Origin of the sequence: Streptomyces sp. SYP-A7185 (assembly GCF_046103685.1) — a bacterium.
Lineage (GTDB): Bacteria > Actinomycetota > Actinomycetes > Streptomycetales > Streptomycetaceae > Streptomyces.
In genome coordinates this window covers 8,663,645-8,775,753 of the sequence record NZ_CP122310.1, presented here as the reverse complement: position 1 = coordinate 8,775,753, position 112,109 = coordinate 8,663,645, and the positions used below count along the sequence as shown (strand labels likewise).

The window sequence follows — 112,109 nt, the reverse complement described above, 5'->3', positions numbered from 1 at the left end:
TGACGACCGGGACCCTGCCCGACCTGGCACGGCTCAGCGGCGACCAGCTTCGCGGCTGGGCCTGTGCCCTGTGCGGGACGCGGCTGTACGCCGACCGCCTCCTCGGCACCGTCGCGCAGGGGCAGGGTGAGCACACGGAGTTCATCGACCTGTGGGCCTGTGCGCCGAGCTGCCCGTGCCGCCCGTGCGGCCCCGGAGAGCGGGCCCGCTACTGAGACCGGGCGCGGCGGGTCGAACCCATGCCCCCGCCGCCGCCCGGAAAGACACCCCCGCTCTACTGTCACAGGACGGGAGCGTCTGAGGTGTCCGACGCCGTCAAGGTCCTTGAGAACACGGCCCATTGGGCCGCCCGGTTGTCGGGTGACCAGCGCGGCGAGCTGCGCGCGCCCTCGGTGATCAGCCCGGCTCCTCAGCGAGACCGAAGCCCTCGGCTGCGTCTGCCGGGGGTTCTACCTGGAGGTGCCGGCTGCGTCTGCCGCGGGTGCTTCGGGCCGCCCGGCGGTCATCCCCGCCACGTACGCGTCGACCATCGCGATCTGCCGCTCCGCGGGGAACTCCTGAGGCGCGAAGAGCGCCTGGACGACCAGGCCGAGGACGAAGCTCTGGGCCGCGGCGGCGGTGTCCTCGGTCCCCGCTTCCGGCGGCAACTCGCCCAGCTGCTTCGCGCGCGCGATGTGCCCGGCCATCCGCTCGCGCGCCCGGCGGTAGCGCTCGGCGTGCTCGCGGGCCAGCTCCGGATCGGCGAGCGCCACGTCCCAGGAGGCGACCCAGATGCGGTTGCTCGCGGCGCTCTCGGCGTCCAGCGGCAGGATGTCGAGCAGCGTCGCCCGCAGCATCACCAGGCCGGACGCCTCCCCGGCCCGCTCCGCCGCCGGGCGCGGGCGGTCGGCCGAGCGCCGGTCGAGCACCTCCAGGGCGTGTTTGAGGAGCGCCCGCTTGCTGGGGAAGTAGTGCGTGAGCAGCCCGGTGGTGGCCCCCATCTCCGCGGCGACCGCACGCAGGGTGAGCCCGCCGAAGCCGTGGGCCGCCAGCACCCGCCAGACCGCTTGGGAGACCTCGGTCCTGCGGGCGTCATGATCGGTACGGGCGGGCGGCGTCATACCGGCTAGAGTACATACCCAACGTTCGTTACGTACCTGGTGCGCGCCGCCCCGGCACCCGCCCGCGCCCAGCCGGACACCCGCATAGGACCAGCCATGTACGCCATACAGCTGACCGAGAACGCCGAGCTCCGCACCCTGGAGCCCTGGCAGGACGCCGAGTTCCTGGCCCACATCGACCGGGCCCGCGGCAACACCGATCCGTGGATCCCCTGGGCCTCGCGCTCCACCGACCTGGAGTCGGCCCGCGCCACCTTGCAGAGCTACGCGGACAAGCAGGCCGCCGACGCCGGACGGATCTACGGGATCTGGCGGGACGGCGTCCTGATCGGCGGCGTGATGTTCGTGCAGTTCGACGCCAAGACCGGCAACTGCGAGATCGGCGTGTGGGCCGAGCCGGCGGGAGAGGGGCACGGCCTGATCAGCGCTTCCGTTCGGCACTTGATCGCGTACGCGTTCGGCGAGCGCGGCATGCACCGCGTGGAGTGGTGGAACAGCGCCGGGAACACCCGCAGCCGCGCCGTGGCCCAGCGCATGGGGATGCACCTGGACGGCACGCTGCGCGAGCAGTCGCTGTACCAGGGCGTCCGCCACGACATGGAGATCTGGTCACTGCTCGCGCACGAGTGGCGGGGCGAACAAGACGCCGCCTGACGGATGGGGCGGCACGCTCGTCATGAAGCCCTTGGTGAACGAGCGCCCTCTGCGTCTGTGCACACCGGCGGTGGCTCCGCCCCGTCACCACTCGGCGAACGAGCCGTCCTCGTGCCGCCACACCGGGTTGTGCCAGTCGGCCTCGCTGTCGTCGGCCGCACGCACCGCGGCCTCGTCGATCTCGATGCCAAGGCCCGGGCCCGCCGGGCGCAGGAAATGCCCCTGGTGGAAGCGGAACACCTCGGTATCGGCGAGGTAGGACAGCACGTCGGCACCGGTGTTGTAGTGGATGCCGATCGACTGTTCCTGGATGAGGAAGTTGGGCACGCTGACGGCGATCTGGAGGCTGGCGGCCAGCGCGACGGGACCCAGCGGGCAGTGCGGGGCGACGAGGGTGTCGAAGGTCTCGGCGAGCGAGGCGATGCGGCGGACCTCGGAGATGCCGCCCGCATGGGACAGGTCGGGCTGCAGGACCGCGACGCCCGCTTGCAGGGCGGGCAGCACGTCCTGGCGCGAGTACAGGCGCTCGCCGGTGGCGATGGGCACGGGTGAGGAGGCGACCAGGGCGGGCAGCAGGTGACCGTACTCCGGCAGGAGCGGTTCCTCGACGAACATGGGCGCGAGCGGGGCCAGGTGGGGCAGCAGCCGGCGGGCGTTCGCGGCGTGGAAGCGGCCGTGGAAGTCGAGCGCGAAGTCCCGTCCGGGGCCCAGGACTTCGCGGGCCGCGGCGGCACGGCTGACGATCTCGTCGATGTCGGCGACGGTGGCCAGCCGGTTCATGCGGCCGCTCGCGTTCATCTTCACCGCGGTGAAGCCCGCCTCGACCTGGGCCGTCACCTGCTCGGTGATGTGAGCGGGGCTGTCGCCGCCCACCCAGCTGTAGGCACGCACCCGCTCGCGGACGGGGCCGCCGAGCAGCACGTGCGCCGGCACGCCGAGCCGCTTGCCCGCGATGTCCCACAGCGCCTGGTCGAGCCCGGCCACCGCGCTGGAGAGGACGGGGCCGCCGCGATAGAACGACCCCTTCGTCATCACCTGCCAGTGGTCCTCGATGCCGAACGGGTCCTTCCCGACGAGCAGTTCGGCCAGCTCGCCCACGGCCGCGCGGACCGTGGCCGCGCGGCCCTCGACCACCGGTTCGCCCCAGCCGACCACTCCCTCGTCGGTCTCCACGCGGCACAGGAGCCAGCGGGGCGGCACGGCGAACGTCTCGATACGGCTGATCTTCATGGGTGAACCTCCTTGAGCGACGGCGCGATGGATGTCCGGAGAATCGAAAGGGCCCCGGAGGGGCGGACTTGGGCTCAGGCGGAGGTCTTGTACACGCTCCAGCCGCCGTCCACCACGAGACTGGCCCCGGTGACGAAGGACGCCTCGTCGCTCAGCAGGAACGCCGCGCTCGCCGCGATCTCGTCCGGGCGGCCCAGCCGTCCCGCGGGGGTCTGCTCGATGGTGCGCTCCCGGTCGTGGGCGCCGATCGTGTCCCAGGCGCGGGTCAGCACGGGCCCCGGCAGCAGGGCGTTGACCCGTACTCCTGGGGCGTACTCCACCGCAAGCTGGCGGGCCAGACCGGTCAGGCCCGCTTTCGCCGCCGCGTAGGCGGGACGTCCGGGCAGCCCCATGACGGCGTGCACGGACGAGACGAACACGACCGCGCCCCGGGTGGCACGCAGATCGTCGAGGCAGGCCCGTACGCCGAGGAACGCGCCGGTCAGCATGACCGCCAACTGCCGGTTCCAGTCCACCGGTTCGATCGCGTCGGCCGCGCCGCCGCGCACGGTGTAGGCGTTGCTGAGCAGACCGGAAACCGGCCCGAAGCGGGCGCGGGCCGCCGCCACCACCCGCGCCCAGGACTCCTCTTCCGAGACATCACACGCCTCGAAGACCGCGCGCCCGCCGTCGTCCCGGATGGAACGCGCGGTGTGCTCGCCGCCCTCGGCGTCCACATCGGCGATCACCACCCCGGCCCCCTCGGCCGCGAGGCGCCGGGCCGTCGCCGCACCGATCCCGTGCGCGCCCCCGCTGACCACCACGCACCGACCGGCGAACCGCCCCGACGACTCGGCATTCACGGCCAACTCCCGCCCTTCGCACCGACGCACATGGCGGCAAACGCCTCACCTGTGCCATTCACTGCCATTAACCACCACCGGACACCCTGCCGCCAACACCCCCTCCGGCCGCGAGGTCGAGCGTGAAGGTCACCCGGTCCAGGCCCGGGCCGTCGTAGTCCGGCTTCACGGTCGACACGCTGAAGCCGAGCCGCGCGTGGAAGGCCTGGGACGCGCTGTTCTGCGGGCTGGTGATGCAGTGCACGTACCGGCGCCCCTGCGCACGGGCGAGAGCGAAGAAGGCCCGGTACAAGGAGCGTCCGATGCCCTGCCCGTGCAGCCGCGGGTCGACGCCGACGAAGTGCACGTACGCGGCGTCGGGTTCGCTCTGCGACAGGAAGCCGACCAGGAAGGCCGCGACCTCGTCAGCTCCTCCCGCGGCGCGTTCGACCACGAAACTGGTGGTGGTGAAGTGCTGGAAGTACAGCCTGGGCAGCAGCAGTGAACGCTCCAACGCCCCGGCCGGGCCCTTCAGCCCGCCCCACCACGCGTCAAGGACCGCCAGTACCTGTGGGTGGTCTTCCTCGACAGGGTGCCGCGCCGTCAGACCATCAGGGAGATCATCGATCATCGGTGCAGTCTTTCACCGGCGTCTCGTGTGTGCGGCAGATCGCGACGAAGCAAGTACCGGACCGCGCGGACCGGCACACTCCACCCGTCAGCGCTCAGGCGCCTACTGGGTGCTCCAGCGGTGCGGATGGCCGGGATCGGCGGGGCACGCGAAGACGTTGGCCTCGCCAGCGCGTCCCACGACGACCTCGGTGGGCGTCGCGAACGGGTGCGGGGCCAGACCGTGCTCCTCCGTCGGCTTCCAGCTTCCGCTGCCGCCGTCCCACTCGGAGCTGTCGATGGTCAGGAGCAGTCGCATGGGGGTGGCGCAGGTGAGGCAGGGCATGGGCGAAGGGTCGGTGGTGTGCCAGGACGCGAAGCCGCCGACGCGCCATCCGGGCGGGATGGACAGGTCGTACTGATAGCGGATCACCTCGTCCTCCTCTTCCTCGCCGCCTTCCTCGATTCCCTCGATTCCCTCACCTCCCTCTTCGGCGTCCTCGTCCTCCTCGTACGCCGCCTCCCAGGCTTCGTCGAGCGCGTCCTCCCGGGCATGGATCCTGTCGCGCAGGTCTTCGGGCAGGAGCCCGGCGAAGGGATAGGTGACCACCTGCTCCGGGTGGAGCACGCACGGCTCGGGCACATAGCCATCGGAGCCGACGACCTCCGGCTGGGGCGGCGCGACGAGGACCTCGCCGACCTCCGCCGAGTTGCGCCAGCGCAGGTGGAGCAGCATGCCGGTGCGGGTCGGGCCATGTGCGTCGAACGGGCAGCAGAACACCTGGAGCAGGTCGCTGCCGTCCGGGCCGGGCGGCAGGTCGGGAATGTCCCGCCGATACAGCTGGGCCAGGGCGATCAGCGGCAGCGGATCCGTGTCCGAGACGCCGGGGAGGCGATGCCTGCGGCCCAGTTCGGTCAGGAGGCGGCGGTCCTCTTCCGTGGGGCCCGAGTACGGCGGGGTGGCCCACGCCCGGTGCAGGATCTCCCGGCTGCGGTGGATGTCCGCGGGGCGCCTGCCGCCCTTGCGCGGGTGGGCCTCGGGGCACACCGGCCATGGCTCGTCCGCCGGCCACAGCATCGGACCGCCCACGGAACTGGCCGTCACATCGGGGCTTCCCGGCCGCGGATGCAGGCGGGTGGTGGTGCCCCGGTAGGCGGCGAGTTCCGGGAAGAGCGTCTCGACGTCCAGCGGCCGCGGCGGTGTGGTCCTCGTCATGGGCCCGACCCTAGATACCCGGCCACCTCACCGGCCCGGCACCCCCGCGCACCGGGCACCCCCGCACGCGGCCGGGTCACCAACTGCCCGCGGCAGGGCGGGCGGACCGCGCGCCCGAGGTGACGCCGTCCAGAACTCCCGCTACTGCTGATGCGCCCGCTCCTGCTCCTAGTCCTGCTCCTGCTCCTGCTCCTGCTCCTGCGGGTGGCTGTCGGCGATCACAGCCGCGGCTTCGGCATACCGCTCCGCGTCCTCCCCGCGCCGGGGCGAGTCCGTGGAGGGCTGCCGCCCTTCCCCCTTCGCCGCACCCTCGCCCCTCTCCCCATCCCCCGTGGCCCCCGTCGCTCCCGGCCGCTGCGCGCGGGGCGAGGACGGCTCGCACGTCGAGTCGGCGCAGGCCCGGCCATCTCGCCGGGCCGCGGCCGTCTCCCCCTTCCGGGACGGGTCACCGGAGGGCTCGGCCTTGCCTTTGATCGACCGGGATTTGGGTTCGGACGTCGAGGCGGGCGGGACCGTGGGAGACGCCGAGCCGTCGAGCGTCCACCGCTGCTCCGCGGACCCGTCGCGGCCCTTGACCACCACGTCCGCCCCCTTGCGCGCGGAGACGGGCGCGACCGCCAGCCGTTCGTGCCAGCGGGGCAGCAACTCCCCCAGTACGGTCAGGTCGTAGCGCACCTCGTCCGCGCGCGGGGCCGAAGGCGGGGCACACGCACCCAGGACGACCACTCCGTCGGCCCGGTGGGAGTCGAGGCAGAGTTCGGGACGAGCCACGTTGCTGAGCAGGCCGTTCTCGTCGTACGACCACTGCTGGCGGACCGCGGCCGAGCATGCGGCCAGTTTCGCCTCGGCACCGGGCTTCGCTTTGCCGCGGACGTCCAGGCACAGGTCCGCCGCCGTGTTGCGGAGTCGGCCCTGGCCGGGCCCGTCGGGGTAGTCGGCGGAGGTGGGAGTGGGGGAGCCGGCGGACGGCTCCCCGGTGCCCGCGGGCGGAGGGGTGTCGTGGCTCCCGGGCATGCCGGTCGTCCCGGGCGGTGGCACCGCCTCGTCGCCGCTGTCGTCGCCCGACGAGAGCGCCATGACGAGCACGGTCGCGAGCAGGGCCGCGGACCCCAGGGCCGCGCCGGTGCGCAGCGCTCGGGAGTTGGTGCGCAGCGCCCTGGAGTGGTTGCGCGCCGCCGCGAGCGGACCGCCCGACTCACGGACGCGTGACGCCGGACGATGGCGTCCGCCGCCGCCCGAGTGCCGGCCGCCGAGCCCGGGGACGCCTGCGCCGCGCCTCGGGGTGCCCGCGCGCCCGGGCCGCGACTCCAGGTAGCGGCGGGCGCCCCAGCCGAGTACGGCTTCGGCGAGAAGGGCCCCCAAGTCGCTCTCGACTCGACCCAGTTGGTCGGTGACGTCACGGCAGTGGCGACACTCCGACAGGTGGTGGCGGACGTCGGGGAGTAAGGCGCCGCCCCGGCGAATGGTGACGTCGAGGATTCGGGTGTAGAGAGGGCATTCCTTGGTCGGTGCGAGTTCCCGGTGTCCGCTGACGATGCCCGCCCGGAATTGTTCACGCGCCTGCTCCAGGGCGCCGGCCGCGACGTCGGTACTCAAGCCCGACAAACCGGCGGGTATGGATATGTGCTCGGCTTCGACCGCGGTGTGCCACAACAGGCACTGGGCTCCTACGGGAAGCGCCCAGAAGGAGCGCGCGGAGAGGCGTCGCTTTTCGGGTGTCATGGAGGTCGCCGCGCGCATGCCGCGCCCACCCGTGGGTTTGCGCAGTTCCGGCATGAGGCCGGATATGCGCTCGTCGACGGTCCACTCCCTGACCTTCTCCCGGACGGTCACCAGGAGATACGGCCGCAGGGCTCCGCCCGGTTCGCCGCCCGCCAGATGCTGGAGCACCTGGTGGAAGGAGGCCGTGGCGACCATCGAGGCCGAACTCGACCGCGCCGCGAGGCAGATGGCCGAGTAGTCGTAGGCCGCCTGCCAGTGCCGCGCGAGCAGGAGCGCGACGGGGCGGTCGGGCTCACCCTCCGTCCGGGCCCTCAGCCGGGCGGCGAGACTCGGGTCGGATTCCTCGGAGTTCACACCGGGTTGAGGAGGGTGGGTCGGGCGTGGGGGGTGCGGGGATTGCACAGATCTTTTTCCTTCCAAGCCGAACGACGGCACATGGAAATCGCGCCCACCGAAATGGGACGCCTGATTGGTGCGTACCTATGGCTCACCGAGTCCGGAAAATGCATCGCCAAAACCGTGGGACCGTCCGGACGGGGCCGACTGACGACCTTTTGGGTCGGCGGCACGAATCCCGATCGAGAAAGGCGATCCTGATCACTGCCTCGGCGCGAGGAAGCTCACCTTGGCACAGCCGACTCGGGGGAAACAAGAAGTTCGAGTGACTTGCATTCGAGACCGGAGAGGGACCCAGGCGTTACCCGCGGTACTCGCACCCGCTTTCGACCTCTACGGCGAATCACCCAGCGGCACGGTCACGGCGAACCCCTCGTCGAGCCGTGCGATCAGGGCGGGGGCGAGGCACGCAAAGCGACAAGAAGCCCACCCTTGAACGGAGTCCAGGAACGCGACGAGATCGTCTTGGACGGAGCCGAGGAGCCTGCGCAACTCCGCGCGCGGGATGTCGACGGGGGTTGCCTCCGGGTGAGCCGCGTCGGGCCACATCCGGATGACCGCCCCCAAGTGCTCGGCGTACGGCTCGGGGTCATGCCCGAACCACGGCTCGCCGCCGTCCAGCAACTCGATCCAGTCCCGCCAGTTCTCCAGCCCGAAGCAGCAACCGGGCAGCACGGTCACCCCGGTTGCGGTGTCCCGCACACGCAACCCGCCGGGCGCGACGACACACTCGGCCGCCACCAGCCGGCGCACCAGCTCCATGCCGTCTCGGGCATCATTCTCGCCGGGCACACGAGGCCCCTTGCCGTATTCGGCCAAGACCGCCATGGCCGTGCCGACCTGACGCTCCGACAGGTCGCCGGACAGGCGTAGGAGGCGCTCTTCGGAGGGCTCGGCGACGCCCCAGAGAACGAAGTCCTCCGCCCCGTGGGTCTCCAGGATCGCATCCATGATCAGCACGCCCTCAGTATCCCGCGCCCACACCCGCGGATCAGGCCAGGGTGACCCGCAGGCCGCCTTTGGCCAGGGTGTCGAGGGCCGTGGTGAACAGGTCACGCGGTCGGCCGTCCGGTGTCAGGAGTCGGGACAGGTGCTCACGCGCGGTCTCCGCGTTCTTCCACAGCAGCACTCCTGGGGCGCTGTAACCAAAGCCGCCGGCCAGGCAGTCGTCGAGGGCGGCCAGGCAGCCCCCGAAGTAGCCGCCCGGTCCGTTCACCGCTTCTCCGAGGGCCAGATAGAGGCCCGCTTCGTCGGTGATGAGCCCGCCGTCCAGCTCGTACGGACGACCGGCAGGTCGGTCGCGGCGGGGGCGCCGGCAACCTCGCTCCCGGACCAGGTCCAACCATGCGCCGCGGCACCGGGTGTCGAGCGCGCCCCATGCGCCCACAGCATCCGGTGGCCCGGTGAACCACCGCTCCCAGAGGGGCCGGGCGTAGTCGGGGACAGGCTCGAAGCCCTCCGCGTCGAGTTCCAGGTCGATCAGGCCCGTCGCCCCCTCGCAGCGGCGACCGCCTTCCTGCCTGTCGGCGGAGGGGCGCCAAGCCCTGACCTCGGTCCACCACAGCCGCCGGCTGAGCAACTCGCCCTGGTCGTCGTGTACTTCCAGGGCGACCTCGGCCAGATCCAGCGCGCGGCGGGTGCCCTTTTCCAACGCGGCCCGCAACTGGTCGCCAGGGGCGAGGCCCCGCAGGACCAGCGGGGGCACCGGCAGTTGGGGCGGCAGGACGCGGGCGAACTCCGTGCAGGAACCCAGCCATCGCGAACCGTCATGCACCCGAACCGGCCCTCGGTACCCCTCTGGTGGACCTTCGCAGTCGTCCACGCCGGTCAGCACGATGCTGTCCGGCCAGCCGGGCCGGACCACGCTCTCCGCGTCCTCCAGCAGCCAGGGATCGCAACCCTGCTCTTCGGGCACCAACCACACACGGCCGCCGACCCGGCCCCACCCCGCGGCACTTTCCGGAGTCCAGCCGAACAGTTCGTACGTCCCGCGTGATGGCATCCCGAAGAGTCCGTCGACTGCGGCACACACGCCCCAGGCCCGGCCGTGTTCCGTGTCCGTCAGCGTGTGGCGCCCGTGCTCGCGGCCAGGCGTGGCACTGCGGGGTCGGCCGTCCTCATGCACGGGGGAATCATGCCCGGCCAGGGCTTTCCCGGCGAAGCCCTTTTCCCGCGGGAGGCCGGGTGCGCCGTCACGAGGCGGCGAGCGCCTCGCGCCAAGTGGGGCTGTCCACGTAGTGGTTGTCGTAGCGGGCCGACGACTCCGCGATCTTCTTCGGGTCGGCTTCGCCGCGCATCACGCTGCCAAGGAGGCGCAGGTAGTCGAAGCGGGCCATGCCAGGAGTGAAGGTGAACAGGACGTCCGCCGTGCAGCCGGGAGCGGCGGCGAAGGCGTGCGGGGTGTGCGGAGGCACCGCGAGGAAGTCACCCGCGTTCAGGACCGTGATCTCCTCGCCCACCAGGACCTGGAGGGAGCCGCTGATCACGAAGAAGAGCTCCGTGGCCTTGGTGTGGAAGTGCGCGGGAGCGCCGACCGCTCCCTCGGTGAACGTGGAGCGGTAGCTGGTGAAGCCGCCGCCCGGTCCGTCCGTGTCGGCCAGCAGGGTCATGACGCTGCTCGGGTCGGCGCTGGTCTCGGCCTCCGACGCGCGGGTGAGGTGGGCGGTGAAGTCGGCGTTCTCGCTGGTCATGGTGGTGTCCCCTCCGGATCCGCGCCCGGCCTGTTCCGGGTCCGCGGCTGGCTCTCGCCTCGTCGTGAACACCACTCTATGAAGCCGAAAGACCCTCCGTAGAGTGCAATTGAGGGGAAGAATCGAGGGTCAATTCAGCTGCCCGGAGGAGCTAGCACCGGCCCTCCAGGTGGTCTCGCTGGATCTCTCGGGCCACGGCCCGGCGCACGGAGGGCGGACCGGCGTCGGCGCCGCTGGCGGCGTCGGCACCGGACCTCGCGGGGACGTCCAGGCTGCGGCTGATCTCGTCGTACGCCTTCCGGCAGCCGCCCGGCAGTTCCGCCTGACGCCGCCTCAGGTCCTCCTCCACAAGGCGCCGCAGTTCGTCGACGCTCTGGGGCGTGAACCGCTTCCTCCCCCGGTCGACCGCCTCCACGTGGCGCGTGCAGCGGGCGTCGCCGTCCAGCGCCTCGGAGACCGCCTCGGCCAGCCCCCACAGGCGCCCTTCGAGCCAGGGCAGGTCGGTCTGGCCGAGGTGGAGCCGCAGGGGCGGCAGCCGGTCGCTCTCCCCCCGGTACTTCGTCACCTGCTTGGACACCGCGGGCTGACTCATGTCGGCGAGCTCGGCGATCCTCTCCTGCGTCCAGCCGAGGCCGACGAGCAGTTTGATCACCTCGGCGCGCAGCTTGCGCGCCTCCTCACCCGCACGGATGACGTCGTTCATGCCGGCGAGCATCCGCTCGGCCTGCCCCTCGGTCAGCGCCCCGGATCCCGCGTGCCTGCCCTCTTCGCCTGCCATGCCTCGGTTATACAGTCCGGCAGCTCGCACGTCATAACCGCGTTGTATCACTGGGTTGTATAACCGGGTTATCGCTGCCAGGATCCCTCCCATGCCCACCTACTCCGCCCCTGACGGCACCCGGCTCGCCTACCACGTCCACGGCGAAGCCCACGAAGACCACGCCCCCCTGATCTGCATCCCCGGCGGCCCCACCGACTCGCGCTACCTCGCCGACCTGGGCGGCCTGTCCGCGCACCGGCAGCTGATCGTCCTGGACACCCGCGGCACCGGCAGGTCCGCCGTCCCCGAGGACCCCTCCTCCTACCGGTGCGACCGTCTCGTCGACGACGTCGAAGCCCTGCGCGAGCACCTCGGACTCCGGCGGCCGGCCCTGCTCGGCCACTCCGGCGGCGCGAACATCGCCGCTCAGTACGCGGCCCGCCATCCCGGGAACCTCGGCAAGCTCGCCCTGATCGGCCCCGGCACCCGAGCCGTCGGGATCCCCGTCCCGGGCGCGATGCGACGCGAGCTCGCGACGGCACGCCGCGACGAGCCGTGGTTCCCCTCCGCGTTCGCCGCCCTGGAGGCGATCACCGAGGGCACCGGCACGGACCGGGAGGCCATCGACCCCTTCTTCTACGGCCGGTGGGACGCCGCCGCGCGGCACCATGCCGCCGCGAGCCGACCGGACAACATGGACGCCGTCACGGGATTCGCGGCGGAGGGCGCCTTCGACGCCGACGCCACGCGTGCGGGACTCGCGCGCTGTGAGGCGCCGGTGCTGCTGCTCACCGGAGAGTTCGACCTGAACAGCCCGCCGCGGGCGGTGGCCGAATACGCGGCGCTGTTCCGCGACGCGTCCTTGGTCGTGCAGCCGGGCGCGGGACACTACCCCTGGCTCGACGACGCCGAGCGGTTCGTGGCGGCCACGGCGGCGTTTCTGGCCTAGCGGCGCGGCGGGGCACGACGGCGTACCGGCCGGCCGCGTCCGGCCAAGCCTTGATCAAGAAAACGTGTGCCCGGCTGAAATCAGGTCACACGGGAGGCATGACGCGTTTCGCAACAGTGGGCCTGCTCATGGCCTGCGCCGCGGGCGGCGTGCTGCTCGCCCTTCTTGCCTCTCCCTGGTGGTGGTTGGCCGCCGCCCCCTTCCTGACCCTGGCCCTGACCGGCGCCCACGACCTGGCGCAGCGCCACCACTCCGTGCTGCGGAACTACCCCGTGCTCGGCCACCTGCGCTTCCTCATGGAGACCCTGCGCCCGGAACTCCAGCAGTACTTCGTGGAGCGCAACTACGACGGCAGGCCCTACGACCGCGACACCCGCAGCATCGTCTACGAGCGGGCCAAGGGAGTCGACGCCGAGGAACCCTTCGGCAGCGAACGCGACATGGACGCGCGCGGTCATGAGTTCCTCGTGCCCTCCATGGCCCCGGTGGCCGTGCCCGCCGATCCGCCCCGCGTCCGGATCGGCGGCCCCGACTGCACCGAGCCCTACGACATGGCGCTCCTCAACGTCTCCGCGATGAGCTTCGGCTCGCTGTCCTCCAACGCCGTCGTGGCGCTGAACACGGGAGCGGCACGCGGCGGGTTCGCGCACGACACCGGCGAGGGCGGTCTGTCCACCCATCACCTGCGGCCCGGCGGCGACCTCGTCTGGGAGATCGGCACCGGCTACTTCGGCTGCCGCACCCGTGACGGGGAGTTCGACGCCAGGCAGTTCGCCGAGAAGGCCGCACACCCCTCCGTACGCTGCGTGTCGCTCAAGCTGTCGCAGGGCGCGAAGCCGGGGATCGGCGGGGTCCTGCCCGGCAGCAAGGTCAACGCCGAGATCGCCTCGGTGCGGGGCGTGCCCGAAGGCGAGACCGTGGTGTCACCGCCGTACCACCGCGTCTTCTCCACCCCGCGCGAACTCGTCACGTTCCTCGCCCGGATGCGGGAGCTGACACAGGGCAAGCCGGTGGGCTTCAAGCTGTGCCCCGGCTCCCGGACCCAGTTCCTCGCCGTGTGCAAGGCCATGGCCGAGGAGGGCATCACCCCCGACTTCATCGTCGTGGACGGCGCGGAGGGCGGCACGGGAGCGGCGCCCCTGGAATTCGCCGACCACCTCGGCATGCCGCTGAGCGAAGGCCTGTTCACCGTGCACAGCGCACTGACCGGCACGGGCCTGCGGGAGCGGATCCGTATCGGCGCGAGCGGCAAGGTGGCGACGGGCAGCGACATCGTCAAGCGCCTCATCCTGGGCGCCGACTACACCAACGCGGCCCGCGCGATGATGTTCGCCGTCGGCTGCATCCAGGCCCAGCGCTGCCACACCAACCGCTGCCCCACCGGCGTCACCACCCAGGACCCGCACCGCGCCCGCGCCCTCGACGTCGCCGACAAGTCCGCCCGCGTCACGCGCTACCAGCAGGCCACCGTCCAGAGCGCCCTGCAGATCATGGCCGCGATGGGTGTCAGCGACACCGCACAGCTGGGCCCGCATCTCCTGCGGCGCCGCGAGGACCACGGCGAGTACCGCTCCTACGCCCAGCTGTACGAGTGGCTGTCGCCCGGCGAGCTGCTCGCCCAGCCGCCCGCGAGCTGGGCCGCCGACTGGCGGGCGGCGGATCCGGACACCTTCGCCGTCTGACGGCCGCCCGCGCCACGACCCCATCCACCTGCCGCCCACCACGGCAGTCGTTTCGAGAGGACCACCTGATGAGCCGCACCGTTGCCCGCGTGACGATCGACGCCCTGGAAGAACTCGGAGTGCGTCATGTCTTCGGCGTGGTGGGGGACGCCCTGAACCCCTTCACCGACGCCATCCGCAACAGCGAGTCCGTCGAGTGGGTGGGCTGCCGCCACGAGGAGGCGGCCGCTTTCGCCGCCGGCGCCCAGTCACAGCTCACCGACACCCTCGGGGTCTGCATGGGCACCGTGGGACCGGGGTCGGTCCACCTGCTCAACGGCCTGTACGACGCAGCCAAGAGCGGCACCCCGGTGCTCGCCATCGCCGGCCAGGTGCCGCTGGCGGAGGTCGGCACCGACTACTTCCAGGAGGTCGACAACGACCTCCTCTTCCGTGACGTCGCCGTCTTCCGCGCCACCGTCACCTCCCCCGAGCAGATGCCGGGCCTCCTGGAGATCGCTGTACGCAACGCGATCGGACGCCGCGGTGTGGCCGTCCTGACGGTCCCCGGCGACGTCGGCGACAAGGAGCTGCCGGAGGACCGGCCCGCCCGGCTGTCCGTGGTGGAGTCCGCCAACCGGCCCGACGACCCGGTCCTCGACGAAGCGGCCGCCACGCTCGCCGGCGGCGGCAAAGTCACCATGCTAGTGGGCCGCGGAGCGCGCGGCGCCCGCGAGGACGTCCTGGCCCTCGCGGAGCGGCTGGCCGCCCCCATGGTCCTCACGCTCAAGGCGAAGGAGGGCTTCGAGGGCGACAACCCCTATCAGGTCGGCCAGACGGGGCTGATCGGCAACCCGGCCGCCGCGCACGCGATGGACCACGCCGACACCCTGCTGCTGCTCGGCACCGACTTCCCCTACCGGGACTGGTATCCGCAGGGCAAGAAGGTCGTCCAGGTCGACCGGGTCGCCGAGCACATCGGCCGACGTGTCCCGGTCGACGTGGCGCTGGCCGCCGACGTCGGCCCCACCGTGCGCGGCCTCCTGGAGCGTCTGGAGCGGCGCGCGGAGCGCGATCACCTGGACGGGGCGCGGGAGAAGTTCGTCAAGTGGCAGGAAGGGCAGCAGCGGCTCGCCGCGCCCGGCCACGACCACGGGCTGATCGGCAAGGTGCGCTCCGCCCTCGACAACCGCGACCATCTCGTCCGTCCCGAAGCCCTGGCCTCGGCGGTGGACGCCCTGGCGGCCGACGACGCCGTGTTCACCTCGGACACCGGCATGGCCACCGTATGGCTCTCGCGCTTCGTCGAGATGCGCGGCAGCCGCCGGCTGCTCGGCTCCTACAACCTCGGCTCGATGGCCAACGCGATGCCGCAGGCGATCGGCGCGCAGCTCCTGGCACCCGACCGGCAGGTCGTCGCCTTCTGCGGCGACGGCGGGCTCGGCATGCTACTCGGCGACCTCATGACCATCCGCAGCCGGCAGCTGCCGGTGAAGCTCGTCGTCTTCGACAACCAGCGGCTCGGGATGGTGAAGCTGGAGCAGGAGCAGGCGGGGCTGCCGGAGTTCGGCACCGATCTCGACAACCCCGACTTCGCCGCGGTCGCCGAGGCCCTCGGCATCACCGGTATCCGGGTGAGCCGTCCCGAGGAGCTCGCCGAGGGCGTCGGCCGGGCCTTCGCCACGCCCGGGCCGGTTCTCCTGGACGTCCTCACCAACCCCGAGGAGATCGCCGTGCCGGGCAAGCCGACCGTCCAGCAGGGCTGGGGCTTCGCCATCGCCAAGATCCGCGAGAACCTCACGAGCCCCGGCGGCCGCTGAGGGCCGGCCGGCCGTGCGCCCGCGTCGGCGTCCCGCCGCGCCCCGGCGGAAAACGGATGCCCTCGCCACGTATCGACGGCGCGAAGCCGGGAACCCGGGCAGCACCCTCCGCTTGCGCCCGGGACTGCGGCGGACACACGGCCGCCGGACGCATGAAAGGTGGACAAATGGCCACAAGAGTAGAAAAGCAGCAAGATGGACTGCATGCCGACGCACCGCCGCACCCCCAGACAGCCCGTCGACTGACAGCCCTCCGCAGCCGCCGGCCACGCCGTCGCGGCGCCGGGCACATCACCACCGAAAGGCACTCGTAAGCCATGAGCGACGTCACAGGTAAGGCGACCACCAACGACGCCGGTGCTCCGGTCGAAAGCGATGAGCACTCGCTCACCGTCGGCGCCGGCGGGCCGATCCTTCTGCAGGACTCCTATCTGATCGAACAGATGGCGCAGTTCAACCGGGAGCGGATCCCCGAGCGGCAGCCGCACGCCAAGGGAAGCGGCGCCTTCGGCCACTTCGAAGTCACCCAGGACGTCAGCGCCTACACCAAGGCCGCCCTCTTCCAGCCGGGCACGCGGACCGACCTGGTGGCCCGGTTCTCCACCGTGGCCGGTGAGCGCGGAAGCCCGGACACCTGGCGCGACCCGCGCGGATTCGCGCTGAAGTTCTACACGTCCGAGGGCAACTACGACATGGTCGGGAACAACACCCCGGTCTTCTTCGTGAAGGACCCGATGAAGTTCCAGCACTTCATCCGGTCGCAGAAACGCAGGGCGGACAACAACCTCCGCGACCACGACATGCAGTGGGACTTCTGGACCCTCTCGCCCGAGTCCGCCCACCAGGTCACCTGGCTGATGGGCGACCGCGGCATCCCGCGCACCTGGCGCCACATGAACGGCTACACCTCGCACACCTACATGTGGATCAACGCGCAGGGCGAGCGGTTCTGGGTGAAGTACCACTTCAAGACCGACCAGGGCATCGAGACCTTCACCCAGCACGAGGCCGACCAGATGGCCGCCGCCGACACGGATTACCACACCCGGGATCTGTTCGAGCACATCCGGGACGGCGAGTACCCGAGCTGGACGCTGTACGTGCAGGTCATGCCGTACGAGGAAGCGGCCTCCTACCGCTTCAACCCGTTCGACCTCACCAAGGTCTGGCCGCACGGCGACTACCCGCTGATCGAGGTCGGCAAGATGACCCTCGACCGCAACCCCACGGACAACCACGCCCAGATCGAGCAGGCCGCCTTCCAGCCCAACAACCTGGTCCCCGGCATCGGCCCCAGCCCCGACCGCATGCTGCTGGCCCGCCTCTTCTCCTACGCCGACTCCCACCGCTACCGCATCGGCGGCAACTACCAGCAGCTGCCGGTCAACGCCCCCGTCGTGCCCGTGCACACGTACTCCAAGGACGGGGCCATGGCCTTCCGTCTGACGGAGGACCCGGTGTACGCGCCGAACTCCAAGGGCGGCCCGGCGGCCGACACGAGCCGCTACGGCACCCCGCCCAGCTGGTACGCGGACGGCGACATCACCCGCGCCGCCTACGTCGACCACGCGGAGGACGACGACTGGGGCCAGGCGGGCACGATGGTGCGCGAGGTCCTCGACGACGCCGCACGCGACCGCCTCGTGGACAACGTCGTGGGCCACCTGCTCAACGGCGTGACCGAGCCCGTGCTCGTAAGGGCCTTCGAGTACTGGTCGAACATCGACAAGTCCATCGGCCAGCGCATCGAGCAGGGCGTGCGCGCCAAGGCCGACGAGAAGGACCCCAAGGCCGCCGAGCAGGCCAACCCGGCCCGGAGCAGCATGCAGCACAAGGCCTGAGACACCGTCTCCGACCGCTCCGTACGCGTCGGCCGCCGCCCGAGGAGGGCGGCGGCCGACGCGTTGGTGCGGGGCCGCATGGGTGCGGGGCCCCTCAGTCCTCCGGCACGGCGAAGTCGCACCAGACGGCCTTGCCCTCGCCCCGCGGCTCGATCCCCCACCGTGAGGCGACCGCCTCCACCAGGAGCAGGCCGCGCCCCGAGGTGGCCGTCTCCACCGGGGACCGCTTGCGGGGACGAGTGCTGGAACGATCCTTCACCCAGAGCCGGACCCGGCGCGGCGGCCCGGTGAGCACCTCAAGGGTGAGGATGGCGCCCCCGTCGGTGTGGATCAGGGCGTTGACCAGGAGCTCGCCCGCGGCCACCTCGACGTCGTCGGCGACCGATCCGAGGCCCCAGGCGGCAAGGTGCTCGCGCAGGGCCGCACGGGCGTCGGCAAGGCCCTCGGGGTCGGCCTGGTGGACGTAGCGGTGGATGCGCGGCTCGTGGAGCGTGCCGGGGTCGGGGAGCCTGCGCAGGACCAGGAGCGCCACGTCGTCGCTGCTGCCCCACCGCTCCCACAGCGCGCGCGAGAGATGGTCCGCCAGGTCCTCGGCACCCTCGGGGCCCGCGGACAGCACCTCGGCGAGATTCTGGATGCCGGTGTCGAGATCGAGCCCGGCGTCCTCCACGAGCCCGTCCGTGCACAGCACCATGGTCTCCCCCGGCACCAGGTCGAGCCGGACCTCGGGATAGTCCTCCATGCCGAACTCGGTGGCCAGCCCCAGCGGCAGCCCGCCGTGCACCCTCGGCACGCCCACGCGGCCGTCCACGTGCCGCACGAGAGGCGGCAGATGCCCGGCCCGTACGGCACGCACGATGCCGGTGGCGGGGTCGAACTGGGCGTAGGTGCAGGTGGCGAACCGCTCGGTGTCCAGCTCGGCCAGGAAGCGCGAGGCGCGCGAGAGCACCGTGGCGGGCGGATGCCCCTCCCCGGCGAAGGCCCGCAGCGCGATGCGCAGCTGCCCCATGATGGCGGCGGCGTGCGTGTCGTGTCCCTGCACGTCCCCCACGACCACGCCGATGCGCCCGCGGGGCAGGGTGATGACGTCGTAGAAGTCGCCGCCCACGTCCCGGCCGCCCCAGGCCGCGTGGTAGCGCACGGCGACCTCGGAGTCGGCGACCTCGGGGACCCCGCGCGGCAGCATCGTGGCCTGGAGGCTCTTGGCCAGGTCCCGTTCCTCGTCGAAGAGCATGGCGCGCTGGAGCGACTGGGCGACGATGCCGGACAGGCCGATGCACAGATTGCGGTCGGCGTCGGTGAAGTCCTTGCGGCCGCGGTAGAAGAGCGCGAGGCCGCCGATGGCGCGGTCCTGCGCGACCAGCGGCAAGAACGCCGCCGAGTCCAGCTCCATGTGCTTGATGTAGGGGCCCAGACGGGTGAAGCGCAGCCCCAGGTCGGGCAGCGAGCTCACGAAGCGGGGCTGGCGGGTCATGACGGCTTCGGCCAGCGGCAGCGCCTCCTCGGCCTTGTGCAGCTTGAGCTCGTCGAGGGCCTGCATCGTCTGGCCCACCAGGGCGATCAGCTTCAGGTTCTCCCCCTCGACCAGGCCGAGGACCAGGCCGTCGGCGGCGAACCGGTCGAGGCCGCTGGCGCCGGACAGGACGGCCACCACGTCGTCGACGGTGACGGCCCGGGAGAGGGCCTGTGTGGTGCCCTGGACCATCAGCGCGACGCCCTGCCTGCGCTCCTCGCGCGGGTCGGTCGCCGCCAGTTCCGAGCCGTCGTCGGTGGCCGTGCGCACGATGCCGACCGCGCGTACGGACCGGCCCGTGTCGTCGCGCAGGATGCGGCCGCGGGCGTGGGCGAGGTGCAGCGAACCGTCGCGGTGGCGGACCCGGAAGTAGACGCCGTAGACGTCGGTGCCGGTGGTGTCCGCCTCCGTGACGGCGAAGCTGATGCGTACGGCCTCCTCGGGAGGCACGCGCCCCTCCAGGGAGGTGACACGGCCGTGGAACTCTTCGGGGCGCAGGTCGAGCACGACCAGGGCGCCGGCGTCGAGACCGAGCTCGCCGCTCTCCAGGTCCCAGTCGAAACTGCCCATGCCGGTCAGGAACAGGCGCTGTTCCAGATCGATGCGTGACTTCTTGGCTGACGTCATGGATGTCTCCGTATGCCGCTCGGTCACCATAAGCGCCACCGGCCCCGCGCGCGCGGCCGTCGCGTCCCGCAGAAAGTGGACATCGACCTTCCGGTGATCTTTCCGAACATGGGGGTATCCGGGTGTTCCGCGGCTCCGAGGGCCGCGGACAACCGAAGGGCGCCGGGGGCGTCCTCAAGGAGGGAGCAGTCGTGGTGAAGGGCAGCAGAACGATGGCGGCCGTGGTGACCGGGGCGGCCTTGGTGGCCCTGTCAGGCTGCGGTGGCGACGACTCGGGAGACGACAAGCCGTTCGCGGGCAAGAGCGCCGACCAGATCGCGGCGGACGCGGTCGAGGCCACACAACAGGCGGACTCGATGCACATGAAGGGCACCGTGCAGCAGTCGGCGGGATCCAAGATGACCGTCGACCTGTCGGTGGACAACAGCAAGAACTGTGACGGCACCATCCGGGCGGACGGCACCTCGGCGGACGTGCGGAACACCAAGGGGACGTTCTACCTGCGGGGCGACGAGAAGTACTGGCAGAACGCCCTCAAGGGGCAGGCCGGCGGCGACAAGATCGTGCCGAAGCTGGCCGACAAGTGGGTGAAGGCACCCGCCGACGACACCACGACGAAGAGCCTGTGCGACAAGAACGCCCTCATGGCGTCCATGGACAAGGACAAGTCCGAACGCAAGGGCATGAAGAAGGGGTCCACGGCGACCGTCGACGGTGCCGAGACGGTCCGGCTGACGAAGAAGACCTCCGGCGGCGAGACCCTCACGCTGTACGTGGCCACCGAGGGCAAGCCGTACATCCTGCGCTCGACGTCCACGGGCGGCAAGGACCCCAACACCGCCACCTTCAGCGACTACGGCAAGTCCGTCAGCCCCGAGGCGCCCGCGCCCGGCGACACCGTCGACCTCAAGAAGCTCGCCGCGTCCGCCCAGAAGGCCTGACGCCCGCGCGGCACGGCGACGTACTCGCATAAGCCGTCCCGCCAGGGGTACCGGGGTGCCATGTCTCACCGGCCCGGAGAACCCGCGGCCACCGTCCCGTCCAGAAAGAGGTCCGTATGTCCGCGTCCCTGCTTGAGGCCGTCGACGTCCAGGCGCCGGTTTCCGTCGTCTGGCAGCTGTGGAGCGACGTGTCGCGCTGGCCCTCGTTCCTCAGCCACGTGCGGCTGGTCGAGCCGATGGACGAGCGACGCTTCGCATGGCAGCTCGAGCTGCCCGGCGCGGAGAAGAACTTCGTCGCCGAGCTCACCGAAGTGGTGCCCGAGGACCGGATCGCCTGGCGCACCGTCGAGGGCGTGGAGCACGCCGGGGTGGTGACCTTTCACCGCCTGAGCGACACGGCGAGCCGGGTGACCCTCCAGATCGAGTACGACCCCAAGGGCTTCATCGAGCACCTCGGGGCTCTCACCAATCTCGATTCCACGCTCGCCAACTACGACCTGGGGGAATTCCAGAAGCTCGCCGAGAAGACGGCGCGCTAGCCCCTTCCCCCGGGGACACCGACAAGAGGGTGCCGGGCCCGCCTCGCGAGAGGCGGGCCCGGCACCCTCTTGTCGTACGTGGGGCCGGCTCAGGCGGCGTCGCTGCGCCGCTCGGCGGCGGGCGCCCGGTGGCGCCCTGTGTGGCCTTGCCCGTGGACAAGGCGGAGGTGGCGTAGGCGCCGATCGGTTCTCGGCGACGTCTCACCGTTCATCCGGTCCTCTATGCGGTCCATGGCAATGATCAGAAGTCCCATGGCCGGCAGGAGCAAAAGAGCGACAACTAGCACGGCAGCGTCCTCCTCGCGGCTTCATCCTTCGCCTGCCCCCGACTGACACGCGCACGGCCTTGAAGGTATGGAGAGCCTGCAACGCTCTCTTCACATCCATTGGGCGCCCCTGGTGCGGACCTGGCGACGCGGAGGCGGCATTCGGGTGATGTTCACCGGCCCGGCTGGCGGCGGCGGGACCTTTGGCCCAGGGTTGATGACCTTGGTCCCGCGTGCGGTGCCCGCGGAGGGCAAGAAGGACCACGCAAGGCACGCACACCAGGAAAGGAACACTCTCGTGGGCATCATCGCCTGGATCCTGATCGGACTCATCGCGGGCGCCATCGCCAAGGCCCTGACCCCCGGCAAGGACCCGGGAGGCTGCCTGGTGACGATGCTCATCGGCATCGTGGGCGGGCTGCTCGGCGGCTGGCTGGGCAAGGTGATCTTCGGCGTGCATTCGATGAACGGGTTCTTCCACCTGTCGACGTGGATCGCCGCCGTCATCGGCTCCGTGCTCGTCCTGGTCGTCTATCGCCTCCTCACGGGAGGGCGCACCCGCTGAGCCGGCCACTGGCCGGACATGAATTAGCTCGTACGTTCGAATCATTCGGTACACTCGCCGTATGGCAACGCACCAGCCGCTTCAGCTCCAGGGATCGCTCTTCGACCAGAGCGAGGACGTGCGCCTGGGCCGTCTGGACGACATCCGCCGGACGGCCCTCGGCGACGGCGCGTGGATCGACCTCCTGCCGGGCTGGCTCAGCGGCGCCGACACCCTGTTCGAACGGCTGGCCACGGACGTCCCGTGGAAGGCCGAACGCCGCCAGATGTACGAACGGGTCGTGGACGTCCCGCGCCTGCTCGCCTTCTACCGCGCCGGTGAACCACTCCCCCACGCCGTGCTCGACGAGGCCCGCCGGGCCCTCTCCGCGCACTACGCGTCCGAGCTCGGCGAGGCCTTCACGACGGCGGGCCTGTGCCACTACCGCGACGGACGCGACAGCGTGGCCTGGCACGGCGACCGCATCGGCCGGGGCGCCCGCGAGGACACGATGGTCGCCATCCTCTCCGTGGGAGCACCCCGCGACCTGCTGCTGCGTCCACGACGCGGCGGCGCGGTCGTCCGGCGCCCGCTCGGGCACGGCGATCTGATCGTGATGGGCGGCTCCTGTCAGCGCACCTGGGAACACGCCATCCCCAAATCGGCCCGGGCCGCCGGCGGACGCATCAGCATCCAGTTCCGGCCGCACGGGGTGCAGTGACCAGACGCCGCGTCACGCGCCGAGGCGCAAGCGGCGATGTGCGTCGGGCCCGCTCCATGCGCTACAGTCGATCATGTGCACGCGGCCAGGAACTCCTGGTAGCGCGCCCGGCGTTGGTCGTCCAAGGAAAGACGCCCCGCTTCCTGCGGGGAAATGCAGGTGCAAGGCCTGCCCAGCGCTCGCGACAAGCCCCGGTCCCTCATGAGGGACCGGGGCTTTTTTCCGCCCTGGGCCACGTGATCGCCGCCGCCAGTACAGTCTCCCGGGCCACACAAGGTCACACACGAGGAGACACACGTGCACCCACTGGCGGTCGAACAGAACTTCCGGGCACGGGCGAGCCGTCTGCAGAGCTGGGGACTCGGGCTCCTGGCCTGCGCCCTGCTGCTCTGGCTCTACGCCGCGTGGCAGGTGTTCGCCTCGTACGACTCGACGTACAACAAGGTCAGTTGCCCCGCACCGGTCAACGCCGACCCCAGGGACCTCTACTACGAGGACTCCGGCGACCGGCACTCCGAAGCACTGCAATGCGCCTCCGACCGGAACTGGCCCGGGCCGCTGGCGGCCTTGGTGGTGTCGGTGCCGCTGAGCGCGACGGGCACCGGGCTGCTCACCGCGGGAGCGGTCAGCATCCGGCTGCGCCACCACCACGACGACATGGAGAAAGCTCAGAACTGAGCCCGCGCTTGGTGCGCCGGGGCCGTCACATCGCCGAGGACCGTGGGGCCGGACCCGCCGGGTGGCGGGTCCGGTTCCTGCGTCGGTGGAGGGGTCAGACGCGGTCGGCGGCGATCAGGACGTACTGGAAGGAGCCGTCGCGGTAGGAGTTGATGAACGCCTCCTCGATTCCGGTGACCAGCGACGACGTGGCCCGCAGCTCCCAGTAGGGCAGGGTGTCGGGCGTCAGGTCGATGACGGCCTGCGGCACGAGCCGGTTGTCGGCCATGGCCCGGAGGTATTCGCGCCGGGAGTGGATGTTGCACTCGAAGTGCGCGTTGATCTGCGAGACCCACTTGGAGGGCTGGCCGTAGCGCGGGTTCCAGCAGCCGGTGATGGTCACGTAGCGGCCGCCGACCTCCAGGATCCGCGCGTGCTCCGCGAAGAGGTCGTGCAGGTCGACGTACATGCTCGACTCGTTGTTCCACGAGCCGGCGGCCTGCCCGGTCTCGAAGGGCATGTCGAGCATGTTGCACACGCGGGCCCGCACGTGGTCCTGCACCCGCAGTTCCTGGGCCCGCTGGTTGGCGAAGTCGGCCTGCTTGGCCGACAGGGTGACGCCCTCGACCGTGCATCCGAAGCGCTGATGGGCCATCACCATCGAACCGCCCCGGCCGCAGCCCGCGTCCACGAGCGTGTCCTCGCGCCCACGCGGTCCGAGGTTGTCCAGGAGCACCTCGGCCTGCGCCGACTCCAGCCGGTGCAGCTCGGTGATCAGCTTCTTCTCGCGCTCGCTGTCGCCCGCGTCCCCCAGGGCCGCGTGGTCGACCTCACCGATGCCGTAGTGGTGGTGGTAGAGCCCGTCGACGTCGCCCAGGCGCAGATTCACGGGCCTGGCCTCGTTGTTCCAGTAGCGCGCGATGTCGCCCTGGTAGGGCGTCGCCGGGGCGGGGACGAACGCGGAGGCACCGCTGACGGTGGTGAATTCAGTGCTGGTCACAGATGATTCCGTCCTTACCAGAAATCGGGCAGGCTGTAGCGGTAGGTGTTGGTCTGGTGCCAGTAGTGGTTGCCGTCGACCCATACGGCCACGCCCCGAAGGAAGCGCAGCACGCTGGGCACGGGGCAGGCCAGGGCCACGGCCGCTGCTTCGGCCTCGAAGTCGCGCATGAGGTCGTTGTGGACCTCGACCGCCTTGAGGTAGCCCTCCCGGTCGGAGAGGTCCTCGCGGTCGGCGAGCACCACGGGCAGGTTCAAGTGCCGCCCGGGGCTGGCGAGTTCCTTGGTGTAGGAGTACAGGTCGTTGACGATGGTGCTGGCGTTCCCGGCCAGCGCCAGGACCCGCTGCACGTCGGGGCGGGCGTGCAGGTCGGCCGGCAGTTCATAGCCGCCGATGGTGTCGGTGATGGCGGGGCACGGGCGGAAGTTGTTGAACTGCCGCATCGCCAGGTACTCCCACACCTCGGGGGTGTGGTCCGTCTGCGCCCAGGCCCCTTCCGCGAGATACCCCAGGTGCAGGCGCGCCATGTCGTGCCGGAAGCGGTCGGCCTGGGAGGGGGTGGCCTGACCGACGAAGTACTCCATGGCGGAGCGGTAGGCGCGCCGCGGGGCGTCCGCGTGGAGCGACCGGGCCCACTGCGGTTGGTACTCCGTCGTGACGTGCAGGGGGTCGAGGGCGGTGTGCGCGAGAAGAAGTCGTCCTCCCAGGCCGATGGGTGAGCCGCCGTGGTCCTCGCAGTAGCAGTCGTCGACCGCGTTCTCGGCGACCATGAGCCGGGTGGCGACCATCAGGTGCTCGATGGTCGGGGCGTCCGGGTGGCAGGCCACCATGTACCGCCCGACGGAGAAGCCGTCGAACTGCCCCTCCCACTCGTCGGGGAACAGCTCGACCTCCTCCACCGCCCAGTCCTTGATCCTGCGGCTGACCTCCGCCACCCGTGCGGCATCGGGCTCGGCCACGGGGTGGTAGTACAGGCCGGGGATGTGCAGGGCCTCCTCCGCCGGTGCATCGGCGGGAGGAGACACCTGCGGCTCCTCGCGGCGGCCCAGGTGCAGGCCCGCCGTGCCCAGACCGCTGGGGCCGCGCAGGATGCGTTCCAGGGCGGGGCTCGCTTGCCTGGGGGCGGTCGGCGCCCCGACGCCCGCCGCGGCGGCGGGCGGGCTCGGCCGGAGAGGGGAAGACCCGGGTTCGGGCATCCGTGGCTCCTTGATGAGAGGGGTGGTCTCCCCCGGATCCGGGCATGGGGGCCCGGCCCGGGGGCGGTCCGGGCTGTCGTGGCCGTACGCCGGATCCTTTAGGCGGGCCTGCGGGCGATCTGCACGTTCTCCAGCACGCCCAGGGCGTTGGGCACCAAGATGGCGGCGGAGTAGTAGGTGCTGACCAGGTACGAGGTGATGGCCTGCTCGCTGATGCCCATGAAGCGCACCGAAAGGCCCGGCTCGTACTCGTCCGGCAGACCGGTCTGATGCAGCCCGATGACGCCTTGGTTGTCCTCGCCGATGCGCATGGCGAGGATCGAGCTGGTCTGTTCCTTGCTGATGGGGATCTTGTTGCAGGGCAGGATCGGCACCCCGCGCCAGGCCGGCGCCTGCTGCCCGCCGAGGTCGACGTGGTCGGGATAGATACCGCGGGCGTTGAACTCGCGCCCGATCGCGGCGATGGTCCTGGGGTGGGCGAGGAAGAGCTTGGTGCCGCGACGGCGGCAGAGCAGCTCGTCGAGGTCGTCCGGGGTCGGCGGGCCCGAGTGCGGCTGGATCCGCTGCTTGAAGTCGGCGTTGTGGAGCAGGCCGAACTCCCGGTTGTTGATCAGCTCGTGCTCCTGACGCTCCCGCAGCGCCTCGATGGTGAGCCTGAGCTGCTCCTCCATCTGGTTCATCGGCCCGTTGTAGAGGTCGGTGACCCGGGTGTGGACCCGCAGAATCGTCTGCGCGGCGGAGAGTTCGTACTCGCGCGGCTTGAGTTCGTAGTCGACGAAGGCGCCGGGCAGCGCCACCTCGCCGGTGTGGCCGGCCGACATGGCGATCTCGGCCTCGCCGTGCTTGTTCTGGCGCTGCCGCGGGAGCCGGGCGAACGCGTCGAGATGGGCCCGGAGGCTCGGCGCCGAGGACAGCACGGCGGAGAAGTCGGCGCGGGAGAGGGTGAGCAGGGTGCCGGCGGTCTCGGCGGTCGCGGTGGAGTCCCAGCTGGCATCGGTGTCCAGCAGGGCGTTCTCCCCGAACCGGTCGCCGTCGGCGAGCACGCCGACGCCGACCTCGTCGCCGTACTTGCCCACGGAGTGCCGGCTGATCCTGCCGTGGGCGATCAGGTGGAGTTCGTCGGCGGGGGCGCCGCGCTCGGCGAGGACCTCACCGGCGCGGAAGTCGCGCTGGACGCACCGGTCGGCGAGCGCGCCCAGCACCTCCACGTCGTCGAAGCCGCGCAGCAGGGCCAGTTCGCCCAGTTCCCGGGGGATCACCCGGACGTCGCCGCCGTCCTGCACGAACTCGATGCGGCCGTCTCCGACGGTGTAGCTCAGACGGCGGTTCACCCGGTAGGCGCCGCCCTTGGTCTCCACCCAGGGCAGCATCTTCAGCAGCCAGCGGGAGGTGATCTCCTGCATCTGCGGGGCGGATTTGGTGGTGTGGGCGAGGTTCCGGGCAGCCGCGGTACTCAGGCTGGACTGCCGCGGCTGCTCCAGCCGTGCTTCCGGGCTGGACTCTACGGTCATCGGGCGAGCTCTCCTTCGCAGAGGTCGTTACCGGCATAGGCGCACCCACCGGAAATAGCGGGACCAGGGGGAGATCACGAGGATTTCGTCCCGATCCATCGACCATTTAACGGCCGCCCGGCCCCGCTCGCCCGATAAGCCCCCCGGCGGCACTCGAAGCGGTGATCTTGTTCGGCGCGGGGTTTATCCGAACAACCCACTGGGTTCTGGCCACCCCTGGCCGAGACAGCGCCGAACGCCCCGCCCGCCCAGGGCCGTCGGCCGTGAGCGGGCGGGGCGCGTACGCGCGCAAGGGAAGCGGGAGGTCAGGACAAGTAGGCCTCCACTTCGCTGAACTGGGCCGCGGGCCAGCCGGTGTTGGCCGTGACGCGCAGCCTCAGGTGGCGGACGCCGGGGGCGGAGGCGGGCAGCGTGATGGTCACCTTGTTGCCGTCGGCCGGGTCGAAGCGGTAGCCCTTGGCGTCGGCCAGCGTGCTGAAGGTGGTGCCGTCGGTGCTTCCCTGGACGGCCAGGGTCTGGGTCCTGGCCTGCCAGGCGGCGGGCGGCGGCAGCTTCAGCACGCTGGCCGACGCACCGGTTCGGCCTTGCCCAGGTCCACGGTGATCGACTGCGGGAAGGCGTTGTTGGTGGACTCCCAGTACGTGGCCGCGTCCCCGTCGACGGCCTTGGCCGGCGTGTAGACGTCGGCGGATCCGGTCGCGGTGGCAGGGCGGCCCTTGGCGAGGTTGCGCCCCGGGTCGGGGTCGGGGTTGCCCGCGCCGGGCTTGGGCCAGGTCGAGCAGTCGCCCCAGGTGCCGGCCCAGCCGGAGTTGCCGCCGCCGTCGGTGAGGGTGAAGGTGCCGGACCCGGCCGGGTAGGGGCAGTTGTAGATGCCGGCCGCGCCCACCCCACTGGCCTTGACGTTCGCCATCCGCACCGCGCCCGGTGTCTCGGCCTGCACGACGACCGTGCCCACCTTGTCGACGGTCGCGCGGTCGACGCTGACGTTCTTCACCGCCTTGCCGGTGCCGCCGCCCGAGACGAACTCGAACGCGCTCCAGGGGCTGTCGGTGAAGGTCGTGTCGGTGATGTTCACCGTGGCCTCGATGGCGCTGTCGTAGGCGTCCACGCGCAGTGCGCCCATCGGGTGCTGCCAGTTGGGGTTCATCGCCCCGGTGCGGACGAGGGTGTTGCCGGAAACGGTGATGGTGCCGGCCAGCGGGTGGAAGGGGTCGAGGAACTTCTGGTTGGAGATGGCGATGCCGCTGCCCAGGGCGTTGGTGTCGAGGATCAGGTTGTCCTTGACGGTGATGTCGCGGCCGCCGTAGATGGCGATGCCGTTGGCGAGGTTGGGCTGCGAGATGGTGTTGCCGGCGAAGGTCGAGTCGCTGTTGGTGGTGTTCAGGGCCCACATCGCCAGGGCGTCGTCACCGGTGTTGCGCAGGAAGTTGTCGCGCACGGTGACGCCCTTGGCCGTGCCGTTGAGGTTGAGGCCGTCGGCGGTCATGTCGAGGATGCGGTTCTTCTCCACGACGAGGTTGTCGTTGTTGCCCGTCAGCCAGAAGCCGACCTTGAGGTGCTGAAGCCACATGCCCGATACGGCGGAGTTCGGGCCCAGTGATCCGTTGACGAAGTTGTCCGGGTTGTTGTCGACGCGCTCGGTGACCTCGCCCAGCACCGCGAAGTCGTGCAGGCCCACCTTGCCGGTGGGTGCGCTGGACTGGTCGATGAAGCGTGAGCTGCGCACGACCGAGTGCCAGTTGCCCGCGCCGCGGATCGTGACGTTGTCGACGTTGTTGAGCGACTGGGTCAGCTTGTACTCGCCCGGCGGTATCCAGACCGTGCCGCCCTTGGCCGCCGCGATGGTCTCGCGGAAGGCCTGGGTGGAGTCTCCCTGGCCGCTGGGGTCGGCGCCCTTGTCGGTGACCGAGAGCGCGCCGGAGGGCTTGGCCGCGGCGGCCGCGACCTGCTCGAAGTCGGCTACGTCAAGGGTGACTTGGGTGGAGGTGGCCTCCAGTTTCACCTTGTCGCCGCTCTGCAGGTTCTGGCCGAGGTGCAGCCGGGCGTTGTCGAAGAGGTGGTGGGTCTTGGAGCCCGCGATCCAGGAGGTGTCGACGTAGCTGTACTTCGACGTGACGGCCAGCGTCTTGGAGATCTTCTGTCCGTTGACGTACACGGCCATGGAGCCCGACTGGCCGTCGGGGACGTTGTAGGCGACGTTGAGGGCGTTCGCCGCCTTGGGCAGCGTGAACTCCACGCTCTGGCCCGCCGCGAGACGTACGGCCTGCCGGCCCGAGGCCTCGGAGGCGACCGTCCCCTGGGTGTGGTCGGGGCCGATCTTGGTGCCGTTCGTGGCCGCGCTCTCCGCCTCCACCGAGGTGAAGGGCAGCGTGGCGCCGGCGGCCGCTTCGGCGGCCTGCGCGCCGGTGGCGGCGAGGCCGGTGACCAGGGTGCCGACGAGGCCCGCGGTGGCCAGGGCGGCGCACCCCTTGCGGATCCTTCTTGTTGTGCTCCTGCCAGGTCTGTTCATGGAGTGGTGCACCTTCCTGGTGAGTGGGGAGGTCAGTGCTCGGTCTTGGGGGGATCGGGTGTGCGTGCGCGTCAGACGCGCAGCCACACCGCCGTGTCCTGGGGCAGGCGACCCGACGCGTCCAGGGGGCCGCTGGCCAGCAGCAGGCGGGTGTGGGCGGGCAGTTCGCAGGGCGTGGGGCCGAGGTTGACGACACAGGCCAGGCCGGGCTCCCGGACGAAGGCCAGTACGCCGTCGGCCGTCGGCAGCCAGGTCAGCGGGCCGTCGCCGAAGCCCGGTTCGAGGCGGCGCAGGCGCAGGGCGGCGCGGTAGAGCACGAGCATGGATCCGGGGTCGGCCGCCTGGAGGTCGGCCGCGTAGGCGGGCCAGCCCTCGGGCTGGGGCAGCCAGGGGCCGGTCATCGACCCGAAGCCCGCGTGCGGTTCCCGGGCCGCCCAGGGCAGGGGCACCCGGCAGCCGTCGCGGCCGGGGTCGGTGCCGCCGGAGCGGAAGTGCATGGGGTCCTGGATGCGGTCCAGGGGGATGTCGGCCTCGGGAAGGCCCAGTTCCTCGCCCTGGTAGATGTAGACCGCGCCGGGGAGCGCGAAGGCGAGGAGGGCGGCGGCGCGGGCGCGGCGGGTGCCGAGCGTCAGGTCGGTGGGGGTGCCGAACACCTTGGTGGCGAAGTCGAAGCCGGTGTCGTCGCGGCCGTAGCGGGTGACCGTGCGGGTCACGTCGTGGTTGCTCAGGACCCAGGTCGCGGGGGCGCCGACCGGGGCGTGCTCGGCGAGCGTGGCCTCGATGGACGCCCGCAGCTTGCCCGGCTCCCAAGGGCAGGACAGGAAGGAGAAGTTGAAGGCGGTGTGCATCTCGTCGGGGCGCAGATAACGCGCGAAGCGCTCGGCGTCGGGGAGCCAGACCTCCCCGACGAAGACGCCCGCGTACTCGTCGGCGACGGCCCGCCAGGAGCGGTAGATGTCGTGCAGCTCGTCGCGGTCGATGAACGGGTGCGGGTCGATCCCCTCGGTGAAGTCGGGCAGCGCCGGGTCCTTGGCGGGCAGGGCGGCGGAGTCGATGCGGACGCCGGCCACTCCCCTCTCGAACCAGAACCGCAGGACGTCCTCGTGCTCCTGGCGGACCGCGGGGTGGGCCCAGTTGAGGTCGGGCTGCTCGGGGGCGAACAGGTGGAGGTACCACTCGCCGTCCTCGACGCGGGTCCAGGTGGATGCCGTCGCGGAGAACTGGGAGGGCCAGTCGTTGGGCGGCAGTTCGCCGTGTTGTCCGCGGCCGGGGCGGAAGTGGAAGAGCTCGCGTTCGGGGGCGCCGGGGCCGGCGGCCAGGGCCGCCTTGAACCAGACGTGCTGGTCGGAGACGTGGTTGGGGACGATGTCGACGATGGTGCGGATGCCGAGCGCGCGGGCCTCGGCGATCAGCTTCTCGGCCTCGGCGACCGTGCCGAAGGCCGGGTCGATGACGCGGTAGTCGGCGACGTCGTAGCCGCCGTCGACCATGGGCGAGAGGTACCAGGGACTGAACCACAGCGCGTCGACGCCGAGTTCGGCCAGGTAGGGCAGCTTGGCCCGGACGCCCGCGAGGTCGCCGGTGCCGTCGCCGTCACCGTCCGCGAAGCTGCGTACGTACACCTGATAGATGGCGGCCGAGCGCCACCAGGAGGCGTCGGTCGGGGAGGTGACTGCCACGTGAGGTTCCTTTCGGGCAGGTGGGACCCCGTCGCCGTGGCGTGGGGCGGAGGCGGGGTGCGTGAGGCGGTGGCGGAATGCGCGAGGTCGGCGCGGGCGTCAGCCCTTGAGGCTGCCGGCGGTCAAGCCGCTCATGATGTTGCGCTGGAAGATCAGGAAGATGATCAGGGTCGGCAGCGAGGCGATGGCGAGGGCGGCCAGGAGCCAGTTCTCGGAGACGCTGGCGGCCAGGGAGTAGATGCCGACGTTGACGGTCTGCTTCTCGGGGTCGGGCAGGGTGAGCATCGGCCAGAGGAAGTCCTTCCAGACGGCGACCACCGCGAAGATCGACACGACGCCGAGGATCGGCCGGGACAGCGGCAGGACCACCGAGCGCAGGGTGCGCAGGGAGGAGGCGCCGTCGATGGCCGCGGCGTCCAGGAGCTCGCGCGGGATGGAGTCGAAGAACCGCTTGAGCAGGAAGATGTTGAACGCGTTGGTGACCGAGGGGAGCCAGATCGCCCACGGCGAGTTGATGAGGTTGCGCTCCACGACCGGCACGTCCAGGACGGTCAGGTACTGCGGCACGACCAGGACGGTGGCCGGGATCATCAGGGTGAGCAGCATCATCCCGAGGATCGCCTTGCCGAACACGGGCCGCAGCTTGGAGAGCGAGTAGGCGGCGGCCACGTCGAAGACGAGCTGGAAGGCCAGCGCGCCGAACGCGTAGTACAGGGTGTTGAACAGGAGCCTGGCCAGGTCCATCACGCCCCAGGCGTCCGCGTAGTTCTGCGGATGCACGGCGTCGGGGACCAGGGTGGGCGGTGTCTGGGCGAATTCCTGCGCAGACTTCAGACCGCTGGTGACCATCCAGTACAGCGGGCCGATGAAGACCAGGGTGAACAGGACCGTCACCACGGTGAACGCGGTCCAGTACAGGACCTTGCCGCGCGGGCGGGCCAGTTGGGCCGGGGAGATCAGGGTGCGTGTGCTCATGTCGGTCGTCTCCCCCGGCTAGTCTTCGCCGCCGGCGCGGCTCAGCCGTGCGTACGCCGCCGAGAACCCGGCGAGCAGTACGAGCAGGACCAGGCCGAGCGCCGCCGCGCTGCCGTAGTTGTTGAAAGTGAACGCGTACTGGTAGATGAGGTGGACGACGGTCAGGGTCGCGCCCTCGGGGCCCGCGCCGCCTGTGAGCAGGAACGGCTCCACGAACACCTGCATGGTGGCGATGATCTGCAGGAGCAGCATGAGCGAGAGGATCAGCCGGGTCTGCGGGATGGTCACGTGCCAGATCCGGCGGAAGACGCCCGCGCCGTCCAGCTCGGCCGCCTCGTACAGCTCGCCCGGGATCGACTGGAGCGCGGCCAGGTAGATCAGGGTCGCGCCACCCATGTTCATCCAGGTGGCGGCGACCACCACGGCGAGCATCGCGGTGTCGGTGTCCTGCAACCAGGCCTGTCCGGGCAGGCCCACGGCTTCCAGGATGCGGTTGAACAGGCCGTACCCGGGGTCGTAGAAGTACTTGAAGAGCAGGACCGAGGCGACCGGCGGCAGCATCACCGGCAGGTAGACCAGCAGCCGCAAGTAGCCGCGGCCGTGCCGGAACTCGTTGAGGATCAGCGCGATGGCGAAGGGCACGGCGAAGCCGAGGAGCAGCGCGAGTCCGGTGAACAGCAGGGTGTTGCGCCACGCCTGCCAGAACGCCGGGTCGTTGAAGATGTACGTGAGGTTGGACCAGCCGGCCCAGACCGTCTCGCCGTTCTCGGTCTTCTGGAAGGCCAGGATGAACTCCCTGACCATCGGATACCAGGAGAAGACCGAGAAGCACAGGAGCGCGCCGATCAGGAAGGCGTGGGCGGTGAGGTTGCGCTTGAACGCCTGCCGGAACGCGCCGCGTTCGGGGCGGGGGGCCCGGCCGTCCGTGGGTCCGGACGGCCGGGCCTTGCTCTCGGAGAGGGTGGGAGCAGACATCACTGGTTGGCCAGTACCTGGTTGACCTGCTGTTCGGCGGTCTTGAGGAGCTTGTCCGCGTCGGCGTCCTTGTTCGTCAGGACGGCCGACATCAGCGTGTCCAGGACCTTGTAGACCTCTTGGGCCTTGGGCGGCTCGGCCTTGCCCGCGACCGGCTTGTCGGTGAACGCCTGGAAGTTCTCGACGGGCATGGTCGAGCTCTTCGCGCGCGCCTTGTCGTCCTTGGCCTTGCTGTCACCGGTCCAGAAGTTCGGCTGCGGCAGACCGACGGGCAGGCCGTCCGCCTTGGTGCGGGCCCAGTCGAACTGGCCCTTGCCGACGGTGAGGAACTTGAAGTTGATCCAGGCGATCGCCGCCTTGATCTGGTCGGGCGAACTGCCCTTCTTGATCATGTAGTCGTTGCCGCCGAAGAGGGTGGCCTTCTGGCCGGGGATCGGCCCCATCCCGAAGTCGTCGTACTTCGCGCCGAGGTTCTGCACCATGTACGTGATGTCGTCCGGCGCCGCCAGGAACATGCCGAGCTTGTCGGAGGCCATCTGCTTCTGGAGGTCGCCCCACTTCAGGAGCTGGGTCTTGCCCATGCTGTCGTCTTCCCAGCGCATGGCCTTGAGGTTGTCGACGATCTGCTTGCCGGTGGCGTCGTTGAAGGCGGCCTTGGTGCCGTCCTCGCTCACGATGTCGCCGCCGAGGCCGTACGTGGTGGCGGTGAAGTGCCAGCCTCCGTTGTTGCCGGCGCTGTACTCGCCGAAGCCCGACACGCCGTCGCCGAGCGCGGCGATCTTCTTGGCGGCCGTGCGGACCTCGGCCCAGGTGGTCGGGGGCGAGTTGGGGTCGAGCCCGGCCTTCTCGAAGAGCTTGCGGTTGATCAGCAGGCCCATCGTGTAGTTGCTGTAGGGCAGGCCGTAGAGCTTGCCGTCCTTCTTCAGGACGTCGAGGACGTTCGGGTCCATGTCCTTGAGGGCCGGTATGGACTTGTCGTTGACGTAGGCGCTGATGTCCTGGGCGCCGTCGTTGTCCAGGACCTGCTGGAGGTCGGTGAAGTAGGTGTAGAAGACGTCCGGCTGGGACTTCGCCTTCAGCATCGCCGTGAAGCGGGGAGGCTCCAGGCAGGGGTCGGTCTGCTTCCCCTTGAGCGTGACGTTCGGGTACTTCTCGTTAAACGCCTTGACGTCTTCCTTCCACTGCTTGAGCTCGGCCTTCTCGGCGGCCGGCGGCATGCAGTCGATGGTGAGCGTGACCTTGGCCTTCGGGTCCAGCGGGGCGGCGGCGTTGGCCGCGTTGGCGCCGTTGTCCCCGTCGGAGCCGTCGTCACCGCTGCTGCTGGTGCCGCAGGCGGCCAGCGCGGTGAGGGCGAGCGCGGAGGCGACGGCGACGGACGCCGTACGGCGGTGGGTTCGGGTCGTGCGGAGGGTGGTGCGGCGGATACGGCGAAGTGGCATCCGGGAGCTGCTCATCGGTGGACCCCTTTGGACAGCGCCGCCTGCCCGTGTGGGCAGGGACGGCATGGCAGGAGCAGGGAAGCCCACAGCTGCGCGGACTGTGTGGCGGCGCTCACTCAAGCACCGTCGACAGATCAACGCAATATCTCGCGCGATGATGGAAAGAAATTGACAGGCGAGACGCACGATCACCCGCCGGTCGATTTGCTCTCTTTTCCCCTCTTCTCCACTTCTCTGCTTCTCCTCTGTCCGCTGCCTGCCGCGAGGCCGCTTCGCGTGCCTCGGTGCTTCTACTGGGGCGGCTGGCCCGTCGAGCCGCGCACCACCAGCTCCGGTTCGAAGAGCAGCTCCTCGGTGGGCACCGCGCTGCCCGCGATCTGGAGCGCGAGCAGCTCGACCGCGGCGCGCCCCATGGCCTCGATCGGCTGACGCACCGTGGTCAGCGGTGGCTCGGTGCAGGTCATGAACGCCGAGTCGTCGTACCCCACCACCGAGATGTCCTGCGGGACGCCGAGGCCCCGGCGGCGCGCGGCACGCACCGCGCCCAGCGCCAGGGGGTCGCTCGCGCAGACGATGCCGGTGACTCCGGCGTCCAGGAGCCGTGCGGCGGCGGCCTGGCCGCCCTCGATCGAGAACATCCCCCGCGCGACGTGCTCGTCGGGCAGCGTGCCGCCGGTCTGCTCGGCGATCACGCGGGCGGCGGCGAGCTTGCGCTGCGAGGGCATGTGGTCGGCCGGCCCGAGCACCAGACCGATGCGGTGGTGGCCCAGCGAGGAGAGATGCCGCCAGGCCTGCTCGACCGCGACCGCGTCGTCGCAGGAGACCGCGGGGAAACCGAGCCGCTCGATCGCCGCGTTGACGAGGACCACCGGGATCTTGCGCGCCGCGAGCCGCTTGTAGTGGTCGTGCGGGGCGTCCGCCTGCGCGTACAGACCGCCGGCGAAGACCACGCCGGACACCTGCTGTTGCAGCAGCAACTCGACGTAGTCCGCCTCGGAGACGCCGCCCTTGGTCTGGGTGCAGAGGACAGGGGTGAGCCCCTGCTGGGCGAGGGCCCCGCCGATCACTTCGGCGAACGCCGGGAAGATGGGGTTCTGGAGCTCGGGCAGCACGAGTCCCACCAGCCGGGCCCGCTCGCCCCGCAGTTGGGTGGGCCGCTCGTACCCCAGGACGTCCAGGGCCGAGAGCACGGACTGCCGGGTGGCGTCCGAGACCCCCGGCTTGTTGTTGAGCACCCGGCTGACCGTGGCCTCGCTGACCCCGACCTTCCGCGCCACCTGAGCAAGTCGTCGCGTCATAGACGCAAGAATAGTGCAATTCTTGCATTGTGTTTGCGTGCTTGCTGAATCCGTTCCGGATGACCGTCGGAAAGCCACGTTCGGTGACGGCCGGGGACGAGCCGGGGTCTAGCCGAAGCCGACCCGGGACCGAACGGGTGAGGGCGGATCGTTTCGGCGACGGGTTCTGGTGCATTCCGGTATCACTGCTGGTCAGGTCGGGAATGCCGGATGCGTTCCCGGACCCGTTGCCGTTCCCAGCAAAGGAAGCGATCCATGCGTCTTCGCCACTCACTGGCCGCCGCGGCCGGTGCCGCCGCGCTGATCCTGACCGTACCCAACTCCGCCTGCGCGGCCGAGGGCGACTTCAGTTACACCTACATCGACAGCACCGGCGAGGAAGAGCAGGCCACCCTGCACGACCCGGCGAGCGGCGAGTGCGTCACGCTCGCCGAGGCGGCCCGGGAGTACGACCAGCCGCCCGCCCACTCCCCCAAGAACCGCACCGGTTCCTTCGCGATCGTCTTCACGAACGCCGACTGCTCCGGAGACGACTTCACGTTGCGCCCCCACACCGGCGGCGCGAGCGAGCGGCTGAAGATGCGATCGGTCTTGTTCTCCTGAGCCGACTTGTTCTCCTGAGCCGTCTCGCTCTCCTGATCCCTCCCATGACCGAGTTGCCCGCCCGGGGCCCTCATGCCCCCGGGCGGGCTTCTCGCGCACTCAGGGGACGCGGGCGACCGCGACGTAGAAGCCGCTCAACTCGGCCTTCGGAGCGGGCGTTTCCTTGTACCAGTGGGTCGCCGTCACCAGGCCCGGCTCGACCAGTTCCAGTCCCTCGAAGAACCGCTCGACCTCCGCGCGGCGCCGCATCCTCAGCGGCACCTGGCCCTTCTTGTACGTGTCGGTGACGGAGTCCGCGAGGCCGGGGTGCTCGTCGGTGGTGCCGTGGGACAGCACCAGGTAGCTGCCGGACGGCAGCGCGTCCACCAGGGTGCGCGTGAGGGCGTACGGATCCTCTTCGTCGGTGATGAAGTGCATCAGGGCGATGAGGGAGAGCGCGATGGGCTGCTCGAAGTCCAGCAGTTCGCGGGCGTGGTCGAGGATCACCTCGGGCTCGCGCACATCCGCCTGGAGGTAGTCCGTGGCGCCTTCCGGGGTGCTGACCAGCAGCGCCTCGGCGTGCCGCAGCACGATGGGGTCGTTGTCGGCGTACACGACCCGGCAGCTGGGTGCGATCTCCTGGACGATCTGGTGGAGGTTCGGCGCGGTGGGGATGCCGGTGCCGATGTCCAGGAACTGCCTGACACCGTTGTCAGCGAGCCAGGCGGCGGCGCGCTGCATGAAGGCCCGGTTCCGTGCCGCGTTCGCGCGTGCCTCGGGCGGCAGCTTCTCGCCCATCTCCTGGTCGACCAGGTAGTTGTCCTTGCCGCCAAGCAGCCAGTCGTAGACGCGCGCCGGATGCGGCTTGCTGGTGTCGATGTGGACGCTGGCGTCGTCTGCAGTCATCGGTGGCTCCACTACGTGTCTGACGGTCTCACTGTGCGGTGGGCGCCGTGCCCCCCGGACCCACTGGCAAGGATCTTCCGAGCCTACAGGTGCTGAGGTCAACTGTTGTGGCTGGTGGAGGAGTTCCTCGCGGCAGCGGGCGGATCGCCCGGACGGCCGCGGTCACAGCTGCCGGAGGTGGTCGCGCAGGCTGCGCGCCACCTGCGCCATGAGGGCGTCGGCGCCGGGCTGGGTACGGGCCGGCACGAGGGACTCGGTCAGGGCGGCGACCGCGAAGGACTGGCCGTCGGCGTGCTCGACGACGCCGATCTCGTGCCGCAGGTTGAGGAGACTGCCGGTCTTGGAGGACCACGTGCTGGCGTCGGAGTGGAAGTCCGGGGTGAGCCGGTGCCGCAGCACGTTGTGGGCCATGAGGTCGCGCAGCCGCCCGGCCACGTCCGGGTGGATCTTCGACGGCGTCCACAGGGCTTGGAGCAGGTCGACGTAGGTACGGGCACTGCCCGTGTTCGCCCGGGTGGTGTCGAGCTGCGGCACCCGGTGGCCGCGGCCGCTGGTGCCCGCGTCGATGGCCAGGGCGTGGGCGAGGTGGACCTGGTCGTCGTCGAAGCGTTCCACGGGGGTGTCGGACAGCTCGCCCACGCTGTGCCGGACGGCGATGCCCCGGATGCCGAACTCGTGCAGGATGCCGGTGACATGGGCGGGCGGGGTGAGCTCGAACAGCGCGTCGGCGGCCATCCCGTCGCTCAGGCAGGTGCTCAGGTACAGCAGGTCGTCGACCGCGATCCGGGCGGGGTGACGGAACCGGCTCAGGCCGGTGGGACCGGGCGTGGTGACCCGCCCCGGCTGCACCTCCAGCATCGTCGCCCCGTCGAGTTCGCCCCGCCGGATCCGCTCCAGCGTCGCGAGCGCGAGCGGGACCTTGACCAGGGAGGCGGACGGCAGAGGGGTGTCCGCCTCGATCCCCAGTTCGTCTCCCGTGTGCAGGTCCCGCACGAGCAGGCAGCCGTGCAGGCCGCCGTCGCGCAGCTGCTCGCGCAGTTCGCGCAGCAGAGCTTCGGTGCGCACACCACCGCGCAGGTGTCCGTTCACGCCGTCCCCCGTGTCGGTCCTCATGCCGTCACCGTGTCGGTCTTCATCCCGCCCCCGTGTCAGTCCTCATGGCGCCCCCCGTGTCGGTCTTCGGTCTTCATGTCGTTCCCGGGGCGCACGTCGTTCCCGTACCAGCTCTCGTCCCCGTGAACGTCTTCGTGCCGCCACCCGTGCCCGAGCGCCTACTCGGGCTCTCCTCCCCGCCGCTCCCCGTCCCGGCCTCCGCGCCCAGACAGCGGGCCATGGCCTCCCCCAGGCGCGCTTCCATGTGCTGGGGGTTCCCGTCCGCCGCGGCCGCCAGGGCGAAGCCGCGGCCGAGCGTGACCTCGCCGATGGGGCGCCAGACCAGGGAGAGTTCCTCGGCTTGCGCGCGGGAGCACAGCAGCAGATCGCCCGAGCAGAGGACCTCGGCCGCGGCACTGGTCAGGTCGGCCGCGGCGACGAGCTGCGCGGGCCGCAGGCCCAGCGCGTCACGCAGCCGCGTCAGGGGATCGCGGATGTGCGGCACGTCGTCCTCCGGCTGGATCCAGACGCGGCGGGCCGGGCCGGGCGAGGCGCGGCCCACTCGCAGCGTCTCCAGGTAGACGCGCCGCACGCCGGGATCCTGGGCACCGGCAACGCCCAGCGGCACGGACCACACCGCCTCGTCCGCGGGCACCGCGAGCAGCGCGGCACGCACTTGCTGGGCGTGCAGGAGTTCCGTGCGCCGGGTCGGGGCCGCCACCCGCAGTTCGAGGGTGACACCGTGGCCGCGCGCCTCGGCCACCAGGCGGGCGAGAGCGACGGTGGAGCAGATGTCGGGCACCGCCAGCCGCCAGGGCTTGCGCTTGACGGCTTCCGCCTCGTCGAGGAGCACGTCCGCCGCCTGGACGAGCTGGCGGGCGGTGGGGAGCATGTCGCGCCCGAAGGGCGTGAGGACGGCTCGGCGTGACGTGCGCTCGAACAACGGCTCGCCGAAGCGTTCTTCCAGCGCGGCGACCCGGCGGCTGGCCACCGACTGGGACATCTGGGCCGCTGCCGCTCCGTCGGTGAAGCTGCCGTACTCGCTGACGCTCACGAAGGCGCGACACGCTCCCACCAGATCCACGCCCCGGATCCTATGCCAGATCAGCATGGAACCGCGCAGGAGCGTATTGGACCGCATACGCGACCCGGGGCGAGGGTGGCACCGGCACTCACGACCACGTACCGGGACGGAGCCGTGCCACCCCGTCCCCCAGGCGCCCTGTGCTCGGGGCGCGCCCGGAGGTTTGGCCCATGAAGCTCACCCGTGCCCGTCTGCGGCGGACCCACGCCCGTCGCACCGCCCTCGGCGCGCTCGCCACCTTCTGCATCGTCCCGCTGGTGGCCTGCGCGGACGGCGGATCCTCGGCGTCGTCGTCCCCGTCCACCGCGACCACGAAGCCCGCGGGAACGACGAAGCCCGCCGGATCCACGCAGCCGTCGAACCGCGCCTTCAAGGCACTTGAGCGCAAGTTCGACGCCCGCCTCGGCGTATACGCCGTCGACACCGGCACCGGACGCGAAGTGGCCCACAACGCCGGTGCGCGCTTCGCCTACAACTCCACGTTCAAGGCGCTGGCCGCCGGAGCCGTGCTGCGCACGTACTCCCTGAGCGGCCTCGACCGGAAGGTCACGTACTCCCGGGACGATCTGGTCGCCAACTCGCCCGTGACCGAGAAGCACGTCGACACCGGGATGACGCTCGGCGAGCTGTGCGACGCCGCCGTCCGCTACAGCGACAACACCGCGGCCAACCTGCTCTTCGACAAGCTCGGCGGGCCCAAGGGCCTGGACGCCTTCCTGGAGAAGATGGGCGACGACGTCACGCGGATGGACCGGATCGAGCCCGACCTGAGCACCTGGGTCCCGGGCGAGAAGCGGGACACCAGCACCCCGCGGGCGCTGGCCGACGACCTGCGCGCGTTCGTCCTCGGGGACGTCCTGCGCAAGGGCGAGCGTGCACAGCTCACCCGGTGGCTGCGGACCAACACCACCGGGGACCACACCATCAGGGCCGGTGTGCCCAAGACGTGGGTGGTGGGCGACAAGACCGGAACGGGCAGCTACTACGGCGCCCGCAACGACATCGCCGTCGTGTGGCCGACCGACGGCGCCCCCATCGTCATGGCGATCTTGTCGAACCGCGGCTCGAAGGACGCCGAGCCCTCCGACAAGCTCATCGCGGAGGCGGCCTCCGTGGCCGTCGACGCGCTGTCGTAACCCCGACCGGCAAGCCCTCGCAAGGAGCCTCGATGACGGACCTCATACCCCTCACCGGCCCCGGCCCCACGCCCACCGGCCCCGGCCCCGGCCGAAGACCCGCCCGAAAGACTCTCCGCGTGGTGGTCGCGGCAGGGCTGGCGCTCGCGCTCGCCGCGGGTGTCGGATACGCCGCGGAGCTTGGCCCCTTCGCCCCGGACGGTCCTCCGAGACCCGACGCGGAGGCGACCAGGCAGGCGCGGGCGTTCCTGACCGCCTGGGAGGCGGGCCGCATGGCGCGGGCGGCGGCGTTGACCTCGCGGCCCGAGCAGGCCGAGCGCGTCCTGAACAGCTTCACCGCCGGCCTCGACATCAGCGGCCAGAAGCTGACTCCCGGCGCGGTGACGGCCGGTGAGGACGGCACCGTGCGCATGGCCTTCACCGCCAAGATGCCCGTGACGGAACTGGGCACCTGGACCTACGCCTCCACCGTGCCCCTGCGCCGGCAGGAGGACGGCGCCTGGAAGGTCGAGTGGGCGCTGTCCCTGGTGCACCCGAAGCTGAGCGGCACGCAGAAGTTCCGCCTGGAGCGGGAGGACGGCGCCGCACCCGAGGTCGACGACCGCGACGGAACCGCCCTGTCGAGCGAGAAGTACCCCTCGCTGGGCCCGCTCCTGCCCCAGATAGCCGGGCGCTCCGGTGCCGGGCCGCGCGGCGCGGTGCGGCTCGTGGACCGGGCCACCGGCGAGGTCAAGGCCACCGAGGCCACCTTCGGCACGAAGTCCGCCCGCCCCGCCGGCCGGCCCGTGGCCACCACCCTCGACGCCACCTGGCAGGCCGCGGCGGAAAAGGCTCTCGTCACCGGCGCCGACGGCAAGGACGCCGCGCTCGTCGCCCTGCGGATCGACGACGGGGAGATCCTGGCGGTGGCCAACTCCCCCGCCGCCGGGTTCAATCGCGCCGTCTCGGGCACCTACGCGCCGGGGTCCACCTGGAAGATCGTCACCACCGGCGCGCTGCTGCTCAAGGACGCGGTCGCGCCCGGCGACGTCGTGGACTGCCCCAAGTACCTCACCGTCGGCAAGCGGTTCCAGAACGTCGAGACCTCCGAACACCGGGGCGCGACCTTCGAGAAGGACTTCACCGCCTCGTGCAACACCGCCTTCATCGGCCTGCGCGACAAGGTCGGCGACGAGGAACTGGGCGAGGTCGCCGGGAAGTACTTCGGGGTCGGGCAGAAGTGGGACGTCGGCATTCCCTCGTACGACGGGTCCGTCCCCGCCCCTCGTGACCAGACCGAGAAGGCCGCATCGATGATCGGGCAGGGCAGGGTGCAGGCCAATCCGCTGATCATGGCCTCCGTCACCGCGACGGCGGTGTCCGGCACCTTCCACCAGCCCACCCTGACCGGCGGCGCCAAGGACACGACCACCACGGTCCCGCTGCCGCGCGATGTCGTCACGCAGCTGCGCACGCTGCTGCGCGCGACGGTCACCGACGGCACGGCCTCGGTCCTGGCCGACCTGCCGGGCGAGGTGGGGGCGAAGACGGGGACGGCCGAGGTCTCCGAGGACACCGCCAACAACGGCTGGTTCGTCGCCCACCGCGGCAACGTCGCGGTGGCCTGCGTGGTCGAGAAGGGCGTCACCGGCGGCGCGTCGGCCGGCCCCGTCGTGCGCGACCTCCTCGGCGCCGTACCCGGCGATCCGTCCTGACGGGCGCCCGGCCCTCGTCGTGCCGGGTTCGCGGGCCTCAGCCCTCCCGGCACTCCACGTGGCCCCAGCCGTGCGGGTTCTTCGCGATCTTCTCGCCCGCCGCGTAGGGCTTCTGGCAGTGGCAGCGGCCGGGGAACTTGGCCTTGATGACCCCGCCCGAGCCGCCCTTGCCCGTCTTGGCCGCGGCGCTGGTGCCCGTCTTGGCCGCGGCGCTCTTGCGCGGCCGGGCGGCGGGCGAGGCCGTCATGCGCTCCGGTCGCGGCTCGGGGATCGTGAGCGCGCCGTGGGCGGTGCCTGCGGGCTGCTGGGTGTTCGCGGCGTCGCTGGCGGCGACGTCGGCGATCGCGTTGAGGTGGTCGCCGTCCACCTGGTGGGCCGCGACGTGCCGGAAGGTCACGGCCCGGCCCTGGAGGAGCGCGTCGATGCGTACGACGAGTTCCTTGTTGGCCACCGGCTTCTTCGCCGCGGTCAGCCAGCCGTTGCGCTTCCAGGACGCGATCCACTTGGTGACCGCGTTCATCGCGTACTGGCTGTCCATGCGGACCTGGAGCGGGACGGCCGGGTCCGTGGATTCGAGCAGCTCGGCCAGCGCGGTCAGTTCGGCCACGTTGTTGGTCGTGTCGCCGAGCGGTCCGGCCTCCCATCGCTGCGGGCGCTCGTCCGCGTCGGCGACCACCCAGGCCCAGGCCGCGGGCCCGGGGTTCTTCTTCGCGGCTCCGTCACAGGCGGCGATGATCAAGTCAGACATCCCTCGATGATGCCAGCCCCCAAGAGGCGGGAGGGCCACCGCCCCTCCGGCACCGGGCCCCTCGGCCCCTAGGACCCGGCGGCGTCCAGCGCCGGGGCGATGACCGCGAAGGCCCGGTCGGTCAGCGCGGCCGGGTCCTCGACGCCGTCGCTGTCGCTCCACCGCTGGAGCACGGCGTCGAAGGCGGACAGCGCCATACCGGCGGCCAGCCGCGGATACAGGTCCACGCCCGCGTCGCGCCCCAGGCGCCGCGCCACCTCCGCCGTCAGGTCGTCGCCCCACTGCGCCTGGTGCTCCAGGAAGCGTGCGCGCAGCGCCGGGGTGCGCAGGATCAACCGCACCACGGGCAGCACCCGCTCCGCGTGGTCGCCGCAGGCGGCGAGAGGCACCCACACCGCGTGCCGCAGCGCCGCGGAGGGCGGCTCGTCGGCGGGGCGGCCCGCCAGCTCCGCGTGGATGCCCACTCCCATGTCGGCCAGGAACTGGACGACCACGTCCTCCTTGGACGCGAAGTACCGGAAGAACGTCCGGCGCGAGACGCCCGCGCTGGTCACGATCTCGTCGATGGTGACCGCGTCGAACCCCTTCCGGGCGAGGAGTTGCAGCGCCGCTTCGGTCAACTCGTGCGCGACGAGCTGCCGTTTGCGCTCGGCCATGGTCACTTCGGGGCGGGAGCTCACCGCACCATCGTACACGCCGAAGGTCACGCCATGCCTTGCATGGCACTCAGGCACCTCTTGACACTGAGTGCCACTGGCGACAACATGTGCCGCATGACGCAGCAACAGCGCTGGACAGCCGACCAGATCCCCGACCAGAGCGACCGGGTGTGCGTCGTCACCGGGGCCAACAGCGGCCTCGGCCTGGCGACCACCCGGGCGCTCGCAGGCAAGGGCGCGCACGTGATCCTCGCCGTGCGCGACGAGGGCAAGGGCCGCCGAGCGGCCGCGGAGATCACCGCCGCGCAGCCGGACGCGCGCCTGGAGGTGCGCCGCCTCGACCTGTCCGACCTCGACTCGGTCCGCGGCTTCGCCGAGCGCCTGCACGCCGAGCGGGCACGCATCGACGTGCTCATCAACAACGCGGGCGTGATGGCGCCGCCCCGCACGCTCAGCAAGCAGGGCCACGAGTTGCAGTTCGCCTGCAACCACCTCGGGCACTTCGCGCTCACCGGGCTCCTGCTCGACCTGCTGGCCGCCGGGGGCGATCCCCGTGTCGTGACGGTCAGTTCGATCAACCACCGGCAGGCGCGCATCCGCTTCGACGACCTGAGCGGCGAGCGCGGGTACAAGCCCATGGGGCACTACAACCAGTCCAAGCTCGCCAACGCCGTCTTCGGCCGGGAACTCCACCGGCGCCTCAGCGAGTCCGGCAGCCCGGTGCGCAGCGTGCTCGCCCACCCCGGCTACACCGCCACCAACCTCCAGATGGGCACACCGACCGGCCTGTGGCGCGTGCTCCTGGGCCGCATCGGCAATCCGCTGTTCGCCCAGCGCCCGGCCGACGGCGCTCTGCCCCAGCTGTACGCGGCCACCGAACCGGCGGTGGAGAGCGGCCAGTTCATCGGCCCGGGCGGCCTGGCCGAACTGCGTGGCGCGCCGGCCCGGGTGGAGCTGGCGCCCGTGGCGGCGGACGCGGAGACCGGGCGGCGCCTGTGGGAGCTGTCGGAGCGGATGACCGGCGTACGGTTCGCGTTCCCGGCCGCGGTCTGAGCCTCGTGGGGGCCGAGGTCAGCGGGCCACCGGCCGGACCAGTTCCCAGGCCTGGAGCGCGAAGTCGAGGGTCATGCCGTGGCGCTCGTACAGGGCGAGCGCGCCCGTGCTGTTGTCGGTGTCCACGCCGAGGCCGATGCGGTCGCGTCCCAGCGCGGCATAGTGGCCGAAGGCGTGCCGCAGGAGGTAGCTGCCCAGGCCGCGCCCGCGTGCTTGGCGCAGCACGCCCAGGTGACCGATCCAGGCCATCGAGATGCGGCCGTCGTGGGTGCGCAGGACCGCCGCGTCGCCCAGGCCGTCGACGTGCGCGATCCACACCAGGGACCAGTCGGCGCTCGCGGCGTCGATGTCGTCCTGCCACTGCTCGTAGGTGCGCGGGTGGAAGTCGTAGTGGTCGGCGAAGCTCTTTTGGAGCAGCGCGTGGGCGCGTCGGCGGTCCGCCTCGGCGAGGCAGGGGCGCAGGGTCACGCCGGGCGGCGGTTCGGGCAGCCGGTCGGCGTCCGGGGACAGCGGGCGGACCATCGAGTGGTAGCGCCGGACCGGTGTCCAGCCCCGCTCCCGCAGCGCGTCGAGGTCCACCGTGGGGTCGGTGTTGAGGTGCAGGTGCACCACCGCCCGGTGCGCGCCGTTGGCGGCGGCGAGCTCGACGGCGCGCGCCTCCATCAGATCGAGCAGGTATTGCGAGGCCTGGGGCCGTCCGGGCAGCGTGAAGTACTCCGCGTCGATCTGTTCGCCGCCGGACTCGTCCCACAGCAGGCCGTACGCGATGAGCCCGCCGCCGTCGGACAGCAGCCAGGAGTCGTGCTCCAGGTCGACCTCCGAGTGCTTGAAGTCGGCGTGCAGCGCGCTGAGTTCGGTGTCGGCGCGGCCGATCTCCAGCAGGTCGATCTCGTTGAGCAGCGCGCAGACCGCCGGTGCGTCGTCGAACGTGGCGGGGCGCACCGCGAGGCCGGACGGCAGCGTGGCGGAAGTCGTCATGACTGCACTCTGCGACGCCGGGCGCGGGGTGCGCAACGGACTTTTCGGGGCCGCGCCGGGGCCGCGAGGGCCCCGGCGCGGCGCGATGCGCGGTGGTGTCCCGGCTAGATGCCGAAGGGCGCGGCGTAACGCACCGTGCCGCCGGGCAGCGGGTGTGCGGCGTCCAGGGCGAGGGCCATCATGGCCTCGTCCGGCACGTCGATGCCGATGCCGATCCCGTACGCCGAGGCACGGCTAAAGCCGAAGCGCGGGTAGTACGCGGGGTGTCCGAGGACGGTGACGAAGCGCTCGCCCCGGTCCTTGGCCGCGGCGAGCGCGGCACGGATCGCCGCCGAACCCGCTCCGGTCTTCTGGTGCTCGGGGAGTACGGCGACGGGGGCCAGGCACAGGGCCGGGGTGTCGCCGATGTGGCAGCGGGTCAGCAGCGCGTGGCCGACGAGCTCGCCGTCCTGGCCGGTGGTGACGACGGACAGGCCGTCGATCCACGCGGGGTCGGAGCGCAGCGCGTCGACGAGGTCGGCCTCCGCCGGGGTGTCGAACGCGGCGACGACGACGGCGCGGACGGCGGGGATGTCAGCGGTGGTCTCGGCGCGCGTGATCCAGGTGTGGCCCGTGCTGGGGCTCGGGGTGTCGCTCATGAGGGAGGAAGATCCGTTCCATGGTGGGTTCGTGTGGGCAGGTGCCTCGGGGGCTCACGCTCCCGGCGAGGACCGGTCCGGCTGGGGTCAGGCCACGGCCCGGGACGTGAGAGCGGTCCGGGCGGCGTGCACGCCGATGGCCTTGAGCGCGGTCATCGGCCCCAACTCCCCTCGCCCTCGCCACGGATCACACGAACGCCGAAGATCCTACCATTCGGCCGGTTTCGGACGCGAGGCGCGCGAGGGCGCGGCCGGCTCGTCCACCGGACCGGCCGGGCGTCCCCACCCCTTGAACGATCCGCACCGCACCCATAAGTTACTGAATAGTAATCCTGCATCCAAGGGAGCGGCCATGCCCACGCTCGACCGTCAGGACGATGTCTTCATCCTCGATCTCGGGGACGGCGAGAACCGCTTCCATCCCGACTGGCTCATCGCCGTCGACGCGGCGGTCGACGAGGTGGAGAAGGCGGAGGGGCCCCGCGCCCTGGTGACCGCCGCGACGGGGAAGTTCTTCTCCAACGGCCTCGACCTGGACTGGCTCTTCGCCCATGCCGACCGGCACCAGGACTACGTCACCAGCGTCCACGGCCTCCTGGCCCGCGTGCTGTCCCTGCCGGTCGTCACCGTGGCCGCGCTCCAGGGGCACACCTTCGCGGCCGGGGCGATGCTCTCCCTGGCCCACGACTTCCGCGTGATGCGCGCCGACCGGGGCTACTGGTGCCTGCCCGAGGCCGACATCAACATCCCCTTCACCCCGGGCATGTCCGCGCTGATCCAGGCCCGCCTGACCCCGCAGAGCGCGCACGAGGCCATGACGACCGCCCGGCGCTACGGCGGCCACGACGCACTGGCGGCCGCCCTGGTCGACCACGCGGTGGACGAACACGCCGTACGCCGAACCGCGGTCGACGTCGCCCGCTCCCAGGTGGGCAAGGCCGGCCCCACCCTGGGCACCATCAAGTCCCGCATGTACGCACCCGCCCTCGCCGCGCTTCGGGACAAGGACACCCCCCTGGGCTGACCCCGGCGGGCCCGCCCACCGGTGGACGCGGTGCGCGGCCGGCGGCGCGAGCAGGTGAGAATCCCCGGATGCACCTGGATCAGTCACTGGTGGGCCACTGGAGCAGTGTCCCGTTCTCCTACGGCGTCATGGAGGCCTCCGAACTGGGCCTGCTCGGCGACGGCCGGGGATGGAGCGCGTGGTTCAACGCCGACGCCCTGTGCGTCACCCGCCTGACCTGGCACTGCCCCGAGCCGGGCGTCGTCGAGCTGCACGCGACGAGGATGGTGGAGGGGACCCTCGCCGACGGCCCCGGCTCCCCCGCGTTCTCACGGGTGGAGTCGGACCAGGCGACCGACGAGGTCACTCGCCACCGTTTCGTCGTCGGACCGGTGGCCCCGGCACCGGGAGCCGCCGCCGTACCGGCCGTCAGTTTCGACGAGCCGGTGGAGTTCTGCCGCCACTACGCCAAGGGAACCACCCGGATCGGACCCGAGGACGACCCTTCTCGTCTCGTGCTGCCCCACCCACCGCGATGAGCGACCGCACCCGCCGCGATGAGCCCCTGCTCGTGGGGCCATGACGGGGCGCGGCGAGCCGAGTGGATACGATCAACGGCCACATCGGACGAGGCCGGGACGAGGAAGCAGCGGTGACGGGGGAAAGTCGGGCGGGGCGGTTCGGCCGCGTACGCGCATACGGTCGCGGGCTGATACGCACGCGGCGCCGGGCCGTGGCGTCCGGCACCGCGGTGGCCGTGCTGGCGGCGGGCCTCGGAACCTGGGCGTTCCAGGGGCCCTTGGCGACCAAGGACCACTACTGCTGGGGCGCGTGGGAGCAGGACAGCGGGCCCGGCATCCTGGGCGACGAGGGGTTCGCGGGCGACGACGCACGCAGCCGTACCGCCAAGGAGACACCGCCGACCTCGCGGAAGCCGACGGGCTCGTGCACCCTGGCCGTGCACTCCGCTCACGTCTACTCCAACGGTGACAAGAGCATCCAGGACACCACCGTCACGGTGACGTACGGCGCGGCGCCCAAGGCCGCGGAGCACCGTCTGACCTGGCTCAACGACTACCTCGGCAACGGTGCGATGCCGCTGCCCGACGGGCTGCCCGGCGCCGTCGACGGCGCGCGCGGCCTGCTGGTGCTGCCCGAGCGGTGCGACACCGGCGACGGGCGCGCCACCGCGGTCACCGTCGACGCGCGGGAGCGGCCCGGGCCCGACGACACCCTCACCCGGGCCCCCGACCTGGGCGGCTCGCGGGTAGTGGCCGAACTCCTCGTCGCCGCCGCCAACACGGGCATGGAGAAAGCGGGTTGCGCCCCGGCCAAGCCCTTGCGCTCCCCCTCGCCCGTCCTCACCCTGCCGGAGAAGAAGGAGACCTTCTACTCCGATCCGGCCTGCCGCATCCAAGGACTCGACCTCGATCTGGGCAAGGAGATGGAGCGGGACGTCAGCTACCAGGTCGGCGCGGTCACCGACGACCTCCAGTCCTGTTCGGTACGGGTGGGCCGCGCGGACGTGGAGTACCTCGACGCCCTGATGGTCGCCCACCCCCGGCTCGACGCGCTGGTCAAGGACCTGCCGGGCGACGAGCCGCCCGCCCGGGGCTGGCGGGGCAGGGGCGTCCTGGAGTCGGACCATCAGCTCGTACGGGCCCAGTGCGCCGGACGTCCCACGACGTTCCTGATGCTGGGCGCGCCGGAGCGCGCGGCCAAGGAGGGCCTGTTCGCGGCCTTCGCCAACGCGGTCTCGCAGCGGCTGGGGTGCGCGGCCGTCGCGCCGGCCGCGTCCAAGAGAAGCGAGGGAGAGCGCCGATGACCGGCACGGACCAGAGGGACGGGACCGGCGAGGCGGGCGCGCCTGACGCCGCTGCGACGGCGTCCGAGCCCGCCCGCCGCTGGTGGCACTGGCGACGGCTGACGCACGGGCGGTTGCGGCCGGCCGTCGGCGCCGCCGTCGTCGGGGCGCTGCTCGGCGGGGCCGGGGTGGCCTGGCAGGCGGAGGCAGGGCCCTTCGCGTCCACGTCGGCGTGCTGGGGCGCGCTGAGCGACGACGACGTGGCGGAACTGTTCGACGGCAAGCGGGACATCGAGACATCGGACGTGCCCGTCACGTCGGACCACATCACCTCCGAAGGCCCTTCCGGCGTCTGCCGCCTGAAGTCACCGCGCGGCATGCGGATCACGGCCCGGGTCCACCAGCTCGACACACGGTTCGGCGGTGCCCGCGACAAGTGGGCCGACGAGTACCTGTCCGCGCGGATGACGCCGCTGGGCGACGGCCTCCTGGGCATGGCGTCGGACACGCGCGCGTGGCTGGCGATCCCCGAGGGCTGCATCGGCCGGGCCCCGGAGGACGAGGGCCCGATGGTGATCGACATGGAGACGGGCTGGACCTCCTACCGCGACGAGGCCGACCCCGGTGAACGCGCCCGCCTCACCGGCGCCCTGATCCGGCTCGTCAACGGCTACCTCGCCGAGCAGGGATGCGAGGGCGAGGTGGCGGACCCCGCGGACCGGCTGCCCGCGCCCGCACGCTTCCGGGACGAGAAGCCCGACGCGATCTGCGGCATCGAGGGGCTGCGCCTGCCGGACGGGCGGGAGATCGACAAATACAACCGGCCGATGGTGACGGCGGGCGAGGGCCCCGTACGCACCTGCGACCGCGACGTGCTGTTCGGCCACCCCCGGCTGCGGCTCCTGACGGTCGAGGATCCCCGCCTGTCCACGCTCTACCGGGGCCTGCGGTACAGCGGCGGCCCCAAGGTCGTGGCCGCGGGCGGGGCCCAGGGGGCGGGCTTCGTGCAGGAGGACGTCGGCTTCTTCCAGGCCGAGTGCCAGACCGGCGACGTCACCTTCCTCATCCGCTCCGAGGGAACGGCACGCGCCGCCGACATCCGCGCGCTCCTGCCCCGCTATGTCACCGCGGAGGCCAAGCGCGTCGGCTGCGGAGACCTCCGGATCAAGCTGCCGGGATGACACCGCCATGGACACCGAAGCCGCCACCGGACTGCTCCACCTGATCGCGGCCGAGCCGACACTGCTCGCGCCCGCGGAGCGGGACGCACAGGGCGACACCCTGCTGTCCCGCGACCGCGGCGAGCGCCACCTCTGCCTGGGCTGCGGGCACCCGGCGAGCTGCGCGGTCATCGTGCACTCCCCCGCCGGGGACCGCTGGCTCGACCTGTGCGCGACCTGCTGGCCCACGATCCGCCGGGCCAACGACGTCGGGTGAGTTCGACGAGGAGAGGACCGCCGCACGGGACGGCAAGGCGTAAGGCGGGCCGAACGGGGGACCCGGAGACAAAGCGGATCGACAGGCACACGGGCTTCCGTTCGACGACTCCAAGGAGGCGCGATGTCGACGCAGACCCATCGCCTCATCATCCACGAGCTCGCGCGGTGCGACGAGTGTGCCGTACTGCGCGTGAGCGGTGAACTCGACCGGAACGGCGAGAACTTCTTCCTGCGCGCTCTGGGCACCTTCGTCATGGCGGGTCACCGGCATCTCGTGCTCGACGTGACGGCGCTGGTGTTCTGCGATTCCCACGGGCTCAACTGCCTGCTCGGCGTGCGGTGGTTGCTGCGGCGCCGCGAGGGCCGCCTGCTGCTCGCGGGAGCCGGGAGGCATCTGGCCGAACTGCTCAAGTTGACCGGCAGCGCGGACTTCTTCCCCAGTTACCTCACTGTGGGCCAGGCCCTTCAGACGCTGCCGCCCGCCCACCGCCCCGTCTGGCCGCCCACGGCAGCGCCCTCACCCCACCCGGACGGCAAGCCGGCCGACGGCCCGCCGCGACCAGGACCGTCCTGATCCCAGCGGCACGACTGGTCTCACTCGGGGCGATCGCCCGGGGGCAATCGCGCGGAGCGGCACGCCACTTGGCGCGCGCCGGAGGTCAGCCGTCGGTCGTTCGCATCCGCCGTGGTCGCGAGGTCAGCCGTCGGTCGTGGTCACCGCGGCGTCCAGAAGGGGGCCGAGTTCCCGGGCCACGGTGGTCAGCGCCCGGACGTCGCGCTCGGCCCGCGCCATCAGGATCGCCCCCTCCAGGGAGCTGATCATGAGCGTGGCGAGCGCTCCCGCCCGCGACTCCGGGACGCCCATGCCCTCCAGGGCCCGGGCCACCGAGCCGCTCCACGTCGCGAAGGCCGCGGACACCGCGTCCCGCGTGGACTCGACGGACTCCGCGCAGTCCACCGTGGCGGCGGCGACGGGGCAGCCGCCCGCGAACCCCGCGCTTCGGTACTCGTCGGTCCACTGGCGCACCATCTCGGCGAAGAGCCCGCCGGGCGTCGGCTCGGGCAGGGCCGCGAGGAACCGGTCGACCCGGCGGCTCGCGTACCGGCCCGCCCAGCCCACCGCCTCGTTGACCAACTCCTCCTTGCCACCGGGGAAGTGATGCTGGATCGAGCCGCGCGGCGCCCGCGCGTGGGCGGCGACCTCACGCATCCCCGTGGCGGCGACCCCGTCGCGCCGGATGAGCTGGGCCCCGCTGAAGACCATCCGCTCGCGAGGCCCTCGCCCTGCCACCGCCATGCCCGACCTCCGTCGTCGCGTCCGGCTCTCCGCCATCGCGTCCGGCTCTCCCCCGACACATCCGCACGGGCGGCTTCCCGGTCCGCGCGGCCTCCACAGGCACTCTATGACCGCCGTCATAGAGCGGGCTACTATGACGACTGTCATAGTCGACGGGGCGCCGCTCCACGCGGGCCGGAATGGGGAGGCGTGCCATGGACGCGGGCTTCGTCGGACTCGGGGTCATGGGGCAGCCGATGGCGCTCCATCTCGCCCGCGCGGGGACACCTCTGGTCGTCTGGAACCGCACCCCGGCCCGCTGCGCACCTCTGCGCGCCGCCGGAGCCCACGTCGCGGCGAGCCCCGCCGAGGTCTTCGACCGGGCCGGCACCGTGTTCCTCATGCTGGCCGACGAGGCAGCCGTCGACGAGGTCCTGGGGCGCGGGACACCGGACTTCGCCGCGCGCGTCGCCGGGCACGTCGTCGTCCCCATGGGCACGACCTCACCGGAGTACTCGGCCGGCCTGCGAGACGACGTCCGGGCGGCGGGCGGACGGTACGTCGAGGCGCCCGTCTCCGGCTCCCGGGTCCCGGCGGAGCAGGGGCAGTTGGTGGCGATGCTGGCAGGGGACGCCGACGCCGTGGAAGACGTGCGCCCCCTGCTCGCCCCCCTGTGCCAGGAGACGTTCGACTGCGGTGACGTGCCGGGCGCCCTGCTGATGAAGCTGTCGGTGAACCTGTTCCTGATCACCCTGGTCACCGGCCTGACCGAGGCCTTCCACTTCGCCGACCGGCACGGGCTCGACCGACGCCGCTTCCTTGACGTCCTGGCGGCGGGCCCGATGGCCAGCCCCGTGTCGCAGGTGAAAGCACCGAAGCTGCTCGCCCGCGACTTCGCCGTCCAGGCGGCGGCCAAGGACGTCCTGAAGAACAACCGGTTGATCGCGCAGGCCGCCCGCAAGGCCGGTCTGGCCTCGCCCCTGCTCGACGTCTGCCACGCCCTGTTCGAGGAGACGGTGACGCAGGGGCACGGCGGCGAGGACATGGTGGCCGTACTGCGCGCGCTGGAGGCCCGGACCGACGGCGCGAGAGCAGCGACCGACACCGACCGCTGACGCCTTTCGCCTGGCCGCTGACGCCTTTCGCCCGACCACTGGCCCCTTGGACCTGGCCGCGGTGCGCCGGCGGCTGCGCGGCTCGCCTCGGCTCAGCGAGCGGATGACGCTCAGACGACGATGACCCGGCGCCCGCGCGCGTGTCCGGCCTGACTGTCGGCGTGCGCCGCCGCGGCCTCGGCGAGCGTGTACGCCTTCTCGACCGGGATGTGGAGCTTTCCCCGGGAGATGAGGTCGACGGCCTCGGCGAGCGCGTCCGGGACGCTGCCGGCCACGCCGGAGAAACGGACACCGGCCTTCGGTGCGTCGAGGTCGGCGATGGAGATCACTTCGCCGGGTCGCCGGTCAGTCCGACGAGGTCGCCGATCACTCCCGAGCCGGCCAGATCGAGCGCCGCGTCGACGGGACCGAGGTGCCGCACGCGCTCGACCCAGCCCTCGCCGTAGGGGGTGGCGACGGCGCCCAGGCCGCGCAGATAGTCCTGGTTGGCGGTCCCGGCCGTGCCGATCACCGCGATGCCGCGGTCGCGCGCGATCTGCAGCACCGCCGAGCCCACTCCCCCGGACGCCCCGCTGACCAGCAAGGTCTGCCCGGGCAGCACACCGACCTCGCGGATGACGCGCAGCGCCGTCTCCACCACGGACGGATACCCGGCCGCCTCTTCGAAGGTCAGCCCCTCGGGCATCCGGGCCCAGGCCGACAGCACGGCGAACTCGGCGTACGTGCTCGCCCCTTCGCCGAACACCTGGTCGCCGACCGCGACCCCGGTGACGCCGCCTCCGACCTCGTCCACCACGCCACTGGCGTCCAGGCCGACCCCGGCGGGCAGTTGGACCGGGTGGGCCCCCAGGACTTGGCCCTCGCGCACCCTCCAGTCGACGGGGTTCACGCCTGCCGCCCGTACGGCGACGCGTATCTGGCCGGGGCCCGCATGGGGCTCCTCGGCGTCGATGAGGTGCAGGACATCGGGGCCGCCGAACTCGGCGAAGCTCACTTTCTTCATGCGGCCGACCGTAACACTAACGGTTAGTGTTTAAGAACGGTTATGAGTTTGTATTTGATAGCGTCAGCGCATGACCGAGCAGCCGGGGCGGCGCGAGCGCAAGAAGGCCGCGACCCGCCAGAAGATCGCCGAAGCCGCCCTGCGGCTCTTTCTGGAGCGCGGGTACGAGGCGGTGGGGATCCGTGACGTTGCGGCCGAGGCCGACGTGGCCGTCACCACGCTCTTCTCCCACTTCGCCGCCAAAGAGGCCCTGGTGTTCGAGCAGGACGCGGACTTCGAGCAGCGCCTCACCCGGGCGGTCACCGACCGGGCGCCGGACGAGCCGCTCATCCCCGCGCTGCACCGCGAGATCCTGGCCCTGGTGCGGCACTGCACGGCGGACGGGGCCGCCCCGATCTGGCGCATGATCGACGCTTCGCCCGCCCTGCGGGAGTACGAGGAGTCGATGAGGCTGCGGCACGCGGAGTCGGTGGCGAGGGCCATCGCCGCGGACGCCGGCCCGGCGCGGACCACCACGGCCTGCCGGGCGATCGCGCGGTTCGCGATCGACGCCTTCTCGCTGGCCCGCGAGGCGGCCGACCCGGAGGCCGCGGTGGACGAGATCTTCCTGATGGTCGAGGCGGCCTGGAAGGTCAGATGACCTTGGGCCGGTAAGGGCTGTGCATGGTCAGGAAGCGGATGTCGAGGTCGGACCGCAGGTAGTCCATCCGCCGTTCCCAGAACGCCCGCATGTGCGGGAGGGCCAGGTGGGCGTCGAGATCGGCCTGGGAGCGCCAGGCCTCGTAGAAGACGAAGACGCCGGGCTCGTCGCGGTCCTCGTGGAAGTGGTACTCCAGGCAGCCCGCCTCCTGCCGCGTCGGCTCGACGAACGAGAGCAGGAGCTCCTTCAGTTCGGCGGCGCGTTCGGGCTTGGGGCGGGCGGTGCCGACGAGCGTGAACGGCGTGTCCGGCTGGTTCATACGTGGTCTCTCCTCGTTGAAGGGGGTCGATGCGCGCGCCGACGGAGGCATCGGTGACCGCATCGACGCACAGGTACGATCGATCTCGTACCTAGGTGCCGGTCGGACGTTAGCGGGCCCCCAGGTACGATGCAAGCCGTACCTGAAGGGAGGCGTCCGGCATGCCCGACGACGAAGGTCACCCGACCGTCGAGGAGATGCGGCTCGGCCCGGTGCTCGCGGCGCTGGCGGACCCGCTGCGCCGCCGCGTGGTGCGCGAGCTGGCCGCCGCGCCCGACGGCACCGCCCGCACGTGCAGCTCCTTCGCCCTGCCGGTCTCCAAGGCGACCGTCACCCACCACTTCCGCGCGCTGCGCGAGGCCGGGCTCATCCAGCAGGTCTCCCGCGGCAACAGCCGGATGGCCACCCTGCGCCGGGCGGACGTGGAGCAGCGCTTCCCCGGGCTCCTCGGGGTCGTGGCGGCCGAGCCGCAGGAGTGAGCCGCGTCCGCCCGGGCATCTCGCGCGCCACCGCCCCGAAGCCCGCACCCGTACCCGCACGGCGGCGACCTGCGGAAATGGAGCGGACGCCCGCAGGGACGGTCACGTAGGGTGCGGCAGCATGAACCAGGTTTCCCGCCATGTCGTCCGTCCCATACGCGCCGAAGAGTGGCCCGAAGTGAAGGAGCTGCGGCTCGCCGCGCTGCAGGACCCGGCGGCTCCGATCGCCTTCCTCGACACGTACGAGGAGGCAGCCGCGAAGCCCGACTCCTTCTGGCAGGAGCGGGCCAAAGGCGCGGCCGACGGGACCCGCGTGCGCCAGTTCGTGGCCGAGGACCAGGACGGCACGTGGGGCGGCACGGTGACCGTGCTCGTCGAGGACCCGGATGACGACGACGTGTTCGGCGGCGCGATCCAGCAGCGTCAGGCGCACCTCGTCGGCGTCTTCGTCCGCCCCGAGCACCGCGGAAGCGGAGTGACCGACGCGCTCTTCGAGGCGGCGATCAACTGGGCCTGGTCGGTACCGGGCGTGGCGCGAGTGCGTCTGTACGTCCATGAGGACAACGCACGCGCCGAGCGCTTCTACCGGCGGTACGGATTCGCGTTCTCGGGGGCGACCGTTTCGATGAAGGGCGATCCCGCCAAGCTGGAGCGCGAGATGATCCTCGCCGAGACCAGGCCCCAGCTCTAGCCCTGGCACTGGCCCCGGCGGCGCTCTCGCGGGCCGTCCGTCAGGTGCGGATGCGCACCCCGTGGCGGGTGCGCATGCGGTGCAGCTCCCACAGGGCCACCAAGGTCACGGACACCGGGCCGCCGAGGACCGCGCACCACTGTGCGGCCGGCGGCCCGTGCGGCAGGCCGCCTTCGAGCGCGAGGCTGGAGAGCATCAGCTCCCAGACGAGTACGACGGTGAGCGCGGCCGGAAGAGCGGCGTGCACGTTCGACGTGTTGAAGGCATAGCGGGCGGCGAACGCGGAGGCGAAGAGCAGGAACGGCAGCAGCCAGACGAGGCCGATGAGCAGCGCGAGCGCGATGAGGCCGTTCACGAGCGTGCCGTGGTTCTGCTTGAGCACCACCGCGCTGCCCGCGAGCACGAGGACGACACCCGCCAGGATGCCGACGTACCAGCCCACGGCCTTGAGCGGCGCACGCAGCCGGGAGCGGAGCACCCGCCGGTGCGAGGCGGGCGCGTAGCGGATGAAGCCGATCACGACGAGCGGCCCGGTGAGGATGAGCAGCAGCGGGGCCAGGATGAGCTTCACGACGCCGTCGTTGGCGACCCCGCTCCAGCCTTCGTCCGCCCCGTAGGTGTAGACGAGCAGGAGGCTCGCGGCCAGACCGGCGATCGCGCGCCCCAGCTGCACCTTGGTCACCAGCGGGTCGTCGATGCGGCCGGCGCCGGGCTGGTTGAAGATCGCTTCGGCGCGGCGGCGGGCGGAGCGGATGAACGGGATGAGCGGCGACACGAAGAACAGCGCGCAACCGGAGCGCCGCCGCCGGACGGGCTGCGGCGGGTGCGGGTAGGGATACGGCTGCGGGGGCACGTACGGGCCCGGCTGACCGGGCTGCCCGGGTGGCGGGCCGTACGGATCCGGGCCACCGCCCGGTGGACCGTAGGGATGCGGCCCACCGCCCTGCGGCCGTCCGTTCCCCGGACCCCAGCCTGGATGTCCCCCGTGTGCCACGGCTCCCCCTTGCCTCCTGCGACGCATCTGAGCGCGCGCAGTTTACTGGCCGCAACCGGAACCCCGTGACCGGGCCGGGGAAACCAGCAGCCGGAAGCCGACCCGTCCGCGTCCGAGGGGGACGGATCGGCTTCCGGCCCGGGTGGGCCCGTCCTTTGAGCTAGGCGACCCGCTGCTCGTATCCCACGAGGCGCACGCAGACGGCGAGCCCCGCGATGGCCTGCTCCAGCTCGGCCAGGCCCGGGTAGCTCGGCGCGATGCGGATGGTGGCGTCGCGCGGGTCGTCGCCGTACGGGTGGGTGGCGCCGGCCGGGGTCAGCACGATGCCCGCTTCGGCGGCGCGGCGCACGACCTCCTTGGCGCAGCCGTCGGGCACTTCGAGGGTGACGAAGTAGCCGCCCTTGGGGTCGGTCCAGGTGGCGAGGCCCGTGCCGCCGAGCTCCGCCTGAAGGATCCGGGCCACCGCCTCGAACTTCGGCTGGAGCAGAGCGCGCTGGCGCTCCATGTGGGCCCGCACGCCCTCGGCGTCCCGCAGGAAGATGACGTGCCGCAGCTGGTTGATCTTGTCCGGGCCGATCGACCGCTTGGCGTTGTTCGCGAGCAGCCACTTCAGGTTCGCGGGCGAGGAACCGAAAAAGGCGACGCCCGCGCCCGCGGCGGTGATCTTCGAGGTGGAGCCGAAGACGAACGCGCGGTCGGCGTTGCCGGCGTCCGCGCAGGCGGTGAGCAGGTCGGCGATCTCGACGGGCTCGTCGGTGAGGTGGTGGGCGGCGTACGCGTTGTCCCAGAAGATCCGGAAATCGGGCGCGGCGGCCTGCATCGTGGCGAGGCGGGCGACGGTCGCGTCGCTGTAGCTGACGCCGTCGGGGTTGCTGTACTTCGGGACGCACCAGATGCCCTTGACCGACGGGTCCTCGGCGACGAGCCGCTCCACGACGTCCATGTCCGGGCCCTCGGCGGTCATCGGCACGGGGATCATGTCGATCCCGAACCGCTCGCAGAGGCCGAAGTGCCGGTCGTAGCCCGGGACCGGGCACAGGAACGCGATCCGCTCCTGGTCCACCCAGCGCGACTCGGCACCCGGGGCCACGCTGAGCAGGGCGTGCACCAGGCAGTCGTGCATCAGCTCAAGGCTGGAGTTGCCGAGCGCGAGCAGCTGCGCGGCGGGCACCTGGAGGACGTCCGCGAAGATCTCCCGGAGCTCCACCAGACCCTGCAGACCGCCGTAATTGCGTACGTCCGTGCCGTCGGCGGAGGTGTGCCGCCCGCCCGGCAGGCTCAGCAGGTCCTCGGAGAGGTCGAGCTGCTCCGGCGCCGGCTTGCCGCGCGTCAGGTCCAGCGAGAGCCCGCGTCCCGCGAGGTCCTGGTAATCCTGGCGGGCCCGCTCAAGGAGCCCGGTCACGGCGTCGGGGCTCAGCTCGGTGGTCATGGTGTGTCCTTACGTTGTCGGCGCTGCCCGGGCCGGTGAGCTGCGCGGGCCTGCGACGGAGGTGTCGGCACTGCCTGCCGAGGATACAAAGCGATGGCCCGCCCATGGCCGGGCAGGTGGCGCGCGTCACCCTCACGGGACCGCGCACGCCCACAGGATCAAGGTCACCGGGACCAGGATCGCCACCGAGCCGAGCGCCACTGCGGCCCACGCCCGACGCCGGACGCCTGCCCCGTCGCCGTACGGATCACTCCCCTCACTTCTGTCACGCACGTCACCCATGACGCACAGATCACGCAGGTCACACTGGTCACGCAGCTCACGCAGGGCGCCCACGCCGGAGACGATCGCGCAGATCCGGTCCGGGGCAACGCGCAGGTGCGGGGGTTAGCCCCCGGAGGTGTCGGCCAGCTGACCTGATGTTCTGTCACCGGCCGTGCTCCTAGCGTCGGTTCCGTCCTTCTCCGTGAACCATCTGCCCCAAGGAGCGCCATGCGCGGCGTCGTTCCCTCACTCGCGGTCGGTCTGAGCCTGGCCGGGTTGCTCGCCGGAGCCATGCCCTCGACGGTGATGCCCTCCCCTGCCGGCCGCCCGGCCCCGGCGTACGGGCAGCAGCGGCTGGACTGGGGGCCGTGCTCGAAGGCGCAGCCGGAGCTGAACGCGGCGGGGGCGCGGTGCACCAAGGTGACCGTTCCCCTCGACTACTCCGCTCCCGGTGGCCGCACGCTCCAGATCGCCGTCTCACGCGTCAAGGCCACGTCCTCCTCACCCCGGCGCGGCATCCTGCTCTCCAATCCGGGCGGCCCCGGCGGCAGCGGTCTTGCCCACACCCTCGCGCTGCGGCCCGCGTTGAAACGGGCGGCGGACGGCTACGACCTCATCGGGTTCGACCCGCGGTTCCTGGGCGAGAGCTCCCCGATCACCTGCGCCCCGGCCACGCCACCGGCCCCGCCCGGACCCTCGACCTCGCCCCGCGCGGACTTCGAGGCGTCGGTGCGCGACGCGCGGGAGACGGCACGGCGCTGCCAGGAGCACGGCGACAACGCGGAGCTGCTGCCGCATGCCTCCTCCCGGAACGTGGCCCGCGACATGGACGTGATCAGATCCGCCCTCGGCGAGCGGAAACTCTCGTACTACGGCATCTCCTACGGCGCCGATCTGGGCGCGGTCTACACCCAGCTGTTCCCCCGCCGCACCGACCGCATGGTCATCGACTCCTCGACGAATCCGGCCTCCACCCAGTACGACCTGTTCCGCAGTTCCGGCGCGCCGGCCGAGGACGGTCTGGACGAATGGGCCGCCTGGACCGCCCGCCACCACGGCACCTACCGGCTGGGGCGCACGGCCTCCCAGGTGCGCGCCCGGGTGGAGCGGCTCCTCGCGCATGCCGAGCGGCGGCCGGTCGCCATCGGCGGACAGCGCCTCGACGCCCCCGTCCTGCGGCTGCTGTTGAAGCAGCCCGTGCAGCACGCGGAGCACGATCCGATGCTGGCCGCGATCGTCCGGGACCTGGTCGACGCCGCGGCGGGCAAGCCGGTCGAGCCGGGGCCCGAACTCGCCGCGATGCTGGAGATGCTCACCTCGCCGGACCTGGCCGAGGGCATGGTGGGCGGAGCGGTCTTCATGTGCGGCGACGGCGGCTGGCCCGCCGGTGGCTGGCCGAAGGACCCCGAGACGTACTGGAAGAACAGCGTGCGCAGCCGCGCCACGCAGCCCGTGTTCGGTCCCTACGTGAACGGCATGATCGCCCCGTGTGCGTTCTGGGCCACCGAGCCCCGTGAACCGGGCACCGCCATCGCCAACGACGTGCCCGTCCTCATGCTCCAGGCCCGCCGCGACAACAACGTCCCCTACGACGGGGCCCTGGCCCTGCACCGCAAGCTGACCGGCTCCCGCCTGATCACCGCCGACATCCGCTCCCACGGCGTCTACGGCCGCGACCTCGAAGGGCTTCGCCCCGTCCCGTGCGCCGACCGCGCGGTCAACGACTATCTGCGCACGGGCACCCTTCCGGCGCACGACAGCACCTGCACCCGTCGGTAGCACCCGTCAGCCGCCCAACCGGAACCGCCGCCTCTGGCCTACCATCAGTCGGACATGGCCACACGGGAGATGCGACTCCAGGGCGGTGCGGTGCGCACGGCCCTGCTTGCCATGGCCTTCCTCTTCCTCGTCCCGTTGCTCGGGATCGACGGCGGTCCCTCCGGCGCTCCGGGAGCCAGGACCACCGAGGAACGCGGCGCGAGCGCAGCCGCCTTCGGCCCGTACGCGGAACGCGCGACCGACGGCCGGGACCGTGCCCGTGACGGCGGCCGAGGCTGCCACGAAGGCGAGAACAGGGCTCCGCGCGGGGCGCTGCCGGCCCCCGAGCGGACCAGTTCGCCCCTCTTCGAGGCGGCGCCCGCGTCGTACGAGCCGCGGGACGACACCCCCGCGCCGCCCGGCGCCTCTCCCCCGGACGCGACGTCCGTGGACCTCTACAGAACCCAGGTCATCAGAACGTAGACGGGATCTCTCCACCCGCACCCCGCCGACCGGACCGGTCGGCATCACCGCGACACCTTCACCGGCCGCCAGGCCACCCGATCAACAGGAGAGATCCGCATGCCCCTTTCCGCTTCCACCCACACCTACAGTGCCGCTCCGGGCGGCCTCAACTCCCGCCTCGCGCCCAGGCACCCCGGCGGCGACATCGGCCTCCTGCTGCTGCGGTGCGCGGTCGGTCTGACCATGGCCGTCCACGGCGGCCAGAAGCTCTTCGGATGGTTCAACGGCGCCGGCCTCGACGGCACCGCGGGGTTCTTCGCGAGCGACGGCTACTCCGCGCCCAAGGCCATGGCCACGATCGCCGGTCTGACCGAGACGCTCTGCGGCCTGGGTCTCGCCATCGGCCTGCTCACTCCGCTCGCCGCGGCGGGCATCGTCGGGATCATGGTCAACGCCATCGCCATGAAGTGGGGCAACGGCTTCTTCAACCCGGCCGGCATCGAGTACGACCTGGTTCTGCTCACGGCCGCCGTGAGTCTGGCCCTCGCCGGGCCCGGCCGGTTCGCCGTGGACCACGTCCTGCCCGTTCCCCGCAGTCACCGGCTCTCCCACGGCATCGGCGCGGTGGTCCTCGGCGTCGTCGCGGCGGCCGTCGTCCTGCTGGCCCTGCACGACTGACCCCGCACGACCGGCCCCGCACCGCGGATCCTGACGGACCCGGCACCACCCCCCTGGGCCGCGACGCGCGCACGGCCAGTAGCGTGCAGCCTGGGCCGGGGTGGTGAGCGGTCCGTTCCGGGAGCGCACAGGGACAGAGGGCGAAAGCAGAGCCGTGGTCGATCAGCAGTCCGTACCCGCCCGAGTCGAGGCCCCTTCGCAGACGCGCAGAGTGATCGCGGCGGTCGTCGACGCGCTCCTCGCCCTGGTGTGCGGCCTCGCGGCCGGTGCCGCGGCCGGGGTGAAGGTCAGCGACGGCGTCGTCGAACTGCGCCCGCAGGCCCCCTCGGTGTGGGGTCTTGCGCTCGGCGTGGCCCTCGGGGTCTCCTTCGTCAACCACGTGCTGCTCACGCAGGCCGCGAGGGCCAGCATCGGCAAACTCCTCACGGGGCTGCGGGTGGTGCGCGCCTCCGACGGCCGACGCGCCGGGCTCGTGCGGCTCGGCGGGCGTTGGCTGTTCGGCTTCTACTGGATGGTCGTGTTCGTCCCCGTCCACCTGGCCACCGACAGCGACGTGGAGCAGCAGGACGCGGTGGGCGTGCGCGTGCTGCGCCGGGGTGCTCCCGCCGCGCCGCGGGTCTAGGCGCGCCATCCCCTCCCGGACCGGCTCACCGGCCCGGCCGCAGCCCGAAGATCACCGCCGGACCTGGATCAGCGCGTGGGTCCCGCTGGTGCGCCACCCCTGGCCGTGTGCGGCGACGAGCGTGGCCTCGGTCCGCTCGTCGAGTCCGACGACCACGTCGGACTTCAGCGTCCGCAGCGCGGCGACCGGACCGGGGAAGTACGCGGTGCGCTCCGCGAACGGCGTGGTCGCGGGCCACAGCCGGTCGCCCACCAGACGCCGGTAGTTCAGATCGCCCTTCATGACGGTCACGTCGGCCTCGGCGAAGTCCCGGCGCAGGTCTTCGGGCATCCGCTCGTACGGCAGCGGGGCGCAGGAGAAGGCGTGGCTGCGGATGGTGAGTCTGCCGGTGCCCATGGCGGACCACAGGCGTCGGCCCACCTCTCCCGCGACGCCCTGAGCGTCGTTCAGGCGGCGCAGGCAGTCGATGACGTCGGCGCTCATGGCGTCCGACACGTAGTACGGGTAGGGCTTGACGTGCAGCACGGCCCGCTCGGCGTGCCGTCGGCGCAGGAGGTGGTCGATGAGGATGAGGTCGGGCAGCAGTTCGCGCCCGGCGTTGTCCGCGACCAGGCACAGCGTGCCCGTGCCGCCCTCGGGCAGCAGGGACCACAGCACGTCGGAGTCGTCGGCGACCAGACGCGAGTCGACGGTTCCGGCTCCGCCACCGCCCACGGCGAAGCCCAGGTCGGCGCGGTTGCCCCACAGCGAGCCCAAGAGCAGCGCCTGCCGCTGCTCCTCGACGGGCCGCGCGGCCAGCGGGTCGAGCGCGGCCAGTTCCTCGTCGGCCTCGCCGGAGTGCAGTTCCGCCTGCTTGAAGGGACGGAACGGATCGATGCCCCGCCAGGGCCCGTCCTCGAAGTACCCGACGGCCGCGAGGAGTCGGCGGTAGAAGTAGCTCTCGGACCACAGGAACGGCACGTCGAACCAGGACAGGCCGACGTACTCGCGCCCCCACTCGTCCCACAGCTGACGGTCGTGCGCCTCGGGCTCCAGCGGTTCGATCACGCCCTGCGTGGCCTGGGCCAGCAGGGCGTCGAGGGCGCGGTGCTGGCGCGGTCCGTAGGGGAAGGCCTCACGCACCTTCTTGATGAGCGCGGGATGCCGCTCGGCGAGCACGCTCCTGGGGAACGAGCCGGGTTCGTTGCTCAGGATGACGGGGGCCTCGGCTGCTTCTGGCATGGCGTGCGGATCCTCCGGTTCGGGTTCGGGTTCGGGTTCGGGTTCGAGGTGGGATTCTGGACCGGGATCGGCTGTCGGCTGTCGATCTCCGGGCTCCGGGCTCCGGGCTCCGGGCTCCGGCTGCGTGAATCTTCCTTTTTCTCCGTCTTTCCCGGGCGCCATTTGACGTCGTGCGGTCGGGCCGGTCTACGGTGACCGGTCCTCTATCCCCCACGTTTTCAGAGGTACAGCTTCATGCCCGCATTCAACCGCCGACGCTTTCTCCAGGCAGCGGGTGGCACCGCCGGCATCGCGGCTCTGTCCGCCAGCATCATGCGCGCCGCCGACATCCCCGCCTCCTCCCGGTCCGGATCGATCGACGACGTCGAGCACATCGTGGTCCTCATGCAGGAGAACCGCTCCTTCGACCACTACTTCGGCACCCTGGGCGGCGTGCGGGGATTCGGCGACCCCCGGCCGCTGATGCTGGAGAGCGGAAAGCCGGTCTGGCACCAGTCAGGGGGCGGCGAGGAAGTCCTGCCCTACCACCCGGACGCCGACGATCTGGGCATGCAGTTCATCGCGGGGCTGAGCCACGACTGGGAGACCGGCCACCAGGCCTGGAACAAGGGCAAGTACGACGACTGGATCGCGGCCAAGACCGCCGGGGCGATGGCCCATCTGACCAGGGACGACATACCGTTCCATTACGCGCTGGCCGACGCCTTCACGGTCTGCGACGCCTATCACTCGTCGTTCATGGGCGCCACCGACCCCAACCGCTATTACCTCTACTCCGGACACGCCGGAAACGACGGCAAGGGCGGCGGACCGGTCCTCGGCAACGAAGAGGCCGGCTACGACTGGACCACCTATCCCGAGCGCCTGGAGAAGGCCGGGGTGTCCTGGAAGATCTACCAGGACATCGGCGACGGACTCACCGAGGAGGGGCAGTGGGGCCTCCTGGAAGACGCCTACCGCGGAAACTACGGCGACAACTCGCTGATGTTCTTCAACGCGTTCCGCGACTCCAAACCCGGTGACCCCCTCTTCGAAAAGGCGCGCACGGGCACGAGCGTCAAGAAGGGCGACGGTCTTCTCGACGACCTCCGGGCCGACGTCAAGGCCGGGAAACTCCCGAAGATATCGTGGATCGCCGCTCCGGAGGCATTCTGCGAGCACCCCAACTGGCCCGCGAATTACGGCGCCTGGTACATATCCGAGGTCCTGGACGCACTGACGTCGGACCCTGAGGTGTGGAGCAAGACGGCCCTGTTCATCACCTACGACGAGAACGACGGCTACTTCGACCACGTGCCGCCGCCCTATCCTCCGGCCGACTCCTCCTGGGGCGCCTCCACCGTCGACACCGAGCTCGACCTCTTCCCCGGCAACGACGACTACAGCGCGGGCCCGTACGGACTCGGCATGCGCGTCCCCACCCTGGTCGTCTCTCCCTGGTCCACCGGCGGTTACGTCTGCTCCGAACTCTTCGACCACACCTCCGTCATCCGGTTCATGGAACGCCGCTTCGGCGTCCACGAGCCGCACATCTCCCCCTGGCGCCGCGCCGTCTGCGGCGACCTCACCTCGGCCTTCGACTTCGGCCGCAAGCACACCCGGCGCGCGGACCTGCCGAGCACCGACGCCTACGAGCCGCCGGACCAGGAGCGCCACGACAGCTACACCCCCTCGCCGCCCGCCTCCCCCGCGCTGCCCCCGCAGGAGAAGGGCGCCCGGCTCACCCGGCCCCTCCCCTACGCGCCGCTGGTCACCGCGGCCGTGTCCCCCTCCCGCGCGGCCATCGGCCTCACCTTCGCACCGGGCGACGAGGCCGGTGCCTGCTTCCTCGTCACCTCGCGCAACCGCGACGACGGGCCGTGGACCTACACCGCCGAGGCGGGCAAGAAGCTCTCCGACACCTGGAGCACCGGCCCATCGGAGGGGACGTACGCGCTGACCGTGCACGGCCCCAACGGCTATCTGCGCACGTACGAGGGCACGGCCGCGACCCCGGGCCCGGAAGTCACCGGCCGCCACGACAAGAGCAGCGGCCGCGTCCGGCTCACCTTCACCAATCCGGCGAGGACCGCCGCCAAACTCACCGTCACCAACGCCTACGGCGACAAGAGCACCGAGGTCACCGTCGCGGCGGGCGGCCGCAAGACCCACTGGGTCGACCTCGGGCACAGCAAGCGCTGGTACGACCTGAGCGTCCGCGCCGACGGCGATGACGCCTACCTGCGCAGGCTCGCCGGACACGTCGAGACGGGCGAGCCCGGCACCAGCGACCCCGCCCTGCGCACCGCCTGACCGCGCCGCCGGACCGCCCGCCTGGCTACGCCGTCAGGCCCTCTCGGCGTCCTCCCCGTCACCCGGCCTGACGCGCAGGTGCATGCGCTCGCCCTGCGCCCCGTACAGGGCGAGGAACTCGACGGGGATGTCACCGGCGTTGGTGAAGCCGTGCGGGGTGCGCGTGTCGAACTCGGCGGCTTCGCCCGCGGTGAGCACCAGGTCGTGGTCGCCCAGGGCGAGCAGCAGGCGGCCGGAGAGGACGTAGAGCCACCCGTAGCCCTCGTGCACGCCCTGCTCGGGGCGCGCGGCGGACCGGGTGCCGTCGGCGGGGACCGGCAGGACGCGCTTGTAGGCGTGCATTCCGCCGAGGTAGCGGGTCAGGGGAACCCAAGTGTTGCCGTGGCGCTGGAAGGGCCGGGGGTGGATGCGCGGGTCGCCCGTCTGGGGCGCGCCGACCAGTTCGTCGAGCGGTACGCCGTACGCCTTGGCCAGCGGCAGCAGGAGCTTCAAGGTGGGCTCCCGTCGGCCGGACTCCAGGCGCGAGAGCGTGCTCAGGGAGATGCCCGTCTCCTCGCTCAGGCGGGCCAGGGTGGCGCCCCGCGCCTTGCGCAGCGCGCGCAGCCGCGGCCCGAGGGCGGTCAGCACGTCCGTGAGTTCGCCGTCGTCGCTCATCGCTCCATTTGCCATGGCAGCAAATATCTTTGTCAAGCCGCCGGGGCCGGGCGCAGGGTGGCCGCAGAGCAGAAGGAGCCCGCATGAGCGACCACACGACCGACCGAGCCGACGACCGTACCGACGGCACCGACAGCACCTCCATGGCGCCCGCCGCCGATTTCTCCGCCGCTGCGGCGGAGGCGTTCTGGGACGAGCGCTACACCCAGAACGGCCGCCTGTGGAGCGGCGAGCCCAATGCGGCACTCGTCCGCGAGACCGAGGGGCTCACTCCGGGCAGCGCGCTCGACCTGGGCTGCGGAGAGGGCGGCGACGCGATCTGGCTCGCGCGCCAGGGCTGGCGCGTCACCGCCACCGACATCTCCCGCGTTGCCCTCGCACGTGCCGCCGAGCACGCGGACCGGGCGCAGGTCACCGACCGCGTCGACTGGCAGCACCACGACCTGGGCGCCACGTTCCCGGAAGGCCGCTACGACCTGGTCTCCGCCCAGTTCCTGCACTCCCTCCACGAGATGCCGCGCGAGCAGATCCTGCGCTCCGCCGCCCAGGCCGTCACGGCGGGCGGCACTCTCCTGATCGTCGGCCACATGGGCTTCCCCGCCTGGGAGAACGACCCCCACCCCGGCCTGGACTTCCCCACCCCCCAGAAGGTCCTGGCCTCACTCGACCTGCCGGCCGAGCAGTGGGAGGTACTCGTCTGCGACACCCACGAGCACGCGCTCACGGGACCCGACGGAGAGCCCTCCACACGCACCAACTACACCGTCAAGGCACGCCGCCACCCCACCGCCCGCTGAGGGAGGCGGGCAGGCGGGGTCAGGGCGTCGTGAGTGCGTGGTTCACGAGTTCTTGGGCGTAGGCGGCGTCCAAGTGGGCGGGGCGGAAGAGGATGCGGTACATGATCGGCGCCACGAGCCGGTCCATGACCTGTTCCGTGCCCGGGACCGCTTCGCCCCGCTCCGCCGCGCGGGTCAGGACGACGTCGACCTGCTCCGCGGCGTAGGCCGAGCACTGACCGGCGTTGCTGCCGTCCGGGTCCCCGAGCAGCGCGTCCCTGATGTAGGCGCGTCCCGACGGGGAAGCCATCTCGTCCAGGAACTGCTCGGCCCACGCCCCGAGGTCCGCCCGCAGGGTGCCGAGGTCGGCCGGCAGCGCCTCGGGGCGCAGGCGCTCGACCGCTACGTCCGACAGGAGCTCTTGCAGGTCTCCCCATCGCCGGTAGACGGTCGACGGGGTCACGCCCGCGCGGGCCGCGACGAGGGGAACGGTCAGCGCCTCGCGCCCCAGCTCGGTCTGCAGTTCACGCACCGCCGCGTGCACCGCCTCCTGGACACGGGCGCTGCGCCCTCCGGGCCGCACCATGGGCTTGGGACTCATGCCTCCACCTTAATCCCTTAACGCAATTTCATTGCTTCAAGGTGGTGGCGCTCGGTGCGGGTGGCGGCCGGGGCCGTGGCCCTCTCGTAGGCGTGCCCGGCCCGCAGCACCGTCGCCTCGCCGAAGGGGCGCCCCATCAGCTGCATGCCGATCGGCAGCCCCGCGCCGTCCCGGCCCACGGGCAGGGTCAGCGCCGGCATCCCCGTGATGTTCGCGGGTGCGGAGAGCCGCACATAGCTCTCGGAGACGGACTCCACCGTGCCGTCCGCCCATTCCACGCTCTCCTGGCCGACCTGGGCCGCGGTGATCGGCACCGTCGGGGCCGCGATCACGTCGACGCCGTCGAACAGGCGGGCCCAGGCATCGCGCATCAGCGTCCTGGCACGCTGGGCCCGCAAGTAGTCGCCGGCCGACACCAGCTCGCCCGCCTCCAGCAGGACCCGGACGTCCGGCGCGTACAGATCGGGCACCGAGCGGAGCGTGCGCTCGTGGTACGAGGATGCCTCGGGGACCATCAGCCCCCAGTGGGTGGCCTGGATGTAGCGCGTCAACGGGATCTCCACGTCGACGAGTTCGGCCCCGAGCTCCCGGAGTTGTTCGATGGCCCGGCGCACATCTTCCTCCACCTCGGGGCTGATGCGCTCGAAGTAGTGGTTGCGCGGCACTCCCACGCGCAGCCCCGCCAGGTCGCCTTCCGGAATCGGCGCGGCGGGGCCGCCCACCAGTGCGGCGAGGACGAGCGAGGCGTCCTGCACCGTGCGGGTCAGAGGACCGACATGGTCCAGGGACCAGGACAGCGAGGTCACTCCCGCGCGGGAGACGAGGTCGTACGTCGGCTTGAGGCCGACCACGCCGTTGAGCGCCGCGGGCACGCGGATCGAACCGCCGGTGTCGGTGCCCAGCGCGAAGGTGGCCTCTTTCGCCGCGACGGCGACGGCCGAGCCTCCGCTCGACCCGCCGGCGACACGCGTGTGGTCCCAGGCGTTGCGTGTCTGCGGGGTGGTCAGGCCGTAGGCGAACTCGTGGGTGTGGGTCTTTCCCACGAGCACCGCACCCGCTTCGGCCAAGCGCGCGGCGACGGCGCTGTCGCGTGCGGCGACGTGGTCCGCCCTGACCCGCGAGCTGGCCGTGGTGGGCACCCCCTCGGCGTCGATCAGGTCCTTCAGGCCCATGGGGATGCCGTGGAGCGGGCCGCGCGACCTCCCCTCGGCCAGCTCGCGCTCGGCCCGGGCCGCGGCACTCCGGGCGGAGTCGGCGGTGACGGTGACGTACGCCTGGAGGCGCGCGTCCATCGCACCGATGCGGTCGAGCACCGAGTCGGTCAGCTCGACCGGCGAGAGTTCTTTCGCGGCCAGGGCGCGCGAGGCCTCGGCGAGGGACAGCTCATACGGCTGCATCGGGACCCTCCTCCCGACCGGGCGTGTACGTGATCGCGGGCCGCGTCTCGCCGAAGTCCAGTTCGCGCAGGGTGGCGACGACGGACTGGATGTACGTGGCGGTCGCCGCCACCACTTCGTGACGGTCGCCGCCCAGTGGCAGCCCCGCACGGAGCGCCCCTCGGGCGGCCTCCTGCGGGGTGATGTCGGAGGTGTTCATGGGGCCTCTCGGTTCGGATGGGTCGGCTCAGCTCGGGGCACGGCGCGGCGCCGCGCCAAACCGGACGGGCGGGCGGTCCTCGCAGCCAACACGTAAAAGCTAACCGTTTGCGTTAGCTAGACCATAGGTTCTACGCTGACTTAATGCAAACGCGTTGCTTTTAGCTCTCGGATGCCCCCCTGCCCACCGACTCACCTGACTCACCTGACTCACACGAAGGAAGGCCGCATGTCCGCGACCCCGCACCACGCCGCACCCCATTCGCCCGGCACCTCAGCGGCCTGGACCGTGGGAGACCTCACCGTCCACCGCGTCGACGAGGTTTCCCTGCCCCCGCAGACGGGCCCTTGGCTACTGCCGGGAGCGACACCGGAGGTGGTCGCCCAAGCCCCCTGGCTGCGGCCCGACTTCGCGGACGAGCGGCACGTCCTGCGGCTGGCGAGCCACAGCTTCGCGGTCGAGGTGAACGGGCTGCGCGTGCTCGTGGACACCGGCATCGGCAACGGCAAACAGCGGGCCAACCCAGCGTGGGACCACCTCGACAGCGACTACCTGACACGGCTCACGGAGGCCGGCTTCGCACCCGAGGCGGTGAACCTCGTCGTCCTGACCCACCTGCACACCGACCACGTCGGCTGGAACACCCGCGCCGACGGCGGCAGTTGGGTGCCCACGTTCCCCAACGCCCGCCATCTCACGGCCCGTGCCGAGTGGGATCACTGGGCGGGTGCCGACATGGACGAGCCCCGGCGCCAGATGTTCCGGGACTCCGTGCACCCCATCAGGGACGCGGGCCTGCTCGACCTCGTCGACGTTCCCGCCGGGGGCGTCGACGTCGCGCCGGGCATCCGCCTGCTGCCCACCCCCGGCCATACGCCGGGCCAGGTGGCGGTGGAACTCAACGGACAGGGCGGAAAGGCGCTCATCACCGGCGACTGCATCCACCACCCCGTCCAGCTGGTCCACCCCGACCTGGGCAGCTGCGTGGACATCGACCCGGCGGCCGCGGCCCGCACCCGCCGCGACCTCCTGAGCTCACTCGCCGGCACCCGGACGCTCCTGCTGGGCACCCACTTCCCGCCCCCGACGGCCGGACACGTCATCGCGGAGGGCGACACCTACCGGCTCACCCCCGCGCCCCCCGCTGCCCCCGTGGCAGGCCCCTGACTCAGCCTCGCTTGAAGACGGCGACACTCCTCGCCGGGACGCTGAACGTGCCCGAACTCCGCTCGTACGACGCGGACTTCACCACCGGGTCGGCGCCCTTCGCCTGCGTGGGGTGCAGCGCGTACGGACGGTTCTTCAGGGCGCCGACGCTCTGCCTCTGCGCCTCGGGGGTCGCGTTGAACACGACCACGAGGTCCCCGAGCTCCATGGTGATGACGCCCGGGGTCTCGGCGCCGGTGCCCGAGAGCGGGAAGGCGAGCCGCGACTGCACCTGACCGGCCGTGGCCAGGGAGAACGCGGGCTCGGTCGCGCGCAGCCTGACCAGGTCCTGGTAGGCGGCCGACGTGCCGTTGATCTCGGCGCAGCCCGGGGTGAGGTTCGGGGAGGCCAGCAGGGGCTTTCCGTAGGCCCACTTGTCCTTGTTGTCGGCGGCCGGGGGCAGGCCGCGCCCGAAGCCGTTGCCGTCGCGGCAGTTCCAGTGCAGGGCGTTGAACCAGTCCCCGCTGTCGTACGAGTTGCGGTCCAGGGACTTCGAGCGCAGCAGGTCGCTGCCCGCCTGGGACAGCGAGGGGCCCTGGGCCAGCGTGGCCGTCGCCATCGCGAGCACCTGCATGCGGGAGCGCTCGGCGGCCGTGGTGTCCGCGGGCAGCTTGAAGGCGAGGGCGTCGTACAGCGATTCGTTGTCGTGGGCGTCGGCGTAGGAGAGCGCGTCGCCGGGGGCGGCCGCGTATCCGGCCGGGGCGCCGTTGTAGTCGACCTCGGAGCCCTTGACCCGCCGTCCGGCGGAGTCGGTGAACGTGTAGGCGGCGAGATTGCCGGTGAGGGCCACCTTGATCAGGTCCTGGTAGTGCAGGAGCCGGGCCTTCTGCTCGGCCGGGGTGCCGTTGGCCTTGGAGGCGTTGGGGTCGGTGAACAGGCCGCTGGCGAAACCCTGGACGCCGGGGTCCCCGTCGAAGGGGCCGCCGCCGCGCACCGCGTCGCGCCCGCGGTCGGAGAAGGTGGCGATGCCCGTGCCCGCCATGTTCTTCTGGGTGGCCTGGACGAAGCGGGCGTCGTCGGCTATCTCACCGAAGTTCCAGCCCTCGCCGTACAGGACGATCTTCTTGCCGTCGACGCCGTCCTTCTTGGGGGTCAGTGCGTCGAGCGCCTTGCGCACGGCCAGGATGTTGGCCTTGGGGTGATGTCCCATCAGGTCGAAGCGGAAGCCGTCGACCTTGTACTCCTTGGCCCAGGTGACCAGCGAGTCGACCACGAGCTTGCCCATCATGGCGTTCTCGGGGGCGGTGTTGGCGCAGCAGGTGGACGTCGCCACCGTGCCGTCCTCCATCAGCCGCTGGTAGTAACCGGGCACGATCTTGTCGAGGACCGACTTGTCGGCCTGGCCGCTCGCCACGGTGTGGTTGTAGACCACGTCCATCACGGTGCGCAGTCCGGAGCCGTTGAGGCCCTGGACCATCTGCCGGAACTCGACCGTGCGGCGGGTCCCCTCGGGGTCACTCGCGTAGCTGCCCTCGGGCACCGTGTAGTGCAGCGGGTCGTATCCCCAGTTGTAGGCGTCCTTGGCCGCGGTCTTGGCGACGCAGGCCTGCTGCTCCTCGGAGTCCGGGGCGGGCGCCGTCAGGTCGCAGTCGGGGGCGGCCTGGTCGGCGGCGCGCTCGGGGATGGTGCCGATGTCGAAGGCGGGCAGCAGGTGGACGTAGGAGGTGCCGGCCCGGGCGAGCTCGCGCAGGTGCTTCATGCCGTCGGAGGCCGTGTCGGTGAAGGCCAGGTACTGGCCGGGGTGGCGTGCCGTGCGGTCCTCGACGGAGAAGTCGCGGACGTGCAGTTCCTGGATCTGCGCGTCGCGCAGCGGCTCGGCCTTCGGCTTCCTCAGCTGTTCCCAGCCCTTGGGGGCGAGCTTGGGGTCGTCGAGGTCTACGGCGATGCTGCGCCGCGAGTCGGCGGTGAGCGCGGTGGAGTAGGGGTCGGTGACCTTGTTGGTGACGACCTTCTGGACGCTGGGCGCCCACACCTTCACGACGTACCGGTACTGCTTGCCCGACCAGCTGCGGGGACCGGCGACCGACCACACTCCGCTGGTGTCGTCGCGGCGCATCGCCACGCGCTTGCCGTCGAGTTCGAGGCTGACGGTCTGGGCGGTGGGCGCCCACAGGGCCAGGGTGGGGCGGCCGTCGCGGAACCGCGGGCCGAGGCTGGCCTTGGTGGCGGTGGCGGCGTAGAGGTCGTCGAGGATGCCTTGCGTCTGGACGCCGGTGGCGGTGAGCAGGGTGCCGTCGGCGCCGCTGCGGGTGGCGACGAGCTGGCCGGTGAGGGCGTGGCGGATCCGGTCGCGGTCACGCGGGTCGACGGTGAAGGCGGCGTAGCCCTTCAGGTGCGGGTACTTCTCGCGCTGGGCTTCGGTGAGGCCGCCCGCGGCCGGGGTCAGGCGGATGCGCTGCCCCTTGCCGGCGAGTTCGCCGTCCTTGAGGGCAAGCCGCCCGTCGTGGGCGTACACCAGCTCCTGGGAGGCGGCGTCGCCCCGGACGTCCCAGGCGACGGTGTTCTCGTCGATCCACTGGGCCCGGGATGCGGTCAGGTCGAGCGCGGCGGGCGCGTCGGCAGCGGCGGGTGCCCGGGGTGCCGCGGTGGCCGGGGACGTCAGGGGCGCGACCGCGGCGAGCAGGGCGATGGCCGTGGCCAGGAGGGTGCGGCGAGGGGAGCCGGTCAAGGGGAACTTCTCCTTGTGTGGTGCGGGGCAGGGGGTGGTACGAACGTGAGGGCGTCGGATAGGCGTGAGCGGCCCAGGGGGCGTCAAGAAACAGCGCCCGGAGTCGGGGTGGGCCGCCCGGCGGCGGGGAAGCGAGGGCCGGGCGGCCGGTCGTGCGAGGCGGACCGCGCTCAGCAGCTCCTGGCCCCGGTGTGCAGGGCGAGCGCGGTGTTGGGCGCCAGGGCGGCCGTGAACTGGCCCGAGCCGTTGACGGTGACGCTCCTGCCGCTCTGGACGTCGCAGTAGCTGCCCGCGGCGAGGGAGGTCTGGAAGGTGCGGTTGACCGTGGAGCCCTCGTGGTTGATGGCCACATAGGCCTTGTCGCCGCGGCCGAACGCGATGGCGTTGTTGCCGTTGTCCCACCAGTTGGTCATGCCGGTCCCGCGGGCGGTGTTGCGGAACTTGACCATTTTCCTGATCTCGGGCCAGGCGTGCTGGCACTTCCAGCCGTCGCTGTAGCAGGCCTTGACCTGGCCGCCGTTGGGCGAGCCCGCGTCGTTGCCGCTGAACTCGTAGCCGGAGTGCACGTCCGGGGCGCCGTAGGGCAGGGCCAGCATGAAGACGTGCGCGAGGGTGTAGTTCGCGCCGTCCTTGTAGCTGAGGGTCTGGCCGTGGCGCTCGGTGTCGTGGTTGGCGACGAAGACGGCGGCCGAGCCGCTGGGCAGGTAGCCCCAGCCCTCGCCGTAGTTCTTCAGATAGGCGAGCTTCTCGTTGTTGAAGACGCGCTTGAGGTCCCAGCCGTAGCGGAATTCCTGCACGTCACCGGTGGCCGCGTACTCGCTCGGGGAGACCGCCTCGCCCGCCCCGTAGATCGTCTCCTGCTTGAAGTAGGCACCGGGGTTGCTGAGCCGGGACTTGATGTTCTTCAGGTCGTCCACGGGGATGTGCTTGGCCGCGTCGACCCGGAAGCCGTCGACGCCCAGGGACAGCAGGTCGTTCAGGTAGGACGCGATCCGTCCCCGTACGTACTCCTCGCCGGTGTCGAGGTCGGCGAGGCCGCCGAGCTCGCAGCTCTGGACGTTCCGGCGGTCCTGGTAGTCGCTGATGTCGGAGCGGCAGTCGTCCATGTCGGCGCCGGAGTACGTGCCGGGGTAGTCGTACTTGGTGAAGGCGGAGCCGGCCGAGCCGGTGCCGTTGGCGTTGGTCATGTGGTTGATCACCGCGTCGGCGACGACCTTCACGCCGGCCGCGTGGCAGGTGTCGACCATCTTCTTGAACGCGGCCCGGTCGCCGAGCCGGCTGCCGATCTTGTAGCTGACGGGCTGGTAGGCGGCCCACCACGCCTCGCCCTGGATGCGCTCCTGGGGCGGCGAGACCTGGACGTAGCCGTAGCCGTCGGGGCCCAGTCGTTGTGTACAAGCCGTGGCCACCGAGGAGAACTTCCACTCGAAGAGCACCGCGGTGACGTCCTTGGTGCCGGGCGGGGTGGCCTGCGCCTGCGGGGCTCCGGCGACGATGCCGCCCGCGGCGCCCGCGATCAGGGCGAGGGCGGCGGCGAGGGGTCTGCGGACTCTGGACGTGCGGCCAGCCATGAGGGCCTCCTGCATGAGTGAGGTGTGACCTTGCATGAGTCAGGTGTGACCTTGTCCGGCAACGCGCCGTGCCCGTAAAGGCCGTTGAAGGATGTTGCAGAAACATTTCAACGCCGTTTTCGGTCGAGACCGTACGACTCTCCAGAACCCCGGTCAACCCTCCGCGCACACTCTCGCGTCAGATGCGGAACCCGGTGAGTTCACGCACCGCAAAACCTTTCGCAAGACATTGCGACGGTGCTACGTTCAACCACGACTCCGGTCCGGGCGGTCGGGGGACCTGCGACAACGGGCCCCACGCGCCCGGCCGTCCGGACCGGAGTCGTGGGACGGAGAGGCCTCGGCGCCACATCATCACCCCGCTGCCCCGTCCGGGGCCGGCACCGAGGACCTCCCTCTCAGCGCCGCGCCTGCGCGGTCGAGCCGCGCACCACCAGCTCGGGTTGGAAGACGAACTCCGTGTGCTGTACGGGGTTTCCGTGCAGCTCCTCGATCAGCGCGCCCACCGCGGCGCTGGCCATCGCCTGCACCGGCTGGCGCACCGTGGTCAGCGGCGGGTCCGTGAAGGCGATCAGGGGCGAGTCGTCGAAGCCGACCACGGAGACGTCACCGGGCACCGTGAGACCGCGCTCGCGCGCCGCACGGACGGCGCCGAGCGCCATCATGTCGCTGCCGCAGACCATCGCCGTGCACCCCTGGTCGAGCAGGGCGCTGGCGGCCGCGTGCCCGCCCTCGACCGTGAACAGGGTGCGCTGCACCAGCCGTTCGGCCTCCCCTCGCTCCAGGCCGAGCAGCTCGTGGAGGACGGCCGCGAACCCCTCCGCCTTGCGCAGCGAGGGGACATAGCGCGTGGGCCCGACGGCCAGACCGATCCGCTCGTGGCCCAGGTCGACGAGGTGCCGCACCGCCATCCGTACGGCTGCCCGGTCGTCGGGCGAGACGAAGGAGACCGGGATGTGCTCGTTGTAGCCGTTGATGAGGACGAACGGCACCCCGCGGGCGTGCAGTTCCAGGTACCGGGTGGGGTCGGCCGTGGTGTCGGCGTGCAGCCCGGAGAGGAAGACGATGCCGCTGACGCGGCGCTCCTCCAGCTGCTCGACCAGCTCGTCCTCACTGGCCCCGTCCGGCATCTGGGTGCACAGCATCGGTGTGTAGCCGTGCCCGGACAGGACCTGTTCGACGACCTGCGCGAAGGCCGGGAAGATCGGGTTGCTGAGCTCGGGGATGACCAGGCCGACCAGTCCCGCGCTGTGCCGCTTGAGCCGCATCGGCCGTTCGTAGCCGAGCACGTCCAAGGCGGCGAGCACCCGGCGCCGGGTGCCGGCGGCCACCCCCGGCTTGCCGTTGAGCACCCGGCTCGCGGTGGCCTCGCTGACGCCGGACTGGGCCGCGATGTCCGCGAGCCGCGGGACGCCCCGGTCTCCCCGGTCCCCGCCGCCTCCCCGGTCGGCGGACCGCGGCAGGGAAAGGGTCACACCGCCCACCAGACGGTGGTGTCGGCGGGCAGCTCGACCTTGCCGTCCGCCGTCTCCACCGCGGCGTTGGCGAGCAGGATCCGGCCGGGGGCCGGGATGCGCACCGCGGCGCCGGTGGTGTTCGCCGTGCACACGAAGCCCTCGCGGCGGAAGGCCAGCACTCCCTCGGGGGCCTCGAGCCACTCCAGCGAGTCGCCCGCGCCGAGCCCGGGCTGCTCCCGCCGCACGGCCAGCGCGCTGCGGTACAGCTCCAGGGTGGACGCGGGGTCACCGATCTGCGCCTGGACGCTGAGCTCGCCCCACCCCTCGGGCTGCGGCAGCCAGCTGCCGCCCGCGCCGAACCCGTAACTGGAGCCGTCGGTGGTCCACGGGATGGGCACGCGGCAGCCGTCGCGGAATCCGTCCTGGCCGCTCGCGCGGACGAAGGAGGGGTCCTGGCGCACCTCGTCGGGCAGCTCGGTCACGTCGGGCAGGCCCAGCTCCTCGCCCTGGTAGACGTAGGCGGAACCCGGCAGCGCCAGCATCAGCAGGCTCGCGGCGCGGGCGCGGCGCAGCCCGAGCACGCGGTCCCCGGCGGTGCGCAGCTGGGTGCCGAGCCCGGGCGGGTTGGCGAACCGCGTGGCGTGGCGGGTCACGTCGTGGTTGGAGAGCACCCAGGTGGCCGGGGCGCCGACGGGCCGCATCGCGGCCAGCGACACGTCGATGACCTCGCGCAGCTCGGCGGCGTCCCAGTGGGTGCCCAGGTACTGGAAGTTGAACGCCTGGTGCATCTCGTCGGGGCGCACATAGGCGGCGGCGCGCTCGACGGTGGGGGTCCACGCCTCGGCGACGAGGATCCTCTCGCCGGCGTACTCGGTGAGGACCTTGCGCCAGCTGCGGTAGATCTCGTGCACGCCGTCCTGGTCGAAGAACGGCATGACGTCGTTGCCGAGCAGCTTGAGCTGGTCGGCGCGGCCGATGTCGGGCAGGCCTTCGGCCTTGACCAGGCCGTGGGCGACGTCCACGCGGAATCCGTCGACGCCCATGTCGAGCCAGAAGCGCAGGATCGAGCGGAACTCGTCGTGGACGGCGGGGTGCTCCCAGTTGAAGTCGGGCTGCTCGGGGGCGAAGAGGTGCAGGTACCACTCGCCGTCCGGTGTGCGCGTCCAGGCGGGGCCGCCGAAGACGGACTCCCAGTCGTTGGGCGGCAGTTCGCCGTTCTCGCCCTTGCCGGGGCGGAAGTGGTAGCGCTCGCGCAGCGGTGAGCCCGGGCCCTCGCGCAGGGCGCGCCGGAACCAGTCGTGCCGGTCGGACGAGTGGTTGGGCACCAGGTCCACGATGACGCGCAGGCCCAGGTCGTGGGCGTCCCGCAGCAGGGCGTCGGCGTCCAGGAGGCTGCCGAACATCGGGTCGATCGCGCGGTAGTCCGCCACGTCGTAACCGGCGTCGGCCTGCGGCGAGGAGTAGAAGGGGCTGAGCCACACGGCGTCGACGCCGAGGTCCCTGAGGTACGGGAGGCGGGCACGGATGCCGTCGAGGTCGCCCATTCCGTCACCGTTGCCGTCGGCGAAGCTGCGCGGGTAGACCTGGTAGATCACCGCGCCACGCCACCAGTCCGTGTGGGTGCCGGAGGCGGGGGCTGCAGGGGCAGCGAGATGCTGGGTCATGTCTTCCCTGAGATCGAGAGGTCGAGTGCGAGGGGGGTGTGGGCCGCGTCAGGACTTCGTCGCGCCGGCGGTGAGGCCGGAGACGAGGTGGCGCTGCACGAAACCGAAGATCACCGCGGCGGGCACCGCGACGATCACGGCCGCGGCCGTCAGCGAGCCCCAGTCGCTGGTGTACTGGTTGACGAAGGTCTGCAGGCCGCCCGCCAGGGTGAGGTTCTCCTCGCCGGTCATGAAGGCGGAGGCGTAGGCGACTTCGGCCCAGCCGGTGATGAAGCTGTAGAAGCCGGTGACGGCCAGACCGGGCTTGGCCAGCGGCACGATGAGCCGCCAGAAGGTGCCGAACGGGTTGAGCCCGTCCACGCGCCCCGCTTCGTCGATCTCCACGGGGATCGTGTCGAAGTACCCCTTCATCATCCAGGCGCAGAAGGGCACGGCGATCGTCAGGTACGTGACGACCAGGCCGATGGGCTGGTTGAGCAGGCCCAGGCTCGCCAGGAGGTTGTACAGCGGCACGATGAGCACCGCGACGGGGAACATCTGCGTGATCAGCAGGAGCCACATCAGCGGCCGCATGCCGGGGAACTTGAAGCGGCTGACGGCGTATCCGGTGGTCGCGGAGATGAAGACGCCGATGACGGTGGTCAGTCCCACGACGAGCAGGGAGTTGCCGAGCCAGCTGAGGAACTCGGTGTCGTTGACGACGTGGTCGTAGTTGCGGAACGTGAAGTCCTTGACCAGGTCGGTGGAGAACGCCTCGCTGGTCGGCTTGAACGACGTGATCAGCAGCCACAGCGGGGGCAGGACCGCGGTGGCGGAGGCGAGCAGCAGGCCGACGTGGAGCGCGACCGAGGCCAGCGGGCCGCGTTCGCCGCGCTCCCTGACCTTCTTGGGCCTGCTCGGGGACGTCGGCTCGTCGGTGGAGCGGATCTTCGTGTCGGTCACGGTGGTCACCACACTTCTCCCTGCTTGCGGAGCGCGCGGCGGTAGACGACCGCGAAGAGCGAAAGGAGCAGCAGAATGATGACGCCCCAGGCCGCGGATCCGGCGAAGTCGCGCGGGCTCACGACGAAGGAGAGCCGGTAGGCGTACGTCACCAGGATCTCGGTGGCGTCTCCCGGACCGCCCCGGGTGAGCAGGAAGATCACCGGGAACATGTTGAAGGTCCAGATGCCGCTGATGAGGATCACGGTGCTGCTGACGGTGCGCAGGCCCGGCAGGGTGATGTGCCGGAAGCGCTGCCAGGCGTTCGCGCCGTCCATCTCGGCGGCCTCGTAGAGCTCACCGGGGATGGACTGGAGTCCGCCGAGCATGGCGACCAGCATGAACGGGACGCCGAGCCAGACGTTGACCGTGATGACCGAGATCTTGGCCCAGGTGGGGTCGTTGAGCCACGGGATCGCGTCGATGCCGCCGCCGGCGAGGATCTTGTTGAGGATGCCGTTCTTCTCGTTGAAGAGCAGGCGCCAGGTGAACACCGAGACGAAGGCGGGCACGGCCCAGGGCAGGATCAGCGCCATCCGGTACAGGGAGCGTCCGGCCAGCTTGCGGTTGAGCATGTTGGCCAGGACCAGGCCGAGCCCGAAGGAGAGCGCGACGCAGGACACGGTCCAGACGATGGTCCACAGGAGCCGGTCCCAGAAGATGCCGTCGGAGAGGACGGCGGTGTAGTTGTCCAGGCCGACCGACTCGTAGGTCGCCGGGATGTGGTTCATGCCGATGGTGCGCTCGACGTTCGCCTCGTTGGCGTCGGTCGTCGACAGGTACAGGCCCCGCACCAGCGGATAGCCGATGATCACGCCGATCACGGCCACCACGGGGGCGACCATGGCCCAGGCGTACCAGTGGGTGGACAGCGACCTGCGCAGCCGTCCGGGCGTCTTGCCGGTGTCACCGCTCCGCCGGCCGAGGCCGCGGGCGCTCTGGACGCCCGCGGCCTCGGCAAGGGACCGGCTGCTGTCAACAGCCATTTACTTGTAGTCCTTCAGGAGCTTGCGGTAGGCGTCGCCGACACCCTTCGCCCCGTCGTCGGGCGAGGTCTTGCCGCTGAGCACCTTCTCCATCTGGAGCCGGATCGGCTCGAACAGGGCGTTGGCCTGCGGGATCCACGGCCGCTCCACGGACTTGTCCACGGCCGGCTTGAAGAACTGCACCATCTGGTTGTCCTTGACGGACTGCACCTCGTACACCGAGGTGCGGGTGGGCAGCAGGCTGAGCTTCTCGGTGGTCTGCTGCTGCACCTTGGCCGAGCTCATGTACTTGATGAACTCGTAGCTGGCGTCGAGGTTCTTGGAACCGGCGTAGGCGGCGAGGTTCCAGCCGCCCTGCGGGGCGGCCTGCCGGTCGCTGCCGCCGGGGACGGGAGCGATGCCGAGGTTGTCCTTGTCGCCCTTGAACTGCTTGCCCTGGAGGGCGCCTTCGATCGACCAGGGGCCGTCGAGCGCCATCGCGACGTCGCCGTCCTTGAAAGCGTTGAGCTGGTTGTTGTAACCGTCGCTCGCGTCGGTGGTGGCCGCCTTGGAGTCGACCAGGTCCTTCATGACCTTGAAGGCCGCGGCGCCCTGGGGGTCGTCGACGGTGATCTTCTTGGCCTTGGTGTCGAGGAGGTCGCCGCCCTCGCCGTAGAGGTACGGGAGGTAGTAGTACGGGTCGTCGCCGCGCAGGTAGAGGCCGGTCTTGCCGGACTTCGACTTGATCTTCTTCGCGGCGGTCTTCACCTCGTCGAAGCTCTTGGGCACCTCGACGCCGGCGTCCTTGAGCATCTTCTTGTTGTAGAAGAGCGCCAGGGTGTCGATGGTCTGCGGGGCGGCGTAGGTCTTGCCCTTGAACTTGGTGCTGGCCGCGGCCTGCGGGAGGTAGTCGTCGGCCTTGTCGAGGGCGGGGGTGCCCTCCAGCGGGGCGAGGTAGCCCAGGTTGGCGAAGTCCGCGACCCAGGCGACCTCGGTGCGCATGACGTCGGGGGCTCCGGAGTTGCCGCCCGCGGCGTTCTTGAACTTGGCGTTGGCCTCGCCGAACGCGACGCTCACGTAGTTGACCTTGACGTCGGGGTGGAGCTTCTCGAAGCCCTTGGCGAGCTTCTCGTAGGTCCCCTTCTCCGCGTCGTTCGAGGTGTCCCAGAAAGTGACGGTTCCGGACAGCTTGCCCGAACCCTTCTTGCCGCTGTCACCGTCATCGCCACCGCACGCTGCCGCTGTCAGGGCCAAGGCCGCGACGATTGCGGTGGCCGCTATGCCACGCCGCATGTGAACTCCTTCAACTGATCCCGGAACAAGGGAAGGCGAGGACCCCAGCAGAGCTGCCTCCCACGAGCCGCACTCGACGCGGCGCCGGGTTGCCAGGGAACGTAACAGGATTGAAAAGCGCCCGAAAGACCTTGCGAGAAATTTCTGCAAGGGCTGCTGATCGTTACCGCCGTGTGTCCTTACAGTTGCGTTTTCTGCGCTTGACAGGCCTCTGAGGTGGCACGCGTCCGCTTCCGTCCCCTTCTGGGGGCTTCGCAAGCTCCTTGCAAGACCGGAGCTTTCTGCAAGCTTTCACCACTGGTGTGCAATCCGGCGGATCACCGGTACAGTCCCCGCATGACCGCACGGCTCGTCGACATCGCAGCGCAGGCGGGCGTGAGCGAAGCAACCGTCAGCCGCGTCCTCAACGGCAAGCCCGGTGTCGCGGCGGCCACCCGCGAATCCGTCCTGGCCGCCCTGGACATGCTCGGCTTCGAACGTCCCACGCGGTTGCGCCAGCGCAGCAGTGCCGGACTGATCGGCCTGATCACCCCGGAGCTCGACAACCCGATCTTCCCCGCGCTCGCCCAGGTCATCGCCCAGGCCCTGACCCGCCAGGGCTACACGCCGGTCCTGGCCACCCAGACCCCGGGCGGCTCCACCGAGGACGAGCTCACCGACATGCTGGTGGACCGCGGCGTCTCCGGAATCATCTTCGTCTCCGGCCTGCACGCCGACACCACCGCCGACATGGAGCGGTACGAGGTGCTGCGCGGCAAGGGCGTGCCCTTCGTCCTGGTCAACGGCTTCTCCCCCAAGGTGCAGGCCCCCTTCGTCTCCACGGACGACCGCGCCGCCGCCCGGCTCGCCGTCACCCACCTCGCCTCGCTCGGCCACACCCGCATCGGGCTCGCGGTGGGTCCCAAACGCTTCGTGCCCGTCCAGCGCAAGATCGAGGGCTTCCAGCTCGGCCTGCGCGACGCCCTCGGGATGACGCCGGCGGACTCCGCGCAGCTCATCGAGCACTCCCTCTACACCCTGGAAGGCGGCCAGGCCGCGGCCGGCACGCTCATCGGCCGGGGCTGCACCGCCCTCGTGTGCGCCAGCGACATGATGGCGCTCGGCGCCGTCCGGGCCGCCCGGGAGCGCGACTTGCGGGTCCCGCAGGACATCTCGGTCGTCGGTTACGACGACTCCCCGCTCATCGCCTTCACCGACCCCCCGCTGACCACCATCCGCCAGCCGGTCCAGGCGATGGGCCAGGCCTCGGTGCGCACCCTCCTGGAAGAGATCGGCGGGACGCCCGCCCCGCACAGCGAGTTCCTGTTCATGCCGGAACTGGTGGTCCGCGGCTCGACCGCGTCCGGACGGCCGGAGCCGGGCTCTGACTAGCCCGGGGCAGGCGCCGCCCCCGTCGATCGACGTCCTGGTCCTCGGCGGCGCGGGCGTGGACTCGATCGTGTACGTCCCCGAGCTGCCGCTGCCCTACGCCGACAGCTACATGGTGCCCGCGATCGAAACGCGCGCGGGGCAGACCGGCGACTGCCTCGCACTGGGCGTGCACGCCCTGGGCCTGCGCACCCACCACATCGACCTCATCGGCGACGACCACGAGGGCGATCTGGTGCGCACGCTGCACCGCGAGCACGGCATCCCCCTCACCGAGGTGCGCCGGCCCGGCGGCACCAAGCGCGCGGTGAACCTCGTCGGACCCGACGGGCGACGCCTCTCGCTCTACGACGACAGCCGCGCACGGGACGCGAAACCCCTGCCCCCGGCGACGGTCGCGGCCCTCGCGGCGGCGAGCCGGCACGCCCACGTCTCGCTGACCCCGCCCTGTGCCGCGGCCCTGCCCGTGCTGCGCGCGGCCGGGCCGACCATCTCGACCGATTTGCACGACTGGGACGGGACCGAGCCGTACCACGAGGCCTTCGCCCGCGAGGCCGACGTCGTCTTCCTGTCGACCGCCGCGCTGGCCGACCCGGAGAAGATCATGCGGCGGATCGCCGCGCGGGGCCGCGCCCAGGTGGTCGTCGCGACGGCCGGAGCCGAGGGCGCCCTCCTCCTCGTCGACGGCGCACTGTCCCACGTGCCGCCCGCCACGCCTCCCGCGCCGGTGGTGGACTCGAACGGCGCCGGTGACGCCTTCGCCGCGGCCTACCTCTTCGGGCTCCTGTCCGGCGAGCCGCCCGCGCGGTGCGCCCGGTACGGCGCGATCGCCGGCGCGTACGCGTGCACCGTCCCGGCCACGCGCACGGATGGCATCGGCAGGGCACAACTCCTGTCCCTGGCCGCCGAGTCCCCGGACGGGCCACCCGCCGGACCACCACGGGCCTGAGCGACGATGGCCGGGTCCACCACTGAGCGACACGGAGGAAGAGACATGGCATCGCGGACCGACGTGCACACCGGTCGTGTGCTGTACGGGTGCATGGGGCTCGGCGGCACCTGGGACACCACCCCGTACGCCGCCGAGGACATCGACGCGGCCGAGGCCGCCGTGGCCGCGGCGCTGGAGGCCGGCATCACGGTGTTCGACCAGGCCGACATCTACCGGCACGGCAAGTCGGAAGCCGTCTTCGGCGAGGTCCTCGCCCGGGCGTCCGGGCTGCGCGAACGCATCACCTTGCAGACCAAGTGCGGCATCCGCCTGGCCGAGGGCGACCGGCCCGGGCTGTACGACCTGCGCGGGCCGACCATCGTCCAGCGCGTCGAGGAGAGCCTGACCCGGCTGCGCACCGACGTGATCGACGTACTGCTGCTGCACCGGCCCGATCCGCTGACCAGCCCGGAGGAGATCGCGAAAGCCCTCTCCTCGCTCCACGGGCAGGGCCTGGTGCGCCGCTTCGGCGTGTCGAACATGAGCGCCGCGCAGATCGCGCACCTGCGGGCGCATCTGGACGTGCCGCTGGTCGCCAACCAGCTGGAGATGAGCCTGGAGAGCCGCGACTGGGTCGAGGCCGGGGTGCTCGTGAACACGCCGGCCGCCGCCGACAGCGGCTTCCCGCACGGAACCCTCGAGTACTGCGCCGCCAACGGCATCCAGCTCCAGGCCTGGGGAGCCCTCGCCCGGGGCCGCTTCACCGGCGGCGGCGAGACCCCGGCCGCACGGCTCGTGAGCGACCTCGCCGCCCGCAAGCGGACGACCCCGGAGACGATCCTGCTGTGGTGGCTCCAACGCCACCCGGCCGCCATCGCCCCGGTCATCGGCACCAGCCGCCCGGACCGCATCCTCGCCTGCAAGGACGCCGTCCACCGCGAACCGGAACTGACCCACGAGGAGTGGTACGACCTGTGGATCACCGCCAGGGGCGGCCCACTCCCCTAGCACCACCGCGGCCTTGGGGCGCTCCTGCGTCGGCGGAGCCGGTCCCGGCGGTCACCCGAGGCCATCATCGACGTCGTGACCGAGCCAGGTGTCGAAGTCCAGCCCGTCGTACGGCAGAAGGCCCGCGGTCTGGGCGCCGTCGGGGAGCGGTGGCTGACCGAGTTGCCCGGACTCGTGCGGGAGCTGCAGCGGCGCTGGTCGATCCGGGTCGGGGCGCCGCTGACCGGTGGTACCTCCTCCTACGTGGCGCGGGCCACCGCCCGCGGCGGCCGGGACGTGGTGCTCAAGATCGCCCTTCCCCAGGCGGACCTGGCCCCGCAGGTGCGGACCCTGCGCCGCGCGCGGGGCGAGGGCTACGTGCGGCTCCTGGCCGACGACCTCGACCGGCACGCGACGCTCCAGGAAGCACTCGGGCCGCCGCTGGACCGGCTCGGCCTCGCTCCCCGACAGCAGTTGGAGACGCTGTGCGCCATGCTCCGGAGCGCCTGGCGGGTGCCCCGCCCCGCGGAACCGAGGGTCGATCCGGCCCAGGAGAAGGCACGGACGCTCGGTGAGCTGGTCGCACGGCTGTGGGAGAGCCTCGGCCGGCCTTGCTCGGAGGCGGTGGTGAGCCTGGCGCTGACGTACGCCGAACGCCGCGCCGCCGCCTTCGATCCCGACCGCTGCGTCGTCGTGCACGGCGACCCGCATCCCGCCAACGCACTGCGGACCGTGTCGCCGCGGGCCGGGGCCGAGGCGGGCTTCGTCTTCGTGGATCCGGACGGGTTCCTCGCCGACCCCGCGTACGACCTGGGTGTCGTGCTCCGTGACTGGTGCGCGGAGTTGCGGGGCAGGGACCCCGCGGCGGCCCGCGCTCTGCTGCGCTCGTACGGCGCGCTGCTGGCGGACCGGACCGGGGTGGACGGCGACGCGATCTGGGAGTGGGGGTTCCTGGAGCGGGTGTCGACCGGGCTCTTCGTCCTCAACTTCGGTGCGGAGGAGCTGGGTCGGCCTTTCCTGGACACCGCGGAGTCGCTGAGGCGCTAAAGGGGACGTCTCATGAGGCGCATGCGCATGGTCGTGCTGCTGATTGCGGGGAGTCACCGGGGCAGGCGAGTGGTCGGGTTCGCTGTTGGCGTGGAGGCTGACCAGCTAGCCTCCGGGAGTGGGGATATTGATGCGCTTGGCGGCTCGGGTCAGCCGTCTGAGGAAGGGGCAGTCCAAGGTCGTCTTGGTGTTGTCCGGGGGCTACCGGGGTCCGTTTGAAGGGGAGCGGATCCGGCGAACGGTGCGTCGAGGCGCACGCATCGCAGACGCCTTGGATTCGAGCCTGCCGGACGTCTGGATCTACGGGGCCGACTGTCGGCGCCTCCCCGCGATCAAGACCGGCTCTCTTGAGGCGTGGATGGCGGACTGGGCCGTCCTGGCGAGGAGCCCCGTATTCGGCGAGTCCAGCGAGGACGGCAATCCGCTTGCCCGTTCGACAGCGGAGTACGGGCTGTTCAAAGGCGGCAGTGTCGCCAGTGCGATGGAGGTGCTGCGGAAGGAGTATGGAAGCTCCCGCGTACCGGTCCTTGTGCTCTTCCACGTGGAGTCGATGGAGGGCGAGGACAGTCGTGTCGCCAGGCAGTTGGAGAAGGCGTCGGGCAAGCCGCTGTTCTGGCAGTTCCTCGCCCAGCTGGACGAGATGGAACCGTCGGTGCTGAACCGCTTGGACGACGTACGCCGAGAACGCCCGAGCATCACGAACGCGCACTACAACAACGCGTGGGACATGGACACCTCAGTCGGGCTGGACACCTTCATGCAGTACGGAATGATCAAGCCTTACGCGCGCTGGGCAAGAGAGTCCCGCCGACGGAAGCTGGGGTGATCGAGGCCTCCGCGTCTGGCTCGGTCGTCGCCCTGAGGGCGCTCTCGTCGGTTCCGTGACGGCGTCATTTCCGGCCAACCGGCTTTTGGTGGTGCCGAGTTCACCCCGCCGTTCCATCTGGGGTCCTAGGGTCGGATGTGGCGGGCGCCACACGATTCAGGATGTGCGACTTAGGTTAGCCTAAGCTAAGTTAGCGAGTGATCGCCTCTCTCGGAGGCGCCTCAGTCAAGGAGATTGACGCAGCATGACCTCTCTCACCTGCCGCATCCGCCGTACCGCCGCAGTCGCCGTGGCCCTCGCCGCCGGCAGCGCGCTGGCACTGACCGGTACCGCCTCCGCGCAGCCCGGCCAGGCCTCCGGCAAAGCGTCCGGCTCGACCGTCGAGTCCGCGCCGCTCGTGAAGGGGCTCTACCAGTCCGCGTACTCCGAGCGGAACAACGTGCTGTGGGCCACCTCCGCGGTGGGCCGGCCGCCCGTCACCAACTCCAGCCTCCTGAAGGTCGACCCGCGCACGCTCCAGGTGAAGGCCGCCTACACGCCTCCGGTCACCAACGCCGAGACCGGCGCCGTCGAGGCCGTGTACGGCATCGCCGTCGACGACGAGCACAACACCGTCTGGACGACGAACACCCGCGACAACTCCGTCGCCGTCTACGACCAGCGCACCGGCAAGCACCTCGCCTCGCTGCCCGGCGTGAACCACGCCCGCGAGGTCGTCGTGGACGCCAGGCACAACACCGCATGGGCGAGCAGCTTCGGCGACGGCACCGTCGTCGCCTTCGACACCCGCACCTTCAAGGAGAAGAAGCGCGTCACGGTCGAGGGCTCGAGCCCGACCGGCCTGGCCGTCAACTCCCGCACCGGCACGGCCTACACGGCCGACCTCAACGGCGACCGGATCATCGAGATCACCCGCAAGGGCGCGAGCCCCCGGCTCATCCCGACCGGTGACGGACCGATCTCCGTCGCGCTCTCCAAGGACGGCCGCACCGCCTACACCGCCGACCAGGCCGCCGGCGGCCTCTCGGTCGTCGACCTCAAAAAGGGCACCGTGACCAAGTCCGTGCCGACCGGCGCGGGCGCCCTGTCCGTCGCCACCGACCGGCGTTCGGGCAAGGTCCTGGTCGCCAACCGCACCCCCGGCACCGTCACGGTCGTCGACCCCGCCAAGGGCGCCGTCGTCGAGACCCTGGCCACCGGCGCCAACCCCAACCACGTGCAGGTGACGGGCGGTACGGCGTTCGTGGTCGACAAGTCCGGCACCGGCCCCGAGGGCCAGGACCAGGCGCACCGCATCCGCATCGGCCGCTGAGCCTCGGTCCACACCGCCGAGGACCCACCCGGGCAAGCACCGCGTCCGTCCGCCACGCCACGTGGCGGACGGGACGTCGCCGCGTATGCCGTGGTTCACGATCCGGTGCGCTGCCCGTTGTCCCACTGCCCGCTGTCCCGGCCGGGCAGCGCGCCGGGCGCCTTCGCGGGGCCGCCCCGCCGGGCCAGTCCCGCGCGTACGAGACGGCTCTGTCCGGCGACGGTCGCGATCACGCCCGCGCCGAGCACCGGCCAGGCCAGAGGCCCCGCGGCGATGACGGCGGTGACCAGGAGCGGTCCCCCGCTGCGCTGGGCGGACGAGGACAGGCCGTGCACCCCGAGGTAGGCGCCCTGGGCGTCGTCGGGGGCCAGCGCGATGGACAGCTCCCAGGACGCGACGGCGTGCAGGATCTCCGCGAAGGTGAACGCGATCGCCGCGACCACCAGGGCGCTGACGGCCGGCCAGGTGCCACCCGCCGTCGAGACGGTCATCGCCGCGCAGCCGACGACGAAGCAGGCGGCGAGCGGCACGAGGAGCCGGCGAGCCCCCTCCGCCGTGCTCCCGAAACGGGACAGCGGGACCTGACAGCACACGACGAGCACGCAGTTGAGGACCATCAGGAGCGGCGCGAGGCCGTGCGGGGCATCCGTGGCGTGCACGATCCACAGCGGGATGCCGACCTGGAGCACGGCGTCGTCGAGGAAGAGCGCCGCCTCGGTGGCGGTGAAGAGCAGATAGGGGCGGTCGCGCCAGGGGTTCGACGGCGCGGCGGGCGGTGCGGGCGCCGTGGAGCCCGTGACCACCCGCGAGGGGGAAGGCGGCTCCGCGCAGCGCAGGGTGAGGAACGCGGCGACCAGGAAGCTGATGACGTTGCCGACGAGCAGGGCCTGATAGGCGTGGCCGGTGCCGACGGCCAGGGCGAGGGCACCGGCCAGGCCGCCGATCGCCCAGCCCGCGTTGGACACGGTGCGCTGCACGGCCTGGTACCTGGTGCGGTCCGGGCCCGCGATACGGGCGGCGTACAGCTTGGTGAGGACGTTGGCGCCGCGGTCGGCGAGGCTGTTGGCGGCCGAGTACAGCAGGAGCAGGGCGAAGGTGTCGGTGGTCAGCAGCGCCAACAGGGCCAGGGCCTGGAGGAGTTGGGAGCCGATGATGACGCGCGTGACGGGGAAGCGGTCGGCGAGGTGGCCCGCGAGCGGCGCGCCCGCGATGCCCACGGCGCCGGACGCCCCCATGAGGACGCCCACCTCGGCCACGGACAGACCGGTGACCAGGGTGAAGTAGAGGGCGGCCGCCCCCATCCACAGTCCGGTGCCCACTTTGTTGATCAGGGCGATCCAGAGCATGCGGCGGCCGTCGAGGCCTCCTGGTATGCGTGCGTACAGTGCGGCCCGCCCACGACTGAGGCTCACCACTCCCCCTTGGCTTCCCACTTGACTCCGGCTTTTGTATTGGTACATATTTAGTTACGTGGCAGCACAATATGCGATCAAGGGCGCGACCGCCAAGGGCGTTACCTCGTCGGTCGAACAGGCGGTGGCCGAGGGCGGGTTGCGGCCGGGCGACGCGCTGCCTCCGGTGCGCAGGCTCGCCGACGAGCTCGGCGTCAGCGCGGGGACGGTGGCGACGGCCTACAAGGAGCTGCGCCGGCGCGGGATCGTCGTGACCCGCGGGCGCGGCGGGACGGTGGTCGCGCAGGCCCCGGCGGTCGGCGCCCGCCGGCCGCCGAAGGTGCCCCACGGGGTGCACGACCTGGCGGGCGGCCATCCGGACCCGGAGCTGATGCCGGTGCTGCTGCCGCCCGAGCAGCTGGTCCCCGCCGGCGGTTCGCACCGCGGGTCCCCGCGGCGCGCGGGGCTGGAGGAGCTGGCCCGGCAGTGGTTCGCGCGGGACGGGGTGCCGGACGGCCGGGTGACCTTCGCGCACGGGGCCCTGGACTGCATGGCCCGGCTGCTCTCCACGGAGCTGAAGGCGGGCGACGCGGTGGCCGTCGAGGACCCGGGCTTCCACCACCTCCTCGATCTCGTCCCGGCGCTGGGGCTGCGCATGGTGCCGGTCGCGGTGGACGACGAGGGGATCAGGCCGGAGGCCCTGCGCGGCGCGCTGCGGGCGGGCGTCCGGGCGGTGGTGTGCAGCCCGCGCGGGCAGAACCCGGTGGGCGGCTGCTTCTCGGAGGCGCGCCGCGACGCCCTGCTGGACGCGCTCGGCGGCCATCCGGACGTCCTGGTCATCGAAGACGACCACAACGCGGAGGTCGCGGGGGCGCCCTCGCACTCGCTGGCGTCCGGCGGCCTCGAACGGTGGGCCCAGGTGCGGACGGTGTCCAAGCACCTGAGCATCGACCTGCGGTGGGCGGCCCTGGCCTGCGACGCGACCACCCTGGCCCGCCACGAGGGGCGCATGCTGCTCACCTCGGGATGGGTCAGCCACCTGCTCCAGGAGACGGTGGAGCGCACGATGGCCGACCCCGAGGCAACCGCCCTGGTGGGGCGGGCCGAGCGCGTCTACGCCGAGCGCCGCCAGACCCTGGTCGAGGACCTCGCGCGGCGCGGCATCACCGCGCACGGGACGAGCGGACTGAACGTGTACGTACCGGTGCGGGACGAGTCCGCCGTGGTCAACGGCCTGCGCTCACGCGGTTGGTGGGTGGCCGCCGGCTCCCGCTTCCGCATCGCCGCACCCACCGCCGTACGCATCACCACGGCCATGCTCGAAGCGTCCCAAGCCCCCCGCCTCGGCGCGGACTTCGCCGCGGTCCTCGGCGAGTCCGAGGACACGTACGGGGGTTGAGACCGCGGCGGGCGGGACAATGGACCCGGCTGCCGCCGTTCGACCCCGAGTCCCCCACCCCCGAGGTGCCCGATGATCACCTGGCGTCGACTCGCCGAACCGGACTTTCCCTTGCTGCGCCGGTGGCTCGCGCAGCCGCACGTCGCGCGCTGGTGGAACCACGAGACCTCCCCCGAGGCGGTGGCGCGCGACTTCGGCCCGGCGGCCCGCGGCGAGGAGGCATCGGAGGACCTGCTCATACTGCTCGACGGTGAACCGGTCGGCCTCGTCCAGCGCTACCGCTTCGCCGACTACGCCGCGGACCTGGCCGAGTTGGCCGACCAGGTGGAGATCCCCCCGGAAGCCCTGTCCCTCGACTACCTCATCGGGGACCCCACCAGGGTCGGCCAAGGCCTCGGCCCCCGGATGATCGAGGCGGTCGTCCGGGCCGCCTGGACCGACCACCCGCGGGCCACCGCGGTCCTCGTGCCGGTGCACACGGGCAATCGGCCGTCCTGGCGCGCCCTGGAGAAGGCAGGCCTGCGGCGGATCGCCGACGTGTCGCTGGAACCCGACAACCCCGTCGACGACCGCACCCACTACCTCTATCGGATCGACCGCCCGGACTCCTGACCTGTGGTCAACTGCGTCCTACGCCCCAGATCGGTTCATGCCCACCCGTGGCCGGGGCGGGCGGCCTTCAGGGCTCTAGCCACCTTCCCGGATCGGGGCCGCGTCGGGCAGGTCACGAAGCTGGTGGCGGGTTCGCTGCCGGGTCGGCCATGCTGGCGGTGAAGTGCTGGTACGCCGACAAATCGAAGCCGCCGTGCCCAGTGATCCCGGCGTGCTTGAGACACCACAGTTGGGCATCGTCCGCCGCTGCTGTGTCGACGCACCGCTCCCGGCAAGTGAGGCACTTGCCGACGTGGCGCACGGCCGCTGCCGGTTCGGCTTTCAGCGTCCACTCAGCAAAGCGATAGACGCCGCGCGAGACCGCGCCCGCGCTCATCCGAATGCCTCAGCCGGAAGCTGTGGACCATCCCCCTCGTCGCGATCGTCCGCATCCGCGTCGACCGGGTCAGAATCGTCATCGGGTACGGGCAGCCGAGTGCCCCTGCTGGTTGCGATCCGCTTCGTGTCGCGCAGAGACTGGCTCATGCAGGAAAGCGCGAACCTCAGCTGATCAGCAGTGGCTTCACTGTCGTCGAGCAACTCGGCAACATGGCTGAGCAGGTCACCTGCCATGCCGAGCTGCACGGACTCGGTATTGTCCGCCATGCGGGCCAAGTAGCCGTTGCCGTCGCTGGAGAGATAGCAGGGCTTACCTTCGGCGGTCGACCAAGGAAGCAGCCGCGCCGTGTGCGTCGTGACCGTCACGCCATCACCTCCGTACCGTGCGACAGGGTCGGCGCTCGAAGTCCCGCGCCAGCTTGGGTCATGTCGTCAACCTCCTGGGTTGATGGGCCATGCCCCCGGGCCGTCCACCACGGCCGCGGGGGCCCTTCTTCGGCAAGACGCTGACGTCGAGCACCAGTTGATCCCACCCCATGGCCCTATGGACCGGCCCTATATTGGAGATATGGGAGACACTCCCGAGTACCTGTGGTCTCACCCACAGCTAGGCGCGGCGGTCACCAGCGAGGACTGGGGCGCCGTCTTTCGCACGTACCGCAAGCTCACCGGCTTGAGTCAGACGAAGATCGGGGAACGGGTCGGTCTCGCTCAGCCTGACGTGTCAGACATCGAGCGGGTGCGCCGCCGCATCACCTCGGTGGAGGTGCGGCAACGCATTGTGGCCGGGCTCGGAATTCCGTCCGAACTCCAGGCCGCAGCATCAGAGGCAGGAAGGGCAGAGACCCCGATTCCGGGGCTTTCGCTTCCGGGAGCCGCGCCGGATGAGGATCTCTTGGCCCGTGTGACGAGCGTGGTCGACTGCTCCCGCCGAGTCGACGCGGCCACCCTCGATTGGCTTGACCGACTGCTCGCCGAGCACCGTCGAGCGGATGACCACATCGGGTCACGGCCCCTCGTCGACGTGATGCGCCGGCAACTCCGCACCGTGATCGACCTGTACGCGGGGGCGCGTGGCCCGCTCACGGACCGCGTCGTACGACTCGCCGCCGAACACGCGCAGTTCCTCGCATGGATGGCCCAGGACCAGGCACAGTCTGCCGCCGCCCTTGCCTGGTACGACCGCTCGCACGAGTGGGCGCTGGAGGCAGGAGACGCCAACATGGCCGCCACGACGCTCAGCATGAAGGCCCACATGGCGTGGTCCGGTGGCCGGGGAACCAGGTGCGTACGCCTGGCGGAGGCAGCCCGCTGGTCAGCACCGGGCACTTCACTCGGAGTGCGGGGCATGGCCGCGCAGATGGCCGCCCGAGGGCACGCACTCGACGGTGAGGCCGACGACGCCCACCGTCTGCTCGACGAGGCCCAAAGGCTCATCCGCCGGGCGTCCGAGCACCCCGAGGACGAGCCGGTGTGGATGTACTTCTACGACGAGACGTGGTTCACCTTGCAACGTGGCATGGCTGCGCTGCACCTGCGTGACTGGCGGGAGGCCGCGGACCAGATCACGGTCGGGCTCGCCGCACTGCCGGACGAGTACCGACGCGACAGGACCTGGTACCGCGCTTGCCTTGCGCACGCACTCGCCGGGGCCGGTGAGTCGGGGCACGCCGCGTCAGTGGCTGTGGCGAGCGTCCCCGACGCCGCCGACATCGGGCGCCCACATGCGTGGAACGAGTTGCACACGACGGCCGCCGTGCTGAAGCGGCGAGGAGCGAAGGCAGGCGCAGACCTGGTCAGTGCTTTACGTGAGTTCGACTAGAGGCCGCGCCAACATCCCGGTATCTGACGTACACATCAACTCATGACGGCTGGTTGGCGACGACCGAGCAGACCACCAGGTCCCCTGGCCGGTCGCCGCCCCAACCTCGGCTCAGAAGGGCTTGGTCGGCAGGTACTTGCCGTCCAGGGTGATGACGGCGCGCTCGCCGCCCTCGGGGTCGGCGACCTTCTTCACGTCGAGCTTGAAGTTGATCGCGCTGATGATGCCGTCGCCGAACTCCTCGTGCACCAGGGCCTTGAGCGTGGTCCCGTACACCTGGAGCATCTCGTAGAAGCGGTAGATCGTCGGGTCGGTGGGGACCGCACCGGGCAGGGAGCCGCGCGTCGGGATGGTCTGGAGCAGGGTCGCCGCGTCGGCGTCCAGTTCCAGGAGTTCGGCGACGGCCTCGGCGGCCGGCTGCGGCAGGGCGTGCTGGCCGAGGACGGCGGCGGTGACGAAGGCGACCGAGTAGCCGGTGACCTCGGCGATCTGCTGCCAGGACAGGTCCTTGCGCACCTTGGCCTCGACGGCGGTGACGGCCAGGGCCTGGCGGGCGGCGGGGTCGAACTGGGCGTGCAGCATCAGGAGACTTCCTTACGTGGTGATGGGTGATGGGGTGGTGCGGTGACGTGCTCGGGTGGTGGCGGCCACCTGCGTGATCAGGCGGCGTGAGCGGCCGGTTCGAGTCGCTCGACCGTGCCCGTGGGGATGTCGAAGACCCAGCCGTGCAGCGTGAGCGCCTCCCGGCGCAGGGCGCGGGCCACCGAAGGGTGGGTGGCGAGATTCGCCAGCTGGGCGCGCACGTTCTCCCGTACGAGGGCGTCCAGCCGCCGTGCACCGGCCTCGGCGCCGACGCGGGCGCGGGCGGCGTCCGCGTGGCGCAGCCAGTCGGCGACGGCGGGCAGAGCGCTCAGGTCGTGCCCGTCGGCGAGCGCGGTCATCGCGCCGCAGGCGGAGTGCCCGCAGACGACGACGTCCGACACGCCCAGGACGGCGACGGCGTACTCGATGCCGGCCGCGACCCCGTCCGCACCCGGCGTGTACGCGGGCACGAGGTTGCCCGCGGTCCGGACGACGAACAGCTCGCCCGGTTCGCTCTGCGTGAGCAGCTCCGGCACCACCCGGGCGTCGGAACAGCCGATGAAGAGCGTCCGCGGCCGGTGATGGTCCGCGAGGTGGGTGAAGAGGTCCGCCTTCGCCGGAAAGACGTCGCGCCGGAAGCGCGCGACACCTTCGGTGAGGTCCTGCATGGTCACTCCCTTCAGGGGGTCGGGCCCGGCGGGTCCGACGGGATCCACCATGCATGAGCTGGACCTATAGCGTCCAAGACGCAGTTGCCATGCCTGCCATTGATGCCATCTATAGTCGGTTAGGGTCGAGGTCATGGCCCTGGAACTGCGTCACCTGCGCTATCTGCTCGCCGTCGCCGAACACGGCAACTTCACCCGCGCCGCCGAAGACCTGCGCATCTCGCAGCCGACCCTCTCCCAGCAGATCAAGCAGCTGGAGAAGTCACTGGGCGTACAGCTCCTGGACCGCTCCGGCCGCACCGTGCGCCTGACCGACGCGGGCGAGGCCTACGTCCCCTACGCGCGCCGCGCCCTGCGCGACCTCGCCGCGGCCGAGCGCGCCGTCCTCGACGTACAGGACCTGACCCGCGGCCATCTGCGCCTCGCGATGACACCGACGTTCACCGCCTATCTGATCGGCCCGCTCGTCGCCCGCTTCCACGAGCACCACCCCGCGATCAGCCTCGACGTGCGCGAGATGAACCAGGACGGCATCGAAGCCGCGCTGCTCGCCGACGACCTCGACCTCGGCATCGCCTTCAGCGCCGACCACCTGCCGGGCATCGCCGCCACCGCACTGTTCACCGAGACCCTCGGCCTCGTCGTCGGCTCCGCCCACCCCCACATCGGTCGCGAGGACGCCTTGCCCGTGCGGGACATGGCGCACGGCGTCGAACTGGCCCTGCTCAGCGGCGATTTCGCCACGCGGGGCCACATCGACGCCTACCTCGCCGCACACCGCGTACAGCCGCGCATCACCGTGGAAGCCAACTCGATCAACGCCCTGACCGAGATCGTCCGCCGTACGGAGCTGGCCACGGTCCTGCCCGACGCCCTCACCCGCGACCACCCCCACCTGCACCCCGTCGCGCTCACCCCCGCCCTGCCCGCGCGCACGGTGGTCCTCCTGCGCCGCGACAGCGCCTACACCAGCGCCGCGGCGCAGGCGCTGGCCCGGCTCATCCGGCGCCGGGAGGCGTGATCCGGTCGAGCCGCTCGCGCTGCCCGGCACTCAGCACGAGCTCCGCCGCGGCGACGTTCTCCGCCAGATGGCCGAGCGAGGCGGTGCCGGGAATCGGCAGCACGACCGGCGAACGGTCGAGCAGCCAGGCCAGCGCCACCTGCGCCGCGGTCGCGTCGAGTTCCGCCGCGACGGCGGCGATCTCGGCGGTGGCGGTCGAGGCCGCCGGGTGGACCGGCCGCCAGGGCAGGAAGGCGATGCCCGCCGCGTCACAGGCGTCGAGTACGGCCTCGTGCTCGCGATCGAGGAGGCTGTAGCGGTTCTGCACGCTCGCCACGTCGACGACGCGCCGCGCCTGTGCGAGCTCGTCGACGCCGACCTCCGACAGACCGATGTGGCCGATCCTTCCTTCGCGCTGCAACTCCCCCAGCACGCCCAGCTGTTCGGCGAGCGGGACCTTCGGATCGAGGCGGTGCATCTGGAGCAGCCCGATGCGTTCGACCCGCAGCCTGCGCAGGGCCTGTTCGACCTGCTCGCGCAGGAACTCCGGCCGTCCGTCGACCGATGCCTCCTCGCCCGGTTCCGGCTTCCGGATCGCGACCTTGGTCGCGACGAGCAGGTCGTCCGGATACGGATACAGCGCCTCGGCCAGCAGCTCCTCGTTGGCGCCCCAGCCGTACAGGTACGCCGTGTCGATCAGCGTGACGCCCAGCTCGACGGCCCGCCGGGCCACCGCGACGGACGCCTCCCTGGCCGCGCCGGCCTCGGTCGCCAGGCGCATCGCCCCGAACCCGATCCGGCGCACCTCGATGTCACCGCCGATACGGAACGTGCTCGATGTCATGCGTCGCTTCCACCCCTCGGTCGACGCGACACGTTACCCGGCCATCACCCCTGACAAGCGGGAGATCCTCAACGCCCGCCGTCGGCGTCGAAGTGGGTGCGGGCCTGCTCCACCTTGTCGAGGTTGTCCGCCGACCACTCCACGAGCGTGGCGAACAACGGCCCCAGACTGCGCCCGAGTTCACTGATCTCGTACTCCACACGCGGCGGCACCTCGGGGTAGTACGTCCGCACCACCAGGCCGTCCCGCTCCAGCTGCCGCAGTCGCTGCGTCAGGACCTTGGGCGTGATGCCCGCGACGGCGCGTTGCAGTTCCACGAAGCGCAGGCGGCCGTGCTCGTTCAGCGTCCAGAGGATGGGCGTGGTCCACCGGCTGAAGACGATGTCGACGACCGGCCCGACCGGGCAGACCTGCGGGCCGACCGGCGTCACGCTCATGTGTCCCCCTCCGGGCAAATGGCTCTTCCGCGGCGGTGCGGCCCTCGGCCCGCGAGGCTCTCACCGGCACTCCCAGGACGACGAACCGCGCGCGGCTTCGGTTCCGCGTCCCGGCTCCTACGCGCGCGGTGTGATGCCGAAGGCGAACGCGGAGGTTCCGGGGTCCACCGCCGTCACACCGCCGTCGACGGTGAGCACCGCGCCGTTGACGAACGAGGCGGCGGGCGAAAGCAGCCAGGAGATCGCCTCGGCGACCTCCTCCGGCTCCCCCGGCCGGCCCGCCGGGACGAGCCGCGTCGCCTCCTCGTACGCCGCGTCGGCGCCGCCGTCCCCCAGCCCGGCCTCCTCGGCGAACCGGGTCATCCGCCGGTCGGCCATCTCGGACCGCACCCAGCTGGGGCACACGGTGTTGGCGCGCAGCCCGGCCTTGCCGTAGTCGACGGCCAGCGAGCGACACAGCTGGAGGAGCGCGGCCTTGGACGTGGCGTACGCGGCGTTGGCCACGCCGTTGCGCAGCGCGGCGACCGAGGCGACGGCGACCACCGAACCGCGCGCTTCGAGCAGCTGCGGCAGCGCGGCCCGCATCAGGAGGAAGGGCCCCGTGAGGTTGGTGCTCAGCACGGTCTCCCAGTCCTCGTCCGACAGATCACCGACGGCTCCGCCGCGCCCGACCCCGGCGTTGAGCACCAGCCCGTCGATGCGGCCGTAGGCCTGTGTGGTCGCCGCGACCAGGCCGGCCACCTCCGCGGGATCACTGGCATCGGAGGGGTGGGCCAGCGCCCCAATCTCCTCGGCGACGCGCCGCAGCGGCTCGGGGCGCCGCCCGGAGACGACGACCCGGTGCCCGGCCGCCCGCAGCTGCCGTGCGGTGGCGGCACCGATGCCCGTCCCGCCACCCGTGACGATGACAACTCGACTCTCCGTCATGCCTGTTCAGCCTCCGAACGCGATCGTGAGCTCCTGGCCGTGATCCTATGTAGGCCGCTCACGACCGCGTCCGGACTGCCCGGCCCGAGGACCCCCGCGGGCCGCCGGGCACCGGGCCCTACTCGTCGATCGCCGCGCCGAACGCCGCCGCCGTGCCGGGCGTGCCCAGCGAGTCACCGCCGTACGTCCAGGAGCCCGCCGCGGTGACGCCGCCCGTCCCGGCCGACAGGACCCAGACCACTCCGTCGCCCGCGTTCTCGCCGGGTGCGGCGGCCAGCAGCCCGAAGCGGCCGTCGCGGTTCGGGTCCGTCAGGCGCACCTGCGCGCCCCACTTGTCGCCCTTCTCGGCCACCCCGGGGATGTCCGCGGAGTTCTGGTCCCAGGACTTGGCGCCCGCCGACGTCAGGCCCACCTCCGCGCCCCGCAGGACCCAGACCGCCCCGGCGTCCGCGACCGTGCCGATGTCCTCGCCCGGTGCGCCGATCGCGACGTCCGCGTAGCCGTCGCCGTTCGTGTCGGCCACGGACAGGTCGCCGCCCCAGCCGTCACCGCGCTCGGCGGTCCCGGGCACGCCCGCACTGTCCTGCGTCCACCACTTGGCCTCCTCCTTGAGGCCGTTCTCGTCGCCGTAGCGCACGCCCACCAGGCCGCCGGTCATCGTCTCGCCGCCGTCGTCCGGGGAGTTGGGCTCGCCGGTCACCAGGTCGTCGAAGCCGTCGTGGTTGATGTCGCCGGAGGCGGCCACGGGCCCGCCGCGCAGGTCGTGCTCGTACCTGAGGCCGTCGGCGTTGCCCGAGAAGTACGCGGACCAGCCGTGCCCCGGCTCCTCACCCACGGTCACGCCGGACACGACGAGGTCGGCGTAGCCGTTGTCGTCGTAGTCGCCGGTGGTGAGGGACTTCGGCACGATGTCGCGCTCCTCGGCCGCCGCGGCGAGCCGCTCGGTCGCCTGCCGCCGCAGCGGCGCCTGCCCGGGCTGGGGCGCCGCGTCGTACGCGAAGAGCTCCAGGTCGTCCCGGTCCAGTACGGCCAGCACGTCGCCCGGAGTCTCGCCGGTGAGGTGCGCCGCGGCCAGGCTCAGGCCGAACTGCTCGCCCTTGGTGGGCTCCTGGGTCTCCAGCCAGTCGCTCGCGGCACCGCTGAGCCCCTGCTTGGAGCCCCACAGGATCGCGACCCCGCCGGCGTCCGCCGTGTCGCCGAGGTCCTCGCCGGGGATGCCGACGATCGCGTCGTCGAAGCCGTCGCCGTCCAGGTCACCGGTGGCGACGGCCTTTCCGAAGTTGTCCCCTGCCTCCGCGGCGCCCGCGACACCGGCCGTCGACTGGCTGAAGCGGCCCACGGAGCTGGTGTCGATGCCTCTGGTGGAGCCGTACTGGACCGTGACCAGACCGGCGCCCTTGTGGCCGCTGACCGTCGCCCCCGGGGCTCCGACCAGCACGTCCTCGTATCCGTCGCCGTTGAAGTCACTGTTGCGGTCGTCGGCGTGCGTACCCCCGGGGGTGCCCGCGACGGCGGAGGGCGCGGCGACGATGCCCGCCCCGCTGAGAAGAAGGAATGAGGCCGCGGCGAGGGCGGCCGAACGGTTCTTGCGCACGAGCGGCTCCTGTGAGGAAAGTGGCCGGGCAGGCGCGAGGGTGTCCGGAAAGGGCCCGTTCCTTGTCCGGCGCCCTGTTCGACACCGGATGGGGCACAAGGGTTGTACGCGGCCTGCGAATCGACGGCAGCCACCCGGGACGCCGACTCTCCCCGCCCGGCGACCCGTTGCCGTCGGGGGCGGCCACGGCCTCTGAGATCATGGCCGCCGCACGGCCGCCGCGGAACGGGAGAGACAGCGCGTGACCCAAGACCGAAGGACGTACCGGGTGCGGTACGCACAGAATCCGCCGGTGGTCGTCAACTGGGGCGCGGGCGAGCGGCACGAGGCGGCCGGCTCGATCGGCCGACTGGTCCGTGAACGCCCCGGCCCCGAGCGGGACACGCCCCGCTCGGAGCGCACCTTCCACCTCGCTCTCGACGGTCAGGCGCCGGTCGCGCGCGTGACCACCGAGGACGCCGGCTCCCGCGCGAGCGGACGCGCCGCCGTCTACCGCGTCGACGACGGCGGCGGCGCCCCGCTGGCCCGGATCACCTTCCGGCGCCGCCCCCACCTGCGCCTGGCCCGCACGCGCTGGACCGTGGAGCCCGTCGACGGGCCCGCCCTGCGCGGCGCGCGGGGCCGTCTGGTGTGGTGGGCGCTGTGGTGGCCCCTCGGTCTGCCGCTGAGCCTGGTGTGGGGCATCACCTCCTTGCTGGGCGAGGGCGACGGCGGCTTCGGCGCCCCGCGCCGGATCATCTGGCGTGACCCGTCCGGCCGGGCGCACCTGGTGTTCCGGGGCGTGGCCGACGAGTACCGCACGCTCGGCTCCGCCGTGGACCCGCGCGTGGTGGCCGCGCTGGTGGCGCTGCACCAGTCGTTCGACCCCTCGGAGGGCGGCGGGGCGACGGGCTGGTACGAACGGGCGTGAACCGCCCGCTCAGCGGGCCGTCTTGGTGAAGTGGCGGGCCGTCCTGGTGCGTCAGGGGGCCTTCTTGGTGACCACGAACCGGTCGATGACCAGGTGGTCGATCTCGGTGGCGAGGAAGCACTCCAGCGCGTCCCGCGGCGAGCAGACGATGGGCTCGCCCGCCACGTTGAAGGAGGTGTTGAGCAGGCAGGGCACGTCCGTGCGTGCCGTGAAGGCGCGCAGCAGCCGCGCGAGGGCGGGGTTCTGCCGCTCGTCGACCGTCTGGACCCGCGCCGTGCCGTCCACGTGGCAGGCCCCGGGGATCCGCTCCTGGTACTCCTCGCGCACCGGGAAGACGAAGGTCATGTACGGGGACGCGGTCTTCTTGCCCATCTCGAAGACGCGCGGGGCCTCGGATTCCAGGACGACCGGCGCGAACGGGCGGAACGGCTCCCGGTGTTTGACCCGGAGGTTGATGATGTCCTTGATGTCGGGGAAGGCCGGGTTGGCGAGGATGCTGCGGTTGCCCAGGGCGCGCGGCCCGAACTCTGCACGGCCCTGGAACCAGCCCACGACGTTCTTGCCGGCCAGCAGTCCCGCCGTCCGCTCGGCCACGGCCGGGACGTCGGGCTCCTCTTCCCAGTCCACGCGGTCCGCGTACTCGCCCAGGACGTCGAGGACCTGCTGCTCGTCGTAGGAGGGCCCCAGGTAAGGGGTGGTGACCGCGTCCGCGGGCCGGTTTCTGAGGCCGGCGGTGTACACGGCGGCGCCGATGGCGACGCCCGGGTCGCTCGCCCCGAAGCTGACCTCCATGCCGGTGAACGAGGACCGCTCCAGCATCTTCGTGTTGGCCACGCAGTTGAGCGCCAGGCCGCCTTCGAAGAGCAGGGTGTCCAGGCCGGAGGCGGCGGTCAGCTTCCGCATCTGGTGCGCGGTGACGGCCTCGACCATGTGCTGGGCGAGACCGGCGACCTTGACCCGGAAGTCGAACTCCTCGCGCTTCTCGCCGTCCCCGTCGAAGAGGTTGTCGAACAGCGCGTAATAGGCCCCGACGTCACGGGGGATGGAGAGCGTGTACGAGCCGTTCTCGTGCAGCCGCACGACGTGTTCGAGCAGGGGGTTGTGCTGGGGCGGCGGGCCGTAGGCGGCCAGGCCCATGACCTTGTACTCGTCGTTGTTGGGCACGAACCCCAGATAGCGGGTGATCCTGCCGTAGGCCACACCCAGTGAGCTGGTCATGTCGACGGTGCTCTCGTCGAAGAGGCGCACCACGCCGTCGCGCAGTTCACCCATGACGGAGGAGAGGGTCTCGGCCCGGCCGTCGCTCACCAGGAAGGCGGCGTCGCCCCCGCCGGCCAGGTAGGCGCCGCACATGAGGTGCGCCAGGTGGTGGGGGACCAGGACGAGCTTGTTGGGGTCCAGGGCGTGGCCGGTGCGCTGGACGAAGTCGCCGTAGACCGCCTCACGGCTGAGCAGGTCGGTGTAGGCCTCTCCCGTGCGGCGCAGCGCGTCGAACTTCGCCGCGACGGGCAGGTCCGAGTCCGTTATCCCGGCGATCATCTGCTCCGCCACGGTCGGCGAGAAGCGCCAGGGGAACGCGAAGACGTCGACGTCCTCGAGATCCACACCGGCGGAATCCAGGCACCAGGTGATCGCGCGCTCCGGGAAGTCGGAGGTTTTCTTGACCCGGCTGAGCTGTTCTTCCTCGACGGCGGCGACGATTTCCCCGTCGATGGACAGGGCGGCCGCGGCGTCGTGCCCCACGAGGAGATTACGAGCGACACCGGTCGCCCCGTAGAGACGTCCGAATATTTCCGCACCCCTGGTGAATCCGTTGTATCCGAGCACGATCACGGGACTTCAGCCTCCCAGCGAGACAATAACGGTGCACGGCAGGCTACTTGGCCCACGTGCGAAGAGGATAGGAGTGCAGCACGACCTTGCCACTCCAATTGGGGCGGCCATAACCTGATGCCTGCCACCCGTCACCGAAAGGATTTACTTCGTGGGCCAGAACTCTTCCACCGCCACCCCTGTGACCAGCACGATCGTCGCCGAAGGCTTTGACCGCTGGAGTCCCCCGCTGCACCTGGATTTCGAGAAGAACGCCCACAACGGCCAGGTGGGCCAGACACTGGTGAAAGAGACCGAAGCGGTGCGCATATGGGAAACCCACCTCCAGCCGGGCGAGCGCATTCCCGTCCACCGGCACGTCCTCGACTATTCCTGGATAGCCCTCACCGACGGCCTGGCCCGCCAGCACGCGAGTGACGGCAGCAGCCGGGAGATCGCGTATGTCCGCGGGCAGAACCAGCATTTCACTTTTCGTGAGGAGTGCCATCACCTCCATGACCTGAAAAACATCGGAGAATCCGTTCTGTCGTTCCTGGTCGTCGAGATGAAGGACGGGGCCAACCCACCGCTTCCGTTGGCGGACGGCGTCGCCGATTCCTGACCGGACCGGATCACGGGGCGGCGGACAGCGCGGCGAGCAGCGCGCTGTTCGCCCGCCGGTTGCCGACGGAGATGCGGCAGGTGCCGGGGATGAGGAACCCGACGTCGGCGACCACGATCCCCGCCCGGTGCAGCTGCTCCATGACCCGTTCGTGCTGGTGGAGTTGGACCAGCAGGAAGTTGGCCTCCGAGGGGAACACCCGCTCCACCGCGGGGTGCCGGGCCAGCAGTCCGGCCATCCGGTCGCGCTCGGCGCGGATGTGCCGGATGCTGGCGCCCACCCGCCGCGCCTGGCCCAGCCGGTCGCGCACGGCCGCCTGCGAGGCGTCGGTGAACCCGAAGGGCACCTGCACGCGCCGCAGCGCCTCGATGATCCCGGGCTGTGCCAGGGCGATCCCGCAGCGCGCGCCGGCCAGCCCCCACGCCTTCGACAGGGTGCGGAGCACGATGAGGTTGTCGTGCTCGGCGACCAGCGCGGCGTACGAGGGCTTCTCGCTGAACTCCACGTACGCCTCGTCGATCACGACGAGGCCCCGTGTGCCGGTGACCAGGGCCCGCACCTGCGCGGGGTCGAGTCGGGTCCCCACGGGGTTGTTCGGGTCGCACAGGATGATCACCCGGGGGTCGGCGGCCAGGATCCGCCCGGTGTCGAGCTCCGCCAGGTCGTCGCCGCCCAGGGGCACCTCGACCAGGGGCAGGCGCAGCAGGCGGGCGAAGTGGGCGTAGAGCGGGAAGGTGGGCGGCGTGACGCACACGCTCTCGCCCGGCGAGGCCAGGGCCGCCAGGAGCAGCATGACGCCGTCGACCGATCCGCTGGAGAACAGCAGATGCTCCGGTGTCAGCGCGCCGGTTCCCTCGTGGCCGGGCAGCTTCGCGAGCGTGTCCAGGTAGGTGCGGGCGAGTTCCCTGGTGTCGAGGTGGGGGTACTGACCCCCGGCGCCCAGGAACGGGTTGGTGTTGCCCGCCAGGTCGATGCTGTCGAACCGCGGCTGGTTGCGGCCGCGCACCGGGCCCGGGACCGGCACGGTGGTGACCGGCGGAGCCGCGAAGCGCGACAGGGGCTGCTCCTGCCCGGTCTCCTGCGGTGCGGTCAGGTCTTCGCCGCGCAGCCAGTGGTCGAGGGGGACGAACAGGTCGGCCCCGAGGCCGCGCGGGCCGTCGGTGTCCCCCGCCCCGAGATGGACCCAGTGCAGCCCCGAGCGCCGGGCGTCGCGACAGAGCCCGTACACGGCCGCCGCACGCAGGTCGTCCTGCCCGAGGGGGTCGGCGGGGTCCATGGCCTGCGTCAGGAGGTAGAGCCCCCGGCCGTTGTGGGACGCGACGGTGAGCGCGACCTGGACGACGGCGCCGCCCCGGCGGCGCACGAGCATCTCCGCGCGGTCTGCCAGCGCACCGGTTGCCAACGCGTCGAGGGCCCGCGCGGTGTACAGGGTGTGGTCCCCGCCTTGGCGCCGGTGCAGGGCGACGAAGGCCTCCCGTGCCCAGGGCGCTCCGCCGAGCCCGCTCACGGGGAGCCGCTCCCAGCTGAGGTCGCGGGAGACCTCGTCGGACAGCCGGCGCAGGGCGCCCTGGCGTCCGCCGCCCAGGCGGGCGCGCAGGATGTCGTCCACCTCCCCGGTCAGCCGCACGACGGCCTCGGAGCCGGCGGCGAACGGCACGAAGCCCGCGGCCCGCAGCGCACGGGAGTCGTCGGTGCGGCGGACGTGGGGCACCAGGATCTGGGGCACCTCCAGGGCCGCCGCGCGGCTCAGCAGCTCCTCGGTCTCCTGGGCCGTGGGAGCGGGGCTGGAGGGGCCGTACAGGGCCCCGCCGGCGATCAGGGTGGGGCGATCCAGCGCGGCGGGCTCCAAGGCGCCGAACGCGGCCTTGTCGCCGACCAGTTGGCTCAGCGGACCCACCGGTTCGCGGGTGGCGAGGGCGGCGCCGAGCATCTGCCCAAGGGCTGCGGTGTCCGTGGTCCTGCGCATGCTAGAGCTCCACTCCTCGCGGCTGCGCGCTATCGCCGGTATGGGCCTCGACGCGGTCGCGGTACTCCTCGAACAGCTCGGCCAGCGTGCGGGCGATGCCGGTCTTCCAGTCCACGGAGCAGTCGCCGATCAGGTCCCGGCGTACGCCGTGGTCGAAGATCGCGGTCTCGCGGCTGTAGTCACTGCGGTCCAGCTTCAGCGGTACTCCGGTGAGCGCGGACATGTACTCCAGGAGGTCGGTCATGCCGATCTCCTCGTCCCCGCCCCAGTTCACCACCCGTGCGGGCGTCCCCGCCGCGCCCCACAGCAGCGGCACCTGCCGGACCAGGTCGTCGGTGTGCAGCAGGTTGCAGTGGTTCTGCCCCTGCCGGGGCACCGCGCACGGCTGCCCGGCGCGCATCTGCTTGAACAGGATCATGGGCACACCGCCGTGGCCGTACGGGCCGTAGGCGATGTTCAGCCGGGCGATCACCGTCGGCAGGCCCAGCGTCTCGGCCAGGCCCCGCGCCACTCCCTCGGCGGCCAGCTTGCCGACGGGATAGGTCGGCAGCCACGGCACCACGCCGCCCACGGGGTCGCTCTCGCGGTAGCGGTGGGTGCTGTCGGCCCGGTCGTAGACCACCCCGGAGGAGACGTACAAGAACGCCTCGGCGCCGGCGCAGTGGGTCATCAGCCGTGCGGTGCCCACGGCGTTGACGCGCGCGGTCTCGGCGAAGTCCTTGCCGTCGCCCCGGTGCACCGCCGAGTGCAGTACGTGGGTGAAGTCACCCGGCAGGCCCTCCAGGGCGTCGGTGGCCATGTCCCAGGTGAAGGTGCGCGCCCCCATGTCCTGGAGGGCCCCCCGGGCGGCGGAGTCGGTGAACCGGCCCAGGCACCACACCTCGTTGTCCGGGGCGAGCGCTTCGGCGACGGGCATGGCGACCTGTCCGGTGCCGCCGGTGACGAGAATCTTCTTGCCTTGCATTCCTGTGTCCGTCCTTAGCCGAGCGCGAGGCTCAGTTCGTGCCGCAGCGTGGCCTGGAAGGTCTGCACGTGCTGCGGGCTCATCAGGGTGTAGTGCTCGCCGTCGACCTCGATGTACTGGTTGGGGGTGCGGGTGAAGTCGTCCCAGTGGCGGAGCTGGCCGTCCAGCCACTCCTGTTTGGTGCCCTTGAGCGGGGTGCAGTAGAAGACGCGTACGGCGTCGACCGTGCCCGAGGGTTCGTAGCCCCGGCCCAGGTGCACCATGTTCTGCGCCAGGTGCACCCAGGTGGTGAACTGCTCGACGGTCAGGTCCAGTTCGACCAGGCGCCGCTTGGGCGCGTGGTCGACGAGGTAGGCCAGCTGCTCGGCTTCCGGCAGGGGGCGCAGGGTGGTGGTCAGTCCCTCGATGTCGGCCGGGGCGATCAGTTCGAGGAACAGCGCGAGGTTGATCGCGCCGTCGGTGAAGGTGATCTCGTTCATGCGGCCGGAGATGCTCGGCGGCAGGTTGAACACGCCCACGAACTTGACCTCGTCGCCGTCGGCCTCAAGCCGTTTGGCGATCTCGAACGCGACGGCCGCGCCGTAGGAGTACCCCGCCACGGCGTACGGGCCGCTCGGCTGCGTGCGCCGGATCGCCTCCACATAGGTGCTGACCATGTCGTCGAACGAAGGGAAGTGGCTCTCTCCGTGGCCGAAGCCGCGGGCCCGCAGCGCGTAGAAGGGGCGTTCACCGGTGAAGTACTTGGCGAGGTTGACGAAGACCAGCACCTCCCCCAGGCCGGGGTGGACGCAGAACAGCGGGGTGCCGTCCCCGGTGACCTGGAGGGGCACCAGCGGGTCGTAGGCGGCGTCCGGGTCGGCGTCGCGTGCGGCGGTCAGGCGGCCGGACAGCGCGCGCACGCTGGGCGCTTGCAGGAGCGTGGACATCGGCACGTCGTCGATGCCGAAGGCGTTCTGTATCTCCAGCTTGAGCCGCAGCACGTCCAGCGACGTGCCGCCCAGGTCGAAGAAGCTGGCGGTGACGGGGACCTTCCCGGTGTTCAGGACGCGGGCGTAGACGTCGGCCAGGACGGTCTCCACTTCGCCTTCGGGGGCCACGTAGTCGCCGAGGAAGCGGGCGCTGACCTCGTGGGACCGGCGTACGGCGGCGTCCAGGGCGCCGGTCTCGACGGCCGTCCGCAGCCGTGAGCGCTGGATCTTGCCGAGGTTGCCGCGGGGGATCTCCGCCTCGGCGACCGGGATGATCAGCTGGGGCCGGAAACCCCAGTGCATGATCGTGGAGCTGCGGATCGCGACGAGGGCCCGGTACACGGCCGAGTCGTCGGCCGGGTCGCCCGCGGGGACGAACGCGACGGCGAGCTGTTCGGAGTCGGCGCCTTCGGGCCGGATGGGGAAGGCCGCGAGCCGGCCGCGCCGTACGCCGTCCAGTTCGTCGAGGACCGCTTCCAGGTCGTGGCTGTAGTAGTTGACGCCGTTCACGATGACGGAGTCCTTGGTCCGGCCGACCAGCGTCAACCGGCCCTCGGCGTCGAGGCGTCCGAGGTCGCCGGTGCGGAACCAGCCGTCGGGGGTGAAGGCCTGGGCGGTGGCCCGCTCGTCGCCGAAGTAGCCCCCGGTCACCATCGTGCCGCGCAGCTGCACCTCACCCGATTCGCCCGATCCGGGCCGGTCGGTGGAGGCAAGGACCGCGCCGTCGCCGTCCACGATGCGGATGTGCAGCCCCCGCACGGGACGGCCCAGCGGAGGGAACTCCGTCTCCAGGTCGCGGGCGGCGAACTCGCGGTTGAACACGCTGCCCGCGCAGGTCTCGGTCATCCCGAACGCGGGCACGATCACGTCCTCGCGCAGGCCGTAGGGGGCCAGGGCGTCCAGGAAGGCCCGCACGGTGCCGGTCACGGTGGCCTCGCCGCCGGAGATGATGTGCCGCACCTGTGCCAGGTCCAGCTCGTGGTGCGGTACGGGACGCTGGGCGAGGGCCTGGTTGATCTGCCCGAACAGGAAGTTGGGCGTGAACGTCACGCGCACCCGGTGGGCCGCGACCAGCCGGAGGAACTCCACGGGGTCGGCGAGCACGGTGGCCGGGGTGGCCATGACCTGGTCGGCTCCGTTGAACATCGGCAGCAGGTTCGCCTCGATCGCGGCGATGTGGTCGGCCGATATCCAGTTCAGCGACGTGTCGTCGGGCCCCAGGTCCAGCGCTCCCGCCTTGCCGGCCTGCGCCGCCAGGAGGTTCGTGTGGGTGAGCTCGACCGCTTTGCTCGATCCGGTGGACCCCGAGGTGAGCATCAGGACGGCGAGATCGTCCGGGGCGGGCTCGGGCAGCCGGTCATGGCCGGCAGCGGCGTGGCTCAACTCCTCGACCGTCACGGCCCGCAGGCCGACGTCGGGCAGGTCGGCGTCGGACTCCTTGGAGACGATCATCAAGGGGTCGCCGAGGAGCGTGCGCAGATGTTCCAGCTGCGTGCGCCAGCGGGAAGGGTCGGCCGGCGGGGCGACGGGGCAGGGCACCACACCGGCCAGGACGCACCCCCAGAAGGCGCGGAAGAAGTGCTCGGGGTCGCGGGCGGAGATGAGGACGCGCTCGCCGGGGGCGGTGCCGCCGTCGCGCAGCCCTTGGGCGATCCGGCAGGCGCACTCGCGCAGTTCGGCGTACGAGAGGAACGGGCCGCCGATGAAGGTGATGCCGCGCGAGGTGTCCCGGGCCGCGCTTTCGAGCAGCTGCGGGAGGGTCGAAGCATGACGTTGATCCGGCATAGGGATGACGACCTCCGGTCAGAGAAATGCACCATGAAGGGGAATGCGGATCGGGCCTGGCCTCCGTCCGGGCATGCTTCGGCACCCAGAAGGCGCATGCCGGGTCCGGAATTGCTCGCGATCCGGGAATTCTCGTGAATACCGCCTGCCGCACGGTGGCGCGGACGGCGTGCGTCAGCCGCCGACCTCGTTGAAGCGCACGATCTCGTCGATCGTCTTCTGCAGCTTCAATTCGTCCGGGTCGGAAACGATCGCCTGCCCGAATCGGCCGTAGGGGCCGATCGATGAGTCGGGCGACAGCGGGTAGGCGATCTCGTCGAAGGAGAATTGGCGCTCGAAATCCTGCTGGGTCAGTGAGCCGTTTTCCGGGCGGCGCAGGAGGATGTATCCGTAGAAGCGTTCGGGCACGTGGGGGTCGGGAATCCCGGCCGGTTCTTCGCCGAGCGCCAGGCTTATCTCGACGTCGAAGAGGTCGATGCCGAACGTCAATTGGTTGACCTGCGGGGACAGCGCTCCCGGAAGCCGGACGGCGCATTCGCCGAACGTGAGTCCCGCTTCCCGCGCGAACGCCTCCAGGTGGAACACGCAGTCGGGGGCGCCCAGGCCGCCCAGTGCGTCTTCGGCCAGGGCCTCGGCCTGCCGGAACAGTTCCGGGTGCAGTCGGCGGTCCAGGACGTGCGCGGACAGGATGCCGCCCTGCACGGCGCTGAGCGGCGCGATGTGGTTGCTGCTCATGGACGACCACCGCAGGCGGCCGTCGTGCCAGACGCCGTCCAGGTAGACCTCGGGGGCGTCGACGAAGGACTCGGCGACGATTTCGACGTCCGACCCGCCAGGGAAGGGCTCCAGGGCTCGCGCGTACTCCTCGGCGGACCGCACGATGCTCGTGCGCTGCGAGCCGGCTCCGATCGCCGGCTTGACGACGAGGACGCTGCCCAGCTCTTCGGCGAGCTCGGCGAACGGGGTCTCCTTCGACACGTACCGGCACCGCGCCCTGGTGACGTGCGGCGGCAAGGCGCTCTTCTGGAGATGCTTGTCCCGGAAATACAGGGCCGCCTTTGAGTCCGCATTTCCGGGAAGGCTCAGCTGCTGGCGCAGATAGGTGGCGGCGAAGACGCCCATTTCATGGACGGTGAGCACTCCCGCCACATCATCGACCTGCGCGGAGAGCACCGCCCGCATTACTTCTTGCGCGTTCTCCATGTCGGTTACCCGTTTGAAGCGTCGCCCCTCGGGTGCACTCGCGGGCGCCTGCACGATATAGCAGGGATCCAGTCCCCTGCGTTCGAGCGCCTGATGGAGGTCGTCACGGTATCCGATAACAATCATCGTCGGCATGCTTGTCTCCCCGAAATAAAGCTAGCCAACCAACCAGTCGCATCCTGTCACACGCGTAACAGGGATGTGGATATGCACCCTCATGATCATTTGCTGTGCGAGATGTGATTTAACTCACAAGTAAAGCTTTCGTAGAATATGCATGGAATGCTTCATTCCGCGCCAGCTCGGCGAAACACATTTGCTCTGTGCGGCCACCCGCTAAGCCCCTGATACGCGCCGCCGCATAAATACGCGCCCCCTTTTGCACGAGCCATGAATTCAGCCGGTACGGACAACCAAAGGCGCATATGACACCGCATGTGGACAGAGGTCAGGCAAGGCGGGCCCGCGGGCGGCGATTAGCGCGTTCGGGTGGCGCGGCGGGCCCGGTGCAACCGGACGGCCCGGCCATCGCCTCCTGACCGGCACAGGCATCGCCCGCACGTCGTGAGGAAGCCGCCATGACCCCACCCGCCACCATCGCGCCGGCCGTCAACTGGGACGCGGAGGCCGATTTCCTGCTGCCGCCGCCCGACCCGGCGCAGCGGCTGGACCTGGCCGCCCCGACCGTCCTCTCGCCCCGCGACCGGCACCGCCTGAGCCTGCACGCGACGCTCACCGCGGCCGGGATCCCGCCCCACCCCGACGACATCCGGGCCATCGACGCCCTGAGCACCCTCGACGACACGGTCGCCCTCGCGATCCGCCGGTGGCTCGGCACCCACGCGCATCCGGCGACGCCGCTCACGTGAGGCGGGAACGGGCGCCGCGCGCCCGCTCCCGGTGGGCCACCGGTCAGCCCCGGTGGAAGAGGTCCTGTGGATCCACCCGCTGCCAGCGGGAGCGCGGGGCCGGCGTGCGCGGCACCTCCCGGTTCTGGGCCTGCCACTCGCGCACCAGCGCGTCGTAGATCGGTGACTGCGAAGCGGCCTCACCGCCGCCTGTCCGTGTCTCGGCCCGGGGCGGCCGCGGCGAAGGAATCCCGCTCCCCGTATCGCTCATGCGCAGTCCAACGGTCCTTTCCGCTCCCGGCCTTCAGGATTTCGTCCGCTTCCGGCATGAAGCTCGTGGCACGCGCGGGCCACGGGCTTCATGGAGCGTCAGACGCGGCTCACTGACTCCCTGGGTCGTCTGCGGGCTCGCGGAGAACGATGAGCACAACGCTTTGCACGCAACAGCACAACTTGCTCGCGTCTACTCAACGTTGACCCGTCACCGTCAGTGTCGCTTTTGGAGCCGTGACACACGATTGAGTGACGAATTTCCGTAAGACGCCTGTGCGGGGCCCCGGCGGTCCATATTCTCGGCCGAGGCCCCGCTCCTTCGTGCGCGTCGGGCCCGCGGTTCAGCCGACGTACGCCGCGAGGTGTTCGCCGGTGAGCGTGGAGCGGTCGGCGACGAGATCCGCGGGCGGGCCCTCGAAGACGATCTTGCCGCCGTCGTGGCCGGCACCGGGTCCGAGGTCGATGATCCAGTCGGCGTGCGCCATGACCGCCTGGTGGTGCTCGATGACGATCACGGACTTGCCGGACTCGACGAGCCGGTCGAACAGCCCCAAGAGCTGCTCCACGTCGGCGAGATGCAGTCCGGTGGTCGGTTCGTCGAGGACGAAGACGGGCTGGTCGCCGCCCTTGTCCGCCATGTGCGTGGCCAGCTTCAGCCGCTGGCGCTCGCCGCCGGACAGCGTGGTGAGCGGCTGGCCGAGGGTGAGATAGCCGAGCCCCACGTCGTCGAGCCGCTCCAGGATCTTGTGCGCGGCCGGCGTACGCGCCTCGCCCGCGCCGAAGAACTCCGCCGCCTCGGCCACCGACATCGCGAGCACCTCGCTGATGTCGCGCCCGCCGAAGGTGTATTCGAGCACCGAGGGCTGGAACCGCTTGCCCTCGCAGTCCTCGCAGAGGGTCTCGACGCCCGCCATGATGCCCAGGTCGGTGTAGATGACGCCCGCGCCGTTGCAGGTGGGGCAGGCGCCCTCCGAGTTCGCGCTGAACAGCGCCGGCTTCACGCCGTTGGCCTTGGCGAACGCCTTGCGGATCGGTTCGAGCAGCCCGGTGTACGTCGCCGGGTTGCTGCGCCGCGAACCCTTGATCGGCGTCTGGTCGACCGAGATGACGCCCGCGGAGGCGGGGACCGAGCCGTGGATCAGGGAGCTCTTGCCGGAGCCCGCGACACCGGTGACGACACACAGCACCCCGAGCGGGATGTCGACGTCCACGCCCTGGAGGTTGTGGCGGGTGGCGCCGCGGATCTCCAGCGTGCCGGAGGGCTCGCGGACCGTCTCCTT

General features: G+C 71.3%; 104 protein-coding genes and 3 pseudogenes (3 of these 107 only partly in view). 46 read left to right on the top strand and 61 right to left on the bottom strand.

Features of this window, described 5'->3' with window-relative positions; all coding sequences use genetic code 11:
* Window positions 1-3, top strand: the 3' end of a protein-coding gene (locus QBL25_RS38515; protein ID WP_409061595.1) for a hypothetical protein. The gene continues 204 nt to the left of window position 1, outside the view; only the last 3 of its 207 coding nucleotides appear in the window; its start codon lies beyond the left edge, outside the window; the stop codon is at window positions 1-3.
* Window positions 1-215 carry the 3' portion of a hypothetical protein gene (locus tag QBL25_RS38510; protein ID WP_409061594.1) on the top strand. The gene continues 1 nt to the left of window position 1, outside the view, so only the last 215 of its 216 coding nucleotides appear in the window; the start codon is cut by the window's left edge — 2 of its three bases fall inside, at window positions 1-2; its stop codon occupies window positions 213-215. Before QBL25_RS38515 ends, QBL25_RS38510 begins: the two co-directional genes overlap by 4 nt.
* 234 nt (window positions 216-449) lie before the next feature.
* Here QBL25_RS38510 and QBL25_RS38505 read toward each other — a convergent pair whose 3' ends face one another.
* Complete coding sequence (locus QBL25_RS38505; RefSeq protein WP_409061593.1) at window positions 450-1,100, bottom strand: TetR/AcrR family transcriptional regulator; 651 nt, start codon at window positions 1,098-1,100, stop codon at window positions 450-452.
* Window positions 1,101-1,196: 96 nt separating this feature from the next.
* Between QBL25_RS38505 and QBL25_RS38500 the strand changes: the two genes are divergently transcribed.
* Window positions 1,197-1,754 (top strand): GNAT family N-acetyltransferase, encoded by a 558-nt coding sequence (locus QBL25_RS38500; RefSeq protein ID WP_409061592.1) that lies wholly within the window; start codon window positions 1,197-1,199, stop codon window positions 1,752-1,754.
* A gap of 84 nt (window positions 1,755-1,838) precedes the next feature.
* On the opposite strand, the gene dgoD is transcribed toward QBL25_RS38500, so the two are convergent.
* The 9 genes from dgoD to QBL25_RS38455 form a co-directional block, all read right to left on the bottom strand.
* Window positions 1,839-2,984: a galactonate dehydratase gene (dgoD, locus tag QBL25_RS38495; protein ID WP_409061591.1), complete on the bottom strand. Its 1,146-nt coding sequence runs from the start codon at window positions 2,982-2,984 to the stop codon at window positions 1,839-1,841.
* A gap of 74 nt (window positions 2,985-3,058) precedes the next feature.
* Complete coding sequence (locus QBL25_RS38490) at window positions 3,059-3,826, bottom strand: SDR family NAD(P)-dependent oxidoreductase (protein WP_409061590.1); 768 nt, start codon at window positions 3,824-3,826, stop codon at window positions 3,059-3,061.
* A gap of 67 nt (window positions 3,827-3,893) precedes the next feature.
* Window positions 3,894-4,436: a GNAT family N-acetyltransferase gene (locus tag QBL25_RS38485; RefSeq protein WP_409061589.1), complete on the bottom strand. Its 543-nt coding sequence runs from the start codon at window positions 4,434-4,436 to the stop codon at window positions 3,894-3,896.
* 102 nt (window positions 4,437-4,538) lie between these two features.
* Window positions 4,539-5,630: a hypothetical protein gene (locus QBL25_RS38480; protein WP_409061588.1), complete on the bottom strand. Its 1,092-nt coding sequence runs from the start codon at window positions 5,628-5,630 to the stop codon at window positions 4,539-4,541.
* A 168-nt stretch (window positions 5,631-5,798) separates the two neighbouring features.
* A complete protein-coding gene (locus tag QBL25_RS38475) occupies window positions 5,799-7,706 on the bottom strand; it encodes an RICIN domain-containing protein (RefSeq protein ID WP_409061587.1) in 1,908 nt (635 codons plus the stop codon).
* A gap of 375 nt (window positions 7,707-8,081) precedes the next feature.
* On the bottom strand, window positions 8,082-8,708 hold the full coding sequence (locus tag QBL25_RS38470) for a hypothetical protein (protein ID WP_409061586.1): 627 nt from the start codon (window positions 8,706-8,708) through the stop codon (window positions 8,082-8,084).
* 31 nt (window positions 8,709-8,739) lie between these two features.
* Window positions 8,740-9,750, bottom strand: coding sequence for a barstar family protein (locus QBL25_RS38465; RefSeq protein ID WP_409061585.1), 1,011 nt, complete (start codon window positions 9,748-9,750; stop codon window positions 8,740-8,742).
* Between the two features lie 190 nt (window positions 9,751-9,940).
* Window positions 9,941-10,438, bottom strand: a complete 498-nt coding sequence (locus QBL25_RS38460) for a cupin domain-containing protein (protein WP_409061584.1) — start codon at window positions 10,436-10,438, stop codon at window positions 9,941-9,943.
* Window positions 10,439-10,589: 151 nt separating this feature from the next.
* Window positions 10,590-11,216 (bottom strand): sigma-70 family RNA polymerase sigma factor, encoded by a 627-nt coding sequence (locus QBL25_RS38455; RefSeq protein ID WP_409061583.1) that lies wholly within the window; start codon window positions 11,214-11,216, stop codon window positions 10,590-10,592.
* 91 nt (window positions 11,217-11,307) lie between these two features.
* Here QBL25_RS38455 and QBL25_RS38450 point away from each other — a divergent pair, with 91 nt between their 5' ends.
* From QBL25_RS38450 to QBL25_RS38435, 4 genes are all read left to right on the top strand, one after another.
* The gene (locus tag QBL25_RS38450) at window positions 11,308-12,147 is read left to right on the top strand and encodes an alpha/beta fold hydrolase (RefSeq protein ID WP_409061582.1); all 840 of its coding nucleotides are present in this window, start codon (window positions 11,308-11,310) and stop codon (window positions 12,145-12,147) included.
* 98 nt (window positions 12,148-12,245) lie between these two features.
* Window positions 12,246-13,829 (top strand): FMN-binding glutamate synthase family protein, encoded by a 1,584-nt coding sequence (locus QBL25_RS38445; RefSeq protein ID WP_409061581.1) that lies wholly within the window; start codon window positions 12,246-12,248, stop codon window positions 13,827-13,829.
* A gap of 68 nt (window positions 13,830-13,897) precedes the next feature.
* Complete coding sequence (locus QBL25_RS38440; RefSeq protein WP_409061580.1) at window positions 13,898-15,628, top strand: thiamine pyrophosphate-dependent enzyme; 1,731 nt, start codon at window positions 13,898-13,900, stop codon at window positions 15,626-15,628.
* A gap of 317 nt (window positions 15,629-15,945) precedes the next feature.
* A complete protein-coding gene (locus tag QBL25_RS38435) occupies window positions 15,946-17,469 on the top strand; it encodes a catalase (RefSeq protein ID WP_409061579.1) in 1,524 nt (507 codons plus the stop codon).
* A 94-nt stretch (window positions 17,470-17,563) separates the two neighbouring features.
* Here the strand turns inward: QBL25_RS38435 and QBL25_RS38430 are convergent, their stop codons facing one another.
* Window positions 17,564-19,609 carry a SpoIIE family protein phosphatase gene (locus QBL25_RS38430; protein WP_409061578.1) on the bottom strand — a complete coding sequence of 682 codons (2,046 nt, stop codon included), beginning with the start codon at window positions 19,607-19,609 and terminating at the stop codon, window positions 17,564-17,566.
* A gap of 194 nt (window positions 19,610-19,803) precedes the next feature.
* Between QBL25_RS38430 and QBL25_RS38425 the strand changes: the two genes are divergently transcribed.
* From QBL25_RS38425 to QBL25_RS38405, 5 genes are all read left to right on the top strand, one after another.
* On the top strand, window positions 19,804-20,550 hold the full coding sequence (locus QBL25_RS38425; RefSeq protein WP_409061577.1) for a hypothetical protein: 747 nt from the start codon (window positions 19,804-19,806) through the stop codon (window positions 20,548-20,550).
* Between the two features lie 116 nt (window positions 20,551-20,666).
* Entirely contained in the window at window positions 20,667-21,089 is a 423-nt protein-coding gene (locus QBL25_RS38420) for an SRPBCC family protein (RefSeq protein ID WP_409061576.1), read from the top strand.
* 564 nt (window positions 21,090-21,653) lie between these two features.
* Complete coding sequence (locus QBL25_RS38415) at window positions 21,654-21,920, top strand: GlsB/YeaQ/YmgE family stress response membrane protein (RefSeq protein WP_409061575.1); 267 nt, start codon at window positions 21,654-21,656, stop codon at window positions 21,918-21,920.
* 61 nt (window positions 21,921-21,981) lie between these two features.
* Window positions 21,982-22,620, top strand: a complete 639-nt coding sequence (locus tag QBL25_RS38410; protein ID WP_409061574.1) for an alpha-ketoglutarate-dependent dioxygenase AlkB — start codon at window positions 21,982-21,984, stop codon at window positions 22,618-22,620.
* Window positions 22,621-22,917: 297 nt separating this feature from the next.
* A complete protein-coding gene (locus tag QBL25_RS38405; RefSeq protein WP_409061573.1) occupies window positions 22,918-23,298 on the top strand; it encodes a hypothetical protein in 381 nt (126 codons plus the stop codon).
* A gap of 94 nt (window positions 23,299-23,392) precedes the next feature.
* Here the strand turns inward: QBL25_RS38405 and QBL25_RS38400 are convergent, their stop codons facing one another.
* The 9 genes and pseudogenes from QBL25_RS38400 to QBL25_RS38360 all read right to left on the bottom strand — a co-directional run bounded on the left by QBL25_RS38400 (window position 23,393) and on the right by QBL25_RS38360 (window position 35,859).
* Window positions 23,393-24,277, bottom strand: a complete 885-nt coding sequence (locus QBL25_RS38400) for a geranyl diphosphate 2-C-methyltransferase (protein WP_409061572.1) — start codon at window positions 24,275-24,277, stop codon at window positions 23,393-23,395.
* A 14-nt stretch (window positions 24,278-24,291) separates the two neighbouring features.
* Entirely contained in the window at window positions 24,292-25,488 is a 1,197-nt protein-coding gene (locus QBL25_RS38395) for a family 2 encapsulin nanocompartment cargo protein terpene cyclase (protein WP_409062930.1), read from the bottom strand.
* A gap of 83 nt (window positions 25,489-25,571) precedes the next feature.
* Window positions 25,572-26,984, bottom strand: coding sequence for a family 2B encapsulin nanocompartment shell protein (locus tag QBL25_RS38390; RefSeq protein WP_409061571.1), 1,413 nt, complete (start codon window positions 26,982-26,984; stop codon window positions 25,572-25,574).
* 305 nt (window positions 26,985-27,289) lie between these two features.
* A pseudogene (locus tag QBL25_RS38385) lies at window positions 27,290-29,493 on the bottom strand (discoidin domain-containing protein).
* Between the two features lie 71 nt (window positions 29,494-29,564).
* Window positions 29,565-31,172, bottom strand: coding sequence for a glycoside hydrolase family 13 protein (locus tag QBL25_RS38380; RefSeq protein WP_409061570.1), 1,608 nt, complete (start codon window positions 31,170-31,172; stop codon window positions 29,565-29,567).
* 99 nt (window positions 31,173-31,271) lie between these two features.
* Window positions 31,272-32,147, bottom strand: a complete 876-nt coding sequence (locus QBL25_RS38375) for a carbohydrate ABC transporter permease (RefSeq protein WP_409061569.1) — start codon at window positions 32,145-32,147, stop codon at window positions 31,272-31,274.
* Window positions 32,148-32,165: 18 nt separating this feature from the next.
* Window positions 32,166-33,122, bottom strand: a complete 957-nt coding sequence (locus QBL25_RS38370; RefSeq protein ID WP_409061568.1) for a carbohydrate ABC transporter permease — start codon at window positions 33,120-33,122, stop codon at window positions 32,166-32,168.
* Entirely contained in the window at window positions 33,122-34,561 is a 1,440-nt protein-coding gene (locus QBL25_RS38365) for an extracellular solute-binding protein (protein WP_409062929.1), read from the bottom strand. The genes QBL25_RS38370 and QBL25_RS38365 overlap by 1 nt, the downstream gene beginning before the upstream one ends.
* 290 nt (window positions 34,562-34,851) lie before the next feature.
* Window positions 34,852-35,859 (bottom strand): LacI family DNA-binding transcriptional regulator, encoded by a 1,008-nt coding sequence (locus tag QBL25_RS38360; RefSeq protein WP_409061567.1) that lies wholly within the window; start codon window positions 35,857-35,859, stop codon window positions 34,852-34,854.
* A gap of 255 nt (window positions 35,860-36,114) precedes the next feature.
* Here QBL25_RS38360 and QBL25_RS38355 point away from each other — a divergent pair, with 255 nt between their 5' ends.
* Complete coding sequence (locus QBL25_RS38355) at window positions 36,115-36,462, top strand: hypothetical protein (RefSeq protein WP_409061566.1); 348 nt, start codon at window positions 36,115-36,117, stop codon at window positions 36,460-36,462.
* A 99-nt stretch (window positions 36,463-36,561) separates the two neighbouring features.
* Here the strand turns inward: QBL25_RS38355 and QBL25_RS38350 are convergent, their stop codons facing one another.
* From QBL25_RS38350 to QBL25_RS38340, 3 genes are all read right to left on the bottom strand, one after another.
* Entirely contained in the window at window positions 36,562-37,347 is a 786-nt protein-coding gene (locus QBL25_RS38350; RefSeq protein ID WP_409061565.1) for an SAM-dependent methyltransferase, read from the bottom strand.
* Window positions 37,348-37,509: 162 nt separating this feature from the next.
* The gene (locus tag QBL25_RS38345) at window positions 37,510-38,412 is read right to left on the bottom strand and encodes a serine hydrolase (RefSeq protein ID WP_409062928.1); all 903 of its coding nucleotides are present in this window, start codon (window positions 38,410-38,412) and stop codon (window positions 37,510-37,512) included.
* Window positions 38,413-38,533: 121 nt separating this feature from the next.
* Window positions 38,534-39,523, bottom strand: a complete 990-nt coding sequence (locus tag QBL25_RS38340; protein WP_409061564.1) for a LysR family transcriptional regulator — start codon at window positions 39,521-39,523, stop codon at window positions 38,534-38,536.
* Between the two features lie 191 nt (window positions 39,524-39,714).
* Here QBL25_RS38340 and bla point away from each other — a divergent pair, with 191 nt between their 5' ends.
* The gene (gene bla, locus QBL25_RS38335; protein ID WP_409062927.1) at window positions 39,715-40,659 is read left to right on the top strand and encodes a class A beta-lactamase; all 945 of its coding nucleotides are present in this window, start codon (window positions 39,715-39,717) and stop codon (window positions 40,657-40,659) included.
* A 32-nt stretch (window positions 40,660-40,691) separates the two neighbouring features.
* On the top strand, window positions 40,692-42,353 hold the full coding sequence (locus QBL25_RS38330; RefSeq protein WP_409061563.1) for a penicillin-binding transpeptidase domain-containing protein: 1,662 nt from the start codon (window positions 40,692-40,694) through the stop codon (window positions 42,351-42,353).
* A gap of 37 nt (window positions 42,354-42,390) precedes the next feature.
* On the opposite strand, the gene QBL25_RS38325 is transcribed toward QBL25_RS38330, so the two are convergent.
* Window positions 42,391-43,101: a ribonuclease H gene (locus QBL25_RS38325; RefSeq protein ID WP_409061562.1), complete on the bottom strand. Its 711-nt coding sequence runs from the start codon at window positions 43,099-43,101 to the stop codon at window positions 42,391-42,393.
* Between the two features lie 68 nt (window positions 43,102-43,169).
* Window positions 43,170-43,757: a TetR family transcriptional regulator gene (locus QBL25_RS38320; protein ID WP_409062926.1), complete on the bottom strand. Its 588-nt coding sequence runs from the start codon at window positions 43,755-43,757 to the stop codon at window positions 43,170-43,172.
* A gap of 117 nt (window positions 43,758-43,874) precedes the next feature.
* Between QBL25_RS38320 and QBL25_RS38315 the strand changes: the two genes are divergently transcribed.
* Window positions 43,875-44,813 carry an oxidoreductase gene (locus QBL25_RS38315; RefSeq protein WP_409061561.1) on the top strand — a complete coding sequence of 313 codons (939 nt, stop codon included), beginning with the start codon at window positions 43,875-43,877 and terminating at the stop codon, window positions 44,811-44,813.
* Between the two features lie 18 nt (window positions 44,814-44,831).
* On the opposite strand, the gene QBL25_RS38310 is transcribed toward QBL25_RS38315, so the two are convergent.
* Window positions 44,832-45,791 carry a GNAT family N-acetyltransferase gene (locus tag QBL25_RS38310; protein ID WP_409061560.1) on the bottom strand — a complete coding sequence of 320 codons (960 nt, stop codon included), beginning with the start codon at window positions 45,789-45,791 and terminating at the stop codon, window positions 44,832-44,834.
* A 104-nt stretch (window positions 45,792-45,895) separates the two neighbouring features.
* Window positions 45,896-46,429: a GNAT family N-acetyltransferase gene (locus QBL25_RS38305; RefSeq protein WP_409061559.1), complete on the bottom strand. Its 534-nt coding sequence runs from the start codon at window positions 46,427-46,429 to the stop codon at window positions 45,896-45,898.
* 352 nt (window positions 46,430-46,781) lie between these two features.
* Between QBL25_RS38305 and QBL25_RS38300 the strand changes: the two genes are divergently transcribed.
* The 6 genes from QBL25_RS38300 to QBL25_RS38275 all read left to right on the top strand — a co-directional run bounded on the left by QBL25_RS38300 (window position 46,782) and on the right by QBL25_RS38275 (window position 51,249).
* The gene (locus QBL25_RS38300) at window positions 46,782-47,453 is read left to right on the top strand and encodes an enoyl-CoA hydratase-related protein (RefSeq protein ID WP_409061558.1); all 672 of its coding nucleotides are present in this window, start codon (window positions 46,782-46,784) and stop codon (window positions 47,451-47,453) included.
* 68 nt (window positions 47,454-47,521) lie between these two features.
* Window positions 47,522-47,971 carry a hypothetical protein gene (locus QBL25_RS38295; RefSeq protein WP_409061557.1) on the top strand — a complete coding sequence of 150 codons (450 nt, stop codon included), beginning with the start codon at window positions 47,522-47,524 and terminating at the stop codon, window positions 47,969-47,971.
* A gap of 194 nt (window positions 47,972-48,165) precedes the next feature.
* Window positions 48,166-49,257, top strand: a complete 1,092-nt coding sequence (locus QBL25_RS38290) for a hypothetical protein (protein ID WP_409061556.1) — start codon at window positions 48,166-48,168, stop codon at window positions 49,255-49,257.
* Window positions 49,254-50,417 carry a hypothetical protein gene (locus QBL25_RS38285; protein WP_409061555.1) on the top strand — a complete coding sequence of 388 codons (1,164 nt, stop codon included), beginning with the start codon at window positions 49,254-49,256 and terminating at the stop codon, window positions 50,415-50,417. The genes QBL25_RS38290 and QBL25_RS38285 overlap by 4 nt, the downstream gene beginning before the upstream one ends.
* A gap of 7 nt (window positions 50,418-50,424) precedes the next feature.
* Window positions 50,425-50,673: a hypothetical protein gene (locus QBL25_RS38280; protein ID WP_409061554.1), complete on the top strand. Its 249-nt coding sequence runs from the start codon at window positions 50,425-50,427 to the stop codon at window positions 50,671-50,673.
* 123 nt (window positions 50,674-50,796) lie between these two features.
* Window positions 50,797-51,249, top strand: coding sequence for an STAS domain-containing protein (locus QBL25_RS38275; RefSeq protein WP_409061553.1), 453 nt, complete (start codon window positions 50,797-50,799; stop codon window positions 51,247-51,249).
* Window positions 51,250-51,372: 123 nt separating this feature from the next.
* On the opposite strand, the gene QBL25_RS38270 is transcribed toward QBL25_RS38275, so the two are convergent.
* Window positions 51,373-51,972, bottom strand: a complete 600-nt coding sequence (locus tag QBL25_RS38270) for a TetR/AcrR family transcriptional regulator (protein ID WP_409061552.1) — start codon at window positions 51,970-51,972, stop codon at window positions 51,373-51,375.
* A gap of 194 nt (window positions 51,973-52,166) precedes the next feature.
* Between QBL25_RS38270 and QBL25_RS38265 the strand changes: the two genes are divergently transcribed.
* Entirely contained in the window at window positions 52,167-53,066 is a 900-nt protein-coding gene (locus QBL25_RS38265) for an NAD(P)-dependent oxidoreductase (protein WP_409061551.1), read from the top strand.
* Between the two features lie 110 nt (window positions 53,067-53,176).
* On the opposite strand, the pseudogene QBL25_RS38260 reads toward QBL25_RS38265, so the two are convergent.
* A pseudogene (locus QBL25_RS38260) lies at window positions 53,177-54,069 on the bottom strand (NADP-dependent oxidoreductase).
* A 70-nt stretch (window positions 54,070-54,139) separates the two neighbouring features.
* Between QBL25_RS38260 and QBL25_RS38255 the strand changes: the two are divergent.
* Window positions 54,140-54,709, top strand: a complete 570-nt coding sequence (locus QBL25_RS38255; RefSeq protein ID WP_409061550.1) for a TetR/AcrR family transcriptional regulator — start codon at window positions 54,140-54,142, stop codon at window positions 54,707-54,709.
* Here the strand turns inward: QBL25_RS38255 and QBL25_RS38250 are convergent.
* Window positions 54,702-55,028, bottom strand: a complete 327-nt coding sequence (locus tag QBL25_RS38250) for a putative quinol monooxygenase (RefSeq protein ID WP_409061549.1) — start codon at window positions 55,026-55,028, stop codon at window positions 54,702-54,704. The two genes, QBL25_RS38255 and QBL25_RS38250, sit on opposite strands and share 8 nt — an antisense overlap.
* A 161-nt stretch (window positions 55,029-55,189) precedes the next feature.
* On the opposite strand from QBL25_RS38250, the gene QBL25_RS38245 reads away from it, so the two are divergent.
* Both QBL25_RS38245 and QBL25_RS38240 read left to right on the top strand, forming a co-directional pair.
* Entirely contained in the window at window positions 55,190-55,507 is a 318-nt protein-coding gene (locus QBL25_RS38245; protein WP_409061548.1) for an ArsR/SmtB family transcription factor, read from the top strand.
* A gap of 121 nt (window positions 55,508-55,628) precedes the next feature.
* Window positions 55,629-56,198, top strand: coding sequence for a GNAT family N-acetyltransferase (locus QBL25_RS38240; protein ID WP_409061547.1), 570 nt, complete (start codon window positions 55,629-55,631; stop codon window positions 56,196-56,198).
* 40 nt (window positions 56,199-56,238) lie between these two features.
* Here QBL25_RS38240 and QBL25_RS38235 read toward each other — a convergent pair whose 3' ends face one another.
* The 3 genes from QBL25_RS38235 to QBL25_RS38225 form a co-directional block, all read right to left on the bottom strand.
* Window positions 56,239-56,973 (bottom strand): hypothetical protein, encoded by a 735-nt coding sequence (locus QBL25_RS38235; protein WP_409061546.1) that lies wholly within the window; start codon window positions 56,971-56,973, stop codon window positions 56,239-56,241.
* Between the two features lie 379 nt (window positions 56,974-57,352).
* A complete protein-coding gene (locus tag QBL25_RS38230; protein WP_409061545.1) occupies window positions 57,353-58,621 on the bottom strand; it encodes an aminotransferase in 1,269 nt (422 codons plus the stop codon).
* 132 nt (window positions 58,622-58,753) lie between these two features.
* The gene (locus QBL25_RS38225) at window positions 58,754-58,957 is read right to left on the bottom strand and encodes a hypothetical protein (protein ID WP_409061544.1); all 204 of its coding nucleotides are present in this window, start codon (window positions 58,955-58,957) and stop codon (window positions 58,754-58,756) included.
* Window positions 58,958-59,113: 156 nt separating this feature from the next.
* Here QBL25_RS38225 and QBL25_RS38220 point away from each other — a divergent pair, with 156 nt between their 5' ends.
* From QBL25_RS38220 to QBL25_RS38205, 4 genes are all read left to right on the top strand, one after another.
* On the top strand, window positions 59,114-60,664 hold the full coding sequence (locus QBL25_RS38220) for an alpha/beta hydrolase (protein ID WP_409061543.1): 1,551 nt from the start codon (window positions 59,114-59,116) through the stop codon (window positions 60,662-60,664).
* A gap of 54 nt (window positions 60,665-60,718) precedes the next feature.
* The gene (locus tag QBL25_RS38215; RefSeq protein ID WP_409061542.1) at window positions 60,719-61,126 is read left to right on the top strand and encodes a hypothetical protein; all 408 of its coding nucleotides are present in this window, start codon (window positions 60,719-60,721) and stop codon (window positions 61,124-61,126) included.
* A 99-nt stretch (window positions 61,127-61,225) separates the two neighbouring features.
* On the top strand, window positions 61,226-61,786 hold the full coding sequence (locus QBL25_RS38210) for a DoxX family protein (RefSeq protein WP_409061541.1): 561 nt from the start codon (window positions 61,226-61,228) through the stop codon (window positions 61,784-61,786).
* Window positions 61,787-61,940: 154 nt separating this feature from the next.
* On the top strand, window positions 61,941-62,408 hold the full coding sequence (locus tag QBL25_RS38205) for an RDD family protein (RefSeq protein ID WP_409061540.1): 468 nt from the start codon (window positions 61,941-61,943) through the stop codon (window positions 62,406-62,408).
* A gap of 51 nt (window positions 62,409-62,459) precedes the next feature.
* On the opposite strand, the gene QBL25_RS38200 is transcribed toward QBL25_RS38205, so the two are convergent.
* The gene (locus QBL25_RS38200) at window positions 62,460-63,629 is read right to left on the bottom strand and encodes a damage-control phosphatase ARMT1 family protein (RefSeq protein WP_409061539.1); all 1,170 of its coding nucleotides are present in this window, start codon (window positions 63,627-63,629) and stop codon (window positions 62,460-62,462) included.
* A gap of 234 nt (window positions 63,630-63,863) precedes the next feature.
* On the opposite strand from QBL25_RS38200, the gene QBL25_RS38195 reads away from it, so the two are divergent.
* A complete protein-coding gene (locus tag QBL25_RS38195) occupies window positions 63,864-65,921 on the top strand; it encodes a phosphocholine-specific phospholipase C (protein WP_409061538.1) in 2,058 nt (685 codons plus the stop codon).
* Between the two features lie 33 nt (window positions 65,922-65,954).
* Here the strand turns inward: QBL25_RS38195 and QBL25_RS38190 are convergent, their stop codons facing one another.
* On the bottom strand, window positions 65,955-66,575 hold the full coding sequence (locus QBL25_RS38190; protein ID WP_409062925.1) for a helix-turn-helix domain-containing protein: 621 nt from the start codon (window positions 66,573-66,575) through the stop codon (window positions 65,955-65,957).
* Window positions 66,576-66,718: 143 nt separating this feature from the next.
* Here QBL25_RS38190 and QBL25_RS38185 point away from each other — a divergent pair, with 143 nt between their 5' ends.
* A complete protein-coding gene (locus QBL25_RS38185) occupies window positions 66,719-67,372 on the top strand; it encodes a class I SAM-dependent methyltransferase (protein WP_409062924.1) in 654 nt (217 codons plus the stop codon).
* A gap of 19 nt (window positions 67,373-67,391) precedes the next feature.
* Here QBL25_RS38185 and QBL25_RS38180 read toward each other — a convergent pair whose 3' ends face one another.
* From QBL25_RS38180 to QBL25_RS38170, 3 genes are read right to left on the bottom strand one after another with little or no spacing between them, the layout of a single operon-like run.
* Window positions 67,392-67,952 carry a TetR/AcrR family transcriptional regulator gene (locus tag QBL25_RS38180; protein ID WP_409061537.1) on the bottom strand — a complete coding sequence of 187 codons (561 nt, stop codon included), beginning with the start codon at window positions 67,950-67,952 and terminating at the stop codon, window positions 67,392-67,394.
* A 17-nt stretch (window positions 67,953-67,969) separates the two neighbouring features.
* Window positions 67,970-69,349, bottom strand: a complete 1,380-nt coding sequence (locus QBL25_RS38175; protein WP_409061536.1) for an amidase — start codon at window positions 69,347-69,349, stop codon at window positions 67,970-67,972.
* Window positions 69,336-69,548: a hypothetical protein gene (locus QBL25_RS38170; RefSeq protein ID WP_409061535.1), complete on the bottom strand. Its 213-nt coding sequence runs from the start codon at window positions 69,546-69,548 to the stop codon at window positions 69,336-69,338. The genes QBL25_RS38175 and QBL25_RS38170 overlap by 14 nt, the downstream gene beginning before the upstream one ends.
* A gap of 228 nt (window positions 69,549-69,776) precedes the next feature.
* On the opposite strand from QBL25_RS38170, the gene QBL25_RS38165 reads away from it, so the two are divergent.
* On the top strand, window positions 69,777-70,715 hold the full coding sequence (locus QBL25_RS38165) for an MBL fold metallo-hydrolase (protein ID WP_409061534.1): 939 nt from the start codon (window positions 69,777-69,779) through the stop codon (window positions 70,713-70,715).
* A gap of 1 nt (window position 70,716) precedes the next feature.
* On the opposite strand, the gene pulA is transcribed toward QBL25_RS38165, so the two are convergent.
* The 7 genes and pseudogenes from pulA to QBL25_RS38130 form a co-directional block, all read right to left on the bottom strand.
* Window positions 70,717-73,422, bottom strand: a complete 2,706-nt coding sequence (gene pulA / locus QBL25_RS38160; RefSeq protein ID WP_409061533.1) for a pullulanase-type alpha-1,6-glucosidase — start codon at window positions 73,420-73,422, stop codon at window positions 70,717-70,719.
* A 173-nt stretch (window positions 73,423-73,595) separates the two neighbouring features.
* A pseudogene (locus tag QBL25_RS38155) lies at window positions 73,596-74,993 on the bottom strand (alpha-amylase); the annotation flags it as partial.
* 398 nt (window positions 74,994-75,391) lie between these two features.
* Complete coding sequence (locus tag QBL25_RS38150) at window positions 75,392-76,477, bottom strand: LacI family DNA-binding transcriptional regulator (RefSeq protein ID WP_409061532.1); 1,086 nt, start codon at window positions 76,475-76,477, stop codon at window positions 75,392-75,394.
* Window positions 76,465-78,114, bottom strand: coding sequence for a glycoside hydrolase family 13 protein (locus tag QBL25_RS38145; protein ID WP_409061531.1), 1,650 nt, complete (start codon window positions 78,112-78,114; stop codon window positions 76,465-76,467). The genes QBL25_RS38150 and QBL25_RS38145 overlap by 13 nt, the downstream gene beginning before the upstream one ends.
* Before the next feature lie 48 nt (window positions 78,115-78,162).
* Window positions 78,163-79,065, bottom strand: coding sequence for a sugar ABC transporter permease (locus tag QBL25_RS38140; protein ID WP_409061530.1), 903 nt, complete (start codon window positions 79,063-79,065; stop codon window positions 78,163-78,165).
* Window positions 79,062-80,081 (bottom strand): carbohydrate ABC transporter permease, encoded by a 1,020-nt coding sequence (locus tag QBL25_RS38135; RefSeq protein ID WP_409061529.1) that lies wholly within the window; start codon window positions 80,079-80,081, stop codon window positions 79,062-79,064. The genes QBL25_RS38140 and QBL25_RS38135 overlap by 4 nt, the downstream gene beginning before the upstream one ends.
* Window positions 80,082-81,353 carry an extracellular solute-binding protein gene (locus tag QBL25_RS38130; RefSeq protein WP_409061528.1) on the bottom strand — a complete coding sequence of 424 codons (1,272 nt, stop codon included), beginning with the start codon at window positions 81,351-81,353 and terminating at the stop codon, window positions 80,082-80,084. It abuts the gene before it with no gap.
* A 336-nt stretch (window positions 81,354-81,689) separates the two neighbouring features.
* Here QBL25_RS38130 and QBL25_RS38125 point away from each other — a divergent pair, with 336 nt between their 5' ends.
* The 6 genes from QBL25_RS38125 (at window position 81,690) to QBL25_RS38100 (ending at window position 87,824) form a co-directional block, all read left to right on the top strand.
* Window positions 81,690-82,724 (top strand): LacI family DNA-binding transcriptional regulator, encoded by a 1,035-nt coding sequence (locus tag QBL25_RS38125; RefSeq protein ID WP_409061527.1) that lies wholly within the window; start codon window positions 81,690-81,692, stop codon window positions 82,722-82,724.
* Window positions 82,725-82,749: 25 nt separating this feature from the next.
* Complete coding sequence (locus QBL25_RS38120; protein ID WP_409062923.1) at window positions 82,750-83,670, top strand: adenosine kinase; 921 nt, start codon at window positions 82,750-82,752, stop codon at window positions 83,668-83,670.
* A gap of 45 nt (window positions 83,671-83,715) precedes the next feature.
* Window positions 83,716-84,660, top strand: coding sequence for an aldo/keto reductase family oxidoreductase (locus QBL25_RS38115; RefSeq protein WP_409061526.1), 945 nt, complete (start codon window positions 83,716-83,718; stop codon window positions 84,658-84,660).
* A gap of 75 nt (window positions 84,661-84,735) precedes the next feature.
* Window positions 84,736-85,686, top strand: a complete 951-nt coding sequence (locus tag QBL25_RS38110) for an aminoglycoside phosphotransferase family protein (protein WP_409061525.1) — start codon at window positions 84,736-84,738, stop codon at window positions 85,684-85,686.
* A 118-nt stretch (window positions 85,687-85,804) separates the two neighbouring features.
* Window positions 85,805-86,512 (top strand): VWA domain-containing protein, encoded by a 708-nt coding sequence (locus QBL25_RS38105; RefSeq protein ID WP_409061524.1) that lies wholly within the window; start codon window positions 85,805-85,807, stop codon window positions 86,510-86,512.
* 244 nt (window positions 86,513-86,756) lie between these two features.
* The gene (locus QBL25_RS38100; protein ID WP_409061523.1) at window positions 86,757-87,824 is read left to right on the top strand and encodes a YncE family protein; all 1,068 of its coding nucleotides are present in this window, start codon (window positions 86,757-86,759) and stop codon (window positions 87,822-87,824) included.
* A gap of 95 nt (window positions 87,825-87,919) precedes the next feature.
* On the opposite strand, the gene QBL25_RS38095 is transcribed toward QBL25_RS38100, so the two are convergent.
* Window positions 87,920-89,236 carry an MFS transporter gene (locus QBL25_RS38095; RefSeq protein WP_409061522.1) on the bottom strand — a complete coding sequence of 439 codons (1,317 nt, stop codon included), beginning with the start codon at window positions 89,234-89,236 and terminating at the stop codon, window positions 87,920-87,922.
* A gap of 58 nt (window positions 89,237-89,294) precedes the next feature.
* Between QBL25_RS38095 and QBL25_RS38090 the strand changes: the two genes are divergently transcribed.
* The gene (locus QBL25_RS38090; protein WP_409061521.1) at window positions 89,295-90,614 is read left to right on the top strand and encodes an aminotransferase class I/II-fold pyridoxal phosphate-dependent enzyme; all 1,320 of its coding nucleotides are present in this window, start codon (window positions 89,295-89,297) and stop codon (window positions 90,612-90,614) included.
* 72 nt (window positions 90,615-90,686) lie between these two features.
* A complete protein-coding gene (locus QBL25_RS38085) occupies window positions 90,687-91,226 on the top strand; it encodes a GNAT family N-acetyltransferase (protein WP_409061520.1) in 540 nt (179 codons plus the stop codon).
* 112 nt (window positions 91,227-91,338) lie between these two features.
* Here QBL25_RS38085 and QBL25_RS38080 read toward each other — a convergent pair whose 3' ends face one another.
* Window positions 91,339-91,602, bottom strand: a complete 264-nt coding sequence (locus QBL25_RS38080; RefSeq protein WP_409061519.1) for a hypothetical protein — start codon at window positions 91,600-91,602, stop codon at window positions 91,339-91,341.
* Window positions 91,599-91,970 (bottom strand): hypothetical protein, encoded by a 372-nt coding sequence (locus QBL25_RS38075; protein ID WP_409061518.1) that lies wholly within the window; start codon window positions 91,968-91,970, stop codon window positions 91,599-91,601. The genes QBL25_RS38080 and QBL25_RS38075 overlap by 4 nt, the downstream gene beginning before the upstream one ends.
* 202 nt (window positions 91,971-92,172) lie before the next feature.
* On the opposite strand from QBL25_RS38075, the gene QBL25_RS38070 reads away from it, so the two are divergent.
* Window positions 92,173-93,426, top strand: coding sequence for a helix-turn-helix domain-containing protein (locus QBL25_RS38070; protein WP_409062922.1), 1,254 nt, complete (start codon window positions 92,173-92,175; stop codon window positions 93,424-93,426).
* Window positions 93,427-93,537: 111 nt separating this feature from the next.
* Here the strand turns inward: QBL25_RS38070 and cynS are convergent, their stop codons facing one another.
* The gene (gene cynS / locus QBL25_RS38065) at window positions 93,538-94,008 is read right to left on the bottom strand and encodes a cyanase (protein ID WP_409061517.1); all 471 of its coding nucleotides are present in this window, start codon (window positions 94,006-94,008) and stop codon (window positions 93,538-93,540) included.
* 77 nt (window positions 94,009-94,085) lie between these two features.
* Window positions 94,086-94,676, bottom strand: coding sequence for a carbonic anhydrase (locus QBL25_RS38060; RefSeq protein ID WP_409061516.1), 591 nt, complete (start codon window positions 94,674-94,676; stop codon window positions 94,086-94,088).
* Window positions 94,677-94,809: 133 nt separating this feature from the next.
* Here QBL25_RS38060 and cynR point away from each other — a divergent pair, with 133 nt between their 5' ends.
* A complete protein-coding gene (cynR, locus tag QBL25_RS38055) occupies window positions 94,810-95,697 on the top strand; it encodes a transcriptional regulator CynR (RefSeq protein WP_409061515.1) in 888 nt (295 codons plus the stop codon).
* Here cynR and QBL25_RS38050 read toward each other — a convergent pair.
* From QBL25_RS38050 to QBL25_RS38035, 4 genes are all read right to left on the bottom strand, one after another.
* The gene (locus tag QBL25_RS38050; RefSeq protein WP_409061514.1) at window positions 95,675-96,520 is read right to left on the bottom strand and encodes an aldo/keto reductase; all 846 of its coding nucleotides are present in this window, start codon (window positions 96,518-96,520) and stop codon (window positions 95,675-95,677) included. The genes cynR and QBL25_RS38050 overlap by 23 nt on opposite strands.
* Window positions 96,521-96,588: 68 nt before the next feature.
* Entirely contained in the window at window positions 96,589-96,957 is a 369-nt protein-coding gene (locus tag QBL25_RS38045; RefSeq protein ID WP_409061513.1) for a winged helix-turn-helix transcriptional regulator, read from the bottom strand.
* Window positions 96,958-97,074: 117 nt separating this feature from the next.
* Window positions 97,075-97,884, bottom strand: a complete 810-nt coding sequence (locus QBL25_RS38040; protein ID WP_409061512.1) for an SDR family NAD(P)-dependent oxidoreductase — start codon at window positions 97,882-97,884, stop codon at window positions 97,075-97,077.
* 118 nt (window positions 97,885-98,002) lie between these two features.
* Window positions 98,003-99,478 carry an esterase gene (locus QBL25_RS38035; protein ID WP_409061511.1) on the bottom strand — a complete coding sequence of 492 codons (1,476 nt, stop codon included), beginning with the start codon at window positions 99,476-99,478 and terminating at the stop codon, window positions 98,003-98,005.
* A gap of 241 nt (window positions 99,479-99,719) precedes the next feature.
* Between QBL25_RS38035 and QBL25_RS38030 the strand changes: the two genes are divergently transcribed.
* Complete coding sequence (locus tag QBL25_RS38030; RefSeq protein ID WP_409061510.1) at window positions 99,720-100,388, top strand: hypothetical protein; 669 nt, start codon at window positions 99,720-99,722, stop codon at window positions 100,386-100,388.
* A gap of 51 nt (window positions 100,389-100,439) precedes the next feature.
* On the opposite strand, the gene QBL25_RS38025 is transcribed toward QBL25_RS38030, so the two are convergent.
* Window positions 100,440-102,221: a carbamoyltransferase gene (locus QBL25_RS38025; protein WP_409061509.1), complete on the bottom strand. Its 1,782-nt coding sequence runs from the start codon at window positions 102,219-102,221 to the stop codon at window positions 100,440-100,442.
* A gap of 151 nt (window positions 102,222-102,372) precedes the next feature.
* On the opposite strand from QBL25_RS38025, the gene QBL25_RS38020 reads away from it, so the two are divergent.
* Window positions 102,373-102,822, top strand: a complete 450-nt coding sequence (locus QBL25_RS38020; protein ID WP_409061508.1) for a hypothetical protein — start codon at window positions 102,373-102,375, stop codon at window positions 102,820-102,822.
* 10 nt (window positions 102,823-102,832) lie between these two features.
* Here the strand turns inward: QBL25_RS38020 and QBL25_RS38015 are convergent, their stop codons facing one another.
* The 4 genes from QBL25_RS38015 to QBL25_RS38000 all read right to left on the bottom strand — a co-directional run bounded on the left by QBL25_RS38015 (window position 102,833) and on the right by QBL25_RS38000 (window position 109,843).
* Window positions 102,833-104,788 carry an aminotransferase class I/II-fold pyridoxal phosphate-dependent enzyme gene (locus tag QBL25_RS38015; protein WP_409061507.1) on the bottom strand — a complete coding sequence of 652 codons (1,956 nt, stop codon included), beginning with the start codon at window positions 104,786-104,788 and terminating at the stop codon, window positions 102,833-102,835.
* A gap of 1 nt (window position 104,789) precedes the next feature.
* Complete coding sequence (locus QBL25_RS38010; RefSeq protein ID WP_409061506.1) at window positions 104,790-105,752, bottom strand: NAD-dependent epimerase/dehydratase family protein; 963 nt, start codon at window positions 105,750-105,752, stop codon at window positions 104,790-104,792.
* Window positions 105,753-105,766: 14 nt separating this feature from the next.
* Entirely contained in the window at window positions 105,767-108,505 is a 2,739-nt protein-coding gene (locus tag QBL25_RS38005; RefSeq protein WP_409061505.1) for an alpha/beta fold hydrolase, read from the bottom strand.
* Window positions 108,506-108,679: 174 nt separating this feature from the next.
* Window positions 108,680-109,843, bottom strand: a complete 1,164-nt coding sequence (locus QBL25_RS38000) for an acetyl-CoA carboxylase biotin carboxylase subunit family protein (RefSeq protein WP_409061504.1) — start codon at window positions 109,841-109,843, stop codon at window positions 108,680-108,682.
* A 443-nt stretch (window positions 109,844-110,286) separates the two neighbouring features.
* Here QBL25_RS38000 and QBL25_RS37995 point away from each other — a divergent pair, with 443 nt between their 5' ends.
* Window positions 110,287-110,577 carry a hypothetical protein gene (locus QBL25_RS37995; protein ID WP_409061503.1) on the top strand — a complete coding sequence of 97 codons (291 nt, stop codon included), beginning with the start codon at window positions 110,287-110,289 and terminating at the stop codon, window positions 110,575-110,577.
* A gap of 43 nt (window positions 110,578-110,620) precedes the next feature.
* Here QBL25_RS37995 and QBL25_RS37990 read toward each other — a convergent pair whose 3' ends face one another.
* Both QBL25_RS37990 and QBL25_RS37985 read right to left on the bottom strand, forming a co-directional pair.
* The gene (locus QBL25_RS37990) at window positions 110,621-110,827 is read right to left on the bottom strand and encodes a hypothetical protein (protein ID WP_409061502.1); all 207 of its coding nucleotides are present in this window, start codon (window positions 110,825-110,827) and stop codon (window positions 110,621-110,623) included.
* A 343-nt stretch (window positions 110,828-111,170) separates the two neighbouring features.
* A protein-coding gene (locus QBL25_RS37985; protein WP_409061501.1) for an ATP-binding cassette domain-containing protein crosses the window boundary here: on the bottom strand, window positions 111,171-112,109 show its final stretch. 1,464 nt of this gene lie beyond the right edge of the window; the window shows 939 of its 2,403 coding nt (coding positions 1,465-2,403); its start codon lies off the right edge, out of view; its stop codon occupies window positions 111,171-111,173.

Excerpts from the sequence above, each read along its gene's own strand:
- QBL25_RS38505 (WP_409061593.1), bottom strand. The coding sequence starts at position 1,100 with ATGACGCCGCCCGCCCGTACCGATCATGACGCCCGCAGGACCGAGGTC.
- QBL25_RS38500 (WP_409061592.1), top strand. The coding sequence starts at position 1,197 with ATGTACGCCATACAGCTGACCGAGAACGCCGAGCTCCGCACCCTGGAG.
- dgoD (WP_409061591.1), bottom strand. The coding sequence starts at position 2,984 with ATGAAGATCAGCCGTATCGAGACGTTCGCCGTGCCGCCCCGCTGGCTC.
- QBL25_RS38485 (WP_409061589.1), bottom strand. The coding sequence starts at position 4,436 with ATGATCGATGATCTCCCTGATGGTCTGACGGCGCGGCACCCTGTCGAG.
- QBL25_RS38480 (WP_409061588.1), bottom strand. The coding sequence starts at position 5,630 with ATGACGAGGACCACACCGCCGCGGCCGCTGGACGTCGAGACGCTCTTC.
- QBL25_RS38465 (WP_409061585.1), bottom strand. The coding sequence starts at position 9,750 with ATGCCATCACGCGGGACGTACGAACTGTTCGGCTGGACTCCGGAAAGT.
- QBL25_RS38460 (WP_409061584.1), bottom strand. The coding sequence starts at position 10,438 with ATGACCAGCGAGAACGCCGACTTCACCGCCCACCTCACCCGCGCGTCG.
- QBL25_RS38455 (WP_409061583.1), bottom strand. The coding sequence starts at position 11,216 with ATGGCAGGCGAAGAGGGCAGGCACGCGGGATCCGGGGCGCTGACCGAG.
- QBL25_RS38450 (WP_409061582.1), top strand. The coding sequence starts at position 11,308 with ATGCCCACCTACTCCGCCCCTGACGGCACCCGGCTCGCCTACCACGTC.
- QBL25_RS38445 (WP_409061581.1), top strand. The coding sequence starts at position 12,246 with ATGACGCGTTTCGCAACAGTGGGCCTGCTCATGGCCTGCGCCGCGGGC.
- QBL25_RS38440 (WP_409061580.1), top strand. The coding sequence starts at position 13,898 with ATGAGCCGCACCGTTGCCCGCGTGACGATCGACGCCCTGGAAGAACTC.
- QBL25_RS38435 (WP_409061579.1), top strand. The coding sequence starts at position 15,946 with ATGAGCGACGTCACAGGTAAGGCGACCACCAACGACGCCGGTGCTCCG.
- QBL25_RS38430 (WP_409061578.1), bottom strand. The coding sequence starts at position 19,609 with ATGACGTCAGCCAAGAAGTCACGCATCGATCTGGAACAGCGCCTGTTC.
- QBL25_RS38420 (WP_409061576.1), top strand. The coding sequence starts at position 20,667 with ATGTCCGCGTCCCTGCTTGAGGCCGTCGACGTCCAGGCGCCGGTTTCC.
- QBL25_RS38410 (WP_409061574.1), top strand. The coding sequence starts at position 21,982 with ATGGCAACGCACCAGCCGCTTCAGCTCCAGGGATCGCTCTTCGACCAG.
- QBL25_RS38390 (WP_409061571.1), bottom strand. The coding sequence starts at position 26,984 with ATGACCGTAGAGTCCAGCCCGGAAGCACGGCTGGAGCAGCCGCGGCAG.
- QBL25_RS38375 (WP_409061569.1), bottom strand. The coding sequence starts at position 32,147 with ATGAGCACACGCACCCTGATCTCCCCGGCCCAACTGGCCCGCCCGCGC.
- QBL25_RS38370 (WP_409061568.1), bottom strand. The coding sequence starts at position 33,122 with ATGTCTGCTCCCACCCTCTCCGAGAGCAAGGCCCGGCCGTCCGGACCC.
- QBL25_RS38365 (WP_409062929.1), bottom strand. The coding sequence starts at position 34,561 with ATGCCACTTCGCCGTATCCGCCGCACCACCCTCCGCACGACCCGAACC.
- QBL25_RS38360 (WP_409061567.1), bottom strand. The coding sequence starts at position 35,859 with ATGACGCGACGACTTGCTCAGGTGGCGCGGAAGGTCGGGGTCAGCGAG.
- QBL25_RS38355 (WP_409061566.1), top strand. The coding sequence starts at position 36,115 with ATGCGTCTTCGCCACTCACTGGCCGCCGCGGCCGGTGCCGCCGCGCTG.
- QBL25_RS38350 (WP_409061565.1), bottom strand. The coding sequence starts at position 37,347 with ATGACTGCAGACGACGCCAGCGTCCACATCGACACCAGCAAGCCGCAT.
- QBL25_RS38330 (WP_409061563.1), top strand. The coding sequence starts at position 40,692 with ATGACGGACCTCATACCCCTCACCGGCCCCGGCCCCACGCCCACCGGC.
- QBL25_RS38325 (WP_409061562.1), bottom strand. The coding sequence starts at position 43,101 with ATGTCTGACTTGATCATCGCCGCCTGTGACGGAGCCGCGAAGAAGAAC.
- QBL25_RS38320 (WP_409062926.1), bottom strand. The coding sequence starts at position 43,757 with ATGGCCGAGCGCAAACGGCAGCTCGTCGCGCACGAGTTGACCGAAGCG.
- QBL25_RS38315 (WP_409061561.1), top strand. The coding sequence starts at position 43,875 with ATGACGCAGCAACAGCGCTGGACAGCCGACCAGATCCCCGACCAGAGC.
- QBL25_RS38310 (WP_409061560.1), bottom strand. The coding sequence starts at position 45,791 with ATGACGACTTCCGCCACGCTGCCGTCCGGCCTCGCGGTGCGCCCCGCC.
- QBL25_RS38305 (WP_409061559.1), bottom strand. The coding sequence starts at position 46,429 with ATGAGCGACACCCCGAGCCCCAGCACGGGCCACACCTGGATCACGCGC.
- QBL25_RS38300 (WP_409061558.1), top strand. The coding sequence starts at position 46,782 with ATGCCCACGCTCGACCGTCAGGACGATGTCTTCATCCTCGATCTCGGG.
- QBL25_RS38295 (WP_409061557.1), top strand. The coding sequence starts at position 47,522 with ATGCACCTGGATCAGTCACTGGTGGGCCACTGGAGCAGTGTCCCGTTC.
- QBL25_RS38285 (WP_409061555.1), top strand. The coding sequence starts at position 49,254 with ATGACCGGCACGGACCAGAGGGACGGGACCGGCGAGGCGGGCGCGCCT.
- QBL25_RS38280 (WP_409061554.1), top strand. The coding sequence starts at position 50,425 with ATGGACACCGAAGCCGCCACCGGACTGCTCCACCTGATCGCGGCCGAG.
- QBL25_RS38275 (WP_409061553.1), top strand. The coding sequence starts at position 50,797 with ATGTCGACGCAGACCCATCGCCTCATCATCCACGAGCTCGCGCGGTGC.
- QBL25_RS38270 (WP_409061552.1), bottom strand. The coding sequence starts at position 51,972 with ATGGCGGTGGCAGGGCGAGGGCCTCGCGAGCGGATGGTCTTCAGCGGG.
- QBL25_RS38265 (WP_409061551.1), top strand. The coding sequence starts at position 52,167 with ATGGACGCGGGCTTCGTCGGACTCGGGGTCATGGGGCAGCCGATGGCG.
- QBL25_RS38255 (WP_409061550.1), top strand. The coding sequence starts at position 54,140 with ATGACCGAGCAGCCGGGGCGGCGCGAGCGCAAGAAGGCCGCGACCCGC.
- QBL25_RS38250 (WP_409061549.1), bottom strand. The coding sequence starts at position 55,028 with ATGAACCAGCCGGACACGCCGTTCACGCTCGTCGGCACCGCCCGCCCC.
- QBL25_RS38245 (WP_409061548.1), top strand. The coding sequence starts at position 55,190 with ATGCCCGACGACGAAGGTCACCCGACCGTCGAGGAGATGCGGCTCGGC.
- QBL25_RS38240 (WP_409061547.1), top strand. The coding sequence starts at position 55,629 with ATGAACCAGGTTTCCCGCCATGTCGTCCGTCCCATACGCGCCGAAGAG.
- QBL25_RS38230 (WP_409061545.1), bottom strand. The coding sequence starts at position 58,621 with ATGACCACCGAGCTGAGCCCCGACGCCGTGACCGGGCTCCTTGAGCGG.
- QBL25_RS38220 (WP_409061543.1), top strand. The coding sequence starts at position 59,114 with ATGCGCGGCGTCGTTCCCTCACTCGCGGTCGGTCTGAGCCTGGCCGGG.
- QBL25_RS38215 (WP_409061542.1), top strand. The coding sequence starts at position 60,719 with ATGGCCACACGGGAGATGCGACTCCAGGGCGGTGCGGTGCGCACGGCC.
- QBL25_RS38210 (WP_409061541.1), top strand. The coding sequence starts at position 61,226 with ATGCCCCTTTCCGCTTCCACCCACACCTACAGTGCCGCTCCGGGCGGC.
- QBL25_RS38200 (WP_409061539.1), bottom strand. The coding sequence starts at position 63,629 with ATGCCAGAAGCAGCCGAGGCCCCCGTCATCCTGAGCAACGAACCCGGC.
- QBL25_RS38195 (WP_409061538.1), top strand. The coding sequence starts at position 63,864 with ATGCCCGCATTCAACCGCCGACGCTTTCTCCAGGCAGCGGGTGGCACC.
- QBL25_RS38190 (WP_409062925.1), bottom strand. The coding sequence starts at position 66,575 with ATGAGCGACGACGGCGAACTCACGGACGTGCTGACCGCCCTCGGGCCG.
- QBL25_RS38185 (WP_409062924.1), top strand. The coding sequence starts at position 66,719 with ATGGCGCCCGCCGCCGATTTCTCCGCCGCTGCGGCGGAGGCGTTCTGG.
- QBL25_RS38180 (WP_409061537.1), bottom strand. The coding sequence starts at position 67,952 with ATGAGTCCCAAGCCCATGGTGCGGCCCGGAGGGCGCAGCGCCCGTGTC.
- QBL25_RS38175 (WP_409061536.1), bottom strand. The coding sequence starts at position 69,349 with ATGCAGCCGTATGAGCTGTCCCTCGCCGAGGCCTCGCGCGCCCTGGCC.
- QBL25_RS38170 (WP_409061535.1), bottom strand. The coding sequence starts at position 69,548 with ATGAACACCTCCGACATCACCCCGCAGGAGGCCGCCCGAGGGGCGCTC.
- QBL25_RS38165 (WP_409061534.1), top strand. The coding sequence starts at position 69,777 with ATGTCCGCGACCCCGCACCACGCCGCACCCCATTCGCCCGGCACCTCA.
- QBL25_RS38145 (WP_409061531.1), bottom strand. The coding sequence starts at position 78,114 with ATGACCCAGCATCTCGCTGCCCCTGCAGCCCCCGCCTCCGGCACCCAC.
- QBL25_RS38135 (WP_409061529.1), bottom strand. The coding sequence starts at position 80,081 with ATGGCTGTTGACAGCAGCCGGTCCCTTGCCGAGGCCGCGGGCGTCCAG.
- QBL25_RS38130 (WP_409061528.1), bottom strand. The coding sequence starts at position 81,353 with ATGCGGCGTGGCATAGCGGCCACCGCAATCGTCGCGGCCTTGGCCCTG.
- QBL25_RS38125 (WP_409061527.1), top strand. The coding sequence starts at position 81,690 with ATGACCGCACGGCTCGTCGACATCGCAGCGCAGGCGGGCGTGAGCGAA.
- QBL25_RS38115 (WP_409061526.1), top strand. The coding sequence starts at position 83,716 with ATGGCATCGCGGACCGACGTGCACACCGGTCGTGTGCTGTACGGGTGC.
- QBL25_RS38100 (WP_409061523.1), top strand. The coding sequence starts at position 86,757 with ATGACCTCTCTCACCTGCCGCATCCGCCGTACCGCCGCAGTCGCCGTG.
- QBL25_RS38085 (WP_409061520.1), top strand. The coding sequence starts at position 90,687 with ATGATCACCTGGCGTCGACTCGCCGAACCGGACTTTCCCTTGCTGCGC.
- QBL25_RS38080 (WP_409061519.1), bottom strand. The coding sequence starts at position 91,602 with ATGAGCGCGGGCGCGGTCTCGCGCGGCGTCTATCGCTTTGCTGAGTGG.
- QBL25_RS38070 (WP_409062922.1), top strand. The coding sequence starts at position 92,173 with ATGGGAGACACTCCCGAGTACCTGTGGTCTCACCCACAGCTAGGCGCG.
- cynS (WP_409061517.1), bottom strand. The coding sequence starts at position 94,008 with ATGCTGCACGCCCAGTTCGACCCCGCCGCCCGCCAGGCCCTGGCCGTC.
- QBL25_RS38060 (WP_409061516.1), bottom strand. The coding sequence starts at position 94,676 with ATGCAGGACCTCACCGAAGGTGTCGCGCGCTTCCGGCGCGACGTCTTT.
- cynR (WP_409061515.1), top strand. The coding sequence starts at position 94,810 with ATGGCCCTGGAACTGCGTCACCTGCGCTATCTGCTCGCCGTCGCCGAA.
- QBL25_RS38050 (WP_409061514.1), bottom strand. The coding sequence starts at position 96,520 with ATGACATCGAGCACGTTCCGTATCGGCGGTGACATCGAGGTGCGCCGG.
- QBL25_RS38045 (WP_409061513.1), bottom strand. The coding sequence starts at position 96,957 with ATGAGCGTGACGCCGGTCGGCCCGCAGGTCTGCCCGGTCGGGCCGGTC.
- QBL25_RS38040 (WP_409061512.1), bottom strand. The coding sequence starts at position 97,884 with ATGACGGAGAGTCGAGTTGTCATCGTCACGGGTGGCGGGACGGGCATC.
- QBL25_RS38015 (WP_409061507.1), bottom strand. The coding sequence starts at position 104,788 with ATGCGCAGGACCACGGACACCGCAGCCCTTGGGCAGATGCTCGGCGCC.
- QBL25_RS38010 (WP_409061506.1), bottom strand. The coding sequence starts at position 105,752 with ATGCAAGGCAAGAAGATTCTCGTCACCGGCGGCACCGGACAGGTCGCC.
- QBL25_RS38005 (WP_409061505.1), bottom strand. The coding sequence starts at position 108,505 with ATGCCGGATCAACGTCATGCTTCGACCCTCCCGCAGCTGCTCGAAAGC.
- QBL25_RS38000 (WP_409061504.1), bottom strand. The coding sequence starts at position 109,843 with ATGCCGACGATGATTGTTATCGGATACCGTGACGACCTCCATCAGGCG.
- QBL25_RS37995 (WP_409061503.1), top strand. The coding sequence starts at position 110,287 with ATGACCCCACCCGCCACCATCGCGCCGGCCGTCAACTGGGACGCGGAG.
- QBL25_RS37990 (WP_409061502.1), bottom strand. The coding sequence starts at position 110,827 with ATGAGCGATACGGGGAGCGGGATTCCTTCGCCGCGGCCGCCCCGGGCC.